Here is a 115343-nt window from a genome sequence, read left to right as displayed (position 1 = left end):
CGGCCGGGTCCAGCGGGAACTGGTCGGCCACATCAACGCACACGGGCCCTTCGCCGTGGGCATGACGGGCGAGGACGCGCACACGATGACGGCCGTGCGGCGGCCGGCCTGGGTGGACGGCCGCCCGGTGGACATCGGTCTCGTCGGCGACATCGTGGACGTGAACCCCGGCATGGTGCGCACACTCCTCGACCAGGGGCACATCCCCGTGATCTCCCCCGTGGCCCGCGGTGAGGACGGACAGGTCTACAACGTCAACGCCGATCTCGCGGCGTCGGCCCTGGCCGTGGCACTCGAAGCCGAGCGGCTGGTGGTGCTCACCGACGTGGAGGGGCTGTACGCGAACTGGCCGGACAGCACCGAGGTGATCCAGCGCCTGACGGCCGACGCACTGGACGGGCTGCTGCCGGGGCTGGCGAGCGGGATGCTGCCGAAGATGGAGGGCTGCCTGCGGGCCGTCCGCGGCGGCGTGCGCAGGGCACACGTGCTCGACGGCCGTGTGCCGCACGCGGTGCTGCGTGGCGTCCTCGGCGAGACCAGCCCCGGCACCACCGTGGTCCCCGACGACAGCCCGGACCACGAGGGGGGCACCGGATGACCACAGCGGACGACACGCCCCTTCAGCGTTGCCGCCGGTTTGGGACGACGGGCACCTGCGGCACCTGTTCCTGACGCCGGGCCGGGGCTGCATCAGCCTCGTAGCCGCCGGCCCTCCCGTCACGCTCGCCGACAAGCACCCGGCCGACGGGATCCGGCGCGCACAGGCAGGCCGACGGTCACAGGACCCTTGCGAGGATCCGTGCGTTGCGCCGGGGATCCAGGGACTCCGCCCAGGGCCGGGGCGACAGACGGGCGGTCGAGGGCGCGAACCCGTAGCGGAGGAACAGGCCGCCATCGCCGGTCGTCGCCGTGAACAGGGCACCGAGCGACCGGTCGCGGGCCGTGGCCAGCACAGCGCGCAGGAGCGCGGCTCCCACTCCGTGACCCTGACTGTGCGCAGCCACACAGAAGTTGTACACAACGCCTGCGGATTCGCGGCACTCCCCCGGGCCGGCCGGGTGCACACGCAGGCCCACGCAGCCTTCGAGGCGGCCTCCGGGAGTCTCCGTCACGAGGAAGTCGGCCGCGTGGGTGGCGTAGAGCGAGACGGGCCGCTCCCGAAGCGCCCCCGAGCGCACGAAGGGCTGGGACAGGCCGGCGAGTGCGGCAGCGTCCTCCTCACGGGCGGAACGCACGGAGGGCGTCGGTGTCAGGAGCGCAGGCGACAGCGGGGCCGGGCGCGGCGTGGCCGTGATCAAAATCTATCTCTTCCTCGTTCCCGTTTCGAAGAACGGCTCGTCTCGGCCAGGGACAGTCGGGCGGTACGCCCCCCGGTGGAACGGACGGCTCCCGCCGCCCGGCAGCGAGGATCCGTTCAAGCCCTCGGCCGAGCGGTTCGCCGTGACGGGTCAGACGTCCATGGACGCCGCGAGGGACCGGGGGCGCAGATCGGTCCAGTTGGCCTCGATGAAGTCCAGGCACGCCTCCCGGGTGTTCTCGTCGAAGACGGTCCTCCACCCCCCGGGCACCTCGGCGAAGGACGGCCAGAGCGAGTGCTGGCCCTCGTCGTTCACCAGGACCAGGAACCGGCCTTCGGGGTCGTCAAAAGGGTTGGTGCTCATGTGTCATTGCCTCCTCGGGTCCGACGGGCCGATGACAGCCGCGTCGAGAGTGTGAACCAGGTCGCCGGCGAGGGTTCGGCCGGACCTGGTGGTGCCATGGGCCGTGGCGCGGACCCGGTCGGCGGTCCGCGCGTGCTTCTCCCGCAACGTGATCACCGGGACGAGGCCCGACGGTCCGGCCGACGCCTACACCATTCCTGGACGCGGTACTCGGCAGGGGTCATGGAGGGCCCGTTCAGAAGGTGGATCGGAGATGGAAGGGGAGGGCGTTATTAGGTTAGGCTCGCCTAATAGAGACGAGCTTAGCCTTTCAAATTCCCTCTCACAAGGAGACGTTCATGCGCCTGGTGATCGAACGGGTCCCCACCGAGGACGGCACGGGCATGCCCGTCGGCGCGTTCTCCCGGACCGTGGGCGGCTGCCTCACAAGCCGGCCATGACCGATCCCGCATCCGGCCCCCGGGCCGATACCGAGAACGCCTTCGCCGCGTTCGGACTGCCCGGCGAACCCGGCACAGCCGAGTTCTGGGCGGCGGCGCGGACACCGGCGTCGATACCTGCCGACGACGGCAGTTGGGTGACCTTGTTCCTCTGGCGCGGGTCTGCGGCGAGCATCGGCTTCGAAAGCTGGTCGGAGCCGTCGCCGCTGCGCCGATGGCGCGACACGGACTGCTGGTACGCCGAGGTTCCCATGCCCGCGCGGCTGCGGGTGACCTACCGGTTCCTCGCGGGCGACGCGGCGTACGCCGACCCGTTCAACCCGGTCGGTGCGGGCGGCGACCGGTCCATCGCCGCTACCCCGGACGCCCCGGCCCAGCCGCACTGGCCCGTCATCGGCGCTGACGACGTCCTGCCCGTCCCGCGCACCCGGCTCCGCTGGGCCGCCGGCGAACGACTCGGCGGGCGGCGCACCGTGCGCGTCCACCCGGCGGGCGGCGGCGGACCGGTGGTCCTGCTCCTCGACGGGGACGACTGGCTGTACCTGCACCCGGCCATGGCCGCGTTCGACTCGGCCGTCGCCGGTGGCGAGATGCCTCCCGTCACCCTCGTCTTCCTTCCGGCCAAGGACAGGAAGGCGGAATTCGGGTGCAGGCCCGAACTGTGGGAGGCGATCCGGGACGAACTGCTGCCGCTGGTGGCGGAGTCCGGCGTGCCTGCCGACCCGGACCGGCTGGTGGTCGCCGGTCAGAGTCTCGGCGGACTGAGTGCGATGTACGCCGCGCTGGAGTTCCCGGACCTCGTGACCCGCGTCGCCTGCCAGTCGGCGTCGTTCTGGTGGACACCCGACGCCAAGGACCTGGCGGACCCCCTGGCCGGTCCGGTCGGAGGCGCCATCGCCGCGCGTCTGCGGGAGCGCCCCGACCTGTCCGGTCTGCGGGTCGCGTTCGACGTCGGGGAACACGAAACGCGGATGCTGCCCCACTGCGAGCTCGCCGAGAACCTGTCCGGACAGGCCGGTGCGACCGTGCGGGTTTCCCGGTCGCCGTCGGAGCACGACCGGGCGGGCTGGCGACACGCCCTGCTCAGAGATGTCGCCTGGGCTCTCGGCTGAGGCTCGGTCGCGGTTCTGGGACATCCGCGAGGCCGGCCGTGACGGCGCGCGGGGCGCCGGTACCACGGCCGAGTGTCGGCGTAGGGTCGCGGCCATGGTGCATGTACTGAGCAGTCGCGTGCTGCTGCGGCCCCGGGACCCGCAGGTCTCACGGGACTTCTACGGGAAAACACTCGGACTGCCCGTGTACCGCGAGTTCGGCACGGGCCCGGAGCGCGGGACGGTCTACTTTCTCGGCGGTGGCTTTCTCGAGGTGTCCGGGCGGTCGGACGGCCTGCCGACCGCGGCCCTCCGTCTTTGGATGCAGGTCGCCGACTGCGAGGCTGCCCACAACGAACTGTCGGGGCGTGGCGCTCACGTGCTGCGGCCGCCGCTGCAGGAAGCATGGGGCCTGATCGAGATGTGGATCGCCGATCCGGACGGCCACCAGATCGTGCTGACGGAGGTACCCGGCGATCACCCCTTGCGCTATCGGCCCTGAACCCCGCCGGTCGGCCCAGGGCGGAGCGCCCTGGAGGAACTACGCACCTGGCGACCACAACCGACGGCCCAGCGACGCCACGAACTGCCGTGAGCCCCCGTCAATGCCCGGTAGCAGCGGCCACCGATTCAATGACGCCACGCCAGGTCCGGCGATATCCCTCTCGAAGAGGCCCGCCGACGAGGTCGAGGACCTCCGATGCTGCGTCGATCATGAGCGCGGGGTCTCCCGACTCACACAGACGCAGGTGGCCCTCCAGCAGGGCGGCCCCACGCTCTGCGTCCGCCTCCAGAAGACGTCGCGGCAACCACTTCCCGCCACCGATCCACGCGTGGTGGTAGTCGCAGAGCAGATCGGCCGCTGTGGTGAGAACGAACCCGGCCACCGCCAGCCGCTCGATGCGGTCGCCCGCGTCGGTGAGATCGTCCAGTGCGTCCGTCAGCCCGTACCTCTTCGTCTCGACCGTCTCCGGTTCCAGCGCCGGCGGACCCTTTCGGAGGTCCGCTTCGGCCAGGGCCCGGGCACGCCCGGCCTCACCATGCGTATCGACCAGGACGAGACCGGCGGCATACATGCTCTGAAGGACCGCACGACGTGCAGCGACGTCCGCTGCGAAGAGCTCTGCGAGACCGGCACGGGTGTGGACGAAGAGCTCCACGACACGTCCCTCGAACCGAATCGTCTCCCGGCCGGTCTCGCCGCCGTCGCCGATGAGGACCGCTATGTCCAAGTCGCTGCGGGGAGTACCCCGCCCGGCAGCCGTCGACCCGGCGAGGATCACGGCGAGCGCATCGGGGAAACGGCCATGGGCGAGACGTCGCGCTTGGTCGAAGGGATCCGTGTTCATGGCGGAATGGTTCCAGGATCCTTGATCGACAGCGACTGGGTTTTCCACGCCCACTGCATGACCGTGACGAACCGTGAAGGATCCGAGAGCACGAACGACGGCTACGGACCAGCCGGACAGCGATCTCCACCATGCCCCCCGGCTATGCGGCGGTGCGGGTGACCACAGCAGGCTGTGGCCACCCGCGGGCCCTCGACGGCTGACGTTCTGTGGGTCAGACAGGAGGGGCATCCGGAGAGACGAATGCCGCGGAGTCAGTCCTGGGGTCTCTCGTTCGGGTCACGCCGGGCTCGCGAGGCCGGATCCGGACGAAAGATCCTGACCGGTCACCGGGCCACGGCCAGACAGTAGTCCTCGTCCGTGGCGAGCAGGTTGCGATGGGTGTCCTCCGCAGTGATGACCCCGTCGTCCAGGACGAGAACACGGTCGGCGGCGTCCAGGAGGGCCGGGCTGCTGGTGAACACGACGGTGGTGCGGCCCCGGCGCAGCTTCGCGATGTTGCGCGCGATGAGCTGTTCGGTGACCGCGTCGACGGCTGTCGTCGGATCGTGCAGGACCAGGATGTCGGCGTCGGCGGCGAGGGCGCGGGCCAGGGACAGCCGTTGGCGCTGCCCCCCGGAAAGGTTCGCGCCGCGATCGCGGACGCCGTGGTCGAGCCCCTCGCGGTGGAGGGCGACGACATCGGTCAGCAGGGACGCCTCGACGGCCTCGGGAACCATCGGGCTGGTGCCGGACGGGTCGATGTTCGTACGGAGGGTGCCCGCGAAGATCTCCCCGTCGTACGGGTTCACCAGCATGTGCTCACGGACCGCCTCGACCGACAGGTCCGTGATCTCGTGCCCGCTGACCCGTACCACTCCCTCATACGCGTGGGGCGGGACGTTCACGGCCAGAATCGACGCGAAGTCGGCCGCCGCGCGCGGCTGGTAGGCGGCGATCGCCACGAACTCGCCTGCGGACACCTGGAACTTCAGCTTGCGCAGGGACCCGTACCGGACGCAGTCGATCTCAAGGTCTCCCCCTGCGGCGGGGCGCTCCTGCCCCGGGGTCGTCACCGGCGGCGCGGCCAGTACCAGTGCCATCCGTTCGGCGGACGCGCGCGCCATCATCACGTACTTCGGCATCTCCGAGAACATCTTGAGCGGTTCCATGATGAACTGCGCCAGCCCCACGGCCATGACGAGCTCCCCGATGCTGATCCGGCCGTCGAACGCCAGCCAGCCCGACGTCAGGGTCACAGCGGCGGCGAGGACCGCGTTGAGGGCCAGCGCGGTACCGGCATACGCGCCGTTCACCTTGGCGACGGTGATCGCCTGACGCTTCGCCTCCGTGCTGACCTTCCGGTAGGACAGGAACGCCGCGTGGTTGCCACCGAAGCCGTGCAGCGGGCGCAGGCCGGTGATCAGGTCGGCGACCTTCGCCCCCGCCCGCGCCACCCGGGCCTGCTGCTCCTGGGTACTGGCGCCGATCCGTTTGGACATCACGCTCAGGATCGACAGGATCGCGACGGTTCCCACGATGACCAGCAGGCCGAGCCGGAGGTCGGCCAGGCCCAGCGCGACCGCCGCGACCACCACCGCGACCAGCGAGCTGATCAGCAGCGGCACCACCTCGATGATGTCGGCTGTCTGGTCGGCGTCCTCGGTGGCGATGGTCAGCACCTCGCCGGACTTCAGGTCGACGTCCCTGGCCACGGGCTGGAGTCCGCAGGCCGCGACCCGCACCCGCCAGCGGTGCGCCTCGGTCGTGTTGGCCTGCTGCAGGACACGCATCCCGAACCGCCACGACAGCGACACCGTCGTGATGATCACGGCCAGCGCGGCGATCGACAGGCCGAGCGCGCCGAGGCTCCGGTCCTGCAACGAGTGTTCGACGATCAGGCCGAGCGCGATGGGGAAGGCGGTCTCACCGGCCTGGTACATGCCCATGAGGACCGTGCCCCGGGTCATCGCGCCGACGTTGCGACGCAGTGCGGTCCGAAGGATGTCGGCCCCCTGGCGGGGCCGCTGGGTGTCAGGAGTTGTCATCAAGGTGGCTGGCAATCGCTTCCGGGGTTCGCAGGGCTAGCAGGTCACGGATCGTGATCACGGGACCGTACTCCCGGCGGAGCAGCCCGATCAGCCGCACCGCCAGCATGGAGTGTCCTCCCAGGGACACGAAGTCGCTCACCGCGCTCACTTCGTCGTCGTCCAGGTCCAGTGCCTCGGCGAAGAACTCGCACACCACGGTCTCGGTCTCGGTCTCCGGGCCGCGCTCACCCGCCGTGGTCAGCACACCCAGCGGCTTGGCCTCCGGCAACGCCTTGGTGTCGGCCTTCCCGTTCACTGTCAGCGGGATGCTGTCGACCTGGGCGTAATGCGTCGGGCGCAGGAAGTCCGGCAGCCCGGCGCCCACTTCGGCTGCGACCGCCGCCAGGTCGGAGTCGGTGAGCACGAGATAGGCGGCCAGCCGGTACGCTCCGTCGACCTCCGGGGCGGGTTGGGCGACGGCGGCGGCGAACCGCACCGCCGGGTGCGCCGCGAACGCGGCCTCGACCTCCCCGAGCTCGACCCGGTGCCCCCGGATCTTGACCTGCTGGTCGGTGCGGCCCAGGTACGTCAGGTTCCCGTCGGGCCGGCGGACCACCAGGTCCCCGGTGCGGTACATGCGTTCACCGGGTTCACCGAACGGGCACGCGACGAACCGGTGCGCGGTCTGGGCGGGTTGCCCGAGGTAGCCGCGCGCGATGCCGATGCCCGACACGTACAGCTCACCGGGAACTCCGTCCGGCAGGGGCCGCAGCCAGGGGTCCAGCACGTACACCTCGGTGTTGTCGATCGCCACGCCCACCACCGGGTCCTGGCATTCGAAGGTGCCGACGCCGAGCGTGTTGATGGTGTACTCGGTGGGTCCGTACAGGTTGTAGCCGACCGTCCCCTCGGTCTCCGCGAGTTGCTGCCACAGCCTCGGGGTGACGGCCTCGCCGCCCAGCAGCACCAGCGCGGGCCGCCGTACGGGGTTGTCGAGCAGACCCTCGGCCACCAGTTGCTGCGCGTAGGTCGGGGTCACGTTGATGACGTCGATCCCGTGCTCGAGGCAGTACTCGACCAGACGGGGCGCGTCGCGGCGCAGCTCCTCGTCACAGATGTGCACCTCGTGGCCGTCGGCGAGCCACAGAAGCTCCTCCCACGACATGTCGAACGCGAACGACACGGTGTGCGCGATCCTGAAGACCCGGTTCTCGTGCTCCGCCAGCACCGGCTCGAAGATCCGGCGCTGATGGTTGACCAGCATGTTGGTGAGCCCTGCGTACTCGGTCACCACGCCCTTGGGCTTCCCGGTCGATCCGGAGGTGAAGATCGTGTACGCGGGGTGCCGCAGGCGGTTCGAAGCGTCCGGCGCGAACGTCACGAACGGCTCGGCCTCGGGCAGGGGACGGTCGAGCTCGATCAGGTCGCCGGTCAGGCGAGGCGACACGGCGCTCACGGTGAGGATCACCTCCGGGCGGGCCTCGGCGACGATCGCGGCGATCCGCTCGTCCGGGTGGTCGAGCTCCAGCGGCACGTATGCGGCACCGACGCGCAGGACGGCGAACAGGGCCACGATCGAGTCGAGGGAGCGTGGGATCGCGAGGCCCACGGCCATCTCCGGGCCGATGCCGCGCCGGGCGAGTACACCCGCCACCGCACGGCTGCGGTCCCGGAGTTGGGCGAAGGTCATGGTCGAGCCGTGTGCGACGAGAGCGACCCGCTGCGGGTCGCGGTCCGCCGCCCGGTCGAACCGGTCGACGACGGTGTCCGTACCGACGTCCGTGCGCTCGGCAGGCTCGGGCTCGGCCCCCGGACCCCGCAGTGCGCCTACCGGGCCGGTGGAACGGGCCAGGTCCTCGAGCACGCGAAGGTAGTCGTCGAGGAGACGGCGCGCGTTCCCGGTGTCGCCGTCGCGGTGCTCCAGCTTGACGGTGAGCCGGTCGCCGGGCGTGACGACCCAGGTGAACGGGTAATGCGTCGAGTCGTCGGCCTTCACCGAGGTGATGCCGTGCCTGGCGTTCATCTCGGCGAACGCATCCATGTCCAGGAAGTTCTGAAGCACGAACAGGTTGTCGAACAGAGTGTCGTGCCCGCTGGCCCGCTGGATCTCGCCGAGTCCCAGGTGCTCGTGCTCCATCGCCTCGACCCTGGCCGCCTGGACGGCCGACAGGTACTCACCGACCGTGTCGTCCGGCCGTGCCCGCGTCCACATGGGCACGGTGTTGAGCAGCACGCCGACGATGTCGGACAGTCCCTCGCCCTCACGGCCGGAGACGGTCACGCCGAACGCGGCGTCGCTCCGGCCCGTATGCGCTCCCAGCAGGAGACCGAACGCTCCGGTCAGCACCGAGTTCAGCGTGACGCCGTGCACCCTGGCCGCTTCCCGCAGCAGTTCCGACTGTTCGGCGGACAGCCTGTGCACGAGCGCGCGCGGCAGGTCGTCCGTGAGGGGCGGGTTGGGTCCGGCGAGGAGCGTCGGGCCGGTGAGGCCGGCCAGGTGCTCCGCCCAGAAGCGTTCGGATACGGCGGGGTTCCTGGCGTCGAGCGTCCGGGCGTAGTCCTCGAAGCCCGGCGTGACCGGGGTCGCGTCCAGCGGCTCGCCTGCGACGACTGCCTGATAGGCGTCGAACAGGTCCCGCAGCAGGATCTCGCGGGACCAGCCGTCCCACAGCAGCAGGTGGTAGCTCAGAAGCAGACCGTCGCGGCCGTCGGGCAGACGCACCACGGTCAGCCGGACCATCGGCGGCTCGTCCGGGTCGAATCCCGTGTCGCGGTCCCGGGCCCGCAGGGCTTCCACTTCCGCGTCCGTCACCGGATGGACCGTGCGGACATCGACCCGCCGGCCCGCCTTGAGGACCTGGACCGGGTTTCCGTTGTCGTCGGTGGTGAAGCCGGCGCCCACGACCGGGTGCCGTGCGATCACGTGCGCCATCGCCTCGGCCAGTGCCTCGGTGTCCAGGCGCCGGTCGAAGGTGAAGTAGCTCTGCGCGACATAGTGTCCGGCCTCGCCCGCCATCTGGGCCTGGAAGAACAGGCCCCGTTGGAGCGGGGTGACCGGTGCCGTTCGCTCGGCCGTCGCGGAGGCGTCCGCGATGTGCTCCAGTGCGCTCAACCAGTGCTCGGTCATCTCGTCGGGGATGCCGTCGGCGAGGGTGAACGCCGCGTGCAGGCTTCCGGTGGCATCGTCGATCCACGCGTTGACCTCGACGGCGTACGGACTTGCCTGCTCTCCGCCGGTCAGATGCAGCGCCTGGGACTCGCTGCCCCGGCCGAGGTAGTTGAACAGCACCTGCGGGCGGGCGTTCAGCAGGGGGGCCGTCTGCGGGTTGAGGTACCTGAGCTGGCCGTACGCGACATGCCCGCGCTCGTCCGGCTGGCGTTCGGCGACTTCGCGTGCCGCCGCGACGGGGTCGGTGTGCGCCGTGAGCCGCACGGGCGCGATGGAGGTGAACCAGCCGACCGTGCGGGTGTAGTCGTGCTGTTCCAGCACCGGGACCCGGCCGTGCCGCTCCAGCTCGATCGCGAGATCGGTGGGCGACGGCTGGACATGGGTCAGCGCGGTCCGGAGCGCGCCGCACAGCAACTCGGTGAGACCGACCCCGAGTACGGCGGGGGCGGTACGCGTCACCAAGGCGCTCACTTCGGGCGCGAGCACGACGGTGGTCTCGCGCAGCCCCTCGACCGCGGGCAGCAGCACGGGGGCCTGGAGCGTGGTGATCCAGTTCCCGAGGCCGTCGGTCACATGGACGGACCGGGAGCTCAGTGCTTCGGCGTACTCGGCATAGGACGTGGTCGGCGGCGCGAGGGTTGCCCCGCGCAGGGCGGCGGCCAGGTCGTCCAGCAGGACCAGCCAGGACACCGCGTCGACGGCTATGTGGTGCACGGTGACCACCAGGGTCCGGCTCGCCGCCAGCCAGGAGAACGCGATGACGTCCCCGGACTCGGGATCGAGGCGCCCCGCGGCTTCGTTCGCCGCGGCCGTCGCGTCGTCCGTGTCCGTCCGGACCACGGTGACCTGACGGGCGGGTTCGGTGCGCAGTGCCCACACCCCGTGCTCGATGTGCAGCCGCAGCCGGAGGGCCGGGTGCGCGGCCACGACCGCGTTCGCGGCGCGCTCGGCTTCGGCGAACCCGGTGCCCTCGGCTGCCACCAGCGTCCTTGCCTGGGCGAACCGGGCGAGCGATCCGCCCAGTTCCCGCTGGCGCAGGATCATCGGCGTCGGCGTCAGCGGGCCGTCCTCGCGGCGGACGGACTCGGGCACCGCGGTCTGCGGTGTGCGCCTCTCCAGGTGCTCGGCGAGCGCGCGCGGTGTCTTGAGGAGGAACACGTCCCGTGGCGCGATCGGCAGTCCGAGCGCTCTGGCCCGGTTGATCACGGTGATGGCGACGATGCTGTCGCCCCCGGCCATGAAGAAGTCCGTGTCACTGTCCACAGTTGCGGATCCGGGCAGCGTCTCGGTGAAGATGTCGACCAGTGCGGCGAGCACGGAATCACTCGCGGCCACCGGGGTGTCGTCCTGTGCGGCACGCTGGGTCAGGGCCTTCCGGTCCAGCTTGCCGTTGACCGTAAGCGGCAGGGAGTCGACCGGCAGGACCCGGCCCGGCACCATGTGCACGGGCAGCTTCGCCGACAGCAGGCCGGTGAGGTCGCCGGGCACCCGGCCCACGACGTGCGCGACCAGGTGGTCGCCGCCGTCCGCGGCGGTGACAGCCACATCGACGACGCCGTCGAGTTCCCTGATCGCGGACTCCACCTCGCCGAGCTCGATACGGAAACCCTTGAGCTGAACCTGGTCGTCGGCGCGGCCGGTGAACTCCAGCTCTCCGTCGAGCGTGCGGCGGGCGAGGTCGCCCGTGTGGTACATGCGGGAGCCGTCGCCGGCGAACGGGTTCGCCACGAACCGGCCCGCCGTGAGCCCCGGCCTGCCCAGGTAGCCGAGCGACACCTGGTCACCGGCGACGTAGATGGCGCCCACCCGGCCCGGCGGCACCGGCCGGAGCCGGTCGTCGAGCAGGTAGACGGCCAGGCCGGGAATCGGACCGCCGATCGGGCTGACATCTTCGCCGAAGTCCTCTTCGGTGAGCACGCGTTGGGTGACGTGGACGGTGGTCTCGGTGATGCCGTACATGTTGACCAGCTCGGGCGAACCGGTGCCGTGCCGCTCGACCCAGCCGCGCAGCCGCGCAGGATCCAGCGCTTCGCCTCCGAAGATGATCCGGCGCAGAGCGGTGGCCGGCTCGCCGGCATGCCGGTCGGCCTCGATGAACTGGTAGAACGCCGACGGGGTCTGGTTGAGCACGGTCACTCCGCGCTCGCGGACCAGCCGGTGGAAGTCGACCGGGGAGCGGGTCAGGCCGTACTCCGGCACCAGCAGTTCACCGCCGTGCGCCAGCGCCCCCCACAGCTCCCAGACCGCGAAGTCGAAGGAGTACGAGTGGAACTGGACCCACACGTCGTGCGGGCCGAAGTCCATGTCCGGCCGGGTGTTCGCGAGCAGCGTCACCACGCTGGAGTGCGGGACGACGACGCCCTTGGGCCTGCCGGTCGATCCGGACGTGTAGATCACGTACGCCGGGTCGTGCCAGCCGGCCTCGGGTCCGGCGGTGTCCTGCGGCAGCTCGTCCGCCTGCGGCAGCTCTTCTCCCTGCACGAGCACGCGGGCCGGCACGCCCGCCCGGGCCAGGAGTTCTGTGAAGCGGTCCCGCTGCTCCCGGTCCACGAGAACGACCTGCGGAGCGGCGTCGGCGAGGATGTACTCCAGCCGTTCGTCCGGGTACGCCAGGTCCAGCGGTACGTACGCGCCGCCCGCGGTGACGATCGCGACCAGGGCGACGACCTGCTCCAGGGAACGCGGGACGGCGACGGCGACACGTTTGCCCGGCCCGACACCGGCCGCTCTCAGTGCCGAGGCCAGCTCGTTCCTCGCTGCCGCCAGCTCACCGTAGGTCAGTGACCTGGTGCCGCCGTCGAGACCGCACTGGGTGACGGCGGTGGCGTCCGGAGCACGGTTCGCGGCGTCGGCGAACAGTCCGCCCAAGGTCGTCGGGGTGATCTGCGCGGGACGGCGGGCATCCTCGGGTGCCAGGTCGTCGACGGGGGCGTCCGGCCGGGTGAGCAGACCGGTGAGGGTCCGGGTGAACGTGCGCAGGACGGCCTGGGCACTCGTTTCCCGCAACAGCTCGCCGTCGTAGATCAGGTTGAAGCGCGGACGGCCGTCGAGTGCGCGCTCCACCACCAGCGTCAACGGGTAGTGCGGGGCGCCCTCGTTCACGATGTCGGTGATGACCAGCTCGTCGTCGGGCTCCCGCAGACCGTCCACATCGGTCGCTACGTCGAACACCACCAGGGTGTCGAAACGGGCTCCGGCGCCGGCCTGGCGGCCGATCCTCGCCAGCGAGACATGCTGGTGCGGCAGCACCGCGCTCTGGTGTTCCCGCACCGAGGCGAGCAGCTCGCCCGCCGTGGTGGCACCGGCCCACCGGGCGCGCACGGGAATCGTGTTGATGAACAGGCCCACCATGTCCCCGATACCAGGCACATCCGCGTCGCGCCCGGACACCGTGGAACCGAACACCACGTCCCTGCCGTGCAGGATGCCGCCCAGCGTCACCGCCCAAGCGCTGTGCACGGCCACACTCAGTGGCACGCCGGCCGACCGGACGGCCGCGTCGATGTCGAACTCCGGCTCCACAGCCGTGTCGGCGAACCGGTCGGACGGGGTGTGTCCCTCCGCGACCAGCGAGGGACCGGGCAGACCGGCGAGCTGGTCGCGCCATACGCGGTCGCTCTCGTCGCCGTCGCGTCCCGCGAGCCAGCCCACGTAGTCGGGGAAGCCGCCGATCTGGAAGACGCTCCCCGGCCGGTGGTACTCGGCCAGCAGCGTGCGGAGCATCGGCGGCACCGACCAGCCGTCGGCGATGATGTGGTGCACGGTCTGCACCAGCACGTTCCGGCCGGAGCCCGCGCGGATGAGCGTGTACCGCATCAGCGGGCCGGTGGCCAGGTCGAACCCGGCGCGGCGGTCCCGCTCGGCGTACTCGCGGATCTCGGCGCCGGTGATGCCGGGGCGGTCCGGCGTGGTGAAGGGCGCCTGAACACCGCTCTCCAGCACGGAGACCACACGGCCGTCGGCGAGGGCCACGAAACGCGCGGCCAGGTTCGGGTACAGCGTGAGCAACCGGGTGGCCGCCGCAGCGAGCCGGTCGGCGTCCACCTCGCCCTCCAGTGTCAGCAACTGCTGCTCGACGTAGCTGCCCGCCGAATCGTCGTCGAAGACCGAGTGGAAGTACAGGCCCTCCTGCAACGGGGTCAACGGCAGGATGTCCCGCAGCGCCGGGCCGTCCAGAGCGTCGACATCGGGCTGCGTGAGCGGCACCAGGCCGAAGTCACTGGGAGAGTGGCCGCCCTGGTCGAGCGCGGCCAGCCCGGCCAGGGCCACCCGCAAGTACTCGCCGACGGTGGTGATGTCCTCGTCGGTGAACATCCCGTCGGGCCAGGAGATGGTCGTGACCAGCTCGTACGCGCCGGTCGATGCGGGTTCGGCGATCGCGTTGAACTCCAGGGAACGCGGCAGGCGCATCCTCGGGTCGCGCTTCTCGCCCAACTGCCCTGTGGTGCCCGCGGGCTGCCAGTCACCGGACGCACTCGAGTCGAAGCGGCCCAGGTAGTTGAACAGCACCTGGGGTGCGGGCGCGTCGAACCCGGTGCCGCCCAGGTACCGCAGGGCACCGTAGGAAACGCCGTTGCTCGGCACCCGGGCGAGGTCTTCCTTGACCGCCTTGAGTGCGGCGGCCAGGTACTCGGGGGCCGTGGGATCGGCCGCCGCGCCGGGGTCCACGGTCACCGGGTACAGGGTGGTGAACCAGCCCACGGTCCGCGACAGTTCCGGCTCGAAGCCGGCGGCGCCCGCCACGAACCGTCCTTCGCGGCCGTGGCCCTCGAGTTCGATGTGCGCGAAGGTCTGGTCCTGCCCGAGGTCGCGACGCCACTGGGCGAGGGCGACGGCGAGCGCGGTCAGCAGTACGTCGTTGACGCCCGCGTGGAACTTCGCGGGAATCTCGCCCAGCAGCGCGGCCGTGACTTCGGGGCCGACCGAGACGGTACGGGTCCGTTCCCGGACGACGGTGTCGGCCTGGGACAGCGCCCGCCTGCCCACCGGCCGGTCCACTCCCGGCAGGGGACGCAGGAAGTAGGCGCGGTCCGTGTCGAATTCCGCACGCCCGAGCAACTCCGTCCAGCGCCTGAACGACGTGCCCACCGGGGGCAGCTCGATCGGTGCGCCCGAGGAGAGCTGCCGCCACGCCGTGGCCAGGTCCTCCATCAGGACCCGCCAGGACACGCCGTCGATCACCACATGGTGCACGACCACGACCAGTTGCCGTGCCTCTCGGCGCCAGACGGCACGCAGCATCACGCCGTTGTCCGGGTCGAGCCCGGCGGTGGCGAGCGCGACGCACGCGTCGAGCGGCCGGTCACTCTCCTGCCACCCCGCTGCGGCCCGGTCCGCCTCCGGGATGTCGAAGCTCCAGCGCTCACCGCGCACCAGCTTGGCGCGCAGCATGTCGTGCCGCCCGACCACAGCGGTGAGGATCTCGTCCAGAGCGTCCGCGGTCAGGTCCGCCGGGGTGTTCAGCACCACCGACTGCACGAACCCGTCGATCGCGTCCGTGGTCTCACCGAGCCACTGCACGATGGGCGATCCGGCGACGGAACCGGTCGCCACATCGCCGTGTTCCACCATGGACACGTCTTCACGGCTCGCCACCGCCGCCAGCGCGCCCACGACGCTGTAGGTGAAGATCTGCCGTGCCGTGACGTAGAGCCCGGCGTCGCGCAGCGCGCTCAGCAGCGAGATCGCCAGAATGCTGTCTCCGCCGAGCCGGAAGAAGTCCTGGTCGACACCGACCTCGTCCAGCCGCAGCACCGACGCGACCGCCGCGCACAGCACGCGCTCGTTCTCGGTTGCGGGCGGGACGATCACACCGGTCCCGATCACGGGCTCGGGCAACGCGCCCCGGTCGAGCTTGCCGTTCGCGGTGAGCGGGAACTCCTTCATCACGACGGTGTGGGCGGGCACCATGTACTCCACCATGTGCTCGGCAGCCCACGCCCGGACTTCGTCCGCCCGCAGGTCCTCGCTGCCGGCGGCCGGGATGACGTACCCCACGAGGTAGGTGCCGCCCGCCGCGTTCTTCTTGGCGACGACGCAGGTGTGCCGTACCCCGGGGTGCTCCGCGAGACCGACCTCGACATCCTCGATCTCCAGCCGCATACCGCGGATCTTGATCTGGTTGTCGGCCCTGCCGAGGAAGTCCAGCGAACCGTCCGGGGCGAACCGCGCGAGGTCACCGGTCCGGTACAGCCGGGACCCGTCCTGGGCGAAGGGATTCGCCACGAACCGGGACGCCGTCAGGGAGGCCGCGTTGACGTACCCACGCCCCAGGAGGAACCCTCCCACGTACAGCTCGCCGCCGACCCCGACCGGGACCGGGCGCAGCTCGTCGTCCAGTACGTACAACTGGGTGTTGGGGTTGGCCTTGCCGATCGACGTCGACAGGCGTTCCGCCGCGCCCCGGTAGATGACGTGGGAGACACCGATCGTCGTCTCGGCCGGGCCGTAGCCGTGGTACATGGGGATGTCGAGCCGGGTGCGGAACCGCTCGTACAGCTCCGGGGTCAACACCTCGCCGCCGCACCACACATGCCGCAGGCTGTCCAGCCGCCCGGAGTCGCCCGCCATCTCCAGCAGCACGTCCAGCATGGACGACACCAGGTACGTGAAGGTGACGCGCTGCTCGGCGATCACGCTCAGCAGGTGGTGCGGGTCGCGTTCGCCGCCGGGCCTCAGGACCACCAGCCTGCCGCCGCACACCAGCGGCAGGAAGATCTCGTTGATGGAGATGTCGAAGGACAACGGCGCCTTGAACAGTGACGCGTCGTCGTGGCCGAAGCCCAGGATCTCGTCGACCTGCCACAGCAGGCGCTCGCTGATCGCTTCGTGCCGGATCATCGCGCCCTTGGGCCGCCCGGTCGAACCGGACGTGAAGATCACGTACGCCAGGGCGGCGCCGGGGACGGTGACCTCGGTTCCCTCGACGGGGTAGGAAGCGAACCTCCAGTCGCCGAGGTCCACGGCCACGGCTTCCGGTTCACCCGGGTTGTGCTCGCCCGAGTCGTTGAGCTGCAGCACGACCCGGGCGTCCTCGACGACGACGCCTCGGCGTGCGTCGGGCCACTGCGGATCGAGCGGCACGAATGCACAACCCGCCTGGAGCACGCCGAGCAGCCCGATCACCATGTCGGCGGAGCGGCCCAGTGAAATACCGACGACCTGTTCGGCGGTGAGTCCGCGTTCGATCAGATGGTGGGCCAACTGGCTGGACAGTTCGGCTGCCTGACGATAAGTCAGTGACCGGTGCTCGTCGATGACGGCAACGGCGTCCGGCCTGGCCCGCGCCTGCTCGCGGAACATCTCCACGATGGTCGGGCGGACCCGGTCGGCCTCGGTGTCGTTCCACTCGGCCAGGGCCTCGATCCTCGCGGCCACACCGGACGGGCCGATGCTGCCGATGGGCCGGTCCGGGAATTCGGCAAGGTCGTCCAGAGCGAACTGCGCGTCGGACGGCAGGACATCTTCGGGGACGGCGATGCTCCGGCCGTCCGGGCCGACCTCCCAACCACCGGGCGCGGAACCGCCGTTGTCGACCCACCCGAGGACGTCGGCGAACAGGGTGCCGGGGGCGAGGTCCAAACCGTCGGGACCCAGGCCGGTGGCCCAGTACGAGAGACCGATGGCGCACGCTTCGGCGATGGTCCGGTCGGAATGGTTGCCGGTCCGCCGGCGTACGTCAGCCAGGCTCGCGGGAGACAGCAGTACGAGTCGAGCGTTCGGATCCATCATCGAAGACTCAGTGTCCCTTCCAAGGTGTGGAAGTTAGGGTACCCTAACTCAGGGTTGCCTAACTACCCTCTCGCCAGGCCTGCCACAGCCGCGCATACCGGCCGCCGAGAGCCACCAGCTCCTCGTGCGTTCCCTGCTCCACCACGCGCCCCGCGTCCAGCACGGCGATCCGGTCCGCCGCCATCGCCTGGGTCAGCCGGTGCGCCACGAACAATGTGGTCCGGCCCGAGCACGCGGCCAGCACGGCCCGCTCCAGCTCGGCGGCACCCTCACTGCCCGCCTCCGCGGTCGACTCGTCGAGCACCACCACCGGTGACCGGCCCAACACCAGCCGGGCCAGGGCGATCTGGGCGACCTTGGTGACATCCAGGCGCTCACCACCCTCTCCGACCATGGTGTGCAGCCCGTCGGGCAGCGCGTCGACCCACCCGTCGGCGCCGACGGTGCGCAACGCGCCCGTCAGCTCGGCATCGGTCGCTTCCGGCGCGGCCAGCCGCAGGTCGTCGGCGAGCGGGCCGGAGAACACGTGCGTCTCCTGCGTCAGGATGCTCACCAAAGCCCGCGCCCCTGCCTCGTCCATGCCGGCAAGGTCGTTCGAACCGACGCGCACCGACCCGGCCTGTGGGGTCCCGATGCCCGCGATCAGCGCGGCCAGGGTCGACTTGCCCGCGCCCGTCGCCCCGACCAGAGCGAGCGAACCACCGGCCGGGATCGCCAGGCTGACATCCCGTAGGACCGGGTCCTCGGTATCGGGATAGGTGAACGTCAGCCCCTCCACCGTCACCGGGTACGGCACGGCGCCCGCCGGCGCGACGGTGGCGTCGCCCACCAACCGGGCCTCCGCGGACTCCCCCAGCACCCCGACCAGCCGGGTCAGGCTGGCGCCCGACTTCTGCGCCTCGTCGAAGGTGAACATGATGGCGCCCAACGGGGTGAACAGCCGGTGGAACATCAGCGGGGCCGCCGACACCTCGCCCAGGCTGGCCATATCGGCCTCCAACAGGGCGTACCCCACCACGAGGATGAGGACCAGCCCGATGAACTCGGCGCGGTTCTCCCTGCCGACGAACCGGCCGAAGAACCGGAACACCTCGATGCCGAGATCGCGCACCCGCCAGGACTCACTCGTGACCTTCTCGCGGAAGGCGCCCTCGAGGCGGTACGCCCGGACCGTGTCGATCCCGTTCAGACCGCTGATCAACGCCTGCGCACGGTCGGCCTGGGCGGCCCGCTGCTTCCGGTAGAGCGGGGCGGACCGGGGAAGGTACCAGCGCAGGGCCAGCGCGTACGCGGGCAGCGCGCCGGCACCCGCGAGGCCGAGCCGCCAGTCCAGTCCGAACATGCCGGCCGTGGCGATGGCGACCAGCACTCCTGCCGAGAACACCGTAGGGACAGCCGTTCGGATGCCCCGGGACAGCACGGCCACATCGTCACCGACCCGGGAGAGCACGTCTCCCCGGCCGACCTGCTCGATGCGCGCGCTCGGCATTCCCAGCACCGCCCGGACGGCACCTTCCCGCAACCGCGCGAGCAGATCCGCGCCCAGCCGCCCGATCAGGTACGTCGACACCGCGGTGGCCGCCGCGCCGAACACTGCGGCGGCCACCATCAACGCCCCGATCGTGACCAGGACCGAGCGGGATTCGCCCGCGACCACCCCGTCGACCACCTGGCCGAGCAGCAGCACGGGGAGCACCTGGAGTGCCGCCCCCGCCACCGTGGTGAACACGGTGGCGGCGGTCAGCCATGGCAACTCGCGGCAGTGCGCCGCGACCCATCGGGTGCCCTCGCGTCCGGTCGCCGTGCGCAGAGTTGCCGGGGCGACGCGTGTGTCGACGGCACTCACACGCAGACCGATTCGGGCCGGGGGCTGAACAGGTTGACCACCATCTCTACTCGACCGACTTGACGAGCTCGTCGATCCCGTACGGCATGGACAGCAGGGTGCCCTGGGACAGGGCCGCACCGACCGCCGGTCCCTCACTGTCCAGCAGGTACGAGACCTTGCCGGCCTTGACCGCGGACAGGTTGTTGAACAGCTCGAACTTCTTCAGCGCTTCCGTGTCCGCCTTGTCGTTGATGACGACGATGCGGTCGACGTCGATCAGGTCGACGCGCTCGGGGGAAAGAGCGGTGGAGAACTCGCCGTTGGCGACCTTGTCGATCTCCGTCGCACCCTTGTAGCCGATGCTCGTCAGCAGCCGCCCGCGCACGTCGGTGGTGGTGAAGGCCGAGATCGAGTCCTTGTACCAGGACACCGCGACAGCGGTCTCCTTCCCGAACTGCGGGTGCCCCTCACGAGCCGTGTCGAGCTTGGCCTGGATGCCCTTGACCAGCTCGGTGCCCTCCTTCTCCTTGCCGAGCGCCTTGGCGATGTGGACCGCGTTGTCCTGCCACGGCGCGCTGAACAGCTCCTTCTCGGCCTTGGTACGGCCCACCGTAGGAGCGATCTTGGAGAGCTTGTCGTAGGCGGCCTGGTCGACCTCGGAGTAGACCGCGAGGATCAGGTCCGGCCGCAGGGAGGCGATCTTCTCGAAGTTGGGTCCCGCGTCGCCGTTCTTCATGACGACCTCGGGGCGGGCGTCGCCCCACGCGTCCTTCACCCAGGGCCACTGGGTGTTGATGTCGGGGGACCGGCCCGCCGGGTTCGGGTACTGGTCGACCATGCCGACCGGCTTGATGCCGAACGCCAGGACGGTCTGGTCGTCCGTGTAGCCGACGGTGACGACCCGCTTGGGGGCCTTGTCGATCTTCGTGGATCCGAACGCGTGCTCCACGGTGACCGGGAATGCGCCGGAGGCGGCAGCCGGAGCCTTGTCACTCGTCTTGTCCGCCGTGTCGGAACCACATCCCGCGAGAAGGCCGACGCCGAGCGTCGCGGCGGACACTACGGCCGCCAACCGCCGCCAGGACTTCGTAACCGTCGTCGTTCTATGGAGGAGCATCCGGAATCCCTTGCTTTCGCGCTGTCCGCGTGCCCCCGTCTAAGGGCAGCCAAACCTTATCCTGCAGTAGTGAGGTTAGCCTAGCCTAACCAAAGTTATTTCCCTTACCCGGACCTCAGTTGAGCTGAACGTGCGTACGCCCGATCGGAACGATGAGGGGCCGGTCGCCCACCGGGTCGTCGATCACCTTGGCGCGCAGCCCGAACGCCTCGTGCAGCAGCTCGGCGGTGATCACGTCACGCGGGTGCCCCTGCGCGAGGATCGACCCCGCCTTCATCACGATGAGGTTGTCGCTGTAGCGCGTGGCCAGGTTGAGGTCGTGCAGGACCATGACCACCGTGCATCCCGACTCGTGCAGATCGTCCACGAGGTCGAGCACGTCGATCGCGTGCGCCAGGTCCAGGTAGGTGGTCGGCTCGTCCAGCAGCAGCAGGTCGGTGCCCTGAGCCAGGGTCATCGATATCCACACGCGCTGACGCTGTCCGCCGGACAGTGAGTCGACCGGGCGGTCGGCCAGTTCGGACACCCCGGTCATGGCCAGTGCCCGCTCCACGACATCGGCGTCGTCCGACGACCACTGCCGCAGCCAACTCTGGTGCGGATGACGCCCCCTGGCGACCAGATCGGCCACGGTCAGCCCCTCCGGCGCGACCGGCGCCTGCGGCAGCAGTCCGAGCTTCTTCGCCACGTCCCTGGACCTGAGTTTGACGATGTCCTCACCGTCCAGCACGACCGTCCCCCTGGCCGGCTTGAGCAGCCGCGTCAGGGTGCGCAACAGGGTCGACTTCCCACACCCGTTGGGGCCGATGATCGTGGTGATCACGCCCGGCGGGATCGCCACGTCGAGATCGTCGATGACGGTCCGGCTGCCGTACCCGACCGTGACGCCCCTGGCTGCCAGCCGTGCGCCGTCTTCGACGCCGGACTCGATCTCGGTGATGTATTGAGCGGCCACAAGCCCCCCTCTAGTCAAGATTGTCTGGATTGCCGAAGCCTTTGAATGATCTATCTGAGGTTCGCCCGCACCAGCAGGTATACGAGGAAGGGGCCGCCGATCGCGGCGGTGACCACGCCGACGGGGAGAGTGATCGGCAGTGCTGTGCGTGCAACCAGGTCCGCACCGATGAGCAGCAGCGCTCCCACCATGCCGGAAGCCACCATCGGCGGGGTCGGGCACTTCGCCAGACGCATCGCCACCTGCGGCGCCACCAGCGCGACGAACGGGACCGGACCCGCCGCGCTCACCGCCACAGCGGCCAGCAGTACCGCACACAGGAGCATGACCGCCCGCACCATCGAGTACCGGACGCCCAGGCCCGCGGCGACCTCGTCGCCGAGGTGCATCGGCTTGAACTGGAACGCGACACATGCCACGACGGCCATGAGGACGAGCGTGCCCCAGAGGGCCACTTCGACCTCGCCCCAGGACCGGTTGTCCAGCGAGCCGACCAGCCACGTCTGGGCCCGCGCCACGTCCCTGATGTCGGCCGAGACCAGCAGCCAGGTCGTGATCGCCTCCATCGCGGCGCTCACCGAGATGCCGATGAGGATGAGCCGGAAGCCGTCGATCCCGCGCCGCCACGCCAGGAAGTACACCAGCAGACCGGTACCGAGGCCGCCCGCGAGCGCCGCAGCGGACAGGCCCACGGAGCTGACGACCGTCGCGGCGGCCCCGCCCGACACGGTCACCAGGAACACCGCCACCGCGCTGGCGCCCCCGGTGATCCCCAGAATGTCCGGGCTGGCCAGCGGATTGCGCGCGATGGACTGCGTGATCGCCCCGGACACTCCCAGCGCGATCCCCACGACCAGCCCGGCCAGGGCGCGCGGCATCCGCAGATCCATGATCACGAACTCGTCGAACTGCTCGCCCCTGCCGAGGATCGTGGCGATCACCCGGGACAGGCCGATGGGGAAGTCCCCGATGCTGACGGACAGACAGAACGCCAAGGAGGTCGCCGCCATCAGCAGCAGCGTGACGCATACGGGCCAGGGCCGCCATACGAACGACACGTGGCCGAGGCGCACGCCCGGCGCCACCGACGGCTTCACATCTGTCCTGTTCATGCGTTCCTGAACTTTCCTCGCCACACCAGAGCCGCGAAGAACGGGGCGCCGAGGAGGGCGACGACGACACCTGCGTCCAACTCCCCCGGCCGCACCACCAGTCGGCCCACGATGTCACAGACCAGGAGGACGACGGCTCCGAGCAGAGCCGCGTACGGCACCAGCCATCGATAGTCCGGGCCGGTCAGATACCGGGCCACATGGGCCACCATGAGCCCGAGAAACGCGATGGGTCCGCACGCTGCCGTCGCCGCACCCGCCAGCAGGGTGATCGCGACGATGCCGACGGTCCGGCTCAGCACAATGTTCACCCCCAGCCCCCGCGCCACGTCGTCGCCCAGGTTGAGCAGGTTGAGGGTGGGCAGCTGGGTCAGTGCCAGCACCAGCCCGACCGCGATGAACGCGGTCACCGGCCAGATGACGTCGAATCCGACACCGTCCACGGAGCCCGCGTTCCAGAACCGCAGCGCGTTCAGCGACTCCTTGTCCGACAGCGCGACTGCCGTGGTCATCGCCGCCAGGAACACCGTGACCCCTTGCCCGGCCAGTGCGAGCGTCAGCGGGTTTCCGGCCCCCCGGCCGATGCTCGCCAGCCCGAACACGACGACACCGGCGACCGCCGCGCCCAGGAAGGCGAACCAGACATACTGGAACGGATCGGCGAACCCGAACACGGCGATCGCCGTCACCACGGCGAACGAGGCGCCGGAGTTCACCCCCAGCAGGCCGGTGTCCGCGATCGGGTTGCGCGTGTACCCCTGGATCAAAGCCCCGCCGACCCCCAGGGCGACGCCCGCCACGATCGCGAGCGCCGTCCGGGGCACCCGCACGGTCTGCACGATGAGCCTGATCTCGGTGAGCCGCTGGTCGGAGTCCGGCGCGGCGAACAGCCCGTGCCACACCTCGGCAGGGCTCAACGCCCGCGCACCGACGGCCAACGACATCGCCCCTGCGATCAGGAGGATCACCACAAGCGTGCCCAAACCCACAACCCGCCGTCGGCGGGCTTCCGTTGTTCCCCTGGGCGCGGGGCGCTCCACTGCAGTCGTGCTCATGTCGACGTACGCTATCCCTTTGATCCACTGGCGAGGCACGGTAATCGGGCACCCCACGACGGGGTGCGCCCACAGCGTCGCCTCGACCCTGGTCCCCTCGACCGCGGACTAGCGGACTGTGCTCCCGGCTCCGTCGGCGACCGGCCGGGCCTCGTCGGAAGCGGACTTGACGCCCCGGTCGAGCAGCGAGTCCAGGATCTCGCCGACCCGGATCGCGGTGTTGGACAGCAGGGACGAGGTGATGCCGTGCGTGTGCTCCGTGCCGCCCTGCAGATAGATACCGCAACGCAGGTCGGAGTCTGTCGCTATGCGGTAGTCGCGCTCGACGCGGACACGGCCCTCGTCGTCACGCAGGCAGCGGTCCGCGACCTGACCGAGGAGGCCGAGGGGGTCGACGGGGCTGTAGCCGGTGGCGAAGACCACGACGTCGGCGTCCAGCGCGGTCTCCTCACCCGTGACGAGGGACTTCACGTCGGCCTGGACCTTCTCCGACGTCTCCTCGACACCGACGAGCCGGGACACGTTGAGGAAGCGCAGCCGCTCGATGCCGAGGACCTTCTCCTGGTACGCCTGTCGGTACAGGTCGTCGATGAGGTCCATGTCCACCACGGCGTAGTTGGTGTTGCCGTGATAGGCCATCAGCTTGCGCTTGGTCTCGTCGGGCGCCGTGAAGTACTGGTCGACCGCCTCCGGGTCGAAGATCCGGTTGGCGAAGCTGCTGTCGTCGGCGGGGCTGTAGCCGTAGCGCGAGAAGACCGCGCAGATCTCGGCCTCGGGGAAGAGCCGGTGCAGGTACTGGACGTTCTCGGCGGCGCTCTGCCCGGCGCCCACGACGACGAACCGAGAGGGCGATGTGCCCTCCAGCCCTGCGACCTTCGACAGCAGTTCGGAGTTGTGCCAGACGCGGTCGCCGCGCTCCACACCCTCCGGCATGAGGGGACGCAGCCCGGTGCCGATGACGAGGTTACGGGCCCGGTGGACCTCCAGCCCCTCCCCCGACCGCACCGTCACGTCCATGTACTCCACGGCACCGTCACGGACGACAGGTGAGACGCCGACGACCTCGTGGCCGTAGGAGACCATGTCGTCGACCTGGGCCGCGGCCCACTCGAAGTAGTCGTGGAACTCCACCCGCAGCGGGAAGAGGTTCTTGTGGTTGATGAAGTCGACCAGCCGTCCCTTGCTCTTCAGGTAGCAGAGGAAGCTGAACTCACTGGTCGGGTTCCGGAGTGTCACCAGGTCCTTGAGGAAGGACACCTGCATGGTCGCGTCGTCGATCAGCATGCCGCGGTGCCAGCCGAAGCGTGGCTGCTGCTCGAAGAAGTGAGCGGTGACCGCCTCCTGCGAGCCGGTGCGTGCGTTGTGCTCGCTGATCGCGATCGCCATGGCCACATTGGACGGGCCGAAGCCGATACCAATGAGGTCGTGGACCGGTGTTACGTCGCCAGGATGAACCTGTGACATGTCACTCCCATCGTGCGGGGAAGTCGCCTGTCAGGCGTGGGGGAAGGTACGGGATGTGAGCACGCCGACAGAGCGGCCCGCTGGAATTTAGGTAAGCCTAAGCTAATCTTGTGAAGCTGTCGATAGGGCAGATCGCACAGGGGGCCGCCAGGGCCCCCGCCAACTGCGGTTTCACACCTTCTCGTTGCATACTAAGGTAAGGCTTGCTTTACTTACCACCGACCATTCCCTGCTCTGAGGAGGAACCCCATGCGGGTTGTCATGTTCGGATACCAGACCTGGGGGCACCGCACCCTGCAAGCCCTCCTGGACTCCGAACACGACGTGGCACTGGTCGTGACGCACCCCAGGAGCGAGCACGCGTACGAGAAGATCTGGAGCGACTCGGTCGCCGACCTCGCCGAGGAGCACGGCGTTCCGGTCCTGATCCGCAACCGCCCTGACGACGAGGAACTGTTCGAGCGGCTCAAGGAGGCCGACCCGGACATCATCGTGGCCAACAACTGGCGCACCTGGATCCCCCCGCGCATCTTCGGCCTCCCCCGGCACGGCACGCTGAACGTCCACGACTCGCTGCTGCCGAAGTACGCCGGTTTCTCCCCGCTGATCTGGGCCCTCATCAACGGCGAGCCCGAAGTGGGTGTCACCGCGCACATGATGGACGACGAGCTGGACGCCGGGGACATCGTCCGCCAGGAGGCGGTTCCCGTCGGGCCGACGGACACCGCCACCGACCTGTTCCACAAGACCGTCGACCTCATCGCTCCGGTCACCACGGGCGCCCTCGCTCTGATCGCGTCCGGGCAGACGGAGTTCACCAAGCAGGACCGCTCCCGGGCGACCTTCTTCCACAAGCGCTCCGCCGAGGACATCCGGATCGACTGGAACTGGCCGGCCGAGGACCTCGAACGCCTGGTCCGCGCCCAGTCCGAGCCGTACCCCAGCGCCTTCGCCTTCCACAAGGGCAAGCGGCTCGAGGTCCTCGCCGCAGTGGTGTCCCAGGGCCTCTACGGCGGTACGCCCGGCCGTATCTTCTACCGCGAGGGCGACGGCGTGGTGATCGTGGCCGGAGCCGACGCCCGCACGGGCCGCAACCACGGTCTGGCCGTCACACGCGTACGGACCGAGGACGGCCGCGAGATACCCGCGACGGAGTACTTCACCTCCATGGGCGGCTATCTGACCAGCCGCCCCTGACGCTCCGGCCCCACCGCAGTCCCGTCGGCCGGGGCGGGATGCCACCACCGTACGGACGCTTTCGTCTTCGCACCGCGGACGAGGACAAGCAGGGCAGCTTTCACGGGGGTGGGTTTTCCGCGGCAGCGGGTGGCGTATGCGGGTACACCGCATGCCGCCGAGAAACCTGACCGCACCTCTCCGTTCCGGCGCAGAGTGCAGCGGAAGAGGCGGGCGCGGCATTCACGATCGTGCGGCCGGTCAAGCGCTCAAGGGGACGGGGAGCCGACGGGTGCGTCGGCTCCCCGTCCGCTGTGTGCACTTTCGAGTGAAATACCAGGGTGTTCCGGGCGAGTACGTCCCGGTGAGCAAGAATCCACGCTCACGCTCGTCCGGGACGTACCGCAGCCACCGGGAGAGACCGCCGTGCACATCCTGCTTCTCGCGAGTGCCTTCAACAGCCTCACGCAACGTGTTCGGGCCGAGCTCAGGGACCACGGGCACTCCGTGGCCGTGCAGCTCGTGCACGAGGACGGCCCCGTCCGGGAGGCCGTGCACCGGGAGTCCCCGGACCTCGTCGTAGCGCCGTACCTCACGACCGCGATTCCGAAGGACGTGTGGTCGGTCCACACCTGTCTCATCGTCCATCCGGGGCCCGTCGGCGACCGCGGGCCCTCCTCCCTCGACTGGGCCGTCCACGAAGGGGCGGACAGGTGGGGCGTCACGGTCCTGCAGGCGAACGCGGAGATGGACGCGGGCGACGTATGGGCGTCCGTGTCCTGCCTGCTGCCCCCGGTCGGCAAGAGCGACCTGTACCGCAACGAGGTCTCGGACGCCGCCGTGAAGGCGGTGCTCCTGGCGGTCGGGCGCTTCGCGTCCGGGACGTACACCCCGAAGCCGCAGACCTCCGACGCCGGCGAGGGTTGCCGCCCCCTGTTCCGCCAGTCGCTGCGCCGCATCGACTGGCAGTCGGACTCCACCGCAACGGTGGTCCGCAAGCTCAGGACGGCGGACTCCCAACCCGGCGTGCTCGACGAACTGCTGGGCGGCGAGTGGTTCCTGCACGGCGGGCATCCCGAGCCCCGGCTGAGCGGTCGTCCGGGGGAACTGGTGGCCACCCGGGACGGCGCGATCTGCCGGGCGACCACCGATGGCGCGGTGTGGATCCCCGAGCTGCGGCCCCGGCGGGCGCCGGGCGGTCCGGCCACCTTCAAGCTCCCCGCCACCACGGCGCTGGCAGGGCGGCTGTCCGCCGTGCCGGAGCAGCCGGCGCCGCTGCACAGGACCGGGCACGAGGACACCTGGTCCGAGATCGGCTATCGGGAGGAGGCCGGGACCGGCTTCCTGTCGTTCTCGTTCCGCGGCGGCGCAATGAGCACGGAGCAGTGCCAACGCCTGCTGAGCGCCTACCGGTTCGCCTGCTCCCGGCCCACATCGGTGCTGGTCCTCGGCGGCGGCCGGGACTTCTTCTCCAATGGCATCCACCTCAACGTGATCGAGGCGGCGGCCGATCCGGGCGCGGAGTCCTGGGCCAACATCAATGCCATGGACGACCTGGTGGAAGCGGTGCTGACCACCACGGACCGGCTCGTCGTCTCCGCCCTGGCCGGGAACGCCGCGGCGGGCGGGGTGATGCTGGCCCTCGCCGCAGACGAGGTGTGGTGCAGGGCGGGCGCGGTACTCAATCCGCACTACCGCCTGATGGGGCTGTACGGATCGGAGTACTGGACGTACACCCTGCCGCGGCGGGTGGGTGCGGCGGCCGGCCGGCTCATGCAGGACGCCCTGCCGGTCAGCTCCGTGGCGGCCCAGCGGCTCGGGCTGATCGACAGGAGGATCGACTGCGCCCCCCGGTCGTTCGACGCCGAGGTCGGCGCCCTGGCGACCCGCCTGGCCGCACTGCCCGCGACGCAGTCCCGTATCAACGTGAAGAAGGCGGAGCGGGACCGCGTCGACCTCGCCCCGTACCGTGAGGCGGAACTCGCCCGCATGCACCGCATCTTCGCGGACCCGCACCACCCCTACCACGGGCTGCGCCGGGCCTTCGTCCGCAAGGAACGCCCCGCGTCCGTCGCCGCGGACCAGCACCCCCCACGTCCCCGGGGCTGACCGCGGTCCGGCGACGGAGCGGCTACCGCTGCTGCGCCAGCCAGTCGTACCAGTGGGCCAGGCCCTCGCCGGTGGTCGCGGAAACCGTCAGCACGCGCACGTCCGGATTCACCGAGCGCGCGTGCTGCACGCACCGCTCGACGTCGAAGTCGACGTAGGGCAGCAGATCGGACTTGTTGATCAGGATCAGGTCGGCGGCGGCGAACATGTACGGATACTTCAGCGGCTTGTCCGTGCCCTCGGTGACCGAGATGATCACGACCTTGGTGCGCTCCCCCAGGTCGAATAGGGCGGGGCACACCAGGTTCCCCACGTTCTCGACCATGAGCAGCGAGCCCTCGGCCGGGGACAGCGCCGTGAGGGCGTCCTGCATCATCTCCGCGTCGAGGTGGCACCCCGCCCCGGTGTTCACCTGCACCACGGCGCAGCCCGTGCGCCTGATCCGGTCGGCGTCGATCCTGGTCTCCTGATCGCCCTCGACGACCGCCACCGGCCGACGGCCACGGAGATCGGTGATGGTGCGTTCGAGCAGGGTGGTCTTGCCGGCGCCGGGTGAGCTCATCACGTTCACGGCCACGACGCCGCGGTCGGTCATCCACGTCCGGTTGCGGGCCGCGAGGAGGTCGTTCTTGGCGAGTACCTTCTGCTCGATGGTGACGGTCTCGCCGACGCCGTTCGGCTGAAGATGCTCGCGCGGATGAGGGTGCGGATGAGGATGCCCGTGGTCCGGTGCATCATCCTCCCGCAGCATCACGATCCTGGTCCCGCCGGACTCCTCGGAACAGCCGCAGGTTCCGCACATGGTTCAGCCCACTTTCATGGAGACGATCTGCAGTTCCCGTCCCGATGTGATCTCCACATCCGCGCTGCCGCAGGGACACAGCAGAATCAGGTCGGTCAGGGCGAATTCGACGGCACAGGTGCGGCAGCGGCCGGCGCCGGGCGGCTGGTCGATCTCCAGTTGCGCTCCCTCGGCTGCCGTTCCCTCCGTGACCAGGCCGAAGCAGAACCGCATCGACTCGGGCACCACGGCTGTGAGCACACCGACGCGGACACGGACCGAGCGGACCGGACGCCCCGCGGCGCGTTCGCACACCGAGTCGACGACGCTCTGTGTGATGGCCAGCTCGTGCACCGATGCCTCGTCCTTCCACGGGTGGCTCCGACCGTAGGGCCACGAAGGGGCCGTGGCGCCGTCCGACCGGACCGGTCCCCCGGCCGGATCACCCGAGCGGCCCACCGCATACGGTCATTCGGCCCCGGGGATGAGGCGGGTGCGACGGATTCTCCGTGTTGCCGATGCACCCGGATCGAGGCGTGATGGTAGCAATGTGCGCATACCCATCCATGGGGCCGATGGCCGGTGGGCCGTCATCCTGAAAGGCGGCACTGCCATGCCGACAGAGGAAGCGGTAAAGGCTGAGGACACACTGATCCACGTGCTGTGGATCAACGCGGGGCTGAGCTGCGACGGCGATTCCGTCTCGCTGACCGCCGCCACTCAGCCGAGCATCGAGGAGATCGCGCTCGGTGCTCTCCCGGGACTTCCGAAGGTCGCCGTCCACTGGCCGCTCATCGATTTCGAGTGCGGGCCCAACGGTGGCGCGGACGATTTCCTCGAATGGTTCTTCAAGGCAGACCGTGGAGAACTGGAACCGTTCGTCCTGGTGGTCGAGGGATCCATTCCGAACGAGAAGCTGCACGACGACGGGTACTGGTGCGGATTCGGAAACGATCCCGCCACCGGCCAGCCGATGACCACCAGCGAGTGGCTCGACCGGCTGGCCCCGAAGGCGACGGCGGTCGTCGCGGTCGGCACCTGCGCGACGTACGGCGGCATCCATGCCATGGCGGGTAACCCGACCGGTGCCATGGGGGTCCCCGACTACCTGGGCTGGGAGTGGAAGTCCAAGGCCGGGATCCCGATCGTGTGCGTCCCCGGCTGCCCGATCCAGCCGGACAACCTGTCGGAGACGCTCACCTACCTGCTCTACATGGCCACCGACCAGGCACCGATGATCCCACTCGACGACGCGCTGCGGCCGACGTGGCTGTTCGGGTCGACGGTCCACGAGGGCTGCGACCGGGCCGGGTACTACGAGCAGGCCGACTTCGCGACGGAGTACGGCTCGCCGAAGTGCATCGTCAAGCTGGGCTGCTGGGGCCCCACGGTCAAGTGCAACGTGCCCAAGCGCGGCTGGATGAACGGCATCGGCGGCTGCCCCAACGTCGGTGGAATCTGCATCGGCTGCACCATGCCCGGGTTCCCGGACAAGTTCATGCCGTTCATGGACGAACCCCCCGGCGGAAAGCTCTCGACCAACGCGGTCGGACTGTACGGGTCGACGATGCGGCGCCTGCGCCACATCACCACCCACACCCTGGACCGCGAACCGAAATGGCGTAAGCCTGGCAGGGAACTCAAGTCCGGCGCCACACGCACCTGGTAAGTGACCGCGTAATCACCGCAACGGACAGAAAGATGAGGCGGCGCAATGACCGCGACGCAGCACAAGGGTGCCGGAGGAGGCCGGGGAAAGAATGACCTGGTCGAAATGGCGTGGGATCCCATTACTCGGATCGTCGGCAGCCTGGGCATCTACACGAAGATCGACTTCAAGCAGAAAGTGGTTGCTGAGTGCCACAGCACCAGCTCCATCTTCCGCGGCTATTCGGTCTTCATGAAGGGAAAGGATCCGCGGGACGCGCACTTCATCACAAGTCGCATCTGCGGAATCTGCGGTGACAACCACGCCACGTGTTCCTGTTACGCGCAGAACATGGCGTACGGGGTGAAGCCGCCGCACCTCGGCGAATGGATCGTGAATCTCGGCGAGGCCGCGGAGTACATGTTCGACCACAACATCTTCCAGGAGAACCTGGTCGGGGTCGACTACTGCGAGAAGATGGTCGCGGAGACCAACCCCGGGGTGCTGGAGCAGGCCAACCGCACCCCCTCGCCGCATGCCGACGCCCACGGGTACAAGACCATCGGCGACATCATGCGGTCGCTGAACCCGTTCACCGGCGAGTTCTACCGCGAGGCGCTCCAGGTCAGCCGGATGACCCGCGAGATGTTCTGCCTGATGGAGGGCCGGCACGTCCACCCTTCCACGCTCTATCCCGGCGGCGTAGGCACCGTGGCGACCATCCAGCTGATGACGGACTACATCACCCGGCTGCAGCGGTACGTCGAGTTCATGAAGAAGGTCGTACCGATGCACGACGATCTCTTCGACTTCTTCTACGAAGCCCTGCCGGGGTACGAACAGGTCGGCAACCGACGCATCCTGCTGGGCTGCTGGGGTTCCTTCCAGGACCCGGAGTACTGCAACTTCGAGTACAAGGACATGACCGAGTGGGGACGGAAGATGTACGTCACCCCCGGTGTGGTCGTCGACGGGAAGCTGGTCACCACCGACTTGGTGAAGATCAACCTCGGCATCCGGATCCTGCTCGGTTCGTCGTACTACAACGACTGGGACGAGCAGGAGACCTTCGTCTCCCACGACCCGCTCGGCAATCCGGTCGACAGGCGCCACCCGTGGAACCAGCACACCAACCCGCAGCCGCAGAAGCGGGACCTGGACGACAAGTACAGCTGGGTCATGTCGCCGCGGTGGTTCGACGGCAAGGACTACCTCGCCCTCGACACGGGCGGCGGGCCGCTCGCGCGGCTGTGGGCCACCGCGCTGGCCGGCCTGGTCGACATCGGCTACATCCAGGCGACCGGCCACAGCGTCAAGATCAACCTCCCCAAGACCGCGCTCAAGGGCCCGGTGGAGCTGGAGTGGCACGTCCCGAAGTGGAGCAACACCATCGAGCGCAACCGGGCGCGCAGCTACTTCCAGGCCTACGCGGCCGCCTGCGCGCTCCACTTCGCGGAGAAGGCGCTCGTGGAGATCCGCTCCGGGAACACCAAGACCTGGGAGAAGTTCGAGGTGCCCGAGGAGGGTGTGGGCTGCGGGTTCACCGAGGCGGTCCGCGGTGTCCTGTCGCACCACATGGTGATCCGGGACGGCAAGATCGCCAACTACCACCCGTACCCGCCGACTCCGTGGAACGCCAGCCCCCGCGACACGTACGGCACCCCCGGCCCCTACGAGGACGCCGTGCAGGGCCAGCCGATCTTCGAGGAGAACGACCGGGAGCACTTCAAGGGCATCGACATCATGCGCACGGTGCGCAGCTTCGACCCCTGTCTGCCCTGCGGCGTGCACATGTATCTCGGCGAGGGCAAGAAGCTGGAACTCCTGCACTCCCCCACCCAGTCCGCGGGCAGTGAGTGATGGCGCAGGAGGAGTCCCCGGCCGCGCCCGACTGGCGGGCGACCGGTGAACGCATCGACACCCTGATCGCCGCCAGCGGCTCGGGCGGCGCGGTCGCCCGAGAGCGCAGCGAGGAACTGGTCCGGCTCGTCGCCGACTTCTACGGCGCCGGGCTGGAACGGCTGCTCGACCTCGTGCACGAGCAGGGGCGGCTGGACGACGATGTCCTGGCCGCCCTGGCCGGCGACGACCTGGTGGCCAGCGTCCTGCTGGTGCACGGGCTGCACCCGTACGGCGTGGAGACCCGGGTCGAGCGGGCGCTGGAGAGTGTGCGGCCGTATCTGGGGTCGCACGGCGGTGATGTGGAGCTGCTCGCTGTCACCGACGAGGGAACCGTCCGGTTGCGGCTGCTGGGCAGTTGCGACGGCTGCCCTTCGTCCTCGGTCACGCTCAAGCTGGCCGTGCAGGGTGCGGTGGAGGCAGCGGCTCCGGAGATCACCTCGATCGAGGTCGAGACCGCGGCCGACGAGGATGCCGGGGCGGCGGGGCCACTGGTGCCGGTGGACTCGCTGTTCGCCCGGCTGCACGCGGACGCCGCGGCCGGCGGCGACGGCGCCTTCTGGGAGGTCGTGCCGGAACTGTCGGGGCTGGAGGCCGGCGCCGTGGCCCGGGTCGACGTCGGCAGAATGCCGGTGGTGGTCTGCCGTGTGGGCGCGGACCTCCTCGCCTTCGAGGACCGGTGCGCGCGCTGCGAGCGGCCGTTCGAGGGCGCCACGCTGACGCGGCGGCTGGGCGGTGGGCCGGGGGACGCGATCCTGCGCTGTGCCGGGTGCCGTGCGCACTACGACGTGCGGCGGGCCGGGGTCTGCCTCGACGAGGACGGCGTACATCTGGCCCCGCTGCCGCTGCTGTCGGACGGTGCCGCGGTCTCCGTCTCGGTGCCCGCGGCGGTGGCGCCGTGATCGCGGCCGGCCGCTCCGCCTCCCCGGCATCCACCCTGCTGCGCCTCACACGCAACCGGCCGCAGCAGCCCGTCGGTGAGCGCTGCGAGATGTGTGCGGAGCCGATCGGCGAGGACCACTCCCATGTGGTGAACCTCGACAGCCGCGCCCTGATGTGCGGCTGCCGGGCCTGCTATCTGCTGTTCACCGACGAGGGGGCACAGCTGCGCTACCGGGCGGTCCCCGAGCGCTATCTGCACTTCGCCGGGCTGACCGTGGACGGACGCGCCTGGGACGAGCTGCAGATTCCCGTGGGGCTCGCCTTCCTGTTCCGCAACTCCGTCCTGGACCGCATGGTCGCGTTCTACCCGGGCCCCGCAGGGGCCACCGAGTCGGAACTGCCGCTGGACGCCTGGGAGGCCGTCGTCGAGTCGAGTCCGGAGCTTGCCGTGCTGCGTCCCGATGTGGAGGCGCTGCTGATCCGGCGCACGGCAGAGAGCGGCGGATCGTGCCATCTGGTGCCGATCGACGCCTGTTACGAACTGGTGGGGCAACTGCGCACGCTGTGGCGCGGGTTCGACGGCGGCTCCGAGGCACGTGCCGCGACGGACGGCTTCTTCGCGCGGGTGGCGGACCGCAGTCGGCCCGCCGCGGGGATCGGGGCGCAGTGAACGACTTCGTGTTCTCCGTGCTCGACGTCTTCGCCGAGCCGTACGCAGCCGCGCCGCAGCTGACCGCCCGACTGCGGATCGAGGAGCGGACGGGCCGGCGCATCCACGCCATCGCGCTGCACTGCCAAGTCCGCATCGAGCCGCAGCGACGCCAGTACGACGATGCCGAACAGAGTGGTCTGGTAGCGCTGTTCGGCGGCCGGAACCGCTGGACGGACACCTTGAAGCCGTTCCAGTGGATGAGCTGCGACACCACGGTGCAGGGGTTCAGCGGGGCGACCGAGGTCGACCTCGCCCTGCCCTGCACATACGACTTCGACGTGATCGGTTCCCGCTATCTGCACGCCCTGGGAGAGGGTTCGGTCCCCCTTGCCCTGATGTTCTCCGGCACGGTCTTCACCCGCGGCAGCAAGGGCTTCGGGGTCGAGCAGGTGCCGTGGGACTGCGAGGCCCGGTACCCGATGCCGGTCGAGGTGTGGCGGCGCATGGTGGCGGCGCACTTCCCGAACACCGGGTGGATCAGGCTGGACCACGAGGTGCTGGCGCGCTTCGCGGACTTCCGGGCCCGGCGCGGGCTGATCAGCTGGGACGAGACGGTCCAGGCCCTCCTGGCCGAGCATGACGAGGTGGTCCTGTGAGCCTTGACCAGGTGCGTTCGATCGCCGACGCCGTCCTGTACGAGGGGTACCTCCTCTACCCGTACCGCGCGAGCTCGCACAAGAACCGTTCACGTTGGCAGTTCGGGGTCCTCGGCCCTCCGCACGCCACGGCGGCGAGTTTCAGCGAGGAGCCGGAGATGGAGATGCAGTGCCTGCTGGCACCGGACGACGGGCCGGCGGCCGTCACCGTGCACCTGCGCTTCCTCCAGCTCCAGGTCCGCGAGGTACGGAGCACGGGCGAGGACGGGGTGGACGCGCCGGTCGACCAGCTCACCGTCGACGGGGTGTCGGTGATGTCGTGGGACGAGGCAGTCGAACAGGAAGTCGTCCTGACCGCTCTGTCGTTGCAGGAGGAGGCGGACACCGTCCACCAGGTCCCGGGCGGTGAGGACACCGAGCCGGTGACCGACGCACGGGGCGTGGAGGTGGGCCGGATCGTGCGGCGCCGACTGCCGTTGGCGGTCCGCGTCCGTACGCGATCCGTCGTCGACGACGGATACGTACGCCTTTCGGTGGCGGTGCGCAACGAGCACCCGGAGCAGACCGTCACCAAGGATGCCGCGATCCGGTCCTCGCTGATCGGCGCGCATCTGCTGCTCCGGGCGCACGACGCCGAGTTCGTCTCACTGCTCGAGCCTCCCGCAGGGGCGGCGGCAGCCGCCGGCCGTTGCCGACAGCGCAGGTGCTGGCCCGTGCTGGTCGGCCCGAAGGGGACGACGGACACCCTGCTCGGCGCACCGATCATCCTGTACGACTACCCGGAGGTCGCCGAACAGAGCCCCGGGGCCCTGTTCGACTCGACCGAGATCGACGAGATCCTGACCCTCCGGGTCATGACCATGACGGAGGAGGAGAAGGCGGAGGCCCGGGCCACCGATCCCCGCGCCCGGGAGATCATCGACCGGTGCGACAGCATGTCGCCCGCCGACCTCCAGCAGCTGCACGGCCTGCTGCGCGACCCCCACCCGCCCCAGCCGGCGGCTCTCGTGGGCCCGGCGGCCGACGTCCGGAATGTGGAGCCCGCCGCCTTCGACACTGCGGGCGCCCCCTGGTGGGACCCGGCGGCCGATGCCTCGGTACGGCCCGGGAGCGACGCGGTGATGATCGATGGGGTCAGGGTGGCCAAGGGCAGCCTGGTACGCGTCCATCCCTCCCGGCGTGCCGATGCACAGGATCTGTTCTTCGCCGGCCAGGTGGCCCGGGTGACCGCGGTTCTCGCGGACGTGGACGGCGGTACGCACGTCGCCCTGGTCCTCGTCGACGACCCGGCGTCGGACCTGCACGACTGGTACGGCCGCTACTTCTACTTCGCGCCCGACGAGCTGACACCCCTGACCGTCGAGGAGACGGCGCAGCACCGAGAGGAGAACCAACCGTGAAGAACCTGGGCATCATCACCGTCGGCGTCGCGGCGGCCGTGGCGGTCGTCGCCGTGGGGGTCGGGATCAGGTCGATCCCCGACATCCGCCGCTACCTGCGAATCCGTTCGATGTGAATCCCGATCCGAATGATGTGAGGAAGGAGTACCCCATGGCGGACGCACCGCAGAACAGCGGCGTCGAGGAGGAGCCACAGGAGGAACGGGGCCCGAAGGGGTCCCGCGGCACCGGCTCGGACAAGCCGGCAGGCGGCCCGGCCGACCGCCCCTCGGGCACCTCGGACGAGCGCTCCGACACCTCCGTACAGCCGAAGAAGGCCCAGGACCCGGAATCGCCCGACCTCCAGTCCGGTGGCGGCTGAGCCGAGGATGACGGAGGAACCGGACACGGCCGCCCGGGTGCTGGTCGCGGGCATCGGCAATCTGTTCCTCGGCGACGACGGCTTCGGCCCGGAGGTCGTACGCCGGCTGGCCCGCGCCGGCGGGCTGCCCCCGCAGGTCCGGGTGGCGGACTACGGGATCCGCGGCATGCATCTCGCGTACGACCTGCTCGACGGGTACGGCGCGTTGGTGCTGGTCGACGCCTACCCGGGGGGCGGCGCACCCGGGGAGGTGACGGTGCTCCGCATCGGTGTGGAGGACCTCGGTACGGGTGAATTCGACGCCCATGGGATGAATCCGGTCGCTGTCCTTGCAAACCTGGATCAATTGGGCGGTACTCTTCCGCTCACCTACCTCGTCGGCTGCACCCCCGCCGGCGTCGAGGAGGGCATCGGGCTCAGCCAAGCCGTCGACAACGCGGTGCCCGAGGCGATCCAGGCGGTGCACACCCTGGTCCGGCAGCTCGTGCCGGCCGTAGCGACCGCGTCCCTGAACAGCGTCGAACCCCGGAGCCCCTGATCATGTGCCTAGGAATTCCTGGCCGCGTCGTGGAGATCGTGGACGGGTATGCGGGCCAGCTGGCTCTGGTGGACGTGGAGGGCGCCCGACGCCGCGTCAACATCGGCATGCTCGACGAGGCACCCGGTTGCGACGACTGGGTGCTTCTCCACATGGGCTTCGCCGTCGAGCTCATCGACCGTACGAAGGCCCGGGAGGCCCTGTCGGGCCTGGAGATGATGGGCCGGGGCCGGGAGCAGCGGATCCGGCGGAGGTTCGAGGTGCGCGGTGTCGTGCAGGGCGTGGGCTTCCGGCCCTTCGTCTACGTCACGGCCTCGGAGCTGATGCTCACGGGTTCGGTGACGAACACCGGCGACGGAGTGCTCGCCGAGGTCGAGGGACCGGCCGAGGCCGTGGAGGAGTTCGGCCTCCGGCTCCGTACCGAAGCCCCGCCCCTCGCGGTCGTCGAGGACGTGCGCACGAGCGAACAGCCGACGCGCGGCGGTACGGGCTTCTCCATCGAGCGCTCCAGCGCGCCCGACCGGGCCAGGACGCTCGTCTCACCCGACATCGCCACCTGCCGGGACTGCCTGGACGAGCTCGGCGACCCGTCGAACCGGCGCTACCGCCACCCCTTCATCACCTGCACGCACTGCGGCCCCCGCTTCACGATCGTCACCGGTCTTCCGTACGACCGGGCCGCGACCACGATGGCGGACTTCGAGATGTGCGAGGCCTGCCGGGCGGAGTACGAGGATCCGCGCGACCGGCGCTTCCACGCCCAGCCGATCGCCTGTCCCGACTGCGGACCGCGGCTCGAACTCGTCGGCAAGGACGGTGTGTCCCCCTCCCATGACGCGGACGCGCTGCGGACCGCGCGGGAGCGCCTCGCCGACGGCGGGATCATCGCGGTCAAGGGCCTCGGCGGCTACCACCTGGTGTGCGACGCCCGCAACGACGACGCCGTGGCCGAGCTGCGCCGGCGCAAACGGCGCGGCGGCAAGCCCTTCGCGGTGATGGTCCCGGGCCTCGACGTCGCGCGGGAGCTGGTGACCCTCACGGCGGACGAGGAGGATCTCCTGACCGGTGGCCGCCGGCCGATCGTGCTCCTCCCCCGGCGCCCTGCCCGGCCCGGGGCCGGGGTGTCCGATGGCGTGGCGCCCGGCAGTCCCCACCTGGGACTGCTGCTTCCGTACACCCCGTTGCACGTCCTGCTCTTCGGGATCGGTGACGACCGGCCGGGCCCGGACGCACTGGTGATGACGTCGGCCAATCTGTCGGGCGAGCCGATCGTCACCGACGACGGGGACGCGCTGACCGTCCTCGCCCCGCTGGTCGATGCCTGGCTGCGGCACGACCGGCGGATCCATGTGCCGTGCGACGACTCGGTCAGCCGCTATGCGGCCGGTGCCGAACTGCCGCTCCGCCGCTCGCGTGGATACGCCCCGCTGCCGCTCGCGCTGCCCTTCGACGTGCCCCCGACGCTCGCCGTGGGCGCCGATCTGAAGAACACCTGCGCGCTGGCCGAAGGCCGCTACGCCTGGCTGAGCCAGCACATCGGCGACATGGACGACCTGTCCACGGTCGACGCGCTCACCCGGATCGAGAAGCACCTGGAGGACCTCACCGGGGTTGCGCCCGCCCGGCTGGTGGCCGACCGTCACCCCGGCTACCGCTCCGGCGACTGGGCCCGCGCCCATGCGGCCGGACGGCCGGTCCGCACAGTGCAGCACCACCACGCGCACATCGCGTCCGTGATGGCGGAGCACGGCCTGGGCGCGGACGAGCGCGTGATCGGCATCGCCTTCGACGGCACCGGCCACGGCGACGACGGGGCGGCCTGGGGCGGCGAGGTCCTGGTGGCCGGCTACGCGTCGTTCCGCAGGGCCGCGCACCTCGGATACGTACCGCTGGCCGGGGGCGACGCCAGTGTGCTCCGTCCGTACCGGATGGCCCTCGCGCATCTGCACGCGGCAGGCGTCCCCTGGGACGAGGACCTGCCCGCGGTCCGGGCCTGCCCGCCCGCGGAACGCGGCGTACTGGCACACCAGTTCGCCACCGGCTTCGGCTGCGTGCCCACGTCGGGCATGGGCCGGCTCTTCGACGCGGTGGCATCCCTGGCCGACGTCCGGCACGAGGTGGCGTACGAGGCGGAGGCGGCCATGGAGCTGGAGGCACTGGCCCGCTCCGCGGCAGCAGACCCCGCAGCAACGGAGGGCGGCCACTGCTTCGGAATCCGGCCCGGTACGGGAAAGGAACCCGCCGTCGCAGACCCGGGCCCGGTCGTGCGGGCCGTGGTGGCCGACGTAAGGGCCGGTGTTCCCGCCGGGCTGATCGCCGCACGCTTCCACGCCGCCGTCGCCGCTCTGGTCGTCGGCCTCGCGGACCTGTGCCGCGGGGACACCGGCCTCGATGCCGTGGCCCTGGGCGGCGGCGTCTTCCAGAACGCCGTACTGCTCGAAGCCACGCAACGCGGCCTGGCTGAGCGAGGCTTCACCGTCCTGCGGCCGCGACTGCTCCCGCCGAACGACGGCGGGATCGCCCTCGGCCAGCTCATGATCGCCGCATCGGGCTGACGCCGCAGCACCCCGTACCCCAAGAGGGATCCACAGAGAAGAGGGACCATGTGTCTGGCTGTTCCGGGGCGTGTCCTCAGTACCGCCGAAGTCGACGGCACTGTGATGGCCGAGGTCGACTTCGGCGGGGTGCGCAAGGAGGTGTGTCTCCAGTACATCCCCGATGTGACCGTCGGTGAATACGTCGTCGTGCACGTCGGATTCGCCATCCAGCGCCTCGACGAACGGTCCGCACAGGACACCCTCGCCAACTTCGAACGCCTCGGCATCCTCGCCGAGGAGTTCGGTGACGGCTTCGAACGCGCAGCCCAGCAGAACGCATCCCCCGAAGGAGCCGGCCGGTGAAGTACCTCGATGAGTTCAGCGACCCGGATCTCGCGAAGAAGCTGATCGACCAGATCCACGCGGCCACCACGCAGAAGTGGGCCATGATGGAGGTCTGCGGCGGCCAGACCCACTCGATCATCCGGCACGGCATCGACCAGCTCCTGCCGGACAGCGTGGAGATGATCCACGGACCGGGATGCCCCGTCTGCGTCACCCCGCTGGAGACCATCGACCGGGCGCTGGCGATCGCTGCCCGCCCCGGCGTCATCTTCTGCTCGTTCGGTGACATGCTGCGCGTGCCCGGCAGCAACCAGGACCTGTTCTCCGTCAAGAGCGCCGGCGGCGACGTACGCGTGGTGTACTCGCCCCTCGACGCGCTGAAACTGGCCCGCGAGAACCCGGACCGCGAGGTCGTCTTCTTCGGAATCGGTTTCGAGACCACCGCCCCCGCGAACGCCATGACGGTGTACCAGGCCAAGAAGCTCGGGGTGCGGAACTTCTCCCTGCTGGTTTCCCACGTGCTGGTGCCGCCCGCGATCGCCGCGATCATGGAGTCCTCGACCTGCCGGGTGCAGGCGTTCCTCGCCGCGGGTCACGTGTGCAGCGTGATGGGAACGGCCGAGTACCCGCCGCTGGCCCAGAAGTACAAGGTGCCGATCGTGGTCACCGGCTTCGAGCCGCTGGACATCCTCGAAGGCGTCCGCCGGACCGTCATCCAGCTCGAGGCGGGCCGGCACGAGGTGGAGAACGCCTACCCCCGGGCCGTTCGCGACGAGGGCAACGTACCCGCCATGGCGATGCTCACCGATGTCTTCGAGGTGACGGACCGGACCTGGCGCGGGATCGGGGCGATTCCACGCAGCGGCTGGCGGCTCTCCGAGAAGTACCGGGCGTTCGACGCGGAGCAGCGGTTCGACGTGACGGACATCCACACCGCCGAGTCGTCGCTCTGCCGGTCGGGCGAGGTCCTCCAGGGCCTGATCAAGCCGCATCTGTGCGAGGCGTTCGGCAAGGAGTGCACGCCGAGGAACCCGCTCGGCGCGACCATGGTGTCGTCCGAGGGCGCATGCGCCGCGTACTACACCCACCGCCGGCTCGAACTGGTCGATGCGAATTGACTCCTCCCCTCCCTAAAGGAAGGGGATTCCTGGCTCACGTTGGCTGCGGACCGGCGGTCCGTCAGCTCTTACACGATCAGCACCAGCCGGATTGAGACCAGCCCGGACGAGCATCACGCGGGCGGAGTTCTTGTCCCTGGGGGATACGGCTCCGCACGCGGTGCACGCGTAGGTTCGTTCTGAGAGAGGTAGTGCGTGCTTGGTTCTCGCTCCGCACTGCGCGCACTCCATGGTGGTGTGCGCGGGGTGTACCAGGTGCACGGTTCGGCCGTGCTTGCGGCCCATCTCGATGAGGGCCCGCTTGGTGGCGCCGATCGCGGCGTCTGCTGCCTTGCGTGCCATGGTGGACTTTGCGAGGAACTTCGGGCGGAAGTCCTCGACCGCAAGGACGTCATGGTCGCGGACAACGCGCTTGGCCCACTTGCGGGCAGTGTCGTGCCGTTGCCGGGCCACCTTCTTGTGGAGCTTCGCAGCCTGGCGCTTGGCCTCGCGGTCGCCCCGCGTCTGAGCCTTCCCCCGGGGTGCGCAGCGCCGGGCCATCATCCGCTGGTAGTGCGCCAGGTCGGCAGCGGCCTTCTTGCCGTGCTGGGCGTGGGGCAGGTCGTGGGCGTCGGATGTGGTGGTCGCGGTCTCCTTCACGCCCCAGTCGATGCCGATCACCGCGCCCGTGGCGGGCAGGGCTTCGGGGCTGGCGGCCATGACGAACGAGCAGTACCAGTGCCCGAGGCTGTCGCGGTACACACGCACGCTGGACGGGGACTCGGGCAGCTCCCGCGACCACACCACCGTCAGCACGATCCCGCCCGCGAGATGCAGACGACCATCCTTGAGACGGAAGCCGCGCCGGGTGTAGTTCAGGCTCGGGTCCGTCTGGTGCTTCCTTTTGTACCTGGGCATCCCGGCTCGCTGCCGCTGCGGCAGACGGGTTTTGACGTCCTTGAGTGCCTTGGCCCGGGACTTGCCGAAGTCGCGGATCAACTGCTGCTGCGGAACCGAAGAGCCCTCGCGCAGCCACGCGTTCGCTGCGCGGGCCTGACTCAGCATCTTGTCGAGCTGCGCCGGACCGCACGTCACCTTGTCCCCGGTGGCCCTGTTGTACGCGTACACGGCCTTCGACTTGGCCACGGCCTCATTCCAGACCCACCGACACCGCGCCCACTCCGCTTCCAGCGCGGCACACGCGGTGGACGACACACGCAGCCGGTAGGTCCACCGGGCGACCCGGCATCCTCCGATACCACTGCTGTCGTCACGATCGAAAACTAACAGCCACCACTGACAATGGAAGAAAGCGCAGGTCAAAGCAGATGCGCAACGAACTCCTCCGCTCCGCTGCTCCGCTCCAAGGACCCGTTCCTCCCCGGGCTGAAGCTCAGGGCCTCCTGGGAGAAATCCGGTGACTGACGCGATGCAAGTCGTGACCGAACGGTTCGGAGCGACCGACGTGACGGCAGAAGTGCCCGACCTCGACTTCGAGGGATGGACCTGTCCCGTACCGCTGCGGGACACCCCGTCCGTCGTCATGGGCCACGGCGGCGGCGGCGCGATGTCCGGCGAGCTGATCGAGCACCTGTTCCTGCCCGCGTACGGTGCCGCGGCAGCCGCCGACCTCGGTGACTCGGCCGTCCTGAAGGTCGGCTCGGATACCCGCATCGCCTTCTCCACGGACTCGTTCGTGGTGAAGCCGATGTTCTTCCCCGGCGGGTCGATCGGTGACCTGGCGGTGAACGGTACGGTCAACGACCTGGCCATGTCCGGCGCAACGCCCCTGTTCCTGTCGACCGCCTTCATCCTCGCGGAGGGCACCGAACTGAGTGTCCTCGGCCGGATCGCCCAGGCCGTGGGCCGGGCCGCCGAGGCCGCCGGCGTACGCCTGGTCACAGGGGACACGAAGGTCGTGGAGCGCGCCAGTGGTGACGGCGTCTACATCAACACCTCGGGCATCGGCGTGGTCCCTCCCGGTGTCGACATCCACGCCCGCCGGGCGCGCCCCGGCGACGCCGTGCTCGTCAGCGGCGACATCGGCGTGCACGGCGTCGCCGTGATGAGCTGCCGGGAGGGTCTGGAGTTCGGTACGACGGTCGAGAGCGACACCGCTCCGCTGCACGGACTGGTCGCCGCAATGCTCGCCACCGGTGCGGACCTCCATACGCTCCGGGACCCCACGCGCGGGGGTGTCTCTGCTTCGCTCAACGAGATCGCCCGCGCCTCGGACGTGGGCATCGAACTGGTCGAGCGGCTGCTGCCCGTGCCGCCCACGGTGAGGGACGCATGCAGTCTGCTCGGGCTCGACCCGCTCCAGGTGGCCAATGAGGGCAAGCTGATCGCGATCGTCGCCGCCGAGGACGCGGACCGGGTGCTGGCCGCGATGCAGAACCATCCCCTGGGCCGGTCCGCATGCAAGGTCGGCAGCTGCGTTCCGGATCACGCCGGGATGGTGGTCGCGAAAACGGGGCTGGGCGGGAGCCGGGTGATCGGGCTGCCGATCGGCGAACAACTGCCGAGGATCTGCTGAGTGAGTGCCGAGGGCGCAATGCTGTTCGCGCGATATGCCTACCCGCCCAATGAGCTCGGCTACTGCGGCCCCGCCGACGCGGCGGCTCTCCTCCGCCGTGACGCAACCGCCGACATCGAGCGGCGGGCCCGGCAGTTCGAGGGGGCCTGGTGCTATCTCCAGTTCCTCGCAGAAACGGCCGGGCTCCCGGACCCGCTCGACGTGCGGGTGGTCGAGGCCTACTGGATCGGCAGCGAACTGCTGGACCGAGTCGATCCCGTCGCCCTGGTGGAGCGCATGACCGACCGGTTCCGGGGGCAGCTCGGCGGCACCTGGCGCGAAGCCGGGGGGCGGGCCCTGGCCCATCACAGCTTCCAGGTGTTCGAGGTGTATCCCTGGGCGCCGATGCTGCGGGGAAGCGGCCGTCCGACCGCCCTCTCCGTGCTGGACCAGTGCCGCATCCGTACGGGAATGGTCGTCGGTGCCGACAGCGACGTGGCGACCGTACGGTCGCGCCCGCTGTGCTGGGACGGAGCGGGACTCGTCGTCGGCGCATGGCGGCAGGAGACCGTGCGCTGGTCGGCCGGTGGGCGGACGCTGATCGACGGGCTCTCCCCGGGCGATCGGGTGGCACTGCACTGGGACTGGGTGTGCGATGTGATCACCGACGAACAGGCCCGGCGCATCGAATCCCTTGAGGAGCGCCGGCTCACCGAACTGGGCCTATTCGGTACAGCGACTCGCCAATGGCTCACCACCGACCCCACTTCGACAACGCCCGGGCAGCATGCCTGGACTGGCGCGGCGCCACCTCCCGGGGCCGCAATGCCGGCTCCGGCTCCGGCTCCGGCAATCTTGACCTGCGACTCCGTCGACCAGGGCGAGGCCGACGCGTAAGGGAGTGACGTCGCCGCCCTGCCGGACAGGGTCAGCGGCTGCCGTGTCGATCTTGTCCCTCCGCCCCCGTTGCCACCAGGTCATAGCGTTGATGGCGAACCGGAGAACGGGTGAAGGCCGGCGTCCCGGCGCAGGACCGCGGTCATCTGTGCCGGGACCGGCCGAGAATGAAGGCGGCGCTCCCCAGGCGTCAGTAGGGCAAGCCCTCCGAAGCTGCGCGCAGGGCAGCGAGGAGGCACGTGGCGATTTCGCAGCCCGACGCCTCGGGATCCTCCGCGTACTTGCGGGCGAAGTCTTCCGCAGCTGCACGCAGTGCGCCGTTGACGGTTGCTGCGTGCACTTTGATTCTCAGGTCGTGGGCGCTGCCGCCGGTTCGCCGAGCGAGGAGTTCTCCGAGGACGGGCAGGGCGTCGTCGTGGGCCTGGAGCCAGACGGCGCGCAGGGCCGGGTCGGTGGAGGTCATGCGGATCAGGTCGAGAATGACGGGGGCCACGGCGGGCAGCTCCCCATCCCGGCAGGAATTCGTGACGAAGTCCATCAGGCCCGTTTCCGGTGGCCAGTGACGCAGCTGGTCCATGGCGAACTCGAGCCCTGCTGAGAGAAGCGGCAGTACGCAGCTCTCCTTGGTGGGGAAATGGCGCCACAGGGTGCGGGAGGAAACGCCCACGGCCTGGGCGATCTGCTCGCCCGTCGTGCCGGTGACGCCCTGTGAGGCGAACAGACGGACAGCCTCGCTGGCGATCTCGAAGCGGAGAGCCGCCTTGCGTCGCTCAGCGAGCGACGGCCTGGCCTCTGCCTGCATGGTCTGTCCGCGTTCTACGGATGGCGCTTCGCGCACCCTCGCCCCCGCCCTCTGTCCCTGTCACTGCAGCATAGCGAGCCATTCGAAAATGACGCATGCAGACGTCTTGTCACTGACTGACACACAGACCTACGCTGCCGTAAGTGACCAGCGAGTAACTGTGCTGTCGCGCACGGCATTTGGCGTGCACCGGCCGCATCGAACGAGTCCGGGCGACCTCGACCGCCCAGGGTCGGCCCCACCCAGGCAGCTCGGACGGCCACAGCGATCGGACGGCGCCCCAACCCCCCTCAAGGAGCCGCTCATGCCCACTCCCAGCAGGCGCGCCCTACTTACCGGTGCTGCCCGGTCCCGCAGCCGTCGGCGTCGGGGCTCGGCACCGTCACGGATACGAACGCCCTGGTCAACAGCACCTGGCACCCCCTGGGCGGTGCCCCCATGGGCACCGTCTGCGACCTGGAGGGCCGCGTCCAGGGCCAACGCGGCCTCTACGTCCTCGACGGTGCGCCGATCCCCGGCACGGCCGGCGCCTGCAACCCGTCGATGACCATCGCCGCCGTGGCCGAACGGGCGTTGGACGCCATCACCGCCCACGACATCGACACGATCATCTGAACGACGGACGAGGAGCACACCATGAGCCGCAAGAGAACCCGTTCCCGTTCCCCCCTCACCCCCACCCAGGCGACCGGCCGTATCAACAGGGCCGGCCTGCGCCTCCTGGCCGGGGTCGTCGCCGCCGGAACCGCCTGCACCGGCCTGTCGGCGGTACCGGCCACCGCCGCAACCGCGGAACCCGTCGTCTCCCGCGGGGTCACCATCCCCGCGTTCTACACCCCGCCAACCGAACTGCCTTCCCCCAACGGTGCGTTGATCCGTACCGAGGCCCTGCCGCTCGGGCTGAGCATCCCCGGCCTGGACGGGCGCGCGATGCCGGGCACCGCGACCCGTCTGATGTACAAGTCCACCGACTCGGCCGGGCTGCCCGTCGCCGTGACCGGTGCGTACATCGAGCCCTCGGCCGCCTGGAAGGGCACCGGCCCGCGGCCCCTGGTCGCGGTGGCCTCGGGCACCATGGGCCAGGGCGACCAGTGCGCTCCGTCCTTCGCCCTGCAGAGCCCGCTCACCCTCAACGGCGACACGGTGTCCGTGGGCTACGAGGCCCTGGCGATCTACCGGCTCCTCTCCACGGGGGCGGCGGTCGTCGTCACCGACTACGTCGGCCTCGGCGCGACCGACCGCCTGCACACCTACGTCAGCCGCCTCGACCAGGCCCACGCCCTGCTCGACGCGGCCCGCGCCGCCCGCGCCGTCCCCGGCGCATCGATCACCGCGGCGTCCCGCACCGGTCTGTACGGATACAGCCAGGGCGGCGGCGCCAGTGCCGCGGCCGCCGAACTCCAGCCCTCCTACGCGCCCGACGTCCCGCTCGCCGGCACCTATGCCGGCGCGCCCCCGGCGGATCTGACCTCGGTCATGAAGGGCATCGACGGCAGTGCGCTCGCCGGTGCGCTGGCCTGGTCGATCAGCGGATTCGCCCAGGCCGACCCGGACCTGCGCGCGGTCGTCGACGCGAACGTCAGCGCCACCGGAAAGGCCGCCCTGGCGGACGCGTCGACCATGTGCGTCGGCGACGCGCTCTTCGGCTACGGCTTCACCAAGAGCAGCAAGTGGACCACCAGCGGCAAGTCCATCGGGGACATCATCGCCGCCGACCCCCGCGCGAAGGCGGCCCTGGACAAGCAGCGCATCGGCACGCTCAAGCCGTCCGGACCGGTACGTCTGGCCACCGGCGTCCAGGACGACATCGTTCCCCACGCCCAGGCCCGAAAGCTCGCGGTCGACTGGTGCAACAAGGGCGCCAACGTCACCTACGACGCCATCGTGCTGCCGAACCTCGGCGACAAGATCCTCACCAACCACCTGGTGCCGCTCATCACCGACCAGGGCGACGCCATCTCCTGGCTGACCGACCGCCTCTCCGGCAAGGCGGCCACCTCCAACTGCTGGTCGATGCCCATCCAGCTCTGACCCCACCGCACCCACACGGATCGTGCTGCGTCCGCCGGAGCAACACCCCGGTGGACGCAGCACGGCGTTGGGCAGGGCCTGCCGGCCGGTGCCCGTCCGGCCACGCGGCGTACTGCCGGTAGCGGGGGCCGCGCGGTTCAGCTGGGCGGGTTGTGGGTCTGTTCGGGCGTGGGCATGCCGGTGGTGGAGGTGCTGGTCCAGCTGGCGAGTATGCCCAGTGCTTCGGCGGAGGGGGAACCGGGTTCGGGGGTATAGACAGCAAGGCTCTGCTCGGGGTCGTCCTCGGCGGCGAGGACGACGTAGTCGAGGGTGAGGTCGCCGACGAGCGGGTGGTGCAGGCGCTTGGTCCCCGTGGTGTGCGCGCGGACGTCATGGTCGGCCCACAGCCGGCGGAAAGCGTCGCTGTGCAGGGACAACTCACCGATCAGCTCGGTGAGCTGCGGATCGTCGGCGTGACGCCCGGCGTACAGGCGCAGGCCGGCCACCGTGTCCCGGGCGGCCCGTTCCCAGTCGATGTAGAGGCTGAGGGCGGCTTCGTCGAGGAAGACGAAGCGGGCGAAGTTCCGCTCGCGGTGCGGGCGGGACGCGAAGTCCGCGAACAGGGTGTAGCCGAGCCGGTTGGCGGCCAGGACGTCCATGCGTCTGCCCTGGACGACGGCGGGGACGCTCAGCGCGTCCAGCGCCCGGTAGAGGGCGGGGCGGACCCTTTGCGGGGCGAGCGGACGCTTACGCCGGGCAGCGGTAGTGGGCTGGGTGAGGGCGAAGAGGTGGGCGCGTTCGGTGTCGTCCAGATGCAGGGCGCGGGCGACGGCCTCCAGGACGGCTTCCGAAACACCTTGGGTGCGGCCGCGCTCCAGGCGAATGTAGTAGTCGACGCTGACTCCGGCGAGCTGGGCGACTTCCTCGCGGCGCAGCCCCGGTACCCGGCGGGACCCGGCGTGCGGGGTGATCCCGGCCTGTTCAGGGGTGATCCGGGCCCGGCGGGTGCGCAGGAACTCGCGGATCTCGCTGCTGCGGTCCATGCATCCACCGTACGGCCGCCCCTGGATCTCGCGGGCAGCCAAGGGGGTACTGCTGGACCCCCGGACGAACGCACCCCCGTACGTGCCTCCGCGGCGGACCTGCGGGTGGTTGCCTGGGTAGCGGGCCTGCTGCACCGCACTGAAAGTGGCACCAACCGGCCGACGACCTTTCACCCGGTGCGACACCGCCTGCCCTGCAGAGAAGGAAGACCCAAGCCTGACCACCACCACCACGACAAGGAGTACCTGATGAAGCACGTATCACTGGGCGGACTGGACGTCTCGCGCATCGGTCTGGGCGCCATGACCATGGCCGGCACCTATACCACCGGCGGAGAACTCGACGACACCGAGTCGATCCGCACCATCCACCGGGCACTGGACCTCGGCGTCACCCACATCGACACCGCCGAGATCTACGGTCCCTTCCACAGCGAAGAGATCGTCGGCAAGGCCATCAAGGGCCGGCGCGACCATGTCGTCGTGGCGACCAAGTTCGGGCTTATCTCCCACTCCGGCGGCGGCCCCGGCGTCACCGACAGCGGCGCCGGCAACGTGAAGGCCGCCGTCGAGGGCTCCCTCGAGCGGCTCGGCACCGACCACATCGACCTCTACTACCAGCACCGCGTCGACCCGAACACACCCATCGAAGAGACCGTCGGCGCCCTGGCCGAGCTGGTCGCCGAGGGCAAGGTCCGCCACATCGGGCTCTCCGAAGCCGGCCCCGCGACGATCCGCCGCGCGCACGCCGTGCACCCGGTGGCCGCGCTGCAGACGGAGTACTCGCTGTGGACCCGGGACGTCGAGGACGAGATTCTCCCGCTGCTGCGCGAGCTCGGCATCGGCTTCGTCCCGTACTCGCCGCTCGGGCACGGCCTGCTGACCGGACAGATCCGCTCCGTCGACGACTTCCCCGACGACGACTGGCGCAGGACCAACCCACGTTTCACCGGCGAGAACTTCCAGCGCAACCTCCTCATTGTTGACGAGGTGCAGGCGATCGGCGCCGAGATCGGCGCGACGCCGGCACAGACAGCGCTGGCGTGGCTGTTCACCCGCGGTGACGACATCGCCCCCATCCCCGGAACCCGGCGGGTCGCGCGCGTCGAGGAGAACACCGCCGCCGACGGCATCGAGCTCACCGCCGCACAGCTGGAGCGGCTGAACAACCTCACCCCTGCCTCGGGCGAGCGCCACGACGAGGCGAACATGGCCGGCATCGACCGCTGACCCCGATTGCGCAGAACCGTCGACGCACCCCTCCCCAGGGGCAGTCAGGACGGTGCGTACCCGCCGGCGCCCACCACGGCAACAGGAACTCCTGACAGCGGAGTGGCGCAGCAGGACACCCCGCTCACGCGGTGAGATCCGGTGGTCGAACGACTTGGACATGTTGTCGTCCTCACGGGCCGGATAGGTGAGCGATCCGTCCGGATCCTTCCGCGCCGGATCGTCGTCCGGTAGCAGCCCCCGCTCAGTGCTTTCGCCCTGCTGCGCCCTGCGTACCACGGGAGTCGGAACCACCCCACACGCCACGGTCACCGCAGCCGGCCGGACCGGGTAGCTGCTCCCACGTCACACCGCCGCTGAGCCCTGCCCCCGCTGCGACTCCCACCCAGGGGGTGCGACCCAGGTCACCAGGAGCAGCCCACACACTGGACCACGCATCCCCGGCCTCGGCCCTCGTCGTCATCGATCTCACGCACGTGTACTCGATCTGCCACCCGCACAGCCTGACGGCCGTGGGCCGCCCAGGACCAGGACCCGGGCGGCGCGTCACACCGCAACAGGGCGAACGTTGCCTGATGCGGCACCAGACACCGCATTGTTCGCTCTGCCTCCCCGACCTCGATCGGGGAGGCAAGCCCCTAGCGCACCAGCTGATCCGTGAAGCCGTTGCCGAAGACCCGGTGAGGATCGAGCCGGTCCAGGATGGAGACGGCTTCGGACCACTGCCCGGTGCCGTAGGAAGCAGGCACCGCGGACTCGATGATCTGCTCGTCGGCCCAGGCTGCCGTATCCGTATAGCCCCAGCCCTTGGACCACTCGACGCGCGCGAGCGCGTAGCCGCCGTCGAAGGTGCTCATCAGGAAGCGCTCCAGTTCCCGGTAGAACTCGTGGGCTCCGGGTGAGGTCGGCTGGGTCAGCACGTCCACCCACACCACGCAGTCGTACTCCGGGTGGTCGGGGTGCGGGCGGACGACGGAAAGCAGCGGCGGGCGTGCGCCCGGCGCCGCGGAGTCGTCGGGCTGGTCGAGGCCGCTGACCCTGATTTCCACCTGCCCGTTGATCGGGAATCTGCCCGCCGCGGCCCAGGCCGCCAGCCGTTCCTTGTAGTAACCGGCGAACTCGGAGACGACGCGCTGGACGTCGGCGCGGCGGGTGAGGATCCCGTACCCGTTGGCGGTCTCACGAAGTGTTGTGGGGCGCAAGTAGAACTGGAGGGTGTGCGAGGGGCCCCACAGGTCCTTCGCGACGGTGGCGGTCAGTCCGGTCGCCGCCACCGTGTACTGCGCGGCGCCGAGCGCGGGCGCGAGATACCAGGCGCCGCCGACGAGAAGCCCGGCCAGCCGGGCGACCGGGGCCGGGATGATGTCGCTGAACGGGTAGTTGTACGGACTGTGCACCGGCCTGGAAGTGACCGGGCGCTCAGGGCTGAGGCTCCACACCTTGAGCCAGGGCCGGTCGGTGAAGGCGAACCAGATCGTCTCCACCCGCCCCGACTCGTCCATGAAATCCGCGAAGGTGTTTCCCCGGGCGGCGAGGGCGCTGCCCGGGGCGGCGAACAGTTCGTCGGCGGTGAGGTCGACGCGGCTTCGGCAGCGCAGCGGGATGTCCTCGCCCGCCTGGAGCTCGGCGTCCACGATGAGGCCGCGCCCGAGGTGGGTGGCCAGCGCCTCGCACTCCTCGTCGGTTCCTCGGTGGAAGGTCTTCACGACGTAGGCATCCTGGTCGGAGTCCCAGACGACGGCGGTGAGGGACAGGACGAGGTTGCTGAGGCTGCCGTAGGTGTGGCCGGGGCGGGCGGACTCGCCGTTCGCGGGGACGCTGGTGCCGTGGGCGTCGATGGCCAGCGTGCCGCCCAGGGTCAACTCGCCCGGTGCGGGAGTGTTGGTGACGCCCAGTCCGTGGTCGGCGAGGAAGGCCATCAGGGTTTCGAGGGTCACTCCGGCCTGCGCACGCACTGCGCCGGGTGCGCCGGCGGGCGGGTTCGTGAGTTCCATGTGCGTCAGGTGCTTGGTGGTGTCCAGCAGCAGGACCTGCGCGTCCCGCTCGGTGGCCGAGGTGATGGTCAGGGGTGACCAGTTGTGCGCCTTACCCCGGGCACGCAGTCGCCAGCCATTTGCATGGGCCCAGTTGGCGAGGTCGGCGAGGTCCTGCCCGGTGCGGGGCGCACAGGCCCACAGCCCGCCGTGGGTGATCTCGCCGGCCCAGTTGATGTAGGGAGACAGGTAGGGCACGAGGCCAGCGGGAAGTTCGGGTGCGGCCACCGGAACGACGGCCGACGCCGCCGCGGCCGGGGATGCCCCGGCTATGGCGGCGCCGAGCGGGATGCCAAACGCTCCGGCAGCCGCCGCGGCCCGCAGAACACCACGGCGGGAGAGGCCGGAGGGCTCAGAGGGGCGGGAGGAGGCGACAGGACGTGGGGAGAACTCTGAGTGATCAGCCATGACCTGAATGTATGGGGTTCCAGCACGTCAGGGAGGCTCCATGACACAAACTGCCGGAAATTTGCTCCCGAACGTCAAACGGCACGTCGCCCCCGTCCGCGATCAGTTCGTAGCTGCGCAGTCCGGCCTCGCAGCCGTGCGCGTCGGCCGGGCGTCCCGCTGGGCTCGTCGACCTGAAGTGGTCACGGCCGGTGCCACGACCGTTCCCCACCCGTTCGGTGAGTGCGGCGCGTTGGGGTGCGGTGAGCTCGGGTCCACGGCACCGGCGATTCCATGGTCCGCCGACCGTGCCGAGCAGGCTCACCCAATGGTTGCCGGCACCGCCGAATACGTCGATCCGGCTCTGCCAGTCGCGCATGCGGGCCTCGTAGTCACACCGGGCGCCGACCGCTCGGCCTCCAGGGATGCTGGAGGATCGCGCCCCTACCGATGTCGGGCATCGCCCATCATCCCGAACGCGCCTACGTTTTCCGCGAACCCACCTACGAATGAGGAGAGTTGGCTCTCCGAGGGCTGATCGAACTCCCGTGACCTCGGACAACGGCGGGACGAACGGTGAATTTGTCTGACTTGTAGTGACTGGCCATCAGTCGGCGTAGGGTGAGCGCCCTGCGACAGGGGGCGGATTCATGGTCGGCTCAGATGATGCGCGTACAACCACTCCCCGGCGCGGCATACGCGCCGCGATCGAAAAAGCGGCAGCTCGTCGGTACGCGGGCTCCGACGAGTCGTATGTCGGCTGGGCAGAAGTTCAGCGGCATTCCCTTGCACTCGAACCGCTGTTCAACCAAGTGCGCCGTGCCAACGACTTGGGGACGGCCGGTGAGGTCGCCGCAGCGGAGGAGCTCGTGCAGCAGGTCTCCGGGCATCCGCTCGCGACGCGAATCCCCCTGCTGACGGCCAACATAGCGATGGTCCGATGCATCATCACCGGTGCGCAGGGCGACCTGGAGGCCGCCGAACAGCACGCCCTGGTGACGGTCGGCCTCCACAAGCAGGGCGGGAACCTCCCCGCGATCTCCGAGTCGATGGAGATGCTGGGCAAGGTGCAGCACATGCGGGGGCGCAACGCCGAGGCGTACGACACGCTCATCGAGGCCCTCGAAGTCGGCGGCGACCTGATGTACCGGCTCAGCCGCGTACGGCTCGAGGTCTTTCTCATGACGATCGCCTTCGACGCCGGCGACAGGGCCCGGACCGTCGAGCACGCGATGAAGGCCCGGAAGCTCGCGAAGAAGTGGCGATGCCACATTCAGCACGGCGCCGCATGCGATGCCTTGGCGTACCTGGCCATGGAGGACAACCTCCTGAAGGACGCCGTCCGTTGGGCCGCCGAGGCCGACCGCGCCTACCAGCGCGAGGAAGGATGCCCCCTCCCCGCGCGTTTGCGCCACCTCATCATCGTGTCGGCGCTGGCCCGGTCGGAGGGCCGCACCCGCGAGGCCATGGGCTCGTACGTGCACATGATGCAAGGGGTGTCCGAGCTGCGCGCCGGGTGGGGGTGGCGGGACGCGCAGGCGTACTTCGTCGACCTCTACAGCGAGCCGGAGGTCAGCGCCTACCTCACGGCGAACGAACTGTTCGTACAGGAAGACGAGTTGGCGCCAGATGCCTTCGCCAAGCTGCTCGACCTCGGCAACCGTACGTCCCTGCGGAAGATGCTGCGCGGCGAGCTGGGTCTGGAAGAGCCCGCCGACCTGGGAGAGGCGTCACTGACCGACGTTGTCGCTCTCCTGGGCACCATCAAGACATCCGAGGGCTCGCTCGCCGGTGAGGCCCCTCCCTCCGCAGGGCGGAAAAGCGTGCCGCAGGGCGCGTCGGCGGACGTCGTCCATGCGGGGCGGCAGCTGGCTGCCGCCGCTTACGACCGCCTCGAAACCCTCGTATCGTTGCGGTTTCGCCGGGCGCTGGAGGCGGAGTCGCACGGGACGACCATCGACGCACGTGAGTGGGCGGTGCGCTGGAGCACCCATGTGCTGCAGATCAGGCTGCTGACGGACGGCGAGAGCGCACATGTCGCAGGTCTGTGGACCGCTCCCGACGGTTTGCGGCATCCGTTTCTGCACTCCGTCGACTCCCGGCAGGCTCGGATGCTCGGCGAGATCACCGGCATCGAGAGCCTTCTGTCCGGGACGGAGGCCGAGCCTGCGGAGGCGGTGGTGACGGCTCCCGGCCCGGCTGACGGGACCGAGAGCGTACGGGCCGACGCGCCCAAGTGGAAGCAGACAGCCCGTTTCCGGCACCTCGCGGTCGGCCGAGCCGCCTTCTGGGCGGAAATCGCCACGATTCTGCTTCCCGCGGGGCTCGCCGACCTGCTGCGCGAGACGTCCCCCGACGGCGAGGTGCCGAAGCTGCTGCTCGTTCCCGACTCGTACCTCTGGCGCGTGCCGTGGGCGGCCCTGCGTGTGGACCCGACGCACGTCGAGGGGTACTTGGCGGACCGGTCGGTCCTGGCCCTGCTGCCGAGCCTGTCGCTCCTGACCGACTCCGCGGACTCCCCGGGCTCCCCCGCGACAAGGGCGCCCGCCCCGGGACCGGACGCGGCAGCCGGGAAGGCAGTCGCCTATCTCGCCGGCTTCAACCCCGACGGGCTGGCCCTCGAACGCGACGCGCTGAATGCCGCCTACGGCACGGGTGTCACCTACGCGGCCCGCCCGGCGGACCTGCTCAACGCGCTCGGCCCCCACCGCACCCCCGCCTCCGTCGTGATCGCCTCCGTGCACGGCGACAACCGACCCGGGCTCGCGCACGCGCTCATACTGGACGACCACACGCGGCTGTCGGCCGCCCGCATGCTGACGCTCCACTTCCCGCGCATCCTCATGATCAACGCTTGCCTCTCCGCCGAACTCGACGAGCGCCACGGCACGGACCCGCTGGGCATCCCCACGGTCGCACTGTGCCGGGGGGCGGAGACCGTGATTGGCGGCCTTTACCCGCTGCCCGACGGGCAGTCGCAGACCCTGGGGCTCAGCCACCCGACTTCTGGCATCCTCACCATCCTCTACCGGCTGCTCGCCGAAGGAATGGCGCCGTCGTCGGCCCTGCGTACGGCCCAGCGCCAGTGGCGCAGGGAGCACGGGCCGACACCTGCCTGGCTGTGGGCGGGACTCGTCAGCATCACTACTCAGTTCGATGACCCGCACAGAGCACACGAGAGGTAATCGATGCCGCACAACGACAACGGCTCCGGCTCCGGCTCCGGACAACACGCCGACCCCGACCCTGTCTTCGAGCTGACGGACTTCGATGGTTTTGACGAACGTCAGTTCTCCTCCGAGCCTCTCATCGCTGAGGACGCTTCCCTCGTCATCCCCCCTCCGGTGACCGGCGCGCCTCCGGCCGCCACGACGCAGGACAACTCCGCCGCGTCGCCGGGGGACGGCAGTGCCGGGTAGCGTTGTCGCAGCGGTACTGCTCCTCGCGGCGATGACGCCTGGATTCGCCTTCCACCAGGCGTATCGCCGCTTTTCCGCCAAAGGCAGTCGTACATCCGTCACAGAGGTCGTCGAGCTCTTCAGCGTGGGTGCGCTCGCCACCTGTCTCGGGGCTCTGGTCTCGGCGCTGCTGGCGGAGTGGATCCCCTACCTGGTCTCGCTGAAGGACGTGGCCACAGCCCCGGCCGATGCCGCAGAACGGCCGTGGTCCTGGGTCGTGTCCGGCATCCTGACGATGACCCTGAGCATGGCAGCAAGCATCTGGGCCGGGAGGTACGTCGGCAAGCGCTCCCCTCAGCGCCGGGGTGAGCGGCTGCGGGAGGGCACAGTCACCTCGTGGGTGCTCACCGAGCACGACGCCGACGGCCGGTGGCCCTTCCTGGCGGTCGAGTTGTCGGACGGCCGGCTGGTCGAGGGCTACCTGCGGCACGTCTCCCACGACGAGGACCCTGCCCGCAGGGACATCGTGCTTCAACGACCGGTGCTGTGGACCGGCCCTGGCGACATCCCCCGTACCCTTTCGTCCGCCCGGATGGTCGTCGTCCCCGGTTCCCTGATCCGTGTGATCCACCTCAGATACCCGCACACGGAGCCGCCTTCCCCCTCCACCTGAACCCCCCGCCACTCGCTTGCCCTCCCGGTTTCCACCGCCCGCCGACAGCGGCTCGCTTTCCTCAGAGCCGTCACCTGACGGCCCACCTCGAACGACCTCGGGACAAATACGGGTGAACCACCGAGCAAAAGCAGATACCGAACCCAACTGACGCATCGAGCCAATCCTCGGGTGTTGCGAGCCTGTGGATCTGGATAATGTGGCCCATCGGCGGCAGGCGTTGTCGCACCCGTGTCAAACTGTGAATGCAACGGGGAAACCGCCGACGGCTCGGGCATTCTCCGCGAACACGGCGTGCCGGGAACGGGTACGGGGGTACCGTCGCTTTGTCATTGTTTTCGGAAGGAATCTTCACTCCGCACACGCTTCTTGACGAACGTGCGATCGATACTCTCTCGGCGGCAACGCAGCGCTGCTCGGGTACGGTCCGTCCGAGTGATATCCTCTACGCCGCAATCGACTCCGGTGACCAGGGAGTTCTGTCGGTACTCGCACTCACGCTCGCCGAAGGCGCCCAGCCGCGGCACCTGCTGGAAACCATCGCGGTGTACAACCCGGGGAGCCTGGACGGACAGGACTTCGATTTCGACGGACGGCGTGAGCGGTTCACACCGGAGACGTTGACCGCCCTGGACGGCTTCGCCGCGGAGTTCGCCCAGGACGAGGACCGGTTGCGCCCGGTCTGCCTGGAACTGCTCATCGCCTGCGTGCTGGACCATCCCGACGCCGGTGACCGGCAGTTCCTGCGGATTCTCGACACGGCGGCCGCCGCGCGGACCCTGCGCGACCAGGTGCGCATCAGCACGGAGCCGCCTCCCACCCTGTTGGACGAGACCGGGCGGCTGCGCTCCGAGGAGTTCTCGGCGGACGCCTGGGCGGTTCTGGAGCAGGCGGCGGGGCGCGCGGGTGAGCTGGGGTACGACCGCCTGCTGCCGCCGCACTGTTTCCTCGCCCTGCTCGGCGAGACGGAGGGGCTGACCGAGCGGCTCGTCAGGCTCCAGATCCCGCCGCAACTGGGCCTGGCGAAGGTCGCGGAGATTCTGAGTGGCGCCTTCCGGCTGTCACAGCACGGCAAGGACGCGCCGCCGCTGCACCGTGACGGCCTGGGAGAGCCACTGCTCGCCCTGCTCCGGCGGGCGCAGCGGGCAGCCGTGATCTGGGGTGCCGAGCTGGTCGACACACCGCATCTGCTCGACGCCCTGCTGGAGGATCCACCGCCGAGGCTGGCGTCGGTGTTCGAGGCCGACCCGCTCCGGGTGGACCTCGCCCGCATGCGCGAACTGCTCGCCCAGGCCATCAGGGAGGCACGCACCACGGGACCACGGGAGGTCTCCTTCCGCTTACCGCCGGAATCACCCCCCGCCGAGGACCTCACCTGGCTGGCACGGACCCAGGGGATCGCACCCGCCCGGCATCTGGAGCGCTACTTCGACACTCTGGGCCGGGCCCTGCACCGTACGACCGACAACCATGTGCTGATCACCGGGCCCACCGGGGTCGGCACCACCAGCCTGGTGCGCGAGCTGGCCAGGCGCGCCGCGGCCGGAGAGCTGCCCTTCCTGCGGCGCAAGCGCCTGCTGCACGTCGACTGCCGTGACGTGACGGACGTCGAGAGCGGCGCCAAACTTGCCAGGATCATCGCCCACGTGGCCGGGCGTACCGACCTCCTCGTGTGTCTGGACGGGCTCGGAGCCATACTCCGCGGCCCCGGCGGCACCGACCACGTACCAGCCCTGCGCAGCGCGCTGAAGGAGCGCCGGATCCACCTCATCGGGGTGTTGTCCGGCCAGGAGTACGACGACCTGCTGGCCGCCGACCATGCCCTGCGCGAACTCACCACCCGCATCGACATGACCGAGCCGGACCGTGCCTCCGCGCGGGACATGGTCCGTCAGGCGGCGGACGCGCTGGAGGCGGAGTTCACGACCGAGGTCGACGACCGTGCCGTCGACCGGGCGGTGGTGATGTCCGGGGACTACATCCTCAACCAGCGGCTGCCGCTCGCCGCCGTCAAGGTGCTCCGCCGTGCCTGCGAGGACCTGGACTACCGCCGTACGCAGCTCGGCGACACCCGGGCCGTGGTGAACACCGAGGACGTGGTGCGGGTCATCGCGGAGGTCTCGGGCGTGCCCGCCGGGCAGATCGCCGGCACGGGCGGCGAGCGGACCGACTACGAACAGGCGCTGGGCGGCTCCGTCTTCGGTCAGCAGGAAGCGGTCGAGGTCGTCGCGAGCGAGCTGCGCCGCATCAAGTCTGGCCTGGCCGGGGCGAGCGGCGGCCCCGCCTCCGTGATGCTCTTCGCCGGGCTGACCGGGACGGGCAAGACCGAGCTGGCGAAGACCGTCGCGAGTTTCTACTCCTCCTCCAAGCGCCTGCAGACCTACCCCATGGAGAACTTCTCCGAGGCGCACAGCGTGTCGGGCATCATCGGCTCCCCGCCGGGATACATCGGCTACGAGCGCGGTGGCCGCCTCATCAACGAGCTGAACGCCGATCCGTACTGCGTCTTCCTGCTCGACGAGGCGGAAAAGGCACACCCCGAGGTCTGGCGGCCCTTCCTCAACCTCTTCGACGAGGGCTGGATCGTCGACCAGCGTGGCGTCAAGGCCCATGGCGACCGGGCGATATTCATCCTCACCAGCAACGCGGGCCAGGAGATCATTTCCCGGATGACACGGGAGGGCCGGTCCGACGAGGAAATCGTCGCCAGGGTGAAAGAAGCATTGCCGCAGATCGGGAACCGCGCACAGGGCGGTCCTGTCTTCACTCCCGAGTTCGTGGCGCGTATCCGCCGGATCATCGTGTTCCGCCCGCTGGACCTGGACGCGATGACCGGCATCTGCCGCAAACTGGTCGGCCGGCAGCACGAGTTCTGGCTGGACAAACGGGAGAAGGAGCTGATCGTCCCCGAGTCATTGATCCTCTATGCCGCCGATCGCGGACATCTGATGAACGAGAAGTCCGGCGGCAAGGAGGGCGGCCGCATCATCGCGAAGATCCTTTCGGACCTGATCGAGAATCCCATCCTTCTCGAACAGGAGCGGCGGGAGGAGGAGTTCCGGCAGTGCGCCCGCATCGAACTCGACTTCCGCCCCGTCGGACCCGGCGGCGGACCACGGACGGACGTCCGTTTCGGCCCCGCTCCGGGGACGGGAACGACGACGGCAGTGGAGGCGGGACCAGGCCATGAGTGACGGAGCCGGGACCGACCTGCGGTCGTTCGAGGGACGGGTGATCAACGACCGTTATCTGCTCACCCAATGGATCGGCGGCGGTGCCTTCGGCGCGGTCTTCCTCAGCGAGCAACGTATCCTCGGCCGCCCCGTGCGGCGGGTTGCCTGCAAGATCTCCCGGGACGCGGGGATGACCGAGGCGGACGCCCAGGAGAAGTTCGCCGACATCCTGCGGCTGGCCGAGGCGATGGACGGGATGACCGATTCCGAGGCACGTCGCCACCTCGTCCATGTGTACGACGGGGGGCTGGCCCACGACGCCGGAGGCCGGGCGTTCCTGGTGATGGAGTTCGTCCAGGGCACCACGCTCGCCGCCCAGTTCGCGACCCTGAAGACCGTTCCCGCCAGGCTGCTGTTCAACTGGGCGCGGCAGATCTGTGTGGCGCTGCGCGGACTGCACTCCCTGGAACAGCCGTTGCTGCACCGGGATCTCAAGCCGGACAACGTCCTGCTGGGCTCGGACCTGACCGTACGGCTGATCGACTTCGGCCTCGCTGCCAGGCTGCTGGAGTCCGGGACCGTACCCGGAGTCGCCGGCACCCTGACGTACATGGCACCCGAGACCTCCCAGGGCCAGAGCGTGCCCGCCTCCGACCTGTACTCGCTCGGGGTCCTGATGTACGAGGGGCTCACCGGCCGGCTTCCCTTCGCGCACCTCGTGCCGCCCCCCGGCATGCCCGACACGCTGCACGGCGACTGGCTGTACCAGCAGAAGAAGGAGGGCCGCGCGGCCGCCCCGCCGTCACGGCTGAACAACACCGTGACGCGCGAGACCGACGCCGTCGTCCTGCGCTGCCTGGAGTTCGAGCCCGCGAGGCGCTTCCGCAGCGCGGCGGAACTCCTGGACGCGCTGGCCGAGGCCGAGGCCGGAGCCCATCGCCCGCCGCCCGGCGAAAGCGCGCTGGAGCAGGCCCGCAAGCAGGCCGCCGACGGCGATGCGGTCGCCGCGTGCCACACCCTGCGCACGTGCCTGGACTCCGCCCCGGGGGATCTCCCGCCCGCCGTCCGGCTGGCCCTGCTGAACGAACTCGCCCGCCTGCTCGACGCGCAGGGCGACCCCGCCGGCTCCGCGCGGCAACTCGCCGAAGCCTGGCAGCTGGTGCGCAACAGCGCCCTCCTGCGAACCCGGAAGGAACGCTGCGCCCTGCTGTCGCGTGCGGCCGACGCCTACCGGCGGGCCGGGAACGCCTATCAGGCAACCCACTTCGAGGATCTCCTGCGGCGCGAGAGGGGAAGGGGGTGAGCGCAGCGGCATGAGTCCGCCATCATCGTTCGGTGACCTCCTCAGCCCTTCGGGGCGGCTGCGCAGGCAGTGGAAGGCGGCCCTGGAAGATCCTGACCCGCACAGCGGATTGGCGCGGCTGCGCGAGGTCCGCGTGCGGATGGAGAAGCGCCCCGAAACGGCCGTCGAGATGTGGACCGAGTTCTTACGGTCCATGGTCGGACAGCCGTTCCGGCAGTTGCTCACCGAGCCCGATTTCGAAGCGCTGGAGAGGATCGGCGGGCTCGTCGCGGAGGCCAGTGCCCTACCCCTCGACCAGGCGGTCCGGCCGCTGGCCACTGCGCTCTTCGGGCGCGGCGAGGGCCAGCAGGCCAACGACCTGCTGACCCGGTTGTACTGGGCGGAGTCGGTCCAGGATCCGGCCAGGGCCGGACTGGCAGACGACCTGGCCCGGTCCGGCCAGCGGGACGACTCCCGTCTCAAGGTCTACGCGGACCTGCTGGGCCGGGCCGGTCCACGGCCCCCCGCGGTCGTCGAGCTCGCCACCGATGTGCTGCGGGTGGACTTCTCCTCGGACCCGGCACAGCTGCGGCAGGCGGCCGCGCTGGCGGCGTCCGGGCTCCCGGGGGCGGACCGCGCGGCCGGGCTCTACCGGTTGTTCGTCACGGCGGAACTCGACACGGCCCGGGACTGCTTCCTCGCCGCCTGCGCGGCGGACCCCCGCGACGAGACCGCCCTCCTCGGGCTCCTGGTCGCGTACGTACGTGACGGTCAGGCCGCCGGAATCCCGGAGTGGGCGTTCACCGCCGCCCGTGAAGCCGCGCCCAACGTCGCCGCGACGGCCGAACTCGGCCTCGTGCTGGCCTGGTTCGACTCCGACACCGACACACCTCCCCCGGCCGCCGGACGGCTGGTCGCAGTCGACCTGACCCACGAGGCAGGTCCTTGGCTCCCCTACGTCCTCGGTCGCCTGCACCTGCTGGACGGTGACGCCGCGCGGGCCCGCGACCTCCTCGTCCCCCTGGCGTCGGACGGCTCCTCCCTCCCGCAGTGGCGTTACCACGCCGCTTGGTCGCAGCTGCTGTCCGGCGACCGCGCCGGACTCTGGACGCTCACCGGCACGATGGCCCAGGGCCCCGACGACTGGGCGCTCGCCTGCCTTCTGCTGGACACCGAACCGGACGCGGTGCCCAGCACCAACGCGGCACACGCGGCAGCGACCGCCCCGCCCGGCTACGAGCGGATCGCCCGGGTCCGCCGCGACCTGGCCGCGGGGAGCCGGCCGCCCACCGCCCCGGGCCGGACTGCGCCCGGGCTGCCCGCGGAAGGCGGTGGCAGCCCGGAGCGTCTGGAGGCGTTGCGTACGGCCCTGGGCGAGGCATACGGCCGGACGGCGGGGGCGGCGGACATGGCGGTGCTGTTGCGGGAGCCGCTGTACCGGCGGCTGCCGCGGGCCGACCGGCTGTTGTGGTCGGGGCTGGTGGCCCTGCGCGAGGAGCCGGAGGAGGGGCGGCGGCTGCTCGGGGCGGCCCTCGCGCTCGGGCACGAGCGGGCGGCGCTGGTACTGGCGGCGCACCACCTGGAGGAGCGTCGTCCGGCCAGGGCGCACCGGCTGCTCACCGGGCGGAGCGGCCCGAAGGCGGAGTTGCTGAGGGTGTGGGCCGAGGCGGCCGGGGGCGGGGCGGACGAGGCAATTGCGGACCGGCTCCAACAGTTGACGAACAGTCAGTTACCGCAGGTGCCGTACGTACTCGGCGCGGTCTGGCTGCACCAACTGGCCGGGGAGGGCACGACCCTGGACCCCGAAGACGCCCCGTACCACGCGCGGCGGGCGGCGAGGGATCTCGGCAGAGCCGTCGCCGCCGGGCCGGACGTCCTCCCCCCGGACGCCACTGAACTGCTGCGGGCCGCCAGGACAGTCGCCCACGGGACCACCCCCGGACCGGCCGACGGGCGGGCCGGGCCGTCGCCCTCCGTACCGCAACACCCCTGGGTGGAATGGATCCTGGGCCTGGCACTGCTGACCGAGGACCCGGAAGCCGCCGGCCTGGGGCTGTGCGGGCGGCTGATCGCCCTCGTCGAGGAGGCCGACGAGCCGCCCCCGCAGGCTGTGACCGTGCTGGCCGCCGCGCTCACCCGTGCGGGCATGCTCAGCAAGGACGCCGGCCGCCGGAACGCCCTCGCCGTGCTGGTACGAGATCTGGCGGACCGGCACGCCTCGCCGGAAGTGCACGCGCTGGTCGGCCAGGTCACGGCCGCCGCAATGGCACTGCCGGCAGCCGGACGCCCACCGGTCCGGGCAGCGCAACCGTCCGGTGCCGTGCAGCCGGTGCTGGCGCTGTCCTCCGCCGCGGGTGACCTCTCACGGGGCGACCGGGCTGCCGCAGCAAGGCAGTTGCGGGCCGCGCCGGCGGACGACGCCGTGTGCGCCCTGCTCGCCGACATTCTGGACGGCCGCGCGCCCGCAGCGCCCCCGCCCGACGGTTCCGGGGAGCAGGCCGCCCTGCTCCGTGTCATCCATGCGGCGGGGTTCGTCGAGAGCGATCCGATTCGGTGCCTGGGGCTGCTCTCCGAAGCCGCGGTCGACTGCGATCTGGCCGCCGTCACCGACATCAACAGGCTGCTGCCCGCTCTTCTGTCGCGCGCAAGCGGCAAGCCCGGCAACAGCGGCAAGTCAAACAACTCCTTCGGTGCCAAACGCCGTTCTGGCCAGGGCCACCCGCTGGCCGACCTCGTCAAGCGGCTGATCGACAACGGCGCGTCCGGATTCGACCCGGTGATCCTGGCGGGCTGCGCGACCGCCATCGGGGAGTACGAGCTGGCGGAGGAGCAGTGGATGCTCGCGTACTACGAGGCGGACCAGCAGGAGCGCGACTCCGGCACCGTCCTCGCGCCGTACGCCCGGCTGCTCTGCTACAAGGCCGTGGCCGCCCGCAACGCGGAGGACCCACTGCGGGGCGCGAAGCTCCTGCGCCAAGCGGCCGACCTGCAACCGGCGGCGGGGCCCGCGCTGAAACGCGTCCCGTCCCGCAGGGGAGCCGAGTCGCTCGCGCGCGGCCTGGAACTCGACGTCCATGTAGGCCGCCTGCTGGGCAACCTCTTCCCCGACGCCGAGCAGGAGCAGGTGCCTTGGGAGCGGCCCGGCCGTTACGCGGCCCTGGAGGCAGCCCTCGAGGCCGACGCCAAGCTGCTGGGCGCCGTGAGGTCGGGCGGGCGCAAAGGGATCCGGCGGAGCTGGGCCAACTCCCTCAAGACTCGGGAGTACGACGTCCGCCTCCACCACACAATGGCCCTGCTGTACCGGGGCATGGCGCTCAGCGAGTCCGCGTCCGCCGCGCAGGCGGGCGGACACCTCGCCCGTGCCACCGTTCTGTGGACCCTTCTGCTGGCCTCGGAGGGATTCTGGGAGCAGCACGGCGAGACGCCCGCCGGGCCCGCGGCGGAGACGCGGCTGCGCGGCACCGTGTGCCAGGAACTGCTCGGCTTGCATCGCAAGCTCGGTGCCGAGGCACTCCGGAGAGGGGACCAGGACACCGCCCGGCTGCACCTGCAGGTGCTGGAGGCCGCCCGTAAGGGGGAGTCCGCCGTCCACGACCTCCTGCGGGACTTCGGCATCCCGTGGTCCGTGGCGGTCGACTCGCGGCTCTGGGCCGAGATATCCACTCTGGCCGGTTCGGTCACCGACGCGTGGTGCGCCGAGGTCATCAAGACCGCCGAGAAGGCGGTCAAGGACCCGGCCGCCATCGCGGGACTGTCCGAGGGGATCGACAAGGACTACGAGACCGGCATCCGCAGTCTGGAACCACTGATCGGCCTCGGTGTTCCACTGCCCCGCCTGCTGCAGACCGGACTCGACTGGTACAACGGGCTGCAGACCTGCCTTTACCAAATGCGCGACACCGAGGAAATGCGGAAGGTGGTCGGAAGAGCGCGCAAGTTCGCCGACGCGCTCGCCCCGCTCTGCACTCCGGGCAAGGGGCATCTCCCGGCCAACAGTGCGCTCGGCGTGCATTTCGTGGACCGCGGACTGTACGTCGCGCAGGACAGCCGCACTGCCGTCGTGGCGTACGAGACGGCGCTGAAGTGGGACCCCGGCAACGCCAGTGCCCCCCAACTGCTCGCCCGCACGAGGTTCGAGGACGCCCTGACGTCAGTCAAACGGCACCTCGACGCGGGGCGCTATCGGGACGCGTTGGCCGCGGCGAAGGGGGCGTACGAATCTGCCGACAACGACGAGAACCGTTCGGTGGCCCTGGTCTACCAGGGCCTGAGTCACTTCGGTTCCGGAGATCGGTCCGAAGCCCTCGCGTGTGCGACACGGGCCATGAGACTCGACCCTTCCTCCGACGCGGCCCGCACGCTCTACGACCGCTACCGCACCTGACCGAGAAGGAGACCTATGAAGCCCAATCCCTTCCATGTCCTCGGACTTCCCGTGTCGGCGAGCGACGAGGAGGTGGCAGAGCGCTTTCGGGAGCTCGCCGTGACCGGGGCGCAGGACGCGGGTGCGCTCGCCGAGTGGGCCAAGGACGAGTTGATGGGCCTGCCGGAGACCCGGGAGCTGCACGTACTGCTGGAGGCGCCGGGCGCGGACTACCGCGGCGAGCGGTGGGAGGACTTCGCCAGGCAGTACGGGCGCCCTCCCGTCGCGTTCGACGCGTTGTCCGGCCGGGCGGAGGCGCCACGGGCGACAGACTTCGACCTCACCGCAGTCGCCCGGCGGCTGCTGGACGGGATGCTGACCCCTCCTACCGTCGACATCCGCCCCGCCCTGGACAACACCCCGGTGCCGCTGCGCCTGGAGCGGCCGCCGCTGGAGGTGCGTGATGTCCTCTTCGGCTGATTCCACCTCCACCGACTCGACTGCCGCCGACTCCCCTTCCGTCGACGCCGGAGCACACCCGCCAGGGACCGTGTCCGACTGGGACGGGTTCGAGGAGCGCCCGTTGCCGGAAGGCCTCGGCGGGCCGGAGCAGCCGGACCCCGTCAGCCCGGGCCGTGAGATGGCCGCGCTGCTCCAGCGGTACTGGTCCGACCTGCAGAGCGAGAGCAACAGGGTGCAGAAGGAGTCGGCGGCGGCGCGCAAGACCCTCACCGAACTGGCTGTCCACGTAGCGCGGTTGGACGGTCTGCTGCGCGAGGCGGCCGGTCCGCTGGAGGCGGCGGGTGTCAAGGCACTGGGCCGCCGTCTGCACGTGGCCAGAAAACAGGTGCTCGAACCGCTGCACGCGATGGACATCACCACGCAGGACCCCACCGGCAAACCCTACGAGTCGGTCGCGGACGTCGTCGACATCGCCGGATGGCGTTACGGGCCCGAGTTCACCGCCGAAGTGGTGGCGGAGACCGTCGAGCCGATCGTGCTCGACCGCGGCACGGTCGTACGGCTGGGACAAGTGATCATGGGCGCCCCGCTGAGCGCCGGAACGGAGAACGACGCATGACGCAGTACGTGAGCAAGGCCGTCGGGATCGACTTGGGGACCACCAACAGCGCGGTGGCGGTGATGAACCCGACCGACACCGACATCGTGATCCACAAGGGCGGAATGAACGCCCGCACGACGCCGAGCTGCGTGTGGCGCAACCCGAACAACGGCGAACTGGTCGTCGGGCGGAAGGCGTTCGCGCGAGTGGGCAGCGAGCCGGAGCCGATCACCTCCGTCAAACGCCTCATGGGATCCCGCAGGACGGTGACCCTGGCGGGCGAGCAGCGTACCCCCGTGGAGATCTCGGCCGAGATCCTGCGGGAGATGAAGCGGCAGATCGAGCAGGACGTGGCGGAGTTCGACACCCCGGACGTGCGCTGGGTGGTCGACCGCGCCGTCGTCACCGTACCCGCGTACTTCGACCAGCCGCAGATCGACGCCACCCGCAAGGCGGCGGAGGCTGCCGGTCTGCGGGTGGTGGACCTGCTGCACGAGCCGACGGCCGCCGCGAGCTACTACTGCTGGCGGACCGGCACCCGGGACGGCACCTTCCTGGTCTACGACCTCGGCGGCGGCACCTTCGACGTGAGCGTGGTGCGCTGCAAGGCGGCCGACTTCAGGGTGCTCGGCATCAGCGGCAACACCATGCTCGGCGGGGACGACATCGACACCGCGCTCGCCCGCCACCTCCAGCAGCTGATCCAGGACGACGACTGGGCGATGGACCTGGACCTGGAGAACGACGCGGAGGACCGGCTGCGCTTCCGGCGCCTGAAGTCCCTCGCGGAGTCCGTGAAGAAGGGGTTGTCGAACAGTACCGAATTCATGCTCCGCGACTCCGGAGGGCTGACGGACAAGGACGGGCAGCGGGTCGTCATCGACACCGTGATGGAGCGCGCCCAGCTGGAGAAGATCGCCCGGCCTCTGCTGGAGCGCACCTTCCAGTACTGCGACGAGGCGCTCGACCAGGCGACCAAGGAGGCCGGGGTCACCCTGGCCGACGTGGACCAGATCATCCTGGCCGGCGGCTCCACCCACCTGCCGCTGGTCCGGGAGATGGTGCGGAGCCGGCTCTGCTCGCCCGCCCCCGGGTCTGCCGCCCCCGACTCGCCGCGGGCCAAGTGCACCGAGCCGTTGTACGAGCAGGTGGACACGGTCGTCGCGCTGGGCGCCGCCGTGCGTGCCTCGGCGGTGGGCGGCCTGGACATCCTGAACGAGGAGCGGACGGTCCGGGTGGGCTTCCGCGGCACCGTGGTCACGGCCGCGGACCGTACGGTGGTCGGCGGAACGGTCGAGGCGCTCGACCCCGATCTCGATCTCAGCGGCGGCTCGGTGCGGCTCAGCACCGAGGAGTACGAGGACGAGGCGCTGCTCAAGCCGGGCGGCAGCTTCGCGTTCACCCGCATTCCCGTACAACCGAACGCGCAGAGCCTGCTCACCATCGAAGTGCTCGACGCCGACGGGGAGTTGCTGGCGACCGTCGGACGCGCGGTCGTCCACGACCGTGACGCCGGGGCCAAGCCGGTGGGCAACCCGGTCAGCGCGGCCATCAATGCCAAACCGATCCTGCTGGAGGTATCCCGCGAGGGGCGTACGGAGCGCGAGGAACTGATCCCCGCGCTGCGGTCGCTGCCGTTCAAGGAGCGCTACAACTTCAGCCACCCCGGTGACACCGACACGGTGGACTTCCGGCTGTACCAGCAGGCCCGCCAGATCCAGGTCATCACCGTGCCGGTGCCGTCCTCCACCCCCAGGGGCACGGTCATCGACCTCGACGTGGAGATGGACGTGCACTCGCTCATCACCGTGCGCGGCTCCATCGGCGACCACCCCTTCGAGGCACTCGTCGAGGTGCCGCCGGAGGCCGAGCTGCCCGGTGAGGAGAAGGTGGCCGAGCTGAAGCGCACCTTCGAGCAGGGCGTCGAGTTCCTGCCGGCGGGCGAACGGAACGTGAAGAAGGCCAAGATGGAGATGGCGCAGGAAGCCTTCACCCAGGCCCTCGCCCGCGGCGAGAAAGCGGTCGCGGGTCACGAGTTCGAGGAGATGCAGGCGATCGCCGACTCCGTCGGCAAGCCCCAGGACGGGGCTCTGCAGCCGCCCAGGTCGGACTTCGAGAAGCTCGTCAAGGACTGCGGCCAGCTCAATCGGTACGTGGCCACGATCAGCGCCAAGACCGAAATCCCGCACGACGAACGGGAGATCGCCGCGGCCGTCGAAGTCCAGAGGGAGCAGGGGGAGCGGGCCCTCGGCGCCGGTGACCAGCGATCGTACTCGGAGGTCATCACCCAGCTGCAGCACGTCGTCGACCACCTCCGGACGGTGGCGTACCGGCACCAGCAGGAGAACGATCCGGTCGCCCCGACCGAGGTGGCCGCGTCCCGGCTGCAGAGCGCCCTGGAGATGCTCGGCGAGGTACGCAGGCTGGTCCAGGCCTCCCGCACCGCCACGGCCCAGCACCGGCAGGACGTGGAGGACATCGGGCAGCGGCTCGCCGGCCTGCAGGCCCTCATCGCCCAGGACCCGAACCGGGTCCAGCAGGAGGCGGCGCAGGAACGCCAGCGCCTGATCCAGGTGAAGAGCATCATCGGGGGTCCGTCCGACGAAGGGCGCGGCCCCGGCATCCCCGAGGCCATCGACCGGGGGCCGAGGCGATGAGCGTCCGCTGCCCGGTGCTCCTGTGCCGCGAGGAGAACGCGTACGGGGCGGAGGTCTGCGCGGGCTGCCGTACGCCGCTGTCCGGCTACACGCGGATGCACCTCTATCCCGCGTACCTGTTCAACCAGGGGCTCGCCGCGGCACGCGAGGGCCGCCTCGCGGCGGCACGGGACTGTTTCGCCGCGGTGGTGCACTGGTGCCCCGGCGACACCGAGGCGCGCAATGCGCTGGCCCTGGCCGGTCTCCGGCTCGGGGACCGCTCCGAGGCACACCGGCAGTGGACAGAAGTGCTGGACCGCAGACCGGGCGACCCGAAGGCGACTTGGGGGGTCGCACAGCTCGCGGAGCCAGGGGAGCCCGGGGAGCCCGCCGAACCGAGTGGGATCAGCGGGCCCGACGAAGTCAGCGAGCCCGGCTCACGGCCTGGATGAGCAGTTCGGGGTCCACCCCGAACTTCCGCAACAGCTCACGCCCCGACGACTCCTCGTCCTCGAGCAGGGCGAGGAGGATGGCGGCCTCGCCGACGCGACCGGCGGATGTGCGCCCGGCGGCGCTGTGCCGACGAGCCTGGTCCAGTACGTCGTGGACACGGGGGGACAGGTCACGGCGCCGGGGGGTGAGCATCCCGGAAAGCTGCCGGAAGGCTCGCTCCCCGGCCGTCCCCTGTTCGTGCATGCCGCGGCGCAGCACTTCGCTGCCCATCGCGCCGAAGGCGAGCAGGAGCGTGTAGGTCCCGATCACCTCGCCGCGGGTGTCGGCCAGCAGGTTCGCGAGCCGCACTATGCCCACCGCGCTGCGGCTCAAGTCGTCCATCGGCAGCCGCTCGTCGCCGTTCAGCGCCGCCGTGTCCGGGGCCGGGACCTCCTGGCCCGAGGTGCCCGTCCCGCTATCCGGCAGCAGCCGGGCCAGCGGGACCCCGCACAGTTCCAGCAGCCGGGCGGCGACGCCGCCGCCCACGGCGACGAAGGCCGCAGTGATGTCGGCCGTGCTGACCATGTTCCTGCCGTCCGCGGCGGCGCGGGTGGCCGCGTCCGCGAACACGCGGTTGACGGTGTCGGACAGGAGGCTGCCGTGTGCCGTACCAGTGCCGGAAGCGCCGCCGTCCATACCGGAGCCGCCGTCCGTGCTGGAGCTGCCGTCCGTGCTGGAGCTGCCGTCCGTGCTGGAGCTGCCGTCCGTGCTGGAGCTGCGGCTGAGAACCTGGTGGATCACCTGGTCGAGAGCTTCCATGACGTCCGCCCCGATGCTCTCCTCGATCCGCTGCCGTATGTCCGCCTCGCCGAGCAGCCCTTGCAGCAGATCGACCGAGGAGACCCCGGCCCGGTCGGCGGCAGATGCGCGCACCCGCCGCATCAGCTTCTGGGCGTCGGGGTCGAGAGCGGTCGTCAGATCGTCGTCGGGCGGTTCAGGCGGCTGCGGGTTGCCTGCTGTCACGTTCTTGGTGATGCCCGCGGCGGGGTCGCCGTACAGGATGAAGGACGCCCAGGCGGCGTCCGGCCGTTCACGGAGCGCGACGCGGGCCGCTCGGACCGCGGCACCGGCCGGCTTGCCTGCGAGCAGCTGTCCGTAGAACTCGGCGGCGAACTGCCAGGCGCCCTCGTCGGCCACATCGGTGCGGGTACCGACGACGGTCTTTGCGCCCAGCACCATGAAGGACATGCACATGTTGGCCACTTCGCCCTCACCGGCGGAAGCGCAGCCGTTGATGAAGACCACCGGCGGCGCGCCACGCGACGAGAGCGTCTGCAGGACGACCTCACCGAGCAGTTGACGGTCGCGCATCATCAGTCCGGTCGTGCCGAAGCCGGTCGCCACGTGGCCGCAGAAGTGGAAGAGATCGTACGGCGTCTCCTCCGAGGCCAGTTCTGTGACGACGTCGAGCAGGGTGGCCTCCTGCCCCAGCAGTACCTTGCACTCGATACCACGGCCGCCCAGCCACCCCGCGACCTTGGCAACCTCCTCACGGGCGGAGGCAAGGTCGCCGAGGGTGTCGCCCACAATGAGCGCGCGGCCGACCCCGCTGATGCTGCGCCCACCGACGACGGGGCGCTTGCCCATCAACCGGCGCCCGAGGTCATGTGTGAGGCCGAGGAAGTCCGCACCGTCGTGCAGCAGTTCCCACGGGACCTCCTGCTCGTTCGTACGCACCAGGATGGGGCCGACCGACGCGCGCAGCCGGGTCACCAGCTCGGCCACATTGCCCTGTACACGAGGGAACAGATGCTCGTAGAGCAGCTTGCCCCACTTGGTCAGCTCCTTGACCAGGCCGGGCTCCGGGTCCGACTCCCCAGCAGCTGCTTTCGTCAGAGCCTCGTCGATCCGGGCGCGGCAGCCCTTCACCAGTCCCGGGTCGACCTCGACCGTGTACTCCATTTCGAGCGGAGGACTGTCGCCGACGGTACTGCCGACCCGCAGGTCGTATTCATAGCGAACGGTCATGCCTTGTGCGGTGACCCGGACGTTCAGCGTGGCCGGCTCACTCATGACGGTTCGCTCATGAGGGGCTGTGCCGCCGGATGAACGCCTCGACCAGCCGCTCCTCGGCGGCGGTGGAGGGCTGAATGATCTCCACCTGGTCGTCTCCCATGATCACCGTGATCGAAGTGACGCCGCCGTTCCTCTCTGCCCCGCCCGACCCGTTCCCCGAAGGGGTGTTGCGCTCCCCGGTCAGCCAGCCCCGGATCGTGTCGATGATCAGGACCAGGGTTCCGGCCGAGGTCACCACGAGGGTGGCCACCTCGACGACACCGCCCGAGCGCCGATCGGGCGCGGGCCGTGCGGCGTAGACAGGTACGACCCCTTCGGCCCCGTTCTCGAACAGCTTCCGGCCCAGAGCGGCACTCGCATCCGCTCGTACATCCCCGTTGAGGACCAGTTCGCAAGCGAACCTTCCGTCGGGCTTCCGCTCCACCACGTAGGACCTCCGTCTTCTGCCCATAACCCTATGACGCACCGTCGCTGTACGGGAGTTCTTCGGCCACATGCGCGGAGGCGGTACGGCGCACGGCCTGGAGCAGCTTGGCGATGCAGGACATCGGTCGCCGAGTGCACGAAGCCCGCCGCGAGTTGGCAGCCGATGGCATCACTCTTCTCTCCGGAGAGGATGCACGTCGTACAGACATCGCGCGCAGTCCTGCACTCCCGTACCGAACCCGGGCGAGTACGTCACCAGCGGTCGTACGGGGCCGGCGGCGGTGCAGGGCCGCCGGTCGGGCCGGCGTCGACATCCCGGTCCGGCGTCCGGAGGAGGCCGTCTGCGCACAGTGCGGGGGCGAGGCCTTCCCCGAGTCGGCGTTCAGCGGTTTCGAAGGACAGCCCGCCGCGAGACCAGCGCCTCGCCGTCATCCCAGCGCGTGACCGTCGCGATGTTCTCCCTCCGCGTGCTCGCTCACTTCTGGCCGAGCTTGATGTGCTCGGTCAGGTTGCCGACCTCGCTGCCGAGTTTCCGCACGGGGTCGGCGAACGAGACCAGGGCGGACTCGATGTCGACCGCTGCGGCCGTGTGATGCTCCATGACGGCTGCGTGCTCCAGCCGTGCCCACACGGCGGCTTCGGTTACCAGCGCGTCGCGCTGAGGACTGGCAACCGGGTGCTGGGATGCCTGGGTAAGCAGTTCGCGGGCCTTCTGGCCAGGAGTATTGACGTTCACGGACCGAATCTTTACAGCGGAGACGGGGCGACGGGCGGTTTCGGCTCCGGGACACCCGGACCGGGCGCGGCACGCAGACGAGATCGCCGGAGCGGTAACGATCCTGCGATCTCCCTCGCCCGGCCGGGGCGCGTCCCAGCTGGCTACGGCGCGGCGGGGATGCCCGGGCGGACGATCTCGGCACAGTGCCGCTCAGCCGCCGGTTCGCAGCGCGTGGAGCAGCATCGGCAGCGAGGAGTTGCAACTCAGGCTGCCCGTACGCCCAGCCGTGGGTGCCCGATCCGTAGAAGTGGGTGGTCACGTGCTTCGCACCCTTGCGTTCGAGCTCGAACGCAAGGGACTGGTTCTGCCTGTTGAGCCGCCTCGAGCGCACTCTTCCACCCGGCGGGTCGAAGGGGCCCGTGGTGCCGTCACCGTACGACAGGTCGACGGGGATCGCGACAGGACTCGGTCCCGCCCGGCTCCCCTCCTACGGCCCGCGCGCTTCCGTCGACCACAGCCCGTGACCGGTCGACTCGTCGCCGATGCTCATGTGAACCACTGCGACAGGGCTCGGCCGCCCGCTCGGAGGTAATACTGATCGTGACAGTCGCCTCGCCGCGAACCGGCTCCAGAGGCGGGCCGGGCCGGTGGGGACGTACCTTTGTCGATGTCTCCGAGGGGAGCCGTTCATGACTACGGCGAAAGACCTGTTCATCATCGCCATGGACCCGACGCCGGAGCACGCCGTGGGACAGGGTGACCTGTCGCTCGCACTCGCGGGAGCCGAGCTGATCGATCTCCTCGGCGCGGGGGCCGTCACCGTGGACGGGGACCGCATCGTGCCGGGCGGGCCGCCGATATCGGACGACCGGCTCCTCAGCGAGGCTGCGGCACGGGTCACCCGGCAACCGCCCTACGAGCGGATCGAGGACTGGCTGTGGCGCCGGGGGCGAGACCTCTCGGCCGCGTACCAGGCCGTCCTGGAGGAGGACGGCGAGCTGACGCGGAAGCGAAGCGGCCGGTTGCCCTTCGGCTCGGAACACGTGGAACCGGTCGACACGCCCAGCCGCCGCCGGGCAGCCGACCGCTGGGAGAAGAAGGAACCCGTCCTGGCCGCCCTCGCCTCCGTGGTGGGCATCGACGGCGGACGATCCGACGACGAGCCCGGCCTCGGCGACGAGGCGGTGACGACCGTGGTGGCCGCCGTACACGACGCGGTGATGGAGCTGGAGGCCGTACGCCAGAGGCGGGCCATCGAGAACGCGGCCTTCGCCAACCTCTGGCGCGGACCGTGAGTCAGGTCCGCTGGCGAGGCCGACGGCAGGGGTGAGGGATCGCCCGGCCGTCGGGCGGCGCCCATGGCGCGTCCATGCACCGGCTCCGGTCGGGGTCCCGCCAACACCCGCTCCCGCCTCGGCCACAGACACCGCCCGAACAGCCGGAGCAGCCCCCGATCGGATCGCCTGCGCGCTCCCTCGGGCGAGCACCGTGAAGATCTGCAACCATGTGCTCGACATCGCGCCCGCCGCCGGAACGCAGCGGCAGCACTCCGGTACGGCGGGCCGGACGGAGAGCTGCCAGATCGGCGTCTTACCCGCCTATGCGTCCGACAAGGGACGCGCCGGCCCCGCTCTCGTCGACGGGGACTCGATCGCCTCCCTCACTCTGGAACGCAGGACGGGCGAGGATGGCGCGGAACCCTGCTTCCGGCTCGGCGCCGTCGGCAACGGACCGTGCGGCCACGCGCTCGCGGAGCGGCTGTGTGTCCAGATCCCGGCGTGGGGGCGGCGGCCGAACCGCGGCACCGGTGATCAGCCGTACCCCGCGGGCACTCCGGACTACGAACTCACCGACGGCTACGTCGTTGAGAGGCGGTCCGCCCGCATGGTGATCTCCTACTGACCCGGGTCCTCAGGTCACCCTGAAGCCCCTGCTCCAGGCAGGGGCGGACTGCCTGCGCACGCAACAGACGAAACCGCCCGTGCGCACTTCGGAGGTGCGCACAAGCGGTTACCGCCTGCGGGGCACTCCACGCCCCGGCGAGCGGGCCGTGGTCACAGACCCCGAGGGCCGTCACCCGCCGCCGTGGACTCGGCCAGCTTCTGGAACTCGCCCAGGTCGTAGTTGGCCAGTGCCGAGTCGAGGTTGGTCAGGGCACCCAGGTGCTCCACGAATCCGCTGGGTTCGTACTCGATCTGCAGGGCGACCCGGCTGGAGGTGTCGTCGAGCCGGTGGAAGGTGACCACGCCTGCGTGATGCACACCCTCGATCGTCTTCCAGGCGATCCGGTCCTGCGGGACGACCTCGGTGAGCTCCGCGACGAAGCTCTTGTCGGCGCCCGGCAGGGACAACTGCCAGGAGAATCGGCGCTCGTCCATCGGATCGACCCGTCGCACATGGCTCAGAAACTTCGGCCACTGCGTCACATCGCTCCACAGAGCCCAGGTGACGCTGACCGGCGCCTTGATGTCGACGGTTTCGACGAGGGAGGAGGACATGAGGAAACAACCCCTTCTTTCGCTCGGTTACGCCTTGCGCTGCCGCCTACCCGATAGTCGGCAGCACACGCATGCCCCTCCGCCCCTCGATCGCACCGGCCGACGCCCGGCCGCACTCACAGTCGGGAGACCCCGGTGACGGATGGTGCGCACCATCGAGGGCGCGGCCGCCTGGCGTCCCGTGCTCGCACAACCGCCACCATGCAGGGAGGGAGTCGACAACGCGGGTGGCGCTGCCTTTGAGCGCCCGAACGTGCGACCCGTCCGCCGCGAACCGGCCTTCGCAGTCTCCACCCGAGGGCGACACCCGCCCGCCACCGGGATGGGTCCATACCTGCGGCAGTGTCGGCCCCGCCGTCCTCACAGATGTGTCCGCTCGGGCGTGATCAGATGCGCACTGCGGCCTGGAAGCTGCCGATGGTGTTCATCGATTCGTAGCGGACGTAAGCGCCTGGGTACGGGGCGTGCAGCACGGTGTTGTTGCCTGCGTAGAGGCCCACGTGCGTGGTGTTGCTGAAGAAGACCAGGTCGCCCGGCTTCAACTGGCTGCGCGCGATGCGGGTGCCCTCGTTTATCTGGGTGTATGTGGTGCGGGTGATCTGGGCACCGGCCTGGGCGTAGGCCCACTGGGTCAGGCCTGAGCAGTCGAAGGAGTCGGGGCCCGTGGCAGTGCGGACATACGGCTTGCCCACCCGCGTGTCGGCGGCCTGGAGGGCGGCGGCGCCGAGTGCGGATGCGGGGACCTCGTGGCCGAGGTCGACCCGGTCGCCGGCGGCACGGCTGACGCGCTGCTCGTCCTCGGACATCTTTGCGCGCTCGGCGGCTGTGAGTGTGTTGAGCAGTTTCTGGGCGTCGGCGAGCTTGCCCTGGAACTTCTTCTTGCTCTTGCCGAGCGTCTCGCGGACATCAGCGAGATCGTTGAGCTTGCCCTGCGCCTCCTTGCGCTGCTGCGCGAGGGTGCGCTGCTTCGCCTGGACCTTCTGCAGCGACTCGGCCTGCTTGGCCGTCAGCTGATCGAGCGCGGAGGCCTGATCGAGGAATCTGTCCGGGTCCGAGGAGAGCAGCAGCTGGACCGAGGGGTCGAGACCACCGGAGCGGTACTGCGCGGTGGCGAGCGAACCGAGCTCCCGACGCAGGGTGTTGAGCTCGTCCTGCCCGCGGGCGACCTTGTCCTGGAGCGCCTCGGCCTGCTTCTTGAGCTTGTCCTGCTGCTCTTTGGCCCCGTTGTACTTCTCGGTGGCGGCCTCGGCCTCGTGGTAGAGCTTGTCGACCTTGGCCTTGACCTCGCTCTTGGTCGGCTTGGGGTCGGCGTGTGCGGCCTGGGAGGTCAAGGCCACTGCTGCTGCTGCGGTCGCGGTGAGCACGGTCACGCGGGTGCGGCTCGGCTGCTTGGGACGACGGTGGGACGCCATGAAGGCGAGCTCCTTCTTCCTCGAGCCGCCTACCGGGCTGTGGGGACTGGATCCCCGGCTCCGTGCACGTCACGGACTCGGCGGTTCCTTCGCTGCCACCCCGGATGGGTGATCAATCGTGCGAAGGTTCGAGGCCTGACTCTAGTAACCGTCTCGTGATCTACGCAATCTTCACAGGAAAGACGCCGACACCGAGCTCGTGATCGCAGCGACCCGCCCGGTGCCTGACACCACCGTGGACGCCAAGGCATGGCGGGACTCTGTACTGGCGACGATCTGGGAAGACGTGACATTGTTCGGTGACGGCGCCCAAGTCCGTGTCCTATGCGGTGAGTCGGGCGAGAGGCTTGTAGCAGCAGAGGACTGCGGCGAGTCCGAGAAAGGCCAGGCAGTTGCGGGGGTGGCGTTCGTGTCGATGGTTGATTCTGCGGTAGCCGGTCAGCCAGGACATCGTGCGTTCGATGACCCGTCGGCGGCATCTCAACCGTCCAGTGGACTCGACTCCTTCGCGGGCAATACGCACCCCGATGTGCTTGCCCCAAAGCCATTTCTCAGGTGGGGGACGTCGTATGCCTTGTCTGCGTGGAGGCGTTGGGGCTTGAAGCGGCGACCTCGGTAAAGGTCGTGTCTCGTTCGGTGGCCCCGGATCACGGGCTTCAGCACTTGGCTGTCGTGGGTGTTCGCTGGAAACTTCCTGATAGGCGGCCCTTCGTCCCGAGACTCCGATCTCACGGGATCGACGCCTCCATCGCCTGAGCCCTGGCTTCCACGGGAACGACCATGATGCGGCCGTCTGCCAACTCGTACACGCACCCGAGGTCACCCGAGCGCACAGCCCGGCGGGCACAAACCTGTCGCGGGTGCCATGTTTCCGACGTGCACCAGCGGTAACCGGGAGGGTGGGCGGCGCCTCGTCCCCGTGCCGTCAGACCCGTGCACTTCTGGGCCGACCCCCGAAGAGAACGAGGAGGAGAACGCCATGCCGGCAGGATCCAGCCCCAAGCGTGAGCGCCAGTACGAGCACGTCAAGGAGAGCGCCGAGAAGCGCGGCACGTCCGAAAAGCGCGCGAAGGAGATCGCCGCCCGCACCGTCAACAAGGAGCGTGCCCGCTCGGGGGAGGCGAAGACGGCGAGCAAGACGTCGACACGCGACCCGAAGTCGGCCTCGCAGCGTGGCGGTGAGCGCTCGCACAAGGGTGCGCAGGGCCGTACCAAGGACCAGCTGTACGAAGAGGCCAAGAAGAAGAACATCGAGGGCCGCTCGACCATGAACAAGGAACAGCTCCTCAAGGCCGTCGGCCGCTGAGCTGCCGCAGTACGGCGCCCGCAGGCCGTTTCCGTCCTTGCGGGCGGGCCGGGGGCGCCTTCCTGCGTGTTCGTCCCGCACATGCGAGGCGATCTTCGGCTCGAAAGCTCGGCAACCAGGCCGGAGAACCACTCAGAGTGCGCGCAGGGCGGGCAGGAGCTTCTCCTTCGCCCAGCGGATGAAGGGCTGCTGGTGCGCACCGCCGATCTGGACGAGTGCGACCTCGGTGAACCCTGCCTCGGTACAGGTGCGCACCGCTGCGACGAACTCCTCGACGTCGTCGCCGCACGGGACGGACTGCGCGACGTCCTCGGGCCGGACGTACTGAGTGGCTTGGTCGAAGGCGGCCGGGCCCGGTAGTTCGGAATTCATCTTCCACCCGCCGACCGACCAGCGGAACTGATCGTGCGCCCGCTCGACCGCCGCGTCCCGGTCGGGGTCGTAGCAGACCGGAAGCTGACCGACCCGTGGCTTTCCGGCACCGCCGTGCCGGTCGAAGCCCCTCAGCAGTTCCGGCTTGGGCTCCGCGGCGACGACAAGATCCGCCAGGCGGCCGCGATTGCGCACGACCGCCCGTAGGAGACGAGTTTCCGATCTTGCGCTGCCGAAACGCACGTTCAGATCAATGGCCCAGTGACCAGGTAACCGGTCCGTCGACGGAACAGACGAGTCCTCGGGCGGACCGGGCCGAGCCGTGTCATCGACCGGAGACGGAGAAGAGGGCACCCTCGGCGTCACAGATCACGAACGTGGTCTTCGAGGAATCACCGGGCGAAGGTACGGATGTCGCTTCGCCGCCGTGAGCAACGGCGGCGGCCGCGGTCTGCTCACTGTCCGGTACGAAGAAGTCCACGATCCACCGTGTCCGGGCCCTGGGGTCCGGATCGGCATCGGTGGCTCCGCCTCGCAGAGTGGCCACGGTGCGCCCACCGACCTTGATGAGCACGTGGTCCTGTGCGTAGTCGACGGTACAGCTGCCGGACGGTCCGGCCGCCCAGTCGAAGACCTCTGCGTAGAAGATGGCCGCCTCGAAGGCGTGGCGGGTCTGCAGGTCCAACCGAGCCGGCGCCCCCTCCCCCGCCGACCAGGCCGGAGTCGATCCCTCCCAGAAGCCGAACGTGGCCCCCTCCCGGTCGGCTGCGACCCCCGCGCGCCCGTCGCCCAACGGAATCGGGCCCACTGCGAGTGTGGCGCCGCGTTCCCTGACTCTGTCCGCTGTCCCGTCAGCACTGCTCACGGCGAAGTACGGAATCCAGACGGCAGAAGGGCCGTCGCCGCCCGGGCAACGCCCGATTCCGGCGACCGGTCTGCCGTGCGCGAGTGCGACCGAGAAGTCATTGCCGAGGCTGCTGGGGTGAAATTCCCAGTGCATGACCGCGGCGTAGAAGTCTTGAGCAGCGTGCAGATCCCGTGCCGCCAAATTCACCCAGCAGGGCGCCCCGCATACCGGCGTGATCCTCTCGAGGGCCGACATCCGACGCTCCTTCGCCCGGACTGAACGACGGCAGAGGCGGGCAATCCTGACTCGGCAGGGGCATGTCGCCCCCACCGCCCGATCTGGACAGCCGACAAGGCATTCCGGGGTGACCGCTCCGGAAACAACGATGCCCCCGTCCCCGCTGTCCCGCACCTCGGCGCGACGACGCTCACGTCCGATCCCCCACTGCCGCCGGATCCGGCTCAGCCGGATGCGCCGATGCGGGCGATGACGCTGGTTTCCAGGTGGGAGAGAAGATCTGCGGGAGTGCGGTAGATCTCCACCGCCCCGGCATGCTCGAGCTCCGCCCGGGGTATTCCGCCCGACAGGAGGCCCACAGCAACCACCGACGCTCCGGTCGCCGCTTTCATGTCCCACACGGAATCGCCGACATACACCGTCTCGTCGCTGCTTGCACCGGCGAGTTCCATCGCGTGCCGGATCGGCGCCGGAGCGGGTTTCCCCTCGTCGACGTCGTCGGCGCTCGCCGTGTCGGTGATGGCGTCGTCCGCGTCGAGTGCCCGCCTCAGGGCCGTGAGCTCGGAACCGGATGCGGACGTGGCCAGGACCACGGTCCAGCCCCGTGCGGACAGGGCGCGCAGAAGATCCGCCGCCCCTTCCGGAGGCGGTAGCCGTTCGACGTACGTGGCATACAGAGCCGAGTGCGCGGCGCCGATCCGCGCATCCTGCTCGCGGTCCCGCCCCGGCCCGAGAAGGTGCTCGACGAGGTCGGCGGAGCCGAGTCCGATGGCTCGGTGCACCGCAGTCATCGGCACCGTGTGGCCTGCCTGTCGAAACGCCTCCCACCACGAGGTCACGTGCAGGTAGTTGGTGTCCACAAGTGTTCCGTCCACATCGAACAGTGCAGCAGGCGCCATGGCCCTTCCTTCATGAGCAGCTGTCCGCAGAAGGTGTGCGGCACCGCGGCCGGCAGTCGGAATCGACCGCCTCGGCAGCACATACGCGGGCGCCCATGTGCCGTTCCATCATGCGAAGTGCGGCCCGTGCGAGGTCCGGATGAAGAGGAGAAACCCCCAATCGTAAGAGCTGTACGGCGGGTATGCGCATCAAGAAGCGGGCCGCCTTTGCGCGAGCGGGGTTTGGTCCGTTCAGCTGCAAGACGGAGGACTGAAGCCAGCGCTTGATGGGCCTCCTGCTCGAGTGAAGCCGAGAGCGCGGGGAAGTTGGTGAGTACAGGACAGGCAGCCCGGCGGTGGCGGCGGGCAGGACCGGGCTCGGGAGGCCACGATGGTGCGGACGGTGGGTGTCGAGGAGGAGCTGCTGCTCGTCGACGAACAGAGCGGTGAGCCCCGTGCGTTGTCGACGGCTGTGCTGGCCCTCGCGGAACGCCGTGCGGAGGGGGACTCGGTCTTCGAGCCGGAGCTCCATGACCAGCAAGTGGAGTTCGCCACCGAACCGCGCACCGACATGCGCGAACTCGCGGACGAGATCCTTCGCTGGCGGGCCGAGGCGGCGAAGAGTGCCGCACAGGCCGGGGCTGCCGTGGCGGCCCTTGCGACTGCGCCTCTGCCGGCCGGCCCCTCGATCGGCAGGGGTGAGAGGTACCGGTGGCTGGCCGAGAAATTCGGTCTGACCGCACAGGAGCAGCTGACCTGCGGATGCCACGTGCACGTTTCGGTGGGCTCGGACGAGGAGGGCATCGGTGTACTGGACCGCGTACGCCCCTGGCTGTCCGTGTTGCTCGCGCTGAGTGCCAATTCACCTTTCTGGCAGAGCCGCGACACCGCGTATGCCAGTTATCGGAGCAGGGTCTGGGGGCGCTGGCCGTCGGCCGGACCGGTCGAGATCTTCCGCTCCGCGGACCGCTACCACGAACAGGTCGAGGCACTCGTCGACACGGGAGTCCTGCGCGACAAGGGAATGATCTACTTCGACGCACGGCTCTCGCACCGGTACCCGACGGTCGAGGTCAGAGTGGCGGACGTGTGCCTGGATCCGGCCGACGCCGCGCTGCTCGCCACGCTCGTGCGCGGGCTGGTGGAGACAGCGGCACGCAGCTGGTCCGAAGGAGGGCCGCCCGACCCGGTCGGGGTAGGTGTTCTGCGTATGGCCGCCTGGCAAGCCGGCCGCTCAGGGCTGGAGGGGCAACTGCTCCATCCCCTGACCATGCGTCCCGAGCCCGCGTCCGATGTCGTGGGCGCCCTGCTCGCGCACGTCCGCGACGCCTTGGAGGACAGCGGCGACTTCGCATCGGCCGAGACCGCGCTCAAGAAGGTGCTGGAGCGCGGGACGGGGGCACGGACCCAGCGGGAGGCACTCGCCCGTACGGGCAGTCTCCGTGACACGGTGGCCGAGTGCGTGTCCAGGACGCACGGTTGACGCCGGAACTGCCTCGTCCCCCCCGCTGGGGGGTGGCCGACGGGGGGTGGGATGGTCGGTCCGGGCCGAAGCATCCACGAACATCTGGACGCGAAGGGATAGAGCGGTGTCAGAGGCCCGAGCCGCGGGCCCGTGCCGCATCATTGCCCAGCCCGACGTATCGCCCGTAACGCCCACAGCGCATACCGACAGAGCCGCAGCCAGAGGCCCTTGGCGGCAGGCTCCAGAATCGCCGGGGGCGGGCCGCCGCGGGATCACGGGCACGAGGCTGGTGGGGCGCTCGCGCCAACGTGACCTCGTGATGTCCGATCTCGCCGACGCGCCGAAAGACCCCGCGCCCAGCCGATCGCGCACCTGCTGTCGGAGCCTCTGAGCCGGGCCCCCGAGGCGTACGACTATGTGGTGATCCCGTCGGAGTCCTGTGCCGCAACAGTTCGGCAGCGCGACCCGGAGGAAAGATCCCGAGGTCACACCCGAACAGGTGGCGGGCAGGCCGTCTGGTTCAACGCCCGCTGTTGCGCAGACGGCCGATACCAGGACGGCACAGAAGCAGGTGGGGAGGCGCGGTCACAACCTACTCGGCGATCTCTGTGCGCTCCCACCACTCGTAGACCGGCAGCTTGCCCTTGGGGGTCTCCTGGTACCGGGATGCCGCCTTGAAATGTTCGTAACCGCCTCTGAAGGGAACCTTCACCTCGACCTCCGGAGGAGTGATCGCAATGATCCGCTCCGGCAGGTCGTCCGGGCCACCTTCGAGGACCGCGTGTGCGTTCATGCCCCAAGTCCTCCCACGGACTGCAGGCTTTCAATCCCCATGGGTTCGGCTCTCACCACGGGTGCGATGCGGCCCACGTCATGCCCCTCGACGGCTTCCGCGACGGCGAACGCAGGCTCGCCCACCCGCCGACCGGCTCCCCCGGCTCCCCCGGCTCCCCGGCGACCTGCTCATCGCCGACCGCGGTGATCGGTCGGCCGAGTCCGCCCACGCCTTCACCGAGACCGGCGCGAACCTGCTGGCCAGGCTCCGGTCGACCCACCTCGGCACCATCCAGGAGGAACTTCCGGACGGCTCATACCTGTCGATGGCGCGACCGGGCAAGGAAGCGCGGCTCCGCGCAGCACGGGAAGGGGGGCCCTGTCCCGGCACACCATCAGCCGCGTCATCGCCTTCGCGAAGGGCGACAAGGTCGCCGAGCTGGGCACAACTCTGCTGGACGCCGAGAAGTACCCGGCCGCCGAGCTGGTCGCGCTCTAAGAGCTGGCGATCGAGCTCGTCTTCGACGAGATCAAAACCACCTCGGCCCCGGCGCGCACTAGAGGTCCCGCACGCCGGAGAGCGTCCGGCAGGAACTGTGGGCCTAGCTTGCGGTTCACCATGCGATCCGCCGGTTCGGCGCTTGCCCGCCCAGCCGTGGACACCGACCGCGTCTCCTCACTGAATTGCGTTTCGCATCATCCGCCGTAGCATCCCTTCCCAGCTCGAGCGGCTACCGCCGGGCTCCGCCGCACTCCTGCCCTCAGCCGGCACCACCCCGCCACGGCCGCCGCGCCGTCTCGGCGGCGCGGGCGGCCGAAATCGGTGCTGTGTCGGTCCTCGCCGACCCACCTGACCCCCTCCCCGATGCTCGCCTCCCTCCTGCCGTCGGCATGCAGCCGAACTCGTTTCGGTCAGGACCGAACAAGACCGGTGCGGCGCACGTACTGGAGCTACGAGCAAGCCGGAACGGACCGATGCCCGATGAAGGATGGACGAGATGACCGCAACGACATCAAGCGGGCGGACTTGGCGGGGGCGCGGGAGCATTGCTCTGGTCGCCTGTGGTGCGCTGGCCGCCGGAGGGCTTGCAGCGGCCGGCGTGGGCATGCTGGAGGCGGAGACGGCGACAGCCTCGAGCCACCGGGAGGCACCCCTGATCTCCGGGCAGCCCCAGTTCGACAACACGGACGTGTACGCGTTCGTCAGCCCCGATCATCCCGACTCGACGACGCTGGTGGCGAACTGGCTGCCGTTCCAGGAGCCGGCCGGTGGCCCCAACTTCTACACGTTCGCCAACGACGCCCGCTACGACATCCACGTCGACAGCGACGGTGACGCCCAGGATGACCTGCTGTACCGGTTCACCTTCAAGGACCACCGCAAGAACGAGAGCACCTTCCTCTACAACACGGGTGCGGTGGAAGACCTGACCGATCCGGACCTCAACTTCACTCAGACATACGACATAGAGCTGCTGCGGTTGCAGCACGGGAAGCCTGCCTCGCGCCACCCGCTGGCGAAGGGGCTGCCGGTCGCGCCATCGAACGTCGGCAAGGCGTCGATGCCCAACTACCAGGCGCTGCGCGACCAGGCGGTGCAAAAAATCGCCGGCGGGCTCAAGGCCTTCGCCGGTCAGGCCGATGATCCGTTCTTCCTCGACCTGCGGGTCTTCGACCTCCTGTACGGCGGTGATCTGTCGGAGGTCGGCAACGACACGCTGAAGGGCTACAACGTCAACACGATCGCCCTTCAGGTACCGAACTCGTACATCCGGGAGTCCGCCGAGCAGCCGGTGGTCGGCATCTATGCGACGACGGAGCGTAAGAACGCCTACGGCGACTGGACGCGGGTGTCGCGGCTCGGCATGCCGCTGGTCAACGAGGTCGTCAATCCGGTCAAGGACAAGGACAGGTTCAACGCGTCGTCGCCCGAGAACGACGGCGACTTCCTGACGAACGTCACCGAACCCGAGCTGCCGAAACTCATCGAGGGGATCTACAAGATCAAGGCTCCGGCGGAGCCGCGCGACGATCTTGTCTCGGTGTTCCTGACCGGGGTGAAGGACCTCAACCAGCCTCCGGGCGTCAAGGCATCGGAGATGCTGCGCCTCAACACGTCCATCAAACCGGTCGCGGAGCCGAAGCGGCTGGGTGTGCTGGACGGCGACAACGCGGGCTTCCCCAACGGACGGCGTCTGACGGACGACGTGCTGGACATCGCGTTGCAGGTCGTCGAGGGCGAGCTCGTCGGTTCGAAGAACGACCTGGGCGACGCCGTCGACGCCAACGACAAGAAATTCGGAAACAGCTTTCCGTATGTGGCCCTGCCCACCGCCGGTTCAGACGTCACGGCGGCGGAGGTGGCCACGAAGACGAACGCCACAGGACTGACGGGCGGAATGTCCTCGATCACCGCATCGTGGGACGACGACACGGTGATGCTCGCCTCCGCGGGATCGGGGGCCGCGATGGTGCTGCTGGTCGGCCTCGGCACGGGGTGGTTGCGTTCCCGCCGTCGTACCGGACACCGGTCCTGGCTCGGCTGACCTCCAGCCGTCGGGCTGTCAGGTGCATCGGCGGCCCGACCTCTTACTGACGACGAATCCGCCGGCGTCATGCGTTTCCCCGCGACGCTGCCGAACCACCCACCGAGAACGAGGAAGGCAAGACCGATGCCCGTACGCAAGCCGCGGTTCGCACGATGGTGTCAGCGACGGCACGGGCCGGGGCGTTGGCGCGTCTCCGCAGTCGTGGCGGTGGCTCTCGTACTCACGGTCACCTCGGTGGCGTCCGGGGCCGGCGGTGATGCGGCGCCGTCCGAGCAGGCCGGGCGAGTGCTCACGGCGGACGTGCCCGTCGAGCAGCTGGCCATGGGGGAGCTCGCCCAGGGCATCACCACCTTGCAGCGACACCTCAGGACGCAGCCCCGGGACGCCACCGGGTGGGCGACGCTGGGCGCGGCGTATATCGAACAGGCGCGGACCAGCGGTGATCCGACACGGTATCCGCAGGCCGAGAAGGCGTTCGAGCGTTCGCTGAAACTGCGTGCCGCCGACGAGAACGACGCGGCACTCGCCGGGCAGGCGGCCCTGGCCGCCGCGCGCCACGACTTCGAAACGGCGTTGAGCCTGGTGGACCGGGCGCTGAGGGTGAACCCGTACAGCGAGCGGGCGCTGGCGAGCCGGGTCGATGCCCTGGTCGAACTCGGCCGCTACGACGAGGCGCTGGAAGCGGTGGAGCTCGCAGACCAGCGGCGCCCCGGCATACCCGTCTTCACACGGTACGCGTACGTCCTGGAGTTGCGCGGCGACGTGAAGGGGGCACGTCGGGTGCTGCTGCGGGCGCTGGCCTCGGCATTCAGTACCGCCGATGTGGCCTATGCCGCCACATCGCTCGGCCACCTCGCCTGGTCCCAGGGTGAGTTCCGTCAGGCGCTGGACCATTTCGCGACCGCTCTGCGCGCCGAACCGGAGAACCTACCGGCACTGGAAGGACGAGGTCGTGCACATGCCGCACTGGGCGAGCGAAAACGTGCGGTGAGCGATCTCGAGAGAGTCGTACGCCGTTACCCGCTGCCTGGGCAGCTCGCCGCCCTCGCCGAACTGTACGAGAGGGGCGGACAGCGCCGGCAGGCCGCGGAGCAGTACACGCTCATCCGTACCTGGACCCGCCTGGCCCGCGCCAATGGCGTCGCCACCGATCTGGAGTCCGCTCTCATCGAGGCCGACCATGGCAACGCCGCCGAGGCGTTGAAGTCGGCGCGCGCCGAATGGACCCGCCGCGAGAGCGTGCATACGGCGGACGCTCTCGCCTGGGCACTGCACGCGAACGGCAAGGACCAGGAGGCGTTGACGTACGCGAAGAAGGCGACCGCCGTGTCGCCCGGCTATCGGAACGCCTCTTTCCTCTTTCACCGGGGCATGATCGAGCGCGCTCTCGACGACGACGGAGCCGCGCGCCGCGATCTGCGCGCCGCGCTCGATCTGAATCCGGGCTTCTCACCCACGGGAGCCCGCGACGCCGCATCCGCCCTGTCGGCGCTGACCCGGCCCCGGGGTGACTCATGATCCGCCGTACTGCCGCCTGCGCTCTCGCCACGCTGGCGACGGGCACTGTGCTGGCTCTGCTCCCCGCCCAGGCGGCGCAAGCACACCCCTTGGGCAACTTCACCGTGAACCAGTACGACGGTCTTGTCGTCGTTCCGGGGAAGCTCGGCGTGGACCATGTGGAGGACCTGGCTGAGATCCCGGCCTCGCAGGAACGGAACCGTATCGACGCCGACCGGGACAACCGGCTGGAGCCGGACGAACTGTCGGCATGGGCCCGGACGCGGTGCGAGGCGGCCGCCGAGGGCGCTCGGCTCACGGTCGGGGGCAAAGGCGCGGGCGGAACAGGGGTCTCCGTCTCGGTGGGGAGCGCGAAAGCGCAGGTGCGTGCGGGGCAGGCGGGGTTGCAGACGCTGCGCGTGACCTGCGAGATGACGGCGCCGCTGCCGGGTAGCGCGCGATTGCGACTCTCGTACCGCCCGGCGGACGTAGCTACCGGTGTCGGGTGGCGGGAGATCACCGCACGGGGCGACCGGATGATGATCTCGGGGGCGGGCGTGCCCGACGCCACCCGGTCCCGGCGGCTGACCGCCTATCCCGACGATCTGCTCTCTTCACCGCCCGACTCGCGGTCGGCCACCTTCACGGTCCGCCCCGGCGGGTCGGCGCCGCCGGCCGGGAGCGAGGACGAGGTGAACGGTTCCCCGGCGACGGGCGTGCTGCCGCGCGGAACCGATCGTTGGACGCAGGCGCTGACCGGACTGGTCGCCCGGCACGAACTGACCGTGGGCTTCGCCGCGCTGGCGCTCGGAGCTTCCCTGCTGCTGGGTGCCATGCACGCGCTGGCCCCGGGGCACGGCAAGACCATGATGGCCGCCGCCGCAGCAGCGGGCGGCCGTAGTTCCCTGCGCGACATGCTGACCCTGGGGGCTTCGGTCACTCTCACCCATACGCTGGGCGTCTTTGCCCTGGGTGCCCTGATCACCGCCGGCTCGGCGGCGGCGCCGACCGTGGTGTCCTGGCTGGGCATCGCGAGCGGCACCCTGGTCGCAGTCGCGGGGGCGCTGCTGCTGCGCAGGGGGTGGCGTCTGCGCCATCGCCCTCACGGCCACGGTCATCACCGAGGCCGTGCCCACGGGCATGAGCGCGCCCACACACACGAGCACGGTGAGGACACCGGAACCCGGCACGGAGAAGAGCGGGTTCCCGCTCTCACGGCTGTGCGCCGAAACGAGCACGGCGGCAAAACCCCGGCCCCCGCCCACGCTCCGGCGGGTCCCGGCCACACGCACGGCGACGATCACGGCCATGCGCATGACCATAGCCATTCCCACAGCCACATGCCGCCCGCCCCCGGCCTGCGCGGCGTGATCCTCCTCGGCCTGGCCGGCGGGTTGGTCCCGAGTCCCTCCGCCGTCGTCGTGCTCATCGGCGCGGGCGCTCTCGGCCAGGCATGGTTCGGCTTTCTGCTGGTCCTGTCGTACGGAGGCGGGCTGGCGCTCACGCTCGCGGGAGCCGGGTTCGTGGTGGTGCGGTTGCGGGAGACCACAGCGCGGAGGCTGGCGCAGCGGCCGCAAGGCCGGGTACTCGCAGGTGCCCACCGCATGGCACCGCTCGCCACGGCCGCCGTCGTCCTGGCGCTCGGGTGCGGACTGGTGTTCAGAGGGCTGGCAGCCACTCTGAGTTGAGAAAGTACGGACAGGCCGGGCGTGAAATCGCACCAAGAGCCGCGATCGATCCGCCGGGCCCAGGATGATCCGCCGCCCTCGTGAGGCTCACGAGGGCGGCGGATCATCCGGCGCGCCGGTCCTCGCCCCGGCCACACAGGCAGTGGCGGGGAGGCGAGCGCGCCATCTGCCCACCACGGGCTGCCTGCGAACGATCAGCTCCAGCTTTGGGAGTACCGGCGGCGGTAGCTGTTTCGCCGGTGAGCCGATCGGATCGAGCCGGTTGCCACCAGCCCGAGGAAACTCACGGCGATGACCAGCAGGCCCGGTGTGAGGGTCCGGAGGCCTATGAATCCGACGGACGTCGGAAACGCGGATGATCCCGGCGCGACGTCTCCTGCGGCAGACGGCGGTGGGACCGGGCTGTTGCCGCTCCCGACAGCGGTGGTGTCAGCGGTCAGTCTCACCCCGAGGGCTGCCATCGCGGTGGTTGCCGGCTGGAAGTACGTAATACCGCCGATGGTGCAGTCGCCGTTGCCCCCGGACGTCACGCCGAGAGCCAGCCCGTCCGCGAACAACGGCCCCCCGCTGTCCCCGGGTTCGGCGCAGACCGTAGTCTCTATCAGGCCGGTCACTGTACCCTCGCGGTAATTCACCGTCGCGTTCAACGCAGTCACCCGGCCGGAGCGTACCCCCGTGGTGCTGCCACTACGGAAGGCCCGTTGGCCGACGACGGCGTCGGCGGCCCCCGTAATCCTTACCTCCTGGTCACCACCGACACTGACGACACTCCGTGCACCGGAAACGTCGCCGTTCCCGTACTCGACGAGCGAGAAGTCGCTGCCGGGAAAGTTGCCGACCGTTGTGGTGCCGAATTGCCGGGTACCCGTTGCGTCCTGGAACCAGGTGGTTCCGCGTTGACCGCAATGACCGGCCGTCAGGACGAAATTTCGCCGACCGTCGGTCACATTGAATCCTGCGGAGCAGCGTCCGTTGCGGGCAAAGATCGGGTCGGCGCCGTTGAGTCTGGTGGAAAACGATCCCCTGGTCCGTTGCATGTGCACGAAGCTGCCGATCTCTTCGGCAAGGCCCGACATGCGCGACCAGTCCGCGGCCGACACGGTGCTGTCGGCATGCACGACGATCCGGTTGGACGAGTAGTCCACCGCCCACGCCGTGCCGGGCACCCGGGGGGCTCCGCTCAGGGCATCGGTGGCCGAGCGGAGGCGGCGCATGCTGTGGCGGACGACTTTGGCGCGCGCCCCTGCCCGTCCGACCTCCGCCGCGGCCTCTGCATCGGTCACCGCGACAACCGGGCGACCGTCGGAGCCGATCCAACTGCCCGCAGTACGCGAAGTACCGAGCCGTGAGACCAGACTCGCACCGAGCTCGGGAGGCAGAGCAGTGCCGCCTCCGCCGTCTGCCGGAGCAGAGGGTTCGCTCGCCACGGCGCTTGTCATCATCAGCCCGCCGCAGATCAGTCCGCCGACGGCCGCCAGCCGCGCGATCCGTTGCAGGCTGCGTCGTGCGTGCCTCATCCGTCGCCCCCTCGAAACCGTTCGGACACGGCGTCACCGACGCCCGGGACCGCGGGATTCAGCGCCCTCTCCCCATACGTGCCACCCTGCCGTCCCGTTCACCCGGCTATGACTGCCGCTCGACGGGAGGGCCCAAGCGGATCAAGCCCCGCTACCGGGAAGGCGGTTCAACGACTCGGTTTCAGGCGAACAGTTTCCCGCTCGCTCCCACGCCTCTACGTCCACCGGCGGCACGTGTTCGTGGGGTCGTCGGAATCTTCCGGGGGAAGGTCTCGGGAGCGCTCCCAAGCCGGCACGTGCCGGAAAGGCGCCGTCGTATCCTTTCGCCGCCCCTGACCTGCCCCTTCGGAATCCGTTCGACGCATTCTGTTCCGATGGGTTGTCAGGACACAGCAACACTCCTACAGTCCCCTACGAACCAGCGGATGGGAGCGCTCCCATATGAGGCCGTTGTGCGCTCCCGATTCCGTGATCGCCCCATCCGGTCATTCCTCTTAGAGAGGCCCCGCATGCGAGCGTTACCGCATGGCCCGAGTACCGCGCGCAGCCTCCTCGGCGCGCAGTTCATCGCTCCCGCAACCGTCGCGGCCGGGGCCCGGTTCGGCCCCTGTCGACTCCTGGAAGTTGTCCTGCACCCTGCCTTCGGGCATCGGATCACCAACGCGTGGAATGCCACCGTCAGTCCCGCCTCCGGGGCCGTGACGGCGCCCGGCCTCGCGCACAACGCCGGGATCGTGGCCGGTGCCAGCCAGACGTTCGGTTTCCACGGCTACGACAGCGGCGTGCTCGCCCAGCCGTCCGGGCTCGGCCTCAACGCGACCAGCTGCGCGTGAACTGATCCGCACACGATCCGGCGCATGACCAAGTCCGTCCGGTCCGCCTTCGACGAGGCCGACGACTACAGCCGTACAACTGCCACGCCCACACCGACGCCCCGGCCCATCCCCACCTACCTTGCCGCCGAGCTCGCCTGGGCACCCCATCCGCCGGATCCACGCACGCCACCCCCAGACTCCTCGCCCGTCAGGCGGGCGCCTTCCCCGGACGGGCGAGGGTTCCCTCACCGGACGGTAACCGCAGGAGACAAGCCCAACCGGAAGTCAATCCCCACACAGGCACAGGAGACACCATGGCTCGACGCAAGAATCAACTTGTTTCCCTGGCGGCGGTGCTAGCGACGCTGCTCGGCGGGATCGCCCTGACGTTAATGGGCCAGGGCAACGCACAGGCGCACGGCGTGACGATGACGCCGGGATCGCGTACCTACCTCTGCTCGCTGGACGCCAAGACCAGCACCGGCGCTCTGGACCCGACCAACCCGGCGTGCAGGGCCGCACTCAACGAGAGTGGCGCGACCGCGCTGTACAACTGGTTCGCCGTGCTCGACTCCAACGCGGGTGGGCGAGGGGCGGGTTACGTCCCGGACGGAAAGCTGTGCAGCGCCGGTGACCGGTCGCCGTACAACTTCACCGGATACAACGCAGCCCGCTCCGACTGGCCCCGGACGCACCTGACGTCCGGGAACACGATCCAGATCAAGCACAGCAACTGGGCGGCGCACCCGGGCTCGTTCCGGGTGTATCTGACCAAGCCCGGCTACTCGCCCAGTACCGAGCTGGGCTGGGACGACTTGGAGCTGATCGAGACCGTCACCAACCCGCAGCAGACGGGCTCGCCGGGCACGGACGGCGGCCACTACTACTGGGATCTGAACCTGCCCTCGGGCCGCTCGGGTGACGCGGTGATGTTCATCCAGTGGGTTCGCTCGGACAGCCAGGAGAACTTCTTCTCCTGCTCCGACGTCGTCTTCGACGGCGGCAACGGCGAAGTGACCGGCATCCGCGGCTCGGGCAGCACTCCGACGCCCACGGACCCGACGCCGACGGACCCGACGCCGACGCCGACCGACCCGCACTCCGGGTGCATGGCCGTCTACAACGTGACCAACTCCTGGAGCGGCGGCTTCCAGGGTTCTGTCGAGGTCATGAACCACGGCACGACGGCGCGTGACGGCTGGGCCGTGAAGTGGACGCCCGGCGCGGGCGCCAAGGTCAGCAGCGTGTGGAACGGTGTACTGACCACGGGGTCCGATGGCACGCTCACGGTCAAGAATCTCGACTACAACCGGACCATCCCGCCGGACGGTAGCGTCACCTTCGGGTTCACGGCGACATCGACCGGCAACAACTTCCCAATCGGCTCGATCGGCTGCGTCAATCCGTAGCCGCTGACGAACGCAGCGCCGGCTCCCGCATCATGGGGAGTCGGCGCTGTCGTGTCTCCGGACCGTCGCCGGCTCCGAGTCGGGGCGGGGGCCCGTTCACCGACCGTGCGGCGCAGCCTCGAACTCGTCGAACTCTCCTGGAACAACAAGGGATCCATGCTGACGGCAGAGGCCGCCTGACCTCCATGCTGCGTCACGGCACAAAGATCAACAGGCGGCCTCTCCATGTCCTCTCAACCCCACACCGCCCCGTCAGATCACGAAGTGCGACTGGAGTACCAGCCCGACCGGCCACGCTGTGACCGATGCTACGGCCACGCCCTCGCAGGCCAGTGCGGGAAGAAGGTCGAGCCCTGCCCGCTCTGCGATGCAACCCTCACCCGGCGGTTGCCCCGCGAGGCACCCTCGAATGCCGTGTCGGCCCGCCCGGCGGGTCCATATGAGTTACCGACAGGTAAGTTCGGCGACGGCGATGCCGTGTTCGCCACGGTAGGAGTAGAACAAGTAGCGGCGCCCGCGGTAGTCGAGGATGCCGGGGTCGCGTAGCTCGTTGACGGGCTTTGTCGCTTCTCCTCCCTCGGAGGGCAGCGGGGGAAGGTCACCGCCTTCCCAGTCCTCCTCGGCGCGCAGGACCTCGACCGGGTCGGTGAGCCGCCAGTTCTTCCACGAGCCGGTCAGGGTGCAGGTGGCCCGCATGATCCGCTCGGGGGAATCGCCGATCCGGCTGTAGAACACCGACAGCACATTCCCGTCGCGGACGACGGCGACGTGGCGTATGAAGCGAGTGGTGCCCTCGTTGATCGCCTCGGCGAACTCCGGGACACCTTCCTCTGGCCAGGTGATTCCGTCCTCGGAGTGCATGAGGACACCCTCACGCATCACGCCGTACCAGCCGCCGCGCCACTGAAAGCCTCGAAGGTACGTGCCGGGTTGGGCGCGGCGGTTCTCCAGGTGCCAGTCGAGTCCGTCGACGCTGTGGGCAACCCCGTTTTCGTGTCCCCACGGAATGTACGGATCTTCCGGTCGGGCGTGGAAGTACATGCGCCATCGGCCGTCACTGAGCCGGTGTACGTCGGGGGATGCGATGTGCCGGTCGTGACCGACCTTCTTGTCCGGGCCCGGAGTGCGCTCGGCCTCGGCGAGCACCGTCTCCACCGGGAAGGTGCCCTGGGCATGCACCTGCCACGGCCCGGCAGGATGGTCGGCGAACGCCAGGCGGATGTAGTCGCCGTTGTGGTCAGCGAAGTACAGGCGGAGCCCGTCCGGGGTGGCGATCGGGGAGGGCCCAGCGATATTGCCGCGGGCGTCGGCGGGCATCATGTCCGCGGTGACCACCGAACCGAGACGCCTGGCCTTCAGTGTCTTGCCGGCCCAACCGGCGCCGGTGGGCCCGGCCGTGGGAGTCGTGCCGGCCCAGGCGGCTTCGGTCGGTAGCAGTGCGGCGGCAGGCAGTGCGGCGGCAGCCCCGGTGAGTAGCCGACGTCGGCTCAGGGTCATGGTGGTCCTCTCTGTCAAAGGTTCGCAGGAATTCAGATCAACTGGGCGAGCCCGGTGCGGGTGTCGGGCGCGGGTGGTCGTGTCGGCCGTCCAGTTGGCGGGGCACCGGCACGGAAGACCGAGGCACAGCGCCTCCTGACGCTCGACTGGACTTCAACACCCATGAGCTGTGTGGGTGCAGGCCGTGCTTTCACTCCCCGGCAACGGATTCAGGCGCATGTCGTGGACCGGGCCCTCGCCACAAAGGGACCTGTCCGCAAGTGTCCGGGTGTTGCGGTCCTCGGCGGCCGGATGGAACGGCCCAGGCAGCCGGGACGCGGGTGCCGCAGCCGGGCCGGTGATACCCGCGGACGGAGCACAGCAGTGCACGTCAGCCCGACGCGACGGCATCGGCCAACAGGCGCTCGGCCTGCCGGACCAGGGCCGGGTGGGTGGCTGCGATGTCGGTGGACTCGCCGGCGTCGGCGCCCAGGTCGTAGAGCTCGATCGGACTGCCGCCCTTGAGACGTACGCCCTTCCAGTTGCCGAAACGCACTGCCTCGCCCCCCGCATTCTTCCTCCAGTACAGGTACGGATGGGAGGGCTGCCGTCGGCCCGTCAGCGCGGGCAGGAACGACACGCCGTCCAACCCGGGGGGCGCGTCGGCCAGCGTGGGCAGCAGGTCCCAGACGGCGACCGGCTCGTCCAGCACCGAGCCCCGGGCTGGACGACGTGTCGTTCGCAGACAGGCTGCCCTTCGCGGCGGCGGCGCCCCGCGGCTGCCGCTGGCGCAGCCCCTGCCAATCCGGCCGGTGAGGTCCCCGCAGCCGCTCCGAGGAAGCCGCGGCGGGAGACCCCCTGGCCAGAAAAAGTGCTTGCCTCTGGTGTCATACGGCGATCGGATCATGCTCCCGCACGATCAGGCCATTACTGGCATCGGCCCGCAATATGATTGACATGTTTCGCTCACGGTGGCACGTGCGGCGCCCGTCTGGGTCACGGCCGGGCGTACTCGACCCACCCGCGCCCGGCCCGTGACTACGAAGCTCACCGGCACCGGTCCGAGGCCATGATCCACCTTGCAAAGATCAACCTCATGACCCGCAGACTCACCGCCGAATCCACCCCGACATGGCGCGGCACATGAACCATGCACTGCCCGGCAATACGGGATGAAACAACGGGTCGAAACGTCCTCTGACGAACCAACACGGCTTTGTCGACGGTGACATTGAGCTCGATTACGGAACACCGTGCGGTGCGGCGACGCTTGGTTGCACGCTCAGCAGGATCGGTCGATGTCGAGGACGCCCACCTCGTTGCCCCGGACGAACAGCACGTAGGTGTGCTCGCCGTCGTCGTCCTCGTCGGTTGGGTCCGCCGGCGGCCACCCGGTGGGAAGGTACCCGTTTACCGCGACGAGCGCGCCGCCCAGCCGACCCTCGATGACGTCGGCCAGGTCGTCGACGAGATGAGACACGACGTGGCCGACCGGAATCTCGGGCATCTCGTCGATACCGCTCCACGAGCCGTCCCAGATGTCAACAAGGGAGAGCCGGGCGTCGTTGTGGAGCGACGTCCACAGTTCGGTGAACGTAATCGGGCGAAACGTCGGTTCTTCGTCGGCGTACTCTTCGGCGTCCTCGCGGGTGGCCGCCCACCAGCAGGAGGCGGCGGCAAGGCGGTTGTCGACCTGCGTGTCGTTTTCGGGGAGCGTGCCGATCCGGAACCGGAAGTCGACCGAGTTGTTGTTGTTCACCATAAGGAGGTCGCTCAGAAGCGTGGCGAGGCAGGAAATCCGGGTGCGGATCGCACCGTCGGCACCGTCGGCAGCGATGACCGGCGGCTGCTCCACAGTCGGCGCCGGCGCGAGGGTGATCCGCACCGTGCCGAAGTAGTCCCGGTGCAACAGGTGCAGGGCTGGGTCATCGTCGGTCGTGATGAGGCGGAGCAGGTCGCCGCCCGCTGCCTCGTTCGCGAAGTACCGCACCAACGACGTCCGACGCGAGTCGCGCACGTGGGCCGCCCCGGCGATGAGCGAGACCAGTTCTTCGTGCGGCGTGGAGTGGTTGTTCTTCGACAACATGCTGGCGTACGGCACAGCGCCCGTGACCTCCGGCAGGTCCCCGATCCCGGCAAGCTGCTCGGGCGGAGCCGGCCATGGCTCGTCGCGGTGGTCACCGATTTTGGTGAGCACCAGCGTCGACGCCCACCCCGGTGTGGACTCCAGTGTCCAGGCGGCGAGCAACCACAGGGCCGAGACGAGCACCCACTGCGGGTTCGACGGCCGACGACCGTCGAGCCGGTCCGCCGGATCCGGCTGCCGGTGCCACGCGTCGTTGAAGGCCGTAGCCAGCTCCACACAAACCACCTTCGTCACGTCCCGTGCGCGTATCAACTCCCACGCGACCGACCGCTGCCACGGACCTGCGGCAACCATAACCAACCCCGCCACCCCGTCAGCACAGAGACCGTCTTTCACTCCCTGTCCCCAGGATCTTGTATCTCTCCGCACAGCCGACAAAGGCGTTTAAGCATCCCGCGGCAGCCAAGAGGCGCGGCTGCGCAGGTTCCAGCACCTGGCCGCCTCTGCCCTGCGGCTGGAGTACGCAGCCATGGCCCTCGACGGGACAGTGCTTCATCCCCACAGGAACTCAGTTCTCCTGGGTCATCAAGATCCAAGACTCTCCTGGGTCATCAAGATCCAAGACTCTCCCGTGTCCCAAATCCGGGGTCAGGGCCCAAGGCCGGGCAGTTAGCGTTTTCGCTGGTCCTGCAAGAGGAGTGGATGACCGTGTTGTGGCGGCGTAGAGACCGGGGCCGAACTTGTGGATGAGTCCGCCAGCGGCCCACCGATTCAGTTGTCTGTACATGATCTCCAGAGTGACGTCGCCGAAGTGGGCGGCGATTTCACGGGGTTGCCAGAGACGCGTGGGGAGGAATCCGTCGCCTTCAAGGCGCCGGGCGAGGGCATCGCCCGCCCCGTGGTGTCCCGCCCCCACGCTCGCCGAGATGATGGCGATCCGCCGGCCGGTCGGCTCATCCTGAATGGGGCGCTGAAGCGTCGACGGCATGCTCGCCGTCGCCGAGTTGTCGGAACCGGAGTCGATCAGCCTCCTCATTTGCCGGCGCAACACGGAGACTGCCTCCACCTTACGGCGGGCCGGCTTCCGAGTGTGCAGGGATGGCGCCGGAGCGGTCCCGATGTGGGCCGGCGACGCCTCCGCGGCGGTCGCCGAGCGGGCGGTCGCGAGCAAGGGCGGTCGCGAGCAAGGGTGGTCGTGACTCGGGCAGTGGCGATCCTGACAAAATCCGGTCCGCCACGTCGGTGTCTCCGATCAGTGCCCCGGCCACCCTGTGTAGCCCTCGGCAAGATATGTGGACCCTGCACGGGAGCCGGCGACGCCGGCCAGCTCGCCGAGCTGTCGCTGCTCGTCGAACGCACTCGCGCCCTCGATGCGGTGAAGCATGGCGGTCATCCAGTAGGAGAAGTGCTGCGCCTTCCAGACGCGGGCCAGGGCGCGGCCGGTGTACTCCTCGAGCGCATGCTCGTCTCCCGCCTTTAGAGCGCGCTCGATGGTTTCGGCGAGCACCCGTACGTCCGCGAGGGCGAGGTTGAGCCCCTTGGCGCCGGTCGGCGGGACGGTGTGCGCCGCGTCCCCGGCCAGCAGCAGTCGGCCGTGCCGCATCGGCGTCTGCACGAAGCTGCGGAACGGCAGCACCGTCCGCTCGAGTACAGGGCCCTCGTTGAGACGGAATCCGTCCTCGCCGGCGAGGCGGGTCTGCAGCTCCTCCCATATCCGGTCGTCGGACCACGCGGCCGGATCCTCGGTCGGGTCGCACTGGAAGTAGAGACGCTGCACCGTCTCGGTGCGCTGACTCACCAGGGCGAAGCCGCGCCCGGAACGGGCGTAGACCAGTTCGGGTACGCTCGGGGCGGTTTGGGCCATGATGCCGAACCAGGCGAACGGGTACTCCTGGAAGTACCGCGTCGCGCCTTCGACCAGGTCCCGGCACATGCCGCGTGAGCCGTCCGAACCGACGACCAGATCGGCCACGATCTCATGGCATGCGCCCTCCTGGTCGGTGTAGCGGACGCGCGGTCGGTCGAGGACGTCGAGCACCTCCGTGTCGCGGATGCCGTAGCGCAGATCACCCTGGTCAGCCGTGCGACGGGCGTGCAGGTCGAGGAACACGTCGGTCTGCGGGTAGAGCCAGCACGAGGCGCCGACGAGATCCTCGAAGTCGATCCGATGGCTGACCCCGCCGAACCGGAGCGCGATGCCCTCATGTCGATGGCCATCACGCAGCACCCGGTCGACACCCGAGTCCACCAACAGGCTGACGCTGTTGTGCTCGAGGATGCCTGCCCGGTGCGTGGTCCCGATCGCATGCTCCGTACGGTTGTCGACCACCACGCTCTCCACCCCGGCCAGGTACAGCAGGTGGGACAGCATCAATCCCGCCGGGCCGCCGCCGACGACGGCGACCCTGGTCCGGGTGCTGGTGGTGATCTTCTCCGACAGCGATGTGTTGTTCATGGTGCACCGAACGGTAGAGAGATTCGGGCTCCCTGTGCCAGCATCCGTTTTCACTCAGCGATATGAAGAGGAGTGGATGATGGACGGCGGTAAGGCCCAACCCACTTCCCTGGTCGCCCGCACACTCGACGTGCTCGGCGCCTTCGACAGCAGCCACCGGCACCTAACTCTTTCCCTGATAGCGCAACGGGCCGGTCTCTCTCCCGCCACGGCCTTGCGGATCGTCCGCGAACTGGTCGCGGGTGAGGCCCTCGTACGCGGCGAGGACCGCACCTACTCGGTGGGGCGGCGGATCTGGGACCTTGGCCTGCTCGCCCCCGTCGAAACCGACCTGCGGGCGGCCGCCTCGCCGTACTTGCAGGACGTCCATGCCGCCACGCGGGCCACGGTGCACCTGGCCATCCGCGAGGGCTATTCCGCCCTCTACCTCGAGCGACTGGCAGGACTGGCCTCGGTCCCGGTGGTGAGCCGCGTAGGCGGCCGCCTCCCGCTGTACGCCACCGGCGTCGGCAAGGTGCTGCTGGCCCATGCCCCCGACGAGGTCGTCAAAACGGTGATCCGCAACCTCACGCCGCACACGCCGCACACCGTCACCTCACCCGGAACCCTGCTCCGCCAGCTCGCACGGATCCGCTCCGAGGACCACGCCACCACGCAGGAGGAGATGACATGGGGCGCCTGCTCCTTGGCGGTGCCGATCCGCTCCGGGACTCAAGTGGTGGCGGCGATCGGAGTGGTCGTCAAAGACTTCCGCCGCGACAAGGCACGGCTCCTGGCCGCTCTCACGGTGGTTTCACGAGCGGTGGGGCGCAGCCTGAACGACACCCCTTGATTCGTTGCCCTCCAGCCCTCGCCATCGCCGGACCGCTCGGCACCGCCGCTCCCCCTCCGCGGTCCTGGCCCCGTGGGCCGGCGCGCTGCCGGTTCAGGCCGCCGTCCCCCTGCTCCCAACATCAGCAGCGCCGATGCAGGACGGAAGCAGCCCTTCGCGCCGCGTGGGCGAGGAGAGACCGCGAGTGCGGGTTCGGGTGACCCACATGGCCGCGACGATGCCCCCTGAGCTGTTGGTTACGTACGGGTGCTGGCCGGCCGTCCGGCTCGTACGACGAAAGAGGCGCGTGGTCTCGCGACCCGAGGTGCCGCTTGCGGAACCGCCCGCGCCACACCGGCGCCATGGAGGCTCAGCACGCTTCGGCCGCCTCCTGTCGCTGAGCATCGGTGCTCGATTCCTCGGCGCGGCACATGCCTCGGCCTGGCCCGCGCACGCGCGAACCGGTCGGTCGGCGCGGAAAGGGTGTCGGATCGAGCAGCGATGCCGGACGTGGTGCCGGTAAGAGCCGTGAGGTGGCGTACGACGCTCGGGTTGAGGCGCGTGCTGAAGCTCCCCCTTGATCTTGGACAGCGGTTGTTTACGCTGCGGGGGTGAAGTCGTGCTGCAGCCTGGCTCGGGTTTCGAGTGGGGTGAGGTACCCGAACTCGGGGTGCTTGCGGAGCCTGGTGCGGTGGTACTCGACCTCGATGAAGCGGAGGACGTCGGCGCGGGCCGCCTCACGGCTCTCCCGGACAGCGGTGCCGATCTCCGCTTTCAGTAGACCGAAGAAGCTCTCGGCTGCGGCGTTACGTAGCATATGCCGGTTCGTCCCGTGCTCTGTCTCAGGTTCAACTCCCGCAGTGCACGGCGGAATTCGCCACTCGTGCATTCGCTTCCGCGGTCGGTGTGCATGACGCAGCCGCCCTGAAGGTCGCCGCGGCCGGCTGCCATCCGCAGCGCATCAATGACCAGCGCTCGGCACGGTGGTGTTCGGCCATCGCGTACCCGATCACCTCGCGCGTCGCCAGGTCCATGACGGTCGCGAGATACCACCAGCCCTCGATCGTCGGCAGACAGGTGATGTCGCCGACGAGCTTCGTGTCGGGCGGGTAGCTGTGAAGTTGCGGCCAGGCAGGTCCGGAGCCGGGCGTCAGCGCTTTCGCACCGCGCCCAGCTGAGGGCGGTCAAGTCCGGGGTCGGTGAATCCTCGCGCGACGGCGTGCAGGACACGGGCCATCGCCTGGGCCGCGGGCGTGGCGGCGCGCTGGGCCGGCCTGGCCAGGAGAATGCGGCGGACCGGGGGGACGGCGTCGGATGACTGGTCGTGGGACAGGGAGAGAAGGCGTACGTCACTGCGCCGGTTGGTCAGGGCCAGTCGGGGCGCAAGAGCCAGGCCGAGGCCGGCGGCGACCATCGCCTGCGCTTCCTGGTAGTCGTGGGAGGCGTAGGCGATGCGCGGTTCGAAGCCCGCCTGACGACATGCACGCCGGAGCACGTCCGCGACCGGGTGGTTCTCGGCGCGGATGATCCACTCCTCGCCCGCCAGCTCGGACAGCCGCACACGCTCGGAGGCGACCAGCGGGGAACTGGTCGGCACAACCAGCACCGTGGGGTCCTCCAGAAGGGGAGTGAGGATCAACTGGTCGTCGTCGACGCGGTTCCAGTCGTAGTCCCACAGCAGCGACAGCTCCACCTCACCGGTGTGCAGCATCTCTCGCAGCTGGGCCAGCACACCGGCACGCACGACCGTGCGCACCTGCGGGTGGGCCCGGCGGAAGCGGGTCAGGGCCAAGGGAAGCAGCGAGGCACTGGCCGTCGGGAAGGAGCCGAGGGTCACGACACCACGGTCCAGATGGCCGAACGCCTCGAGGTCGGCTTCTGCTGCCTGGAGTTCACGGCGAATGGCACGGCCCCGCTCAGCGAGCGCGGCGCCCGCCGCGGTGGTGCGCACGCCGCGTGGCAGCCGCTCGATCAGCGGCTGCCCAGCCTCGCGCTCGAACAGGGACATCTGCTGGGAAGCGCCGGACGTGGTCATGGACAGCGCCTCGGCGGCGGCGGTGAGCGAGCCGCGCTCGGCGACCTCGGCGAGAAGCAGCAGGCGGCGGACATTGAGCATGGAGCGACTTTAGACCAGCTAAACCCTCCTCAAGAAACGAGACATTGTGCTCAAGCCAATGGCTCTGCGAGAGTCTGCCGGACGCAGCGGCCCCGCACCCGATGCGCTGAGAGAAAGACGCTCTGACATGCACGTTCCCGCAACCCTCGTACGCGGTGGGACCAGCAAATGCTGGCTCTTCCCCCAGGTGCACATGCCCACCGACCGCGATCGGATCGAGCGCATCCTGGTCGACGCCTATGGCGCGGCGGACCCCGTTCAGCTCGACGGCATCGGCGGCGCCACCCCCACCACGTCCAAGGCGGCCGTGGTCGGCGCGAGCGCCCACGAAGGCGTCGACATCGACTACCTCTTCGCCCAGGTCGGCATCGGGACCGGCACGGTCGAGTGGGGCAGCAACTGCGGCAACTGCGCGACAGCCATTGCCCTCTACGCCGTGGCCGAGGGCCTGGTGCCAATCAAGGACGACCGCACCCCCGTGGTCATGCGCAACATCAACACGGGCGCCGTCCTCGAAGCCGAGGTGGACACCCTGGGAGGCCGGGTCCAGGAGTTCGGCGACCGTACGGTCCCGGGCACGCTGGCCGGAGGCGTGCCGGTCGGTCTCGCTTTTCGTCACCCCTCGGGCGCCGCGACAGGTCGCCTCCTGCCGACCGGCCGGCCTGCTGAAGTAGTGCCGGTCGGCGAGCGGTCGTTGGCCGTGAGCATGGTGGATGCTGGGGCTCCGGTGGTCCTGGTGGACGCGCTGCGCGCCGACCGGACCGGAGCCGAGACGCTGGAGCAGATGCGCGCGGACGTGCCGTGGCTGCGTGCGGCCCGGCATGCCGCCGCAGTCCGCATGGGCTTGGCCGAACCCGGGGCCGCACCCGGTGACGCGGTGCCCAAGGTCGGCCTCGTCGGCCCTCCCGTCGCCTACACCACCACCCTCGGCGAGCATGTGGCCGCGCACGAGTACGACGTGTCCGTACGGATGCTGTCGATGAACTCGCCGCACCCGGCCATCGGCCTCACCTCCGCGGTCGCCGTGGCCGCCGCCAACCTCGTCGAGGGAACCGTGGTGGCCGAGGCGTCCACCGCCGCCGGCCGAGGCGTCCTGCGCATCGGCACCCCCGCAGGTGTGCTGGACGTGGAGTCCTCGGGCACTGGACCGGACCGGGTCACCGTCGCCCGGGCAGCGCGTGTGCTGTGCCGGGCCCGCATCCTCGTACGCGATCCCGCACTGCCGGCCGCCGCCTGACCCCCTGCCGCCCTTACCCGGTGAGCCGCAGGCACCGGCCCCTCTCACCCGCCCCGCCCCACAGGACAAAGAGGACAATGATGTCTACTGAGCTGGTCTCCGTCGGCGCGCTGCTCGTCATGTTCGTCGTCGGCACGGTCCTGCCGATCAACATCGGCATCCTGGCCTTCGTCGCGTCGTTCGCGATCGGTACGACCGCACTGAACATGACGGAGGATCAGATATTTGAGGGCTTCCCCGTGGAGCTCTTCCTCACCATCGTCGGCGTCACCTATCTGTTCGCCGTGGCCCGCCGCAACGGCACGGTCGATCTTCTGGTCGCCGCCGGAGTCCGCCTGGTGAGGGGGCGTACGTCCCTGATCCCCTGGGTGCTGTTCCTTCTTGCCGGTGTGCTGACGTCGCTGGGCACCTTCACCCCTGCCGCCGTGGCGATCCTGGTCCCCATCGCGATGAACTTCGCCTTCCGCTACGACATCAACCCTCTCATGGCCGGAATGATGGTGATCAGTGGCGCCCACGCCGGGGCCTTCTCGCCCATGGCCGTCTCGGGAGCACTGGTGCTCGGCATGGTCGACGACACCGAGCTGTCCGTCGCCCCTGCGACCCTCTTCTTCGCCAGCTTCGCCGTCAATGTTCTGCTGTCCCTGCTGACCTTCGCCGCCCTGCGGCGCCGCACGACGTCGGATCCGACCGCGCGGCCCGAGCAGGAAGCGGCCGACGGCGACGCGGCGGCACAGCGAGCCACCTGGCACCAGTGGGCCACGCTCGCCGCACTCGCTGCCCTGGTGGTGTGTGCTCTCGGCTTCCACATGCAGATCGGTGTCCTCGCCCTGGCCGCCGGAGCGCTGCTGGCCCTCCTGGACATGAAGCGCCAGGAGCAGGCGGTGGACGGCATCAGCTGGCACACGCTGCTGCTGGTCGGCGGCATGATGACCTACATCGCGATGCTGGAGCATGCCGGGGTCATCAAGACGATCTCCCAGCACGCGGCCGATTTCGGGACTCCGCTCCTCGTAGCCCTCCTGCTCTGCTTCACCGTCGCCGTCACCTCCGCCTTCGCCTCCTCGACCGCGATCCTCACCGCGATCATCCCGATCGCCGTTCCGCTGCTGCTGACCAGCCACCTCAGCTCGACGGGCCTGATAGCCGCTCTCGCCGTCTCCACCACGATCGTGGACGTCTCACCGTTCTCCACCAACGGAGCGCTGGTGCTGAGCAATGCACGGGGAGTGGAGCGACGCGGCTTCTACCGCCAGGTCCTCGGCTACACCTGCGGCATCGTCGCCGCGGGGCCCGTGGTGGCCTGGGGTGCTCTCGTCCTGCCCTGGTCCTGAAATCGGTGACCGGTCGGCGAGACACGAGCAAACACCTGAAGCGCCGCCGGTCGCGGCGCTGCAGGTGTTTGTCGTCGTGGCCCAGGTTGCCTCCGCGAGCAGGGTGGTCACGGGTGATGACCGCCGACAGGCGCAGCAGCCGGTCGGCCAACTGCTCGGGATCGAGCGTCCCGTCGCCCTCGACGATCCAGTCGGTGACGCCCCGCTCACCCCCTCCCGCATCCGACACCAACAGCCGGCACGGCACGGACCGAGCCCCAAAACGGTGACCGAATTCGACGAAGAGTCACAAGACGGACGATCCCCTGCTACCGCTCACGCTCTGACCACGAGCGCCCCACCCCCGACCCACACCAGCCCCGGTGACCAGCAGGAATCAGGATTGCGAGACTTCACTCGCCGCACCGCAGCGCAAACCGCGCCCGCTTCGTCCCCACGCCGAGCAATGGCGCGGCCCGCGGCCCGCCGGCACGCGTCACAGCCGCCGGGACCACACCGTCCGGCGACCGACAGCCCTACTTGATGACGGGGTTGACCGCCACGACAGCCAGGCCGAGCAGCGCGTCCACCGTGCCGGTCTTCAAGGCAGAGCCCCAGGTGCGGCCTCCGGCGCGGGCGGCAAGCTGTCCCCAGGCGAACTGCAGCACCACACACCCTGAAACCGGAGACTGCTGGAGCTCGACGCTGAAGTACCCGTATCGACCGGCGCGTCCGCGGGGCCCAGGGTCTCCTGGAAGCCGTCCCCTTCGCCGACCAGCCGCCGAACGGCCCGAACCCCTCCGACGACACGGCACCCGTCGCCGTACAGATCACCGCGGGCCGGTCGTCGATCCCACCGCACCGGCTCCGCAGCCGGCCAAGGCCTCCGGAGAGAACGCCACGAACGGGGCGGCCACCCTCGGCGCTTCGAGGAGGACCGGTTCACCGAGAAGGGTGCGGACGAGGAGTTCCCGGCCGAACTCGCGGGCGCAGGCGGCGACGTAGCACGTGTCACGGACGAATGCGGCCATGGCGGCCTTCTGGAGCGGTCGCGACAGTAGCCCAAATCTACGGAAGCTAGGCGCAGTTGTGATCACCGTCAATGATCCCGCCGAACTTCGAGACACCCTTCCGGTCGCCCCTCGACGACCACCAGCAATCTTGTGCAGATTCTTGACGGTCGTCGGAGAATCGCCGTACGTTCCCTCGCGACGACAGGTCCGCGACCTGGCCGGCCCACAAGACAGGGATGACAGCCATGGCAGACACCACAAGTCCCGCTTCCTCGCCACCAACTCCGCACAGCCCGGCTCAGCTGCGCCGCGCGGTGACCGGCAGCTTCATCGGCAGCGTGATCGAGTACTACGACTTCCTGCTGTACGCCACAGCCTCCGCCGTCGTGTTCAACAAGGTCTTCTTCTCCAGCCTCGACCCCCTTGCCGGAACGGTGGCGAGCCTCGGCACCTTCGCCGCCGGGTACGTGGCGCGCCCGCTCGGCGGCATCATCTTCGGGCACTTCGGCGACCGGCTCGGCCGTAAGCGGATGCTGGTGACGACCATGACCCTGATGGGCGTGGTCAGCTTTCTCATCGGGCTGCTTCCGACGGACCGTCAGATTGGTGGCTGGGCCGCGGTTCTCCTGGTAATGCTGCGCGTCCTCCAGGGCATAGCGGCCGGCGGCGAATGGGGCGGGGCGGTCCTGATGTCCGCCGAGCACGCCACCACCCGGCGCGGACTGTGGGCCGCGTTCACCAACGCCGGGGCACCCTGCGGGACCATCCTGTCCACCGCCGCGCTCACCGGCACCAGTGCGGTCGTCGGCGAGGAGGCGTTCCTGTCCTGGGGCTGGCGGGTGCCGTTCCTGCTGAGCATCCTGCTGCTCGCGGTCGGCCTGTTCATCCGGCTGCGGGTGGAGGAGACGCCGGTGTTCACGGCGGCCGGCCAAAAGCCGGAGCCGCGCGGGATCCCGCTGCTCCAGGTCCTGCGCGACCAGCCGCGCGTGCTGCTCCTTGTGGTCGGCACCGGCCTGGCCGCGTTCGTCGCCCAGGGCACGCTGACCACCTTCCTCATCGCGTACGGAGTCCAGCACGGCCACGAGCGCCAGACCGTCCTGAACTCGCTCACTCTGTCCTCGGCGCTCGCCGTGATCGGCATCCTCGGCTGGTCCGCCCTCTCCGACCGGGTCGGGCGCCGGCCCGTCGTCCTGACCGGTGCGGTCGCGATGGCCGTGTTCGGCTTCGCGCTCTTCCCGCTGGTCGACTCCGGCAGCCCCGGGCAGCTCGTGCTGGCCCTGGTCCTCGGTCAGTCCCTGATCCAGCCGATGATGTACGGGCCTCTCGCCGCGCTCTGCGCCGAGTTGTTCGCCACACGGAGTCGCTACACCGGGGCCTCCCTCGGCTATCAACTCGCCGCGCTCGGCGCCGGATTCGCGCCGCTGCTCTTCGCCGAGCTCCAGCGTTCCTCCGGCAGTTCGGACACCACCGTGATCTCCGTGGTCATCGCCGCGTTCTGCGCCCTGAGCGTGGTCAGCATCCTGCTGCTCGGCGAGACCAGCACCCGCCGGCTCACCGACGGAGCCGACGGAGCCGTCGGGGCCGGCCGGACCGGCGAAGCCCCCGTGAAGCCCACCGCCCTCCCCAGCCAGAGCGAGGTCCGCCCGTGAAACTGTTCTCCCCCGCACTCAGAGGCCCGGCCGCGCTCGCCGCCGTCCTCACCTTCGCCGCCACCCCGGCGCATGCCGAGACGCAGCCAGTACACCTGGAGGGAACACTCGCCTCCGGCGCCACCTATGTGATCGACGCCCCCGCCGACTGGAACGGCACCCTGCTCCTCTTCAGCCACGGCTACACCCCGGCAGGCTCCCCCAACCCGGCCACGAACGCCCCCGACGCACCGACGAAGACCCGGCTGCTTGCCGAGGGCTACGCACTGGCCGGATCTTCGTACGCCACCACCGGCTGGGCCGTCGGCGAGGCGGTTCCCGACCAGCTGGCGACGCTCGACCGGTTCGCCGCGCAGGTCGGCACGGCCCGCACCACCCTGGCCTGGGGAAGTTCATACGGCGGCCTGGTCACCACCGCGCTGGCCGAACGCCACCCGGACCGCATCGACGGCTCGCTCTCCGAGTGCGGCCTGCTCCAGGGCGGCGTCGCCAACTGGAACTCCACCCTCGACCCCGTCTTCGCGCTGAAGACCCTTCTCGCAGACGCCAAGGACATCCCGCTGACCGGCCTCGGCGACGCGGCCACCGCGAACAGCGCCGCGAACACCCTCTCCCAGGCCGTGACCGCAGCCCAGGGCGATCGGGCCGGTCGCGCCCGGATCGCGCTCGCCGCCGCCCTGCACAACGTCCCCGGCTGGAACTCCCCCGCCCAGACCCGTCCCTCCCCGGACGACTACACGGCCCAGCAGGCCAACCAGTACGAGGCGCTGTCCGGTCTGGTCGCCCTGCCCGCCTTCCGCTGGCGCCTGGAAGCCGAGAGCAGGGCAGGCGGCAACATGTCCTGGAACACCGGCGTCGACTACACGGAGATGCTGCGCGAATCGGCCACGTACAAGCAGGTCAAGGGTCTCTACAAGGCGGCGGGCCGCTCCCTGGAGAGGGATCTCGCCCGCCTGGAGCGGGCGCCGCGGATCAGCGCGGACCCGGCCGCCGTCGCCTTCATGACCCGGAACATCACCTTCACCGGTGAACTGCGCAAGCCTCAGCTGGACATCCACACCACCGGCGATGCCCTCATCCCGGTCCAGGCCATGAGCGCCCACCGGCGGGCGGTCACCGGGGCCGGGAAGCAGACGCTGCTCCGGCAGGCCTACGTGGAGAACGCCGGGCACTGCACCTTCTCCGCTGCCGAGCAGGTCGCCGCGGTGCACGCGCTGAAGCAGCGGGTCGACAGCGGGCGCTGGGGGAACACCGGCGCCGAGGCCCTCAACGCCGAGGCGGGCAGGATCGATCCGGCGGACCCGGCCCGGTACCTCACGTACGAGGCCGGGCCGTACCCCCGCGCTTACGACCTCGCCCGGCCCTGGCGCTGACGGCGGGCCCCCTCATTCCTCCTGGGCCGGCACCGTCTCCAGGAGCTCCTCCGCGAGCCGCCGCGCCGCAGCGTCTACCCGGGCGTCGGCCCGGCGGAATACGTCCTGGGCGCGGGCGGCCGGCCAGTCCTCGGGGAGGTGCCGGAGAGGCAGGTGCGGGTCGGCTCGGACGATGACCAGCCACTCGGTGAGCAGCCGCAGTTTGACGGCGAGCGGGTCGATGTCCGTGGCGTCGTCCGCGCCGTCGGCCAGGGCGGACCAGCGGTCGGTGAAGGCGCGATAGCCGGCGGCGGGGGTCGCCAGGTCCCAGGTCTCGTGGACCATGCGGGCGATGTCGGTGGCCGGGTCGACGGTGGAGTGGAAGACGGTGACCCGGTCACCGAAGCCGGGGTCGGCGGTGATCTCCTCCGTGTCGGCCCGGCCGGGCGCGATCCACAGTCCGCCGATCAGCGGGCCGAAGCCGGCCCAGGCCAACTGGGCGCGCAGTCCGTGCCGTTGGCGCTGGCTGGCCTCGGGGAGGGAGAAGGCGAGCAGGGTCCAGGTGCCGTCCCAGGAATCGTTGACCGCGCCCTGTTTCCAGACTCGGTCCTCACCGTCGCGCAGGATGGAAACCGCGCGGTCGGTGAGGCCGAAGTACATCCGGCGGCCCACCCGGCGACGGTGCAGCAGACCGCGGCCGACCATGCGGGTCAGGGTCGAGCGGGTGGCGTGCTCACCGACGCCCGCGCGGCCGAAGACGTCGATGACGCTTCCCGAGTAGACGTAGGCGTCGCCGCCGAGCACGTAGTTGCCGAGGAAGGTGAGCATCAGTGACTGCGGGCGCAGCCCCATCTCCCCGCCTTCTTCCGGCACTTCGGCTTCCTCCGCTGCCGTCATGACGTCCTCCCCTTCTCCGCTTTCACCGCTCCGGCACGCGCACATGATCACGCGAGCTCATTGTTGCGCACTCTATTGACCGCCGCAACATAACTGCCTAGCGTTACGGCGGAGCCCACCCACCGAGGAGACCCACCATGGACCTTTCCGGCAAGACCGCCGTCGTCACCGGCAGCGGGCGGGGCCTCGGCCTCGCCTATGCCCGCGCCCTGGCCGCCGCCGGCGCCTCGGTCGTCGTCAACGACGTGGATGCGCAGGCCGCCGAGGCCGCCGTCAAGCAGATCACCGGGGACGGCGGCCGCGCGGTCGCGGAGACCGTCGCGGTCGGCACCACGGAGGCGGCCGACGCGCTGGTCGGGCGGGCCGTCGCCGAGTACGGCCGGCTCGACGTGATGGTCACCAACGCGGGTGTGCTCCGCGACCGCGTGCTGTGGAAGATGTCCGACGACGATTTCGACACCGTCCAGCAGGTGCATCTGCGCGGCACGTTCACCTGCGCCCGCGCCGCCGCGATCCGCATGCGCGAACAGGGCAGCGGCGGCCGCATCATCGTCGCCGGATCACCCGCGGGACAGCGCGGCAACTTCGGCCAGACCAACTACGCCGCCGCCAAGGCGGGCATCGCCGCGATGGTCCGCACCTGGGCCATGGAACTGGCCAGGTCCGGCATCACCGCGAACGCCGTCGTCCCCAACGCGGCCACCGAGATGACGAAGACGATGCCACTGTTCGCCCCGTACATCGAGGCCTACGAGAACGACGGCACGCCGTTCCCGGATGCCCTGCGCAAGGGCATCGCCTTCGGTACCGCCCAGGACTGCGCCGGCCTGGTCGTCTTCCTCGCCTCCGAGTCGGCCGCGGACGTCACCGGACAGTGCGTCGGCATCGGCGGCGACAAGCTGTCGCTGTGGTCGCATCCCCAGGAGATCTCAGCCGCGTACGCCGACGGCGGATGGACGGCCGACGCGATCGCGGCGGCCTGGCCGACCTCGGTGGGACAGCGCCCGGAGTCCTACGGCATCCCCGCCCCGAAGCTGTAGAGGAGGCGACCACGCCATGCCCGGTATCGATATCGATGCGATCACCGCGATCGACGTACACACCCACGCCGAGGTGTCCGCGCGCGGACAGGGCTCGCTCTCCGCCGAGCTCGAGGACGCCTCCGGTAAATATTTCAAGGTCGAGGGTGGCCACCGCAGGCCGACCCTGCCCGAGATCGCCGCGTACTACCGCGAGCGGAAGATGGCCTGCGTCGTCTTCACCGTCGACGCGGAGGCAGCGACCGGCATCCCCGCCGTGCCCAACGAGGAAATCGCCGAGGCCGCCGCCGAGAACCCTGACGTGATCATCCCCTTCGCCTCGATCGACCCTGCCAAGGGAAAGGCGGGCGCCCGCGAAGTGCGGCGCCTGGTACGGGACTTCGGGGTGCGGGGCTTCAAGTTCCATCCCAGCGTGCAGGCCTTTTACCCCAACGACCGCTCCGCGTACGTCCTGTACGAGGCGATCGAGGAGGCCGGCGCGATCGCCGTCTTCCACACCGGCCAGACCGGCATCGGCGCGGGCGCGCCCGGCGGCGGGGGCATCCGCCTGAAGTACTCCAACCCGCTGCACATCGACGACGTGGCCGCCGACTTCCCCGGCATGCCGATCATCATGGCCCACCCGTCGTTCCCCTGGCAGGACGAGGCCCTGTCGGTGGCCACGCACAAACCGCTGGTGTACATCGATCTGTCGGGCTGGTCGCCGAAGTACTTCCCGCCGCAGCTCGTCCAATACGCCAACACGCTGCTCAAGGACAAGGTGCTGTTCGGGACGGACTACCCGCTGCTCACCCCTGAGCGCTGGTTGAAGGACTTCGCCGCACTGCCGGTCAAGGACGAGGTCCGGCCGAAGATCCTCAAGGAGAACGCGGCACGACTGTTCGGCTTCACCAAGGACTGACCCGAGGACCGACCCGGGCACCGGCCCAAGGGCCCGATCCACCGGGTGGCGACCCGCCGAGGACCGTCCCGCCCATCCGCACAGCTGTCGAGGGACGCAAAGGAGCTCCCGTATGCGCGACCAAGGCATCGGATCCTGGACCGCGCGTCGCGCCCGTAAGACCCCGGGCCGCGTCGCAGTCGTGCACCGCCAGGACAACCGGATCACCCGTCACACCTACGCCCAGCTGCACGAGCGCACCACCCGCCTCGCCCGCCATCTGCACACCCTCGGCGTCCGCCGCGGCGACCGGGTCGCGTTCCTCGGCCCGAACCACCCCGCCTTCCTCGAGTCGATGTTCGCGACCGCCCGGCTGGGCGCGGTGTTCGTTCCACTCAACACCCGGCTCGCCGACGCCGAGTTGCGGCACTGCCTCAGCGACTCCGGCGCGCGCCTGCTCGTGCACACGGTGTCGTTCGGCGCGTTCGCCGGTACCTGCGGGGCCGTCCCGCTCGTCCCCGTCGACGACACCTACGAGGACGCCCTCGCCCAGGCCTCGACGTCCCCGGTCGACGAGGCCGTCTCCCCCGACGACCTGGCGATGATCATGTACACCTCGGGGACCACCGGCCGCGCAAAGGGCGCCGCACTCACCCACTCCAACCTGACCTGGAACAGCGTCAACACCCTGGTCGACGCCGACTTCGCCGCCGACGAGGTCACACTCCTCTCGGCGCCCCTGTTCCACACGGCGGCCCTCAACATGACGTGCCTGCCGACCTTCCTCAAGGGGGGCACACTCGTCCTGGAGGAGTCGTTCTCACCCGTCCGCACCCTCGCCCTGGTCGAGGAGCACGGGGTGACGTTGATGTTCGGTGTGCCCACGATGTTCGCACAGATCGCCGCCGAGAAACGCTTCGCCGAGGCCGACCTGTCGTCCGTACGGAAGCTGATGTGCGGCGGAGCCCCGGTTCCCCAGGCGCTGATCCATACGTACGAGGCGCGCGGTCTGCGCTTTGTCCAGGGCTACGGCATGACCGAGGCGTCCCCCGGCGTGTGCCTCCTCGACGCCGACAACGCCCTGGCCAAGGCGGGCAGCGCGGGCCTGCCCCACTTCTTCAACGACATCCGGATCGTCGACCCGTCCGGCATGGACGCCGAGCGCGGCGAACTGCTCGTCCAGGGCCCCACCGTCATGTCCGGCTACTGGGGCCTGCCCGAGGCGACCACGGCGGCCCTCTCGGACGGCTGGCTCCGTACAGGAGACGTGGTGGTGGCGGACGCCGACGGATACGTCACAATCGTCGACCGCGCCAAAGACCTGATCATTTCTGGTGGGGAGAACATCTACCCGGCCGAGGTGGAACAGGCCCTGTACGAGCACCCGGCCGTCGCCGACTGTGCCGTGATCGGCGTGCCCGACGCGACATGGGGTGAGGTGGGCCGCGCTGTCGTCGTCCGCGCACCGGGCTCCGAGGCCGACGCCGCCGTGATCCTCGCCTCGCTCGACGGGCGGCTCGCCCGTTACAAGATTCCCAAGTCGGTCGTCTTCGCCGGCGCGCTGCCCCGCAGCGGCGCCGGCAAGCTGCTCAAACCCCGCATCCGTGAAACCTACGGAAACCTCCCTGTCCCTGGAGCCGACTCATGACCGCACTCCGTACCGTCACCGGCCTCGACGAGATCAAGGCCCTCACCGGCGCCGACCTCGGCCGCACCGACTGGCTGGACATCACCCAGCAGCGGGTGAACACCTTCGCCGACGCCACCGGCGACAACCAGTGGATCCACACCGACCCCGAACGCGCGGCCGCCGGCCCCTTCGGCGCCCCGATCGCCCACGGCTACCTGACTCTCTCCCTCGTCATCCCGCTCTTCAACGACCTCCTCGCCGTCGAAGGCATCTCGATGAGCATCAACTACGGCCTGGACAAGCTGCGTTTCCCCAGCCCGGTGAAGGTGGGGGCTCAGATCCGACTGCACGGCACCGTGGATTCTGTGGAGGAGGTCAAGGGCAACGGTGTCGAGATGCGACTGACCTTCACGATCGAGGTGGAGGGCGCGGAGAAGCCGGCGTGCGTGGCATCGGCGATCTACCGCCACTACGCGTAGTGGCCGAGAACACGCCGAGCCCGCCGCACCCTCTTGTCCACGCGGGCACCGGCCCCGTACGGTGCGGCAACCCATCCGTGTACGACCAGGTCAGGAGTGTCAGGTGCGCAGGTTCGCGGCGAACGACGCGGTCCCGCGTACCGGCGTCCGCAGGCCTTCCGGAAGAGGCACCATCGCGCGGCGTCCTCGCCCGGACCACACAGTCCGGCAGGTTCCACCCTGTCCGGGCGGACTTACGCGGCACGCGGAGCCCGAACCTGCCGGGCACCTCCGGTGAGCCGCTCCGCCGCCGACCGTCTCCTCGACGTCCTCGGCGCCTTCGACCAGGCCCACCCGGCCCTCACCCTCAGCCAGCTCGCCCGGCGCGCCGAGCTGTCCCTGCCCACCGCGCACCGCCTGGTGGCCACGCTGACCGGGTGGGGCGCCCTGGAACGCGACGACTCCGGGCGGTACCACGTCGGGCTGCGGCTGTGGGAGACCGCCGCGCTCGCCCCGCGCGGACTCGGCCTGCGGGAGGCGGCGCTGCCGTACCTGGAGGACCTGTACGAGGCAACGCACGAGAACGTGCATCTCGCCGTACGTGACGGCCGGGAGGTCGTCTACATCGAGAGGCTGTCCGGGCGATCGGCGGTCGGTGTCCACTCGCGGGTCGGCGCACGCTGGCCGCTGCACGCCACCGGGGTGGGCATGGTACTGCTCGCCCACGGCGATCCCGATTTCCAAAGCCGTTACCGCGTCGAGGAGTTGGCGGCCTTCACTCCGTACACCGTCACCGATCCGGAGCGGCTGCGCCGGATGCTGGCCGAAGTACGGCACGGCGGTGTCGCGGTGAGCGACCGGCAGATCACCGACGACGCGCTCTCGGTCGCCGCCCCGATACGTGGGGCGCGCGGGGACGTGGTCGCGGCGGTCTCCGTCGTCGTACCGGTCGCCGGGGCACGGATACCCGCGCTGATCCCGGCGGTCCAGCTGGCCGGCCGCGGCATCTCACGTGCCCTGGGCTGGCAGCCCGCCGCGCCGGGGCCGACGGCTTCCGCCTGACGGAAGTCGCGTTGTGACGGTGCGGCCCCGGTCGCCACTGTGTGCCGTGACGCGGAGCGACGGCGCTTTGCGCGATGCCAGGAGGGACGCCTGCCATGACCGGCCACACCACCACGCACGCCGACAACTTCGCCCGCAACCAGTGGTACGTCGCCGCCTGGTCCTCCGAGGTCGGCCGCGAACTCCTCGGCCGCACGGTCCTCGGCGAGCCGCTCGCCCTGTACCGCACGGAGGCCGGTGAGCCCGTCGTGCTCGCCGACCGCTGCGTGCACCGCCGATTCCCGCTGTCGGCGAGCGGGCTCGACGGGGACCGCGTGGTGTGCGGCTACCACGGGTTCACCTACGACACGACCGGCACCTGCGTGTACGTGCCCGGGCAGAAGCGGGTCCCCCGGACGGCCCGGGTCACCTCGTACCCGGTGTCCGAGGTCGACGGAATGGTGTGGGTGTGGATCGGCGACCCCGAACTCGCCGATCCCGCCACGATCCGGCGCGCCGAACACCTCACCGCTGACGGCTGGGTCACCGTGCAGGGCATGGAGCCGATCGACGCCGACTACGGCCTCCTGGTCGACAACCTGTTGGACCTCTCCCACGAGACCTACCTGCACGGCGGCTACATCGGCACTCCTGAGGTCGCCGAGACCCCGATTACGACCGAGGTCGACGAGAAGGCGGGCATCGTACGGGTCTCGCGGCACATGTCCGACGCCGAGTGCCCGCCGTTCTACGCCCGTTCCACCGGGATCGAGGGGCGGATCCGGCGCCTGCAGGACATCGAGTACCACGCGCCGTGCCTCTACCTGCTGCACAGCCGCATCAGCCCGGCCGGCACCGACGCCCCGCTGTTCCGCACCGAGATCACGTACGCCATCACGCCGTCGGCCCCCGGCAAGGTGTACGACTTCTGGGCCGTCTCGAGGAACTTCGCGGTCGACGACGAGGAAGTGACCACTTTCCTGCGGGACTTCAACCACACGGTCGTGATGCAGGACGTGGACGCGCTCAACCTGCTGCAGCGCGCGCTGGACAGCGAACCGGCCGGCTACCAGGAGCTCAGCATCAACATCGACACCGGCGGACTGGCCGCCCGCCGCATCCTCGCCGGGCTGGCCGCCGGATGAGCGGCGTCGTCCGTATCGACTGGCTCCCCGGCACCGACACCCTCCGCGGGTGCTGCCACTGCGGCGCCCGGCACTCCTGCGAGGACCCGGTCGCGATGTGGGAGTGGATGCTCGCCCACCCCGACCACCCAGCTTCTGAGAAGGGCGAAACCCCATGAGCGAGCTGCTCGACCTCGTCGTCTCCGAACGCCGCCAGGAAGCCGTCGACGTCATCTCCCTGATCCTGCGCCGGCCGGACGGCGCTCCTCTGCCCCCCTGGGAACCTGGCGCCCACGTCGATCTGGTCCTGCGTGAGGGCCTCGAGCGGCAGTACTCGCTGTGCGGCAGCAACGACGACCGCTCATGGCGGATCGCCGTGCTGCGGGAGCCGGACGGACGCGGCGGATCCGCCCTCGTCCACAGCGACCTGGAGCCCGGCAGCAATGTTGCCGTGCGTGGCCCACGCAACCACTTCAGGCTCGAGGCGGCACCGGCCTACCGCTTCGTGGCCGGCGGGATCGGCATCACCCCGATCCTGCCGATGCTGGCCGCCGCCAAAGGACCGTGGACGCTGCACTACGGCGGCCGCTCCCGCCACTCGATGGCGTTCACCGACGAGCTCACCGCCACGCATCCAGCCGACCGCGTCCGGCTGTACCAAGGCCCGCTCGACCTGCAGCAGTACCTGTCCGGCCTGCGACCCGGCGAACTCGTCTACGCCTGCGGGCCACAGCCCCTGCTCGCCGCCGTGGAGACACTCGTCCCACCCGAGGCGCTGCGCAGCGAGCGCTTCACTCCCGCACCGTCCGACACCACCGGGGACAGGCCCTTCGAGCTTGAACTGGCGCGCTCAGGCCTGACCTTGACGGTGGCGGCCGGCCAGTCGGTCCTCACCGCGATACGCCAGGCCGGGGTCGAAGTCCTGTACTCCTGCACCGAAGGCACCTGCGGCACCTGCGAGACGGACGTACTGGCCGGTTCCGTCGACCACCGCGACACAGTCCTCACCCCTCAGGATCGGGCCTGCGACGAAACAATGATGATTTGCGTGTCACGGGCGAAGGGACAACGGCTCACTCTGGACCTGTGACAGACACGGGCGGCCGCTCACCTCACGGTGCGCTCGGTGCGGCAGCCCGGCCGGGGCCGTCGGGCTGCACCCGGCCACGGTGCCGCCGGCCGTCACCGGGCAGCATGCCGGAGGACAGCTCCTCTCGCCTGGTTCGGTGTCTGATCAATCGGCCTTCCGTACGGTGCGGGGCCGGGCAGCGCTGCCCGGCCC

90 protein-coding genes and 3 pseudogenes (1 of these 93 running past the window's edge) are annotated in these 115343 nt (G+C 69.8%); 55 read left to right on the top strand and 38 right to left on the bottom strand.

The genetic code is table 11. The features are described 5' to 3' along the window. On the top strand, positions 1 to 598 hold the 3' portion of the coding sequence (argB, locus tag ACFWBQ_RS25405; RefSeq protein ID WP_385496381.1) for an acetylglutamate kinase. It extends 311 nt beyond the left edge of the window; the window shows 598 of its 909 coding nt (coding positions 312-909); its start codon lies beyond the left edge, outside the window; its stop codon occupies positions 596 to 598. A gap of 178 nt (positions 599 to 776) precedes the next feature. On the opposite strand, the gene ACFWBQ_RS25400 is transcribed toward argB, so the two are convergent. Continuing rightward, positions 777 to 1298, bottom strand: coding sequence for a GNAT family N-acetyltransferase (locus ACFWBQ_RS25400; protein ID WP_385496351.1), 522 nt, complete (start codon positions 1296 to 1298; stop codon positions 777 to 779). A 150-nt stretch (positions 1299 to 1448) separates the two neighbouring features. After that, positions 1449 to 1661, bottom strand: a complete 213-nt coding sequence (locus ACFWBQ_RS25395; protein WP_385496294.1) for an MbtH family protein — start codon at positions 1659 to 1661, stop codon at positions 1449 to 1451. A 436-nt stretch (positions 1662 to 2097) separates the two neighbouring features. On the opposite strand from ACFWBQ_RS25395, the gene ACFWBQ_RS25390 reads away from it, so the two are divergent. Then, a complete protein-coding gene (locus tag ACFWBQ_RS25390; RefSeq protein ID WP_385496284.1) occupies positions 2098 to 3213 on the top strand; it encodes an alpha/beta hydrolase-fold protein in 1116 nt (371 codons plus the stop codon). Positions 3214 to 3307: 94 nt separating this feature from the next. Then, entirely contained in the window at positions 3308 to 3694 is a 387-nt protein-coding gene (locus ACFWBQ_RS25385; RefSeq protein WP_385496223.1) for a VOC family protein, read from the top strand. Between the two features lie 100 nt (positions 3695 to 3794). Here ACFWBQ_RS25385 and ACFWBQ_RS25380 read toward each other — a convergent pair whose 3' ends face one another. From ACFWBQ_RS25380 to ACFWBQ_RS25340, 9 genes are all read right to left on the bottom strand, one after another. After that, positions 3795 to 4541 (bottom strand): nucleotidyltransferase domain-containing protein, encoded by a 747-nt coding sequence (locus ACFWBQ_RS25380; protein ID WP_385496194.1) that lies wholly within the window; start codon positions 4539 to 4541, stop codon positions 3795 to 3797. 326 nt (positions 4542 to 4867) lie between these two features. After that, on the bottom strand, positions 4868 to 6568 hold the full coding sequence (locus tag ACFWBQ_RS25375) for an ABC transporter transmembrane domain-containing protein (RefSeq protein ID WP_385496159.1): 1701 nt from the start codon (positions 6566 to 6568) through the stop codon (positions 4868 to 4870). Further along, positions 6555 to 17450 carry an amino acid adenylation domain-containing protein gene (locus ACFWBQ_RS25370; protein WP_385496111.1) on the bottom strand — a complete coding sequence of 3632 codons (10896 nt, stop codon included), beginning with the start codon at positions 17448 to 17450 and terminating at the stop codon, positions 6555 to 6557. The genes ACFWBQ_RS25375 and ACFWBQ_RS25370 overlap by 14 nt, the downstream gene beginning before the upstream one ends. Before the next feature lie 58 nt (positions 17451 to 17508). After that, positions 17509 to 19296 (bottom strand): ABC transporter ATP-binding protein, encoded by a 1788-nt coding sequence (locus ACFWBQ_RS25365; RefSeq protein ID WP_385496065.1) that lies wholly within the window; start codon positions 19294 to 19296, stop codon positions 17509 to 17511. Positions 19297 to 19342: 46 nt separating this feature from the next. After that, complete coding sequence (locus ACFWBQ_RS25360) at positions 19343 to 20395, bottom strand: iron-siderophore ABC transporter substrate-binding protein (protein ID WP_385495987.1); 1053 nt, start codon at positions 20393 to 20395, stop codon at positions 19343 to 19345. 115 nt (positions 20396 to 20510) lie between these two features. Next, complete coding sequence (locus tag ACFWBQ_RS25355; protein WP_385495947.1) at positions 20511 to 21350, bottom strand: ABC transporter ATP-binding protein; 840 nt, start codon at positions 21348 to 21350, stop codon at positions 20511 to 20513. Between the two features lie 50 nt (positions 21351 to 21400). Next, positions 21401 to 22462, bottom strand: a complete 1062-nt coding sequence (locus tag ACFWBQ_RS25350) for a FecCD family ABC transporter permease (RefSeq protein WP_385495905.1) — start codon at positions 22460 to 22462, stop codon at positions 21401 to 21403. Next, positions 22459 to 23517: a FecCD family ABC transporter permease gene (locus tag ACFWBQ_RS25345; RefSeq protein ID WP_385495857.1), complete on the bottom strand. Its 1059-nt coding sequence runs from the start codon at positions 23515 to 23517 to the stop codon at positions 22459 to 22461. The genes ACFWBQ_RS25350 and ACFWBQ_RS25345 overlap by 4 nt, the downstream gene beginning before the upstream one ends. A 108-nt stretch (positions 23518 to 23625) precedes the next feature. Beyond that, positions 23626 to 24981 (bottom strand): lysine N(6)-hydroxylase/L-ornithine N(5)-oxygenase family protein, encoded by a 1356-nt coding sequence (locus tag ACFWBQ_RS25340; RefSeq protein ID WP_385495779.1) that lies wholly within the window; start codon positions 24979 to 24981, stop codon positions 23626 to 23628. A gap of 249 nt (positions 24982 to 25230) precedes the next feature. Between ACFWBQ_RS25340 and ACFWBQ_RS25335 the strand changes: the two genes are divergently transcribed. Both ACFWBQ_RS25335 and ACFWBQ_RS25330 read left to right on the top strand, forming a co-directional pair. After that, complete coding sequence (locus tag ACFWBQ_RS25335; RefSeq protein WP_385495743.1) at positions 25231 to 26178, top strand: methionyl-tRNA formyltransferase; 948 nt, start codon at positions 25231 to 25233, stop codon at positions 26176 to 26178. Positions 26179 to 26583: 405 nt separating this feature from the next. After that, complete coding sequence (locus ACFWBQ_RS25330; RefSeq protein WP_385495707.1) at positions 26584 to 28266, top strand: hydrogenase maturation protein; 1683 nt, start codon at positions 26584 to 26586, stop codon at positions 28264 to 28266. Between the two features lie 22 nt (positions 28267 to 28288). Here the strand turns inward: ACFWBQ_RS25330 and hypB are convergent, their stop codons facing one another. Both hypB and ACFWBQ_RS25320 read right to left on the bottom strand, forming a co-directional pair. Beyond that, positions 28289 to 29017 (bottom strand): hydrogenase nickel incorporation protein HypB, encoded by a 729-nt coding sequence (gene hypB / locus ACFWBQ_RS25325; RefSeq protein WP_385495667.1) that lies wholly within the window; start codon positions 29015 to 29017, stop codon positions 28289 to 28291. 54 nt (positions 29018 to 29071) lie between these two features. Continuing rightward, the gene (locus ACFWBQ_RS25320) at positions 29072 to 29401 is read right to left on the bottom strand and encodes a hydrogenase maturation nickel metallochaperone HypA (protein WP_385495609.1); all 330 of its coding nucleotides are present in this window, start codon (positions 29399 to 29401) and stop codon (positions 29072 to 29074) included. A 259-nt stretch (positions 29402 to 29660) separates the two neighbouring features. Here ACFWBQ_RS25320 and ACFWBQ_RS25315 point away from each other — a divergent pair, with 259 nt between their 5' ends. Genes ACFWBQ_RS25315 through hypD form a run of 12 tightly spaced genes read left to right on the top strand, consistent with a single transcriptional unit; the run spans position 29661 to position 41083 of the window. Then, the gene (locus tag ACFWBQ_RS25315) at positions 29661 to 30716 is read left to right on the top strand and encodes a hydrogenase expression protein HypE (protein WP_385495552.1); all 1056 of its coding nucleotides are present in this window, start codon (positions 29661 to 29663) and stop codon (positions 30714 to 30716) included. 45 nt (positions 30717 to 30761) lie between these two features. Then, on the top strand, positions 30762 to 32555 hold the full coding sequence (locus ACFWBQ_RS25310) for a nickel-dependent hydrogenase large subunit (protein ID WP_385495516.1): 1794 nt from the start codon (positions 30762 to 30764) through the stop codon (positions 32553 to 32555). After that, entirely contained in the window at positions 32555 to 33496 is a 942-nt protein-coding gene (locus ACFWBQ_RS25305; protein WP_385495473.1) for a NifU family protein, read from the top strand. Before ACFWBQ_RS25310 ends, ACFWBQ_RS25305 begins: the two co-directional genes overlap by 1 nt. After that, positions 33493 to 34146, top strand: coding sequence for a DUF5947 family protein (locus tag ACFWBQ_RS25300; protein ID WP_385495431.1), 654 nt, complete (start codon positions 33493 to 33495; stop codon positions 34144 to 34146). Before ACFWBQ_RS25305 ends, ACFWBQ_RS25300 begins: the two co-directional genes overlap by 4 nt. Continuing rightward, complete coding sequence (locus tag ACFWBQ_RS25295) at positions 34143 to 34784, top strand: DUF6084 family protein (RefSeq protein ID WP_385495400.1); 642 nt, start codon at positions 34143 to 34145, stop codon at positions 34782 to 34784. Before ACFWBQ_RS25300 ends, ACFWBQ_RS25295 begins: the two co-directional genes overlap by 4 nt. Beyond that, a complete protein-coding gene (locus ACFWBQ_RS25290) occupies positions 34781 to 36184 on the top strand; it encodes a hypothetical protein (protein ID WP_385495365.1) in 1404 nt (467 codons plus the stop codon). The genes ACFWBQ_RS25295 and ACFWBQ_RS25290 overlap by 4 nt, the downstream gene beginning before the upstream one ends. Next, complete coding sequence (locus ACFWBQ_RS25285) at positions 36181 to 36300, top strand: DUF6893 family small protein (protein WP_385495337.1); 120 nt, start codon at positions 36181 to 36183, stop codon at positions 36298 to 36300. Before ACFWBQ_RS25290 ends, ACFWBQ_RS25285 begins: the two co-directional genes overlap by 4 nt. Before the next feature lie 35 nt (positions 36301 to 36335). Further along, complete coding sequence (locus ACFWBQ_RS25280; protein ID WP_385495301.1) at positions 36336 to 36545, top strand: hypothetical protein; 210 nt, start codon at positions 36336 to 36338, stop codon at positions 36543 to 36545. A 7-nt stretch (positions 36546 to 36552) separates the two neighbouring features. Beyond that, positions 36553 to 37083, top strand: coding sequence for a hydrogenase maturation protease (locus ACFWBQ_RS25275; protein ID WP_385495261.1), 531 nt, complete (start codon positions 36553 to 36555; stop codon positions 37081 to 37083). A gap of 2 nt (positions 37084 to 37085) precedes the next feature. Beyond that, a complete protein-coding gene (hypF, locus tag ACFWBQ_RS25270) occupies positions 37086 to 39638 on the top strand; it encodes a carbamoyltransferase HypF (RefSeq protein WP_385495174.1) in 2553 nt (850 codons plus the stop codon). A 48-nt stretch (positions 39639 to 39686) separates the two neighbouring features. Then, positions 39687 to 39983: a HypC/HybG/HupF family hydrogenase formation chaperone gene (locus ACFWBQ_RS25265; RefSeq protein WP_385495165.1), complete on the top strand. Its 297-nt coding sequence runs from the start codon at positions 39687 to 39689 to the stop codon at positions 39981 to 39983. Next, positions 39980 to 41083 carry a hydrogenase formation protein HypD gene (hypD, locus tag ACFWBQ_RS25260; protein WP_385495158.1) on the top strand — a complete coding sequence of 368 codons (1104 nt, stop codon included), beginning with the start codon at positions 39980 to 39982 and terminating at the stop codon, positions 41081 to 41083. Before ACFWBQ_RS25265 ends, hypD begins: the two co-directional genes overlap by 4 nt. Positions 41084 to 41095: 12 nt before the next feature. Here hypD and ACFWBQ_RS25255 read toward each other — a convergent pair whose 3' ends face one another. Next, positions 41096 to 42319, bottom strand: a complete 1224-nt coding sequence (locus ACFWBQ_RS25255; RefSeq protein ID WP_385497014.1) for an RNA-guided endonuclease InsQ/TnpB family protein — start codon at positions 42317 to 42319, stop codon at positions 41096 to 41098. Between the two features lie 172 nt (positions 42320 to 42491). Here ACFWBQ_RS25255 and hypE point away from each other — a divergent pair, with 172 nt between their 5' ends. Further along, positions 42492 to 43598 (top strand): hydrogenase expression/formation protein HypE, encoded by a 1107-nt coding sequence (gene hypE, locus ACFWBQ_RS25250; RefSeq protein WP_385497008.1) that lies wholly within the window; start codon positions 42492 to 42494, stop codon positions 43596 to 43598. After that, entirely contained in the window at positions 43599 to 44474 is an 876-nt protein-coding gene (locus ACFWBQ_RS25245; protein ID WP_385495152.1) for a DUF6390 family protein, read from the top strand. A gap of 190 nt (positions 44475 to 44664) precedes the next feature. Here ACFWBQ_RS25245 and ACFWBQ_RS25240 read toward each other — a convergent pair whose 3' ends face one another. Further along, a complete protein-coding gene (locus ACFWBQ_RS25240) occupies positions 44665 to 45276 on the bottom strand; it encodes a TetR family transcriptional regulator (protein ID WP_385495147.1) in 612 nt (203 codons plus the stop codon). Positions 45277 to 45453: 177 nt separating this feature from the next. On the opposite strand from ACFWBQ_RS25240, the gene ACFWBQ_RS25235 reads away from it, so the two are divergent. Then, entirely contained in the window at positions 45454 to 45891 is a 438-nt protein-coding gene (locus tag ACFWBQ_RS25235; protein WP_385497004.1) for a GMC oxidoreductase, read from the top strand. 21 nt (positions 45892 to 45912) lie between these two features. Further along, entirely contained in the window at positions 45913 to 47307 is a 1395-nt protein-coding gene (locus ACFWBQ_RS25230; protein ID WP_385495138.1) for a lipase family protein, read from the top strand. A gap of 137 nt (positions 47308 to 47444) precedes the next feature. Here the strand turns inward: ACFWBQ_RS25230 and ACFWBQ_RS25225 are convergent, their stop codons facing one another. Continuing rightward, entirely contained in the window at positions 47445 to 48329 is an 885-nt protein-coding gene (locus ACFWBQ_RS25225) for a helix-turn-helix transcriptional regulator (protein WP_385495127.1), read from the bottom strand. 249 nt (positions 48330 to 48578) lie between these two features. Here ACFWBQ_RS25225 and ACFWBQ_RS25220 point away from each other — a divergent pair, with 249 nt between their 5' ends. Further along, positions 48579 to 49559 carry an aldo/keto reductase gene (locus ACFWBQ_RS25220; protein ID WP_385495111.1) on the top strand — a complete coding sequence of 327 codons (981 nt, stop codon included), beginning with the start codon at positions 48579 to 48581 and terminating at the stop codon, positions 49557 to 49559. Positions 49560 to 50197: 638 nt separating this feature from the next. Here ACFWBQ_RS25220 and ACFWBQ_RS25215 read toward each other — a convergent pair. Both ACFWBQ_RS25215 and ACFWBQ_RS25210 read right to left on the bottom strand, forming a co-directional pair. Next, positions 50198 to 52000 carry a cholesterol oxidase substrate-binding domain-containing protein gene (locus ACFWBQ_RS25215; RefSeq protein WP_385495095.1) on the bottom strand — a complete coding sequence of 601 codons (1803 nt, stop codon included), beginning with the start codon at positions 51998 to 52000 and terminating at the stop codon, positions 50198 to 50200. Beyond that, positions 51993 to 52358, bottom strand: coding sequence for a hypothetical protein (locus ACFWBQ_RS25210; protein ID WP_385495090.1), 366 nt, complete (start codon positions 52356 to 52358; stop codon positions 51993 to 51995). The genes ACFWBQ_RS25215 and ACFWBQ_RS25210 overlap by 8 nt, the downstream gene beginning before the upstream one ends. Before the next feature lie 271 nt (positions 52359 to 52629). On the opposite strand from ACFWBQ_RS25210, the gene ACFWBQ_RS25205 reads away from it, so the two are divergent. The 10 genes from ACFWBQ_RS25205 (at position 52630) to ACFWBQ_RS25160 (ending at position 69019) form a co-directional block, all read left to right on the top strand. Further along, positions 52630 to 55164: a CHAT domain-containing protein gene (locus ACFWBQ_RS25205; protein WP_385495084.1), complete on the top strand. Its 2535-nt coding sequence runs from the start codon at positions 52630 to 52632 to the stop codon at positions 55162 to 55164. Positions 55165 to 55167: 3 nt separating this feature from the next. Then, complete coding sequence (locus ACFWBQ_RS25200) at positions 55168 to 55398, top strand: hypothetical protein (protein WP_385495074.1); 231 nt, start codon at positions 55168 to 55170, stop codon at positions 55396 to 55398. Continuing rightward, positions 55388 to 56050, top strand: a complete 663-nt coding sequence (locus ACFWBQ_RS25195; RefSeq protein ID WP_385495066.1) for a DUF6338 family protein — start codon at positions 55388 to 55390, stop codon at positions 56048 to 56050. Before ACFWBQ_RS25200 ends, ACFWBQ_RS25195 begins: the two co-directional genes overlap by 11 nt. A gap of 332 nt (positions 56051 to 56382) precedes the next feature. Then, positions 56383 to 59244: an AAA family ATPase gene (locus tag ACFWBQ_RS25190; RefSeq protein WP_385495055.1), complete on the top strand. Its 2862-nt coding sequence runs from the start codon at positions 56383 to 56385 to the stop codon at positions 59242 to 59244. Continuing rightward, on the top strand, positions 59237 to 60526 hold the full coding sequence (locus ACFWBQ_RS25185; protein WP_385495047.1) for a serine/threonine-protein kinase: 1290 nt from the start codon (positions 59237 to 59239) through the stop codon (positions 60524 to 60526). Before ACFWBQ_RS25190 ends, ACFWBQ_RS25185 begins: the two co-directional genes overlap by 8 nt. 10 nt (positions 60527 to 60536) lie before the next feature. Then, positions 60537 to 64889, top strand: a complete 4353-nt coding sequence (locus ACFWBQ_RS25180; protein WP_385495037.1) for a hypothetical protein — start codon at positions 60537 to 60539, stop codon at positions 64887 to 64889. Positions 64890 to 64904: 15 nt separating this feature from the next. Then, on the top strand, positions 64905 to 65348 hold the full coding sequence (locus ACFWBQ_RS25175) for a hypothetical protein (protein WP_385495031.1): 444 nt from the start codon (positions 64905 to 64907) through the stop codon (positions 65346 to 65348). After that, the gene (locus tag ACFWBQ_RS25170; protein ID WP_385495025.1) at positions 65332 to 65949 is read left to right on the top strand and encodes a hypothetical protein; all 618 of its coding nucleotides are present in this window, start codon (positions 65332 to 65334) and stop codon (positions 65947 to 65949) included. Before ACFWBQ_RS25175 ends, ACFWBQ_RS25170 begins: the two co-directional genes overlap by 17 nt. Beyond that, complete coding sequence (locus tag ACFWBQ_RS25165; protein WP_385495021.1) at positions 65946 to 68588, top strand: Hsp70 family protein; 2643 nt, start codon at positions 65946 to 65948, stop codon at positions 68586 to 68588. Before ACFWBQ_RS25170 ends, ACFWBQ_RS25165 begins: the two co-directional genes overlap by 4 nt. Beyond that, positions 68585 to 69019, top strand: a complete 435-nt coding sequence (locus ACFWBQ_RS25160; protein WP_385495014.1) for a tetratricopeptide repeat protein — start codon at positions 68585 to 68587, stop codon at positions 69017 to 69019. The genes ACFWBQ_RS25165 and ACFWBQ_RS25160 overlap by 4 nt, the downstream gene beginning before the upstream one ends. Here the strand turns inward: ACFWBQ_RS25160 and ACFWBQ_RS25155 are convergent. From ACFWBQ_RS25155 to ACFWBQ_RS25145, 3 genes are all read right to left on the bottom strand, one after another. Further along, positions 68991 to 71072 carry a CHAT domain-containing protein gene (locus ACFWBQ_RS25155; RefSeq protein WP_385495007.1) on the bottom strand — a complete coding sequence of 694 codons (2082 nt, stop codon included), beginning with the start codon at positions 71070 to 71072 and terminating at the stop codon, positions 68991 to 68993. The two genes, ACFWBQ_RS25160 and ACFWBQ_RS25155, sit on opposite strands and share 29 nt — an antisense overlap. A 10-nt stretch (positions 71073 to 71082) precedes the next feature. After that, positions 71083 to 71502: a hypothetical protein gene (locus tag ACFWBQ_RS25150; RefSeq protein WP_385495002.1), complete on the bottom strand. Its 420-nt coding sequence runs from the start codon at positions 71500 to 71502 to the stop codon at positions 71083 to 71085. Between the two features lie 474 nt (positions 71503 to 71976). Continuing rightward, a complete protein-coding gene (locus tag ACFWBQ_RS25145; protein WP_385494997.1) occupies positions 71977 to 72237 on the bottom strand; it encodes a hypothetical protein in 261 nt (86 codons plus the stop codon). Between the two features lie 671 nt (positions 72238 to 72908). On the opposite strand from ACFWBQ_RS25145, the gene ACFWBQ_RS25140 reads away from it, so the two are divergent. Beyond that, positions 72909 to 73514: a GPP34 family phosphoprotein gene (locus ACFWBQ_RS25140; RefSeq protein ID WP_385494989.1), complete on the top strand. Its 606-nt coding sequence runs from the start codon at positions 72909 to 72911 to the stop codon at positions 73512 to 73514. 193 nt (positions 73515 to 73707) lie between these two features. Further along, positions 73708 to 74121: a hypothetical protein gene (locus ACFWBQ_RS25135; protein ID WP_385497048.1), complete on the top strand. Its 414-nt coding sequence runs from the start codon at positions 73708 to 73710 to the stop codon at positions 74119 to 74121. Positions 74122 to 74273: 152 nt separating this feature from the next. Here ACFWBQ_RS25135 and ACFWBQ_RS25130 read toward each other — a convergent pair whose 3' ends face one another. The 3 genes and pseudogenes from ACFWBQ_RS25130 to ACFWBQ_RS25120 form a co-directional block, all read right to left on the bottom strand. Beyond that, positions 74274 to 74717 (bottom strand): SRPBCC family protein, encoded by a 444-nt coding sequence (locus ACFWBQ_RS25130; RefSeq protein WP_385494980.1) that lies wholly within the window; start codon positions 74715 to 74717, stop codon positions 74274 to 74276. A 386-nt stretch (positions 74718 to 75103) separates the two neighbouring features. Further along, the gene (locus ACFWBQ_RS25125) at positions 75104 to 76129 is read right to left on the bottom strand and encodes an NlpC/P60 family protein (RefSeq protein WP_385494973.1); all 1026 of its coding nucleotides are present in this window, start codon (positions 76127 to 76129) and stop codon (positions 75104 to 75106) included. 322 nt (positions 76130 to 76451) lie between these two features. After that, a pseudogene (locus ACFWBQ_RS25120) lies at positions 76452 to 76810 on the bottom strand (transposase); the annotation flags it as partial. A 298-nt stretch (positions 76811 to 77108) separates the two neighbouring features. Between ACFWBQ_RS25120 and ACFWBQ_RS25115 the strand changes: the two are divergent. After that, on the top strand, positions 77109 to 77435 hold the full coding sequence (locus ACFWBQ_RS25115) for a plasmid stabilization protein (protein WP_385494966.1): 327 nt from the start codon (positions 77109 to 77111) through the stop codon (positions 77433 to 77435). A 132-nt stretch (positions 77436 to 77567) separates the two neighbouring features. Here ACFWBQ_RS25115 and ACFWBQ_RS25110 read toward each other — a convergent pair. The 3 genes and pseudogenes from ACFWBQ_RS25110 to ACFWBQ_RS25100 all read right to left on the bottom strand — a co-directional run. After that, positions 77568 to 78019, bottom strand: a pseudogene (locus ACFWBQ_RS25110) (LLM class F420-dependent oxidoreductase); the annotation flags it as partial. 113 nt (positions 78020 to 78132) lie between these two features. Then, complete coding sequence (locus tag ACFWBQ_RS25105) at positions 78133 to 78909, bottom strand: VOC family protein (protein ID WP_385494958.1); 777 nt, start codon at positions 78907 to 78909, stop codon at positions 78133 to 78135. Between the two features lie 206 nt (positions 78910 to 79115). Next, a complete protein-coding gene (locus ACFWBQ_RS25100; protein ID WP_385494951.1) occupies positions 79116 to 79790 on the bottom strand; it encodes an HAD family hydrolase in 675 nt (224 codons plus the stop codon). A gap of 370 nt (positions 79791 to 80160) precedes the next feature. Between ACFWBQ_RS25100 and ACFWBQ_RS25095 the strand changes: the two genes are divergently transcribed. Further along, positions 80161 to 81252 carry a glutamate--cysteine ligase gene (locus ACFWBQ_RS25095; protein WP_385494945.1) on the top strand — a complete coding sequence of 364 codons (1092 nt, stop codon included), beginning with the start codon at positions 80161 to 80163 and terminating at the stop codon, positions 81250 to 81252. Between the two features lie 574 nt (positions 81253 to 81826). On the opposite strand, the gene ACFWBQ_RS25090 is transcribed toward ACFWBQ_RS25095, so the two are convergent. Then, the gene (locus ACFWBQ_RS25090; protein WP_385494938.1) at positions 81827 to 82027 is read right to left on the bottom strand and encodes a DUF5988 family protein; all 201 of its coding nucleotides are present in this window, start codon (positions 82025 to 82027) and stop codon (positions 81827 to 81829) included. Positions 82028 to 83006: 979 nt separating this feature from the next. On the opposite strand from ACFWBQ_RS25090, the gene ACFWBQ_RS25085 reads away from it, so the two are divergent. From ACFWBQ_RS25085 to ACFWBQ_RS25075, 3 genes are all read left to right on the top strand, one after another. Continuing rightward, complete coding sequence (locus tag ACFWBQ_RS25085) at positions 83007 to 84554, top strand: DUF4331 domain-containing protein (RefSeq protein ID WP_385494931.1); 1548 nt, start codon at positions 83007 to 83009, stop codon at positions 84552 to 84554. A gap of 210 nt (positions 84555 to 84764) precedes the next feature. Further along, positions 84765 to 86075 carry a tetratricopeptide repeat protein gene (locus ACFWBQ_RS25080; RefSeq protein ID WP_385494924.1) on the top strand — a complete coding sequence of 437 codons (1311 nt, stop codon included), beginning with the start codon at positions 84765 to 84767 and terminating at the stop codon, positions 86073 to 86075. Then, positions 86072 to 87742 carry a nickel transporter gene (locus ACFWBQ_RS25075; RefSeq protein WP_385494917.1) on the top strand — a complete coding sequence of 557 codons (1671 nt, stop codon included), beginning with the start codon at positions 86072 to 86074 and terminating at the stop codon, positions 87740 to 87742. Before ACFWBQ_RS25080 ends, ACFWBQ_RS25075 begins: the two co-directional genes overlap by 4 nt. A 194-nt stretch (positions 87743 to 87936) precedes the next feature. Here ACFWBQ_RS25075 and ACFWBQ_RS25070 read toward each other — a convergent pair whose 3' ends face one another. Beyond that, on the bottom strand, positions 87937 to 89259 hold the full coding sequence (locus ACFWBQ_RS25070) for a S1 family peptidase (protein WP_385494912.1): 1323 nt from the start codon (positions 89257 to 89259) through the stop codon (positions 87937 to 87939). 509 nt (positions 89260 to 89768) lie between these two features. On the opposite strand from ACFWBQ_RS25070, the gene ACFWBQ_RS25065 reads away from it, so the two are divergent. From ACFWBQ_RS25065 to ACFWBQ_RS25055, 3 genes are all read left to right on the top strand, one after another. Beyond that, positions 89769 to 90092 carry a cellulose binding domain-containing protein gene (locus tag ACFWBQ_RS25065; RefSeq protein WP_385494906.1) on the top strand — a complete coding sequence of 108 codons (324 nt, stop codon included), beginning with the start codon at positions 89769 to 89771 and terminating at the stop codon, positions 90090 to 90092. Between the two features lie 296 nt (positions 90093 to 90388). Then, on the top strand, positions 90389 to 91483 hold the full coding sequence (locus ACFWBQ_RS25060; protein WP_385494896.1) for a lytic polysaccharide monooxygenase: 1095 nt from the start codon (positions 90389 to 90391) through the stop codon (positions 91481 to 91483). A gap of 51 nt (positions 91484 to 91534) precedes the next feature. Beyond that, positions 91535 to 91663, top strand: a complete 129-nt coding sequence (locus tag ACFWBQ_RS25055; protein WP_385494888.1) for a hypothetical protein — start codon at positions 91535 to 91537, stop codon at positions 91661 to 91663. A 264-nt stretch (positions 91664 to 91927) separates the two neighbouring features. On the opposite strand, the gene ACFWBQ_RS25050 is transcribed toward ACFWBQ_RS25055, so the two are convergent. Both ACFWBQ_RS25050 and ACFWBQ_RS25045 read right to left on the bottom strand, forming a co-directional pair. After that, positions 91928 to 92980: a hypothetical protein gene (locus tag ACFWBQ_RS25050; protein WP_385494884.1), complete on the bottom strand. Its 1053-nt coding sequence runs from the start codon at positions 92978 to 92980 to the stop codon at positions 91928 to 91930. A 370-nt stretch (positions 92981 to 93350) separates the two neighbouring features. Further along, on the bottom strand, positions 93351 to 93671 hold the full coding sequence (locus tag ACFWBQ_RS25045; RefSeq protein WP_385494877.1) for a hypothetical protein: 321 nt from the start codon (positions 93669 to 93671) through the stop codon (positions 93351 to 93353). Positions 93672 to 93977: 306 nt separating this feature from the next. Between ACFWBQ_RS25045 and ACFWBQ_RS25040 the strand changes: the two are divergent. After that, positions 93978 to 94106, top strand: a pseudogene (locus ACFWBQ_RS25040) (IS5/IS1182 family transposase); the annotation flags it as partial. A gap of 135 nt (positions 94107 to 94241) precedes the next feature. On the opposite strand, the gene ACFWBQ_RS25035 reads toward ACFWBQ_RS25040, so the two are convergent. Both ACFWBQ_RS25035 and ACFWBQ_RS25030 read right to left on the bottom strand, forming a co-directional pair. Beyond that, positions 94242 to 95483, bottom strand: a complete 1242-nt coding sequence (locus tag ACFWBQ_RS25035) for a hypothetical protein (RefSeq protein WP_385494870.1) — start codon at positions 95481 to 95483, stop codon at positions 94242 to 94244. An 814-nt stretch (positions 95484 to 96297) separates the two neighbouring features. After that, positions 96298 to 97500, bottom strand: a complete 1203-nt coding sequence (locus ACFWBQ_RS25030) for a 4-hydroxybenzoate 3-monooxygenase (protein WP_385494863.1) — start codon at positions 97498 to 97500, stop codon at positions 96298 to 96300. A gap of 79 nt (positions 97501 to 97579) precedes the next feature. On the opposite strand from ACFWBQ_RS25030, the gene ACFWBQ_RS25025 reads away from it, so the two are divergent. After that, positions 97580 to 98332: an IclR family transcriptional regulator gene (locus ACFWBQ_RS25025; RefSeq protein WP_385494852.1), complete on the top strand. Its 753-nt coding sequence runs from the start codon at positions 97580 to 97582 to the stop codon at positions 98330 to 98332. A 577-nt stretch (positions 98333 to 98909) separates the two neighbouring features. On the opposite strand, the gene ACFWBQ_RS25020 is transcribed toward ACFWBQ_RS25025, so the two are convergent. Beyond that, positions 98910 to 99128 (bottom strand): hypothetical protein, encoded by a 219-nt coding sequence (locus tag ACFWBQ_RS25020; protein WP_385494844.1) that lies wholly within the window; start codon positions 99126 to 99128, stop codon positions 98910 to 98912. 333 nt (positions 99129 to 99461) lie between these two features. Then, positions 99462 to 100427 (bottom strand): LysR family transcriptional regulator, encoded by a 966-nt coding sequence (locus ACFWBQ_RS25015; RefSeq protein WP_385494836.1) that lies wholly within the window; start codon positions 100425 to 100427, stop codon positions 99462 to 99464. 127 nt (positions 100428 to 100554) lie between these two features. On the opposite strand from ACFWBQ_RS25015, the gene ACFWBQ_RS25010 reads away from it, so the two are divergent. Further along, positions 100555 to 101664: a PrpF domain-containing protein gene (locus ACFWBQ_RS25010; RefSeq protein ID WP_385494823.1), complete on the top strand. Its 1110-nt coding sequence runs from the start codon at positions 100555 to 100557 to the stop codon at positions 101662 to 101664. An 80-nt stretch (positions 101665 to 101744) separates the two neighbouring features. Beyond that, positions 101745 to 102998 carry an SLC13 family permease gene (locus tag ACFWBQ_RS25005; protein WP_385494816.1) on the top strand — a complete coding sequence of 418 codons (1254 nt, stop codon included), beginning with the start codon at positions 101745 to 101747 and terminating at the stop codon, positions 102996 to 102998. Positions 102999 to 103513: 515 nt separating this feature from the next. Here the strand turns inward: ACFWBQ_RS25005 and ACFWBQ_RS25000 are convergent. Then, positions 103514 to 103645: a hypothetical protein gene (locus ACFWBQ_RS25000; protein ID WP_385494809.1), complete on the bottom strand. Its 132-nt coding sequence runs from the start codon at positions 103643 to 103645 to the stop codon at positions 103514 to 103516. 162 nt (positions 103646 to 103807) lie between these two features. Beyond that, on the bottom strand, positions 103808 to 104008 hold the full coding sequence (locus ACFWBQ_RS24995; protein ID WP_385494803.1) for a hypothetical protein: 201 nt from the start codon (positions 104006 to 104008) through the stop codon (positions 103808 to 103810). A 227-nt stretch (positions 104009 to 104235) separates the two neighbouring features. Between ACFWBQ_RS24995 and ACFWBQ_RS24990 the strand changes: the two genes are divergently transcribed. Further along, positions 104236 to 105639, top strand: a complete 1404-nt coding sequence (locus tag ACFWBQ_RS24990; RefSeq protein ID WP_385494795.1) for an MFS transporter — start codon at positions 104236 to 104238, stop codon at positions 105637 to 105639. Beyond that, a complete protein-coding gene (locus tag ACFWBQ_RS24985) occupies positions 105636 to 107012 on the top strand; it encodes an alpha/beta hydrolase family protein (RefSeq protein ID WP_385494787.1) in 1377 nt (458 codons plus the stop codon). Before ACFWBQ_RS24990 ends, ACFWBQ_RS24985 begins: the two co-directional genes overlap by 4 nt. A 12-nt stretch (positions 107013 to 107024) precedes the next feature. Here ACFWBQ_RS24985 and ACFWBQ_RS24980 read toward each other — a convergent pair whose 3' ends face one another. Next, positions 107025 to 107888, bottom strand: a complete 864-nt coding sequence (locus ACFWBQ_RS24980) for a PaaX family transcriptional regulator C-terminal domain-containing protein (protein WP_385494781.1) — start codon at positions 107886 to 107888, stop codon at positions 107025 to 107027. A 137-nt stretch (positions 107889 to 108025) separates the two neighbouring features. Here ACFWBQ_RS24980 and ACFWBQ_RS24975 point away from each other — a divergent pair, with 137 nt between their 5' ends. The 7 genes from ACFWBQ_RS24975 to ACFWBQ_RS24945 all read left to right on the top strand — a co-directional run bounded on the left by ACFWBQ_RS24975 (position 108026) and on the right by ACFWBQ_RS24945 (position 115151). Then, on the top strand, positions 108026 to 108928 hold the full coding sequence (locus ACFWBQ_RS24975) for an SDR family NAD(P)-dependent oxidoreductase (protein ID WP_385494771.1): 903 nt from the start codon (positions 108026 to 108028) through the stop codon (positions 108926 to 108928). Positions 108929 to 108944: 16 nt separating this feature from the next. Further along, a complete protein-coding gene (locus tag ACFWBQ_RS24970) occupies positions 108945 to 109829 on the top strand; it encodes an amidohydrolase family protein (protein ID WP_385494761.1) in 885 nt (294 codons plus the stop codon). Between the two features lie 112 nt (positions 109830 to 109941). Continuing rightward, positions 109942 to 111456 (top strand): long-chain fatty acid--CoA ligase, encoded by a 1515-nt coding sequence (locus ACFWBQ_RS24965; protein ID WP_385494753.1) that lies wholly within the window; start codon positions 109942 to 109944, stop codon positions 111454 to 111456. After that, positions 111453 to 111917 carry a MaoC family dehydratase gene (locus ACFWBQ_RS24960; protein ID WP_385494746.1) on the top strand — a complete coding sequence of 155 codons (465 nt, stop codon included), beginning with the start codon at positions 111453 to 111455 and terminating at the stop codon, positions 111915 to 111917. The genes ACFWBQ_RS24965 and ACFWBQ_RS24960 overlap by 4 nt, the downstream gene beginning before the upstream one ends. Before the next feature lie 273 nt (positions 111918 to 112190). Then, a complete protein-coding gene (locus tag ACFWBQ_RS24955; RefSeq protein ID WP_385494739.1) occupies positions 112191 to 112958 on the top strand; it encodes an IclR family transcriptional regulator in 768 nt (255 codons plus the stop codon). A gap of 95 nt (positions 112959 to 113053) precedes the next feature. Continuing rightward, positions 113054 to 114082 carry a Rieske 2Fe-2S domain-containing protein gene (locus tag ACFWBQ_RS24950; RefSeq protein WP_385494725.1) on the top strand — a complete coding sequence of 343 codons (1029 nt, stop codon included), beginning with the start codon at positions 113054 to 113056 and terminating at the stop codon, positions 114080 to 114082. Positions 114083 to 114236: 154 nt separating this feature from the next. Continuing rightward, complete coding sequence (locus ACFWBQ_RS24945) at positions 114237 to 115151, top strand: PDR/VanB family oxidoreductase (RefSeq protein WP_385494684.1); 915 nt, start codon at positions 114237 to 114239, stop codon at positions 115149 to 115151. The last annotated feature ends 192 nt before the right edge of the window (positions 115152 to 115343 follow it).

The sequence above is a fragment of the Streptomyces sp. NPDC060035 genome (assembly GCF_042736635.1).
Taxonomy (GTDB): Bacteria; Actinomycetota; Actinomycetes; order Streptomycetales; family Streptomycetaceae; genus Streptomyces.
Note: the sequence above shows the minus strand (reverse complement) of the source record. Positions and strands in the feature narration are given on the sequence as shown.

Excerpts from the sequence above, each read along its gene's own strand:
- ACFWBQ_RS25395 (WP_385496294.1), bottom strand. The coding sequence starts at position 1,661 with ATGAGCACCAACCCTTTTGACGACCCCGAAGGCCGGTTCCTGGTCCTG.
- ACFWBQ_RS25390 (WP_385496284.1), top strand. The coding sequence starts at position 2,098 with ATGACCGATCCCGCATCCGGCCCCCGGGCCGATACCGAGAACGCCTTC.
- ACFWBQ_RS25385 (WP_385496223.1), top strand. The coding sequence starts at position 3,308 with ATGGTGCATGTACTGAGCAGTCGCGTGCTGCTGCGGCCCCGGGACCCG.
- ACFWBQ_RS25380 (WP_385496194.1), bottom strand. The coding sequence starts at position 4,541 with ATGAACACGGATCCCTTCGACCAAGCGCGACGTCTCGCCCATGGCCGT.
- ACFWBQ_RS25375 (WP_385496159.1), bottom strand. The coding sequence starts at position 6,568 with ATGACAACTCCTGACACCCAGCGGCCCCGCCAGGGGGCCGACATCCTT.
- ACFWBQ_RS25370 (WP_385496111.1), bottom strand. The coding sequence starts at position 17,450 with ATGATGGATCCGAACGCTCGACTCGTACTGCTGTCTCCCGCGAGCCTG.
- ACFWBQ_RS25360 (WP_385495987.1), bottom strand. The coding sequence starts at position 20,395 with ATGCTCCTCCATAGAACGACGACGGTTACGAAGTCCTGGCGGCGGTTG.
- ACFWBQ_RS25350 (WP_385495905.1), bottom strand. The coding sequence starts at position 22,462 with ATGAACAGGACAGATGTGAAGCCGTCGGTGGCGCCGGGCGTGCGCCTC.
- ACFWBQ_RS25345 (WP_385495857.1), bottom strand. The coding sequence starts at position 23,517 with ATGAGCACGACTGCAGTGGAGCGCCCCGCGCCCAGGGGAACAACGGAA.
- ACFWBQ_RS25340 (WP_385495779.1), bottom strand. The coding sequence starts at position 24,981 with ATGTCACAGGTTCATCCTGGCGACGTAACACCGGTCCACGACCTCATT.
- ACFWBQ_RS25335 (WP_385495743.1), top strand. The coding sequence starts at position 25,231 with ATGCGGGTTGTCATGTTCGGATACCAGACCTGGGGGCACCGCACCCTG.
- hypB (WP_385495667.1), bottom strand. The coding sequence starts at position 29,017 with ATGCTGCGGGAGGATGATGCACCGGACCACGGGCATCCTCATCCGCAC.
- ACFWBQ_RS25315 (WP_385495552.1), top strand. The coding sequence starts at position 29,661 with ATGCCGACAGAGGAAGCGGTAAAGGCTGAGGACACACTGATCCACGTG.
- ACFWBQ_RS25310 (WP_385495516.1), top strand. The coding sequence starts at position 30,762 with ATGACCGCGACGCAGCACAAGGGTGCCGGAGGAGGCCGGGGAAAGAAT.
- ACFWBQ_RS25305 (WP_385495473.1), top strand. The coding sequence starts at position 32,555 with ATGGCGCAGGAGGAGTCCCCGGCCGCGCCCGACTGGCGGGCGACCGGT.
- ACFWBQ_RS25280 (WP_385495301.1), top strand. The coding sequence starts at position 36,336 with ATGGCGGACGCACCGCAGAACAGCGGCGTCGAGGAGGAGCCACAGGAG.
- ACFWBQ_RS25275 (WP_385495261.1), top strand. The coding sequence starts at position 36,553 with ATGACGGAGGAACCGGACACGGCCGCCCGGGTGCTGGTCGCGGGCATC.
- hypF (WP_385495174.1), top strand. The coding sequence starts at position 37,086 with ATGTGCCTAGGAATTCCTGGCCGCGTCGTGGAGATCGTGGACGGGTAT.
- ACFWBQ_RS25265 (WP_385495165.1), top strand. The coding sequence starts at position 39,687 with ATGTGTCTGGCTGTTCCGGGGCGTGTCCTCAGTACCGCCGAAGTCGAC.
- hypE (WP_385497008.1), top strand. The coding sequence starts at position 42,492 with ATGCAAGTCGTGACCGAACGGTTCGGAGCGACCGACGTGACGGCAGAA.
- ACFWBQ_RS25240 (WP_385495147.1), bottom strand. The coding sequence starts at position 45,276 with ATGCAGGCAGAGGCCAGGCCGTCGCTCGCTGAGCGACGCAAGGCGGCT.
- ACFWBQ_RS25230 (WP_385495138.1), top strand. The coding sequence starts at position 45,913 with ATGAGCCGCAAGAGAACCCGTTCCCGTTCCCCCCTCACCCCCACCCAG.
- ACFWBQ_RS25225 (WP_385495127.1), bottom strand. The coding sequence starts at position 48,329 with ATGGACCGCAGCAGCGAGATCCGCGAGTTCCTGCGCACCCGCCGGGCC.
- ACFWBQ_RS25220 (WP_385495111.1), top strand. The coding sequence starts at position 48,579 with ATGAAGCACGTATCACTGGGCGGACTGGACGTCTCGCGCATCGGTCTG.
- ACFWBQ_RS25215 (WP_385495095.1), bottom strand. The coding sequence starts at position 52,000 with ATGGCTGATCACTCAGAGTTCTCCCCACGTCCTGTCGCCTCCTCCCGC.
- ACFWBQ_RS25210 (WP_385495090.1), bottom strand. The coding sequence starts at position 52,358 with ATGCGCGACTGGCAGAGCCGGATCGACGTATTCGGCGGTGCCGGCAAC.
- ACFWBQ_RS25205 (WP_385495084.1), top strand. The coding sequence starts at position 52,630 with ATGGTCGGCTCAGATGATGCGCGTACAACCACTCCCCGGCGCGGCATA.
- ACFWBQ_RS25200 (WP_385495074.1), top strand. The coding sequence starts at position 55,168 with ATGCCGCACAACGACAACGGCTCCGGCTCCGGCTCCGGACAACACGCC.
- ACFWBQ_RS25185 (WP_385495047.1), top strand. The coding sequence starts at position 59,237 with ATGAGTGACGGAGCCGGGACCGACCTGCGGTCGTTCGAGGGACGGGTG.
- ACFWBQ_RS25180 (WP_385495037.1), top strand. The coding sequence starts at position 60,537 with ATGAGTCCGCCATCATCGTTCGGTGACCTCCTCAGCCCTTCGGGGCGG.
- ACFWBQ_RS25175 (WP_385495031.1), top strand. The coding sequence starts at position 64,905 with ATGAAGCCCAATCCCTTCCATGTCCTCGGACTTCCCGTGTCGGCGAGC.
- ACFWBQ_RS25170 (WP_385495025.1), top strand. The coding sequence starts at position 65,332 with ATGTCCTCTTCGGCTGATTCCACCTCCACCGACTCGACTGCCGCCGAC.
- ACFWBQ_RS25165 (WP_385495021.1), top strand. The coding sequence starts at position 65,946 with ATGACGCAGTACGTGAGCAAGGCCGTCGGGATCGACTTGGGGACCACC.
- ACFWBQ_RS25160 (WP_385495014.1), top strand. The coding sequence starts at position 68,585 with ATGAGCGTCCGCTGCCCGGTGCTCCTGTGCCGCGAGGAGAACGCGTAC.
- ACFWBQ_RS25155 (WP_385495007.1), bottom strand. The coding sequence starts at position 71,072 with ATGAGTGAGCCGGCCACGCTGAACGTCCGGGTCACCGCACAAGGCATG.
- ACFWBQ_RS25140 (WP_385494989.1), top strand. The coding sequence starts at position 72,909 with ATGACTACGGCGAAAGACCTGTTCATCATCGCCATGGACCCGACGCCG.
- ACFWBQ_RS25130 (WP_385494980.1), bottom strand. The coding sequence starts at position 74,717 with ATGTCCTCCTCCCTCGTCGAAACCGTCGACATCAAGGCGCCGGTCAGC.
- ACFWBQ_RS25125 (WP_385494973.1), bottom strand. The coding sequence starts at position 76,129 with ATGGCGTCCCACCGTCGTCCCAAGCAGCCGAGCCGCACCCGCGTGACC.
- ACFWBQ_RS25115 (WP_385494966.1), top strand. The coding sequence starts at position 77,109 with ATGCCGGCAGGATCCAGCCCCAAGCGTGAGCGCCAGTACGAGCACGTC.
- ACFWBQ_RS25105 (WP_385494958.1), bottom strand. The coding sequence starts at position 78,909 with ATGTCGGCCCTCGAGAGGATCACGCCGGTATGCGGGGCGCCCTGCTGG.
- ACFWBQ_RS25100 (WP_385494951.1), bottom strand. The coding sequence starts at position 79,790 with ATGGCGCCTGCTGCACTGTTCGATGTGGACGGAACACTTGTGGACACC.
- ACFWBQ_RS25095 (WP_385494945.1), top strand. The coding sequence starts at position 80,161 with ATGGTGCGGACGGTGGGTGTCGAGGAGGAGCTGCTGCTCGTCGACGAA.
- ACFWBQ_RS25090 (WP_385494938.1), bottom strand. The coding sequence starts at position 82,027 with ATGAACGCACACGCGGTCCTCGAAGGTGGCCCGGACGACCTGCCGGAG.
- ACFWBQ_RS25085 (WP_385494931.1), top strand. The coding sequence starts at position 83,007 with ATGACCGCAACGACATCAAGCGGGCGGACTTGGCGGGGGCGCGGGAGC.
- ACFWBQ_RS25075 (WP_385494917.1), top strand. The coding sequence starts at position 86,072 with ATGATCCGCCGTACTGCCGCCTGCGCTCTCGCCACGCTGGCGACGGGC.
- ACFWBQ_RS25070 (WP_385494912.1), bottom strand. The coding sequence starts at position 89,259 with ATGAGGCACGCACGACGCAGCCTGCAACGGATCGCGCGGCTGGCGGCC.
- ACFWBQ_RS25065 (WP_385494906.1), top strand. The coding sequence starts at position 89,769 with ATGCGAGCGTTACCGCATGGCCCGAGTACCGCGCGCAGCCTCCTCGGC.
- ACFWBQ_RS25060 (WP_385494896.1), top strand. The coding sequence starts at position 90,389 with ATGGCTCGACGCAAGAATCAACTTGTTTCCCTGGCGGCGGTGCTAGCG.
- ACFWBQ_RS25050 (WP_385494884.1), bottom strand. The coding sequence starts at position 92,980 with ATGACCCTGAGCCGACGTCGGCTACTCACCGGGGCTGCCGCCGCACTG.
- ACFWBQ_RS25030 (WP_385494863.1), bottom strand. The coding sequence starts at position 97,500 with ATGAACAACACATCGCTGTCGGAGAAGATCACCACCAGCACCCGGACC.
- ACFWBQ_RS25025 (WP_385494852.1), top strand. The coding sequence starts at position 97,580 with ATGGACGGCGGTAAGGCCCAACCCACTTCCCTGGTCGCCCGCACACTC.
- ACFWBQ_RS25020 (WP_385494844.1), bottom strand. The coding sequence starts at position 99,128 with ATGCTACGTAACGCCGCAGCCGAGAGCTTCTTCGGTCTACTGAAAGCG.
- ACFWBQ_RS25015 (WP_385494836.1), bottom strand. The coding sequence starts at position 100,427 with ATGCTCAATGTCCGCCGCCTGCTGCTTCTCGCCGAGGTCGCCGAGCGC.
- ACFWBQ_RS25010 (WP_385494823.1), top strand. The coding sequence starts at position 100,555 with ATGCACGTTCCCGCAACCCTCGTACGCGGTGGGACCAGCAAATGCTGG.
- ACFWBQ_RS25005 (WP_385494816.1), top strand. The coding sequence starts at position 101,745 with ATGTCTACTGAGCTGGTCTCCGTCGGCGCGCTGCTCGTCATGTTCGTC.
- ACFWBQ_RS24995 (WP_385494803.1), bottom strand. The coding sequence starts at position 104,008 with ATGGCCGCATTCGTCCGTGACACGTGCTACGTCGCCGCCTGCGCCCGC.
- ACFWBQ_RS24990 (WP_385494795.1), top strand. The coding sequence starts at position 104,236 with ATGGCAGACACCACAAGTCCCGCTTCCTCGCCACCAACTCCGCACAGC.
- ACFWBQ_RS24980 (WP_385494781.1), bottom strand. The coding sequence starts at position 107,888 with ATGACGGCAGCGGAGGAAGCCGAAGTGCCGGAAGAAGGCGGGGAGATG.
- ACFWBQ_RS24975 (WP_385494771.1), top strand. The coding sequence starts at position 108,026 with ATGGACCTTTCCGGCAAGACCGCCGTCGTCACCGGCAGCGGGCGGGGC.
- ACFWBQ_RS24970 (WP_385494761.1), top strand. The coding sequence starts at position 108,945 with ATGCCCGGTATCGATATCGATGCGATCACCGCGATCGACGTACACACC.
- ACFWBQ_RS24965 (WP_385494753.1), top strand. The coding sequence starts at position 109,942 with ATGCGCGACCAAGGCATCGGATCCTGGACCGCGCGTCGCGCCCGTAAG.
- ACFWBQ_RS24960 (WP_385494746.1), top strand. The coding sequence starts at position 111,453 with ATGACCGCACTCCGTACCGTCACCGGCCTCGACGAGATCAAGGCCCTC.
- ACFWBQ_RS24950 (WP_385494725.1), top strand. The coding sequence starts at position 113,054 with ATGACCGGCCACACCACCACGCACGCCGACAACTTCGCCCGCAACCAG.
- ACFWBQ_RS24945 (WP_385494684.1), top strand. The coding sequence starts at position 114,237 with ATGAGCGAGCTGCTCGACCTCGTCGTCTCCGAACGCCGCCAGGAAGCC.